This window comes from Gammaproteobacteria bacterium (assembly GCA_013214945.1).
GTDB lineage: Bacteria > Pseudomonadota > Gammaproteobacteria > Enterobacterales > Psychrobiaceae > Psychrobium.
Window position 1 is genome coordinate 1 of record JABSRT010000023.1, and the last position, 94,549, is coordinate 94,549.

The following is a 94,549-nucleotide window of genomic DNA, read 5'->3' on the forward strand; positions in this document are numbered from 1 at the left end:
TATATGGCTGCAATGTACTCTATTTCAAAGATCTAAATTGTCTTGCAATAGGAGAGGGTCCATATATGGTATTAGAACAGTAAGTCGCCGTAAACCCATCTATCTGCTCAAGCTTGCTTTATCACCAATCCTTTCAAGGGGGATAGCTAGTGTAGATAAATCTAGTAAAGCGTAATCTGATCGAACAATGATTTAGTTCTGCAGCAGATTTTAGAAATTAGGTGGCAGTTGTTTACCAAATAACCTGAATGCCGGAAAAGCTTAGAAATTAAACGAGTAAGTGTAAGGGGCGGTATAAGCAACTGTGGATAGGATAAAGTACAATTAAGGATAATGGTGCTGGTTAGGTAATAGCGGCCACAATTGGGCCGCCATCAGTCATGATATTACTGCTCAATACCAACGATTAGCCATGGTGCATCGGCTTGGCTAACTTGACGTTCTAAATGCCAAACTTCGGCAATGTCTTCTTCAAGGTTTTCGCCAAGGTCGCGGTAGCGGCCAGAGAATTTCACACTAATTTCAGCTAACTTATCGGTGTTGTCAGCGCGAACTAATTCGGCGTCAAGAAACATCACTTCAGTATTAGGCTGTTGCTCTAACTCTGCGCGTTGCTTGCTCAGTTCATTGTATAATTCATTAGAAACATACTCTTGAATTTTTTCAATATCGTTGTCATTCCACGCCTGTTGTAAGGTTTTGTAATGGCTTCTAGCGCCTTCAAGGAATGAGCTAAGATCAAAGTCTGCTGGTAAGTTAAATGGTACCTGGCTCTCTGGAGCTGAAAAACCGCCACCAAGACCTGTTGCTTGAGGTTGCTGATCTTGTTCTTGATTTTGCTTATACTGCGCTTGATCCACTGCATAGGCTGCTTGGGGTTGCGCTTGTGCTTGTGCGCCGGCTTTTGCCTGGCTCATACTGCGGAATATTTTAAATAAGATAAAGGCGACGCCTGCAATCAGCAGAAAGTCCATCATTTGGAAGCCTTCAAATGCGCCACCCATCATTGAGGCAATAAGGCCACCAACTAAGAGTCCACCTAAGATCCCACCCATTATGCCTTTTTTATTTGACTTGTTAGCTGGTGTGGTTGCCTGTTGGCTTGCTTGTTTTTGCTGTGTTGTTGTTTGTTGGGTTTTTCCGATTGAGCGTTTACCACCAAATTTTTTGGCGTGGGCGTCTGGTACAGTGGCGACTAGCGTAAATATTATCGCCAGCATGGTTAAAAATATTTTCATTGCTTACTCAACTAAAGTTAAAATATAGATAAATTTAAGCTTGGCATCATAGCAATAAGACATATTATGTCAAGCGCTGTTGTTGTCGATACTAGCTGTTGATACTTGGCGTCGTAAAGCCCGTGTCATCACGATGATAGCGGTTTGCGTCAGGTGGTTATTATCTTCTATAATTACGCCCTAATTTGTTTCATTCAAAATGATAAAGCACGGGACCTTTGGCAAGAATTGCCATGGCTTGGCGTGCAAAATGGTAAATAGTAAATGTTTAATATAGTGTTATTAGAACCAAGAATGCCTGGCAACGTCGGAACGATAGGGCGGCTTGCCTTTGCGCTTGATTGTACGCTGCATTTAATCAAGCCCTATGGCTTTGGTGAAATTACGGCCAAAGAAGTGAGACGAGCCGGACTCGATTATTGGTTTGAACTAGATGTGCGTGAATATGAAAATATTGAACACTTTTGGCAAGAAAATCCATTCACAGCGCGCCATTTTTTTGCGACAACTAAAGCCAATAAAAATTATTTTGAGGTTGAATTTAGCCCCGGTGATTATTTTTATTTTGGCCGCGAAGACTCTGGCTTACCCGCAGAGGTTTTAGCCAAAAGCGAGCCATCGTGCATTACTATCCCGATGGCTAACCAAGCACGTTCGCTTAATATCGCTAACTCTGTGTCTGTTATTTCATACGAAGCAGTGCGACAAAACTTTACTGCGTTTACATCATAAAGCGTCTTACTACCCTGAGTCGTTAAGACTCATACTTAAGGCTCAGGGTTTAGCTTAACAATTACACGACCTTGCACCTGACCGCTCAGTAAATCGCTAGCAGTGGTGATAACTTGATCTAACGTTATTTCGGTCGCGATATCTTCATAGACGCTGGGCGCGAGCAATTGACTTAAGCGCTGCCAAGCTTCAATTCGATCGCCAAGTGGCCGCATTACACTATCAATGCCAGCTAATGTCACGCCACGTAAGATAAAAGGGGCGACAGAAGCGGGAAAGTCCATGCCTTGGGCTAATCCGCAGGCGGCGACAGTGCCACCATACATCGTGCTGGCGCATGCATTAGCTAAAGTATGGCTGCCAACAGAGTCTATGACGCCTGCCCAGCGTTCTTTGGCTAACGCGCGACCCGGTTCAGATAAGCTCGCACGGTCGATAATTTCATTTGCGCCTAATTTTGTTAGGTAATCAGCCTGTTCGACCCGACCAGTAGCAGCAACGACTCGATAGCCAAGTTTGGCTAAAATAGCGATGGCGAAACTGCCAACGCCGCCATTAGCCCCTGTGACCAATATTTCACCTTGCGCCGGTTTTACCCCATTTTTTTCGAGTGCTAGCACGCATAACATCGCAGTATAGCCTGCAGTACCTATGGCCATTGTTTGACGTGGCGATAAGCCATCGGGCAAGTGGATCAAGCATTGGCTATTAACTCGCGCTTTAGTGGCTAGGCCACCGGTATGGCCTTCGCCCACGCCGAAACCATTAAGTAATACTGTATCTCCTGGGCTAAATTTCTCGCTGGAGCTTTGCTCGACAATACCGACGAAATCAATGCCAGGGATCATCGGAAACTTTCTAACCACGGGGCCATTGCCCGTAATAGCCAAAGCATCTTTATAATTTAAGCTGCTATAGAGTACATTGACGGTAACATCGCCATCAGATAATACGTCTTCATCAATCGCTTGCAGGGTTGAACGGTACCCTTGGGGATCTTTTTCAATCAAAATACCTTGAAACATGCTTACTCCTATTTTAGACCGATCGTCTATTCGTAGTTAAAATGTTAGTGGTTAAAATGTTATTTTATGAGTGTTGACATGAAATACGTAAAATAATTATCGAGTGGTTGGCTATCTTGCTCTAGTTTAGCCCGGCTAACAGCGCCTTCCCAGCCAACCCAAAAAAACTCAGCGAGTAAATCGCAATTGACTGATGGTGCAATGTCTCCCTGTGTTTGGGCAAGTTTTAGGCACTGTGCTACCCGTTTTTGCCAAGAAACAAATATCTCGACTAATTGTGCGCGATAACTTTCCGGTAATACACTGACTTCTTGGCCGAGGTTGCCAATTAAGCAACCGCGTTTAAATTGATGGCGCTGCATGCCTAATTTAGCATCGGCGACAAAGTTTGAAATGCGCAGCAAAGGCGCGACTTGTTGATCTAACAAATAGTGATCTAGTTTGGTTGCGAAGTAACTTGCATAGCTATCAATTACAGCTTGGCCAAAGGCTTCTTTATTGGCGAAATAATGATAAAACGATCCTTTAGGTACGCCGATTCTTTTTAATATTTGATCTATCCCAGACGAGCTAAAGCCTTGCTCGGTGAATAATTCTAAGCCGCTGCGAATTAAAGCCGCTTTAACGTCGTGCGCTGAATGTGGATTTTTCGGCGGTCGACCTCTGCGAGGTTTTGTTATTAAAGTAATCATTTTTTATTATAGACCGATCGTCTTTTAAATCGCAATAACTTTTATTATTGTCAGATTGTCGGTGTAACTCGGGATAGCGCAGGTGCAAGAGGGTTGTTATACCGAAGACTTATCGATTGGTATAACAAAAAGCCTAACGATAAGTTAGGCTTTTCAAAGTTTTATTTTAGTCGTCACATGAAGTTATAGTTAGCTCAACGGCTTTAAATATCCTAAGAACTTAGCTTCAGCTTGCTTGAAACACCAAATAATAATAAACGTCAGGCCCATATAGAATAGCCCGGCGGTTAAAAACGATTCAAAAGGGGCATAATAACGCGAGTTAACAAGTCGTGCTGCGCCCGTTAAATCCATGATGGTAATAATGCCCGCAACGGCCGAACCATGAAGCATGAAGATAACTTCGTTACTATAGGCCGGTAATGCTCGACGCAGTGCGCTGGGTAATATTATCCGGCGGTAAGCTGTCATAGGGCTCATGCCGTAAGCTTTGGCCGCTTCTACTTCACCTGGGGGCAGACCATTGATCGCGCCGCGAATTATTTCGGCTGAATAGGCTGATGTATTTAAGACAAAGGCGAAAATGGCACAAAACCAAGCGTTTTCCCATAAGGTATCTTTAATTGGGAAAAACTGATCCATACCGTAATAAATTAAATACAATTGAATTAACAATGGCGTACCACGGAAAAAGTAAATAAAGGCCCAAGCAGGTGCACTGCACAGGCGCATTGTGCTATTGCGTGCGATTGCTAACGGGATAGCGATAAAAACACCAAGGATTAATGAAGTCATCACTAAAGCCAAGGTCATCCATAAACCGTCAAGGTAAATCGGCAAGCTATCAACTATGATCGAAAAGTCCATATCTACCTCGTATGTATACTATATTTTCGTTCAACTAACTTAAGTAAGCCGGTAGAAACGGATGTGAAGAAAAGGAAAATAATGGCAATCGCCATATAAAAAGTAAATGGCATTTTAGTTGAGCCGGCGGCCATAGCGCCTACTCGTACCATATCCTCTAAGCCAATTATTGATACCAGTGCCGTTGTTTTAAGTAATACCAACCAGTTATTACCAAACCCTGGTAAGGCGTGCCGAACCATTTGCGGTAGTAAAATTCGGCGAAAGGCTAAAGCACTGCTCATGCCATAGGCTTTAGCAGCTTCTAACTCTCCGCGGTCGACGGCCATAATTGCCCCACGGAATGTTTCTGCCATGTAAGCACCAAAGATAAAACCTATGGTCAGTACGCCTGCAACAAATGGACTGACGTCAACGTAATCAGGTAAATAGGCGGTCCATTCATGGCTAGAATCTTGCGATGTAAACCACTCATTGACCCACTCATTGATGCTGTATAGACCACTATTGAGCAGCATCTGACCACCGTAAAAGATTAACATCATTAAAACGAGATCAGGGATCCCTCTAATGACCGTGGTATACACTGTGGCAATAGTTCTTGCCGAGCGGTATGGTGATAGTTTTGCGAGGGCGCCTAGCATGCCTAATAACATCGCTAATAGCAGTGACAATAAAGCAACTTCAATAGTCACTATTGCCCCTTTTAGGATTGAGGCCTCGTAACCTTTCAAGTCCAACATATTATTTTTCCAGAACAACAAGATGTATAAGAAGTGATTTTAGACTAACTTTGTAAAAATGAAAGCTGAATCATGGATGAAGTGTCATCCATGATTCATTTGCAATTACTTACCATAAACATCGTAGTTAAAGTACTTAGCGGCGATTTTCTGATAAATACCCTTTTCACGAAGTGACAAGATTGCTGCGTCAAGTTTACTTGTTAAGTCTTTATCTTGCTTACGTAAAGCAATACCAAAACCATCACCAAACCACTTAGGATCAGTTAAAGATGGTCCGATGAATTCAAATGCGTCACCACCTGCTTTATTTAATAGGCCATCTTCAAGTGCTGATGCATCACCTAAGATTGTAGCGATACGGCCCGCTTTAAGGTCTAGGTAAGCTTCATCGAAAGAGCCATAACGAACGATTGTTACTGACTCACCGAAGTTATCTTCGATGTATCTGTCGTGAGTTGTTGCGCGCTGTACGCCAATTTTAACCCCTTTAAGGCCTTCGGTGGTAAAAGCTAGATCAGTCCCTTTTTTCGCAACATATTTATTTGGGATTAGCGCATATTTACCAGTAAAATCAATTTTCTTCTTACGCTCTTCAGTAATCGACATTGCGGCGATAATTGCATCGTATTTACGTGCTAGCAGTGAAGGAATAATACCATCCCAGTCTTGAGCGACAATCTTACATTTAACCGCTAATTCAACACAAAGGGCGTTAGCAATATCAACATCAAAGCCAGTTAATTCACCATTTGGCTCAGTCTGGCTAAATGGAGGGTAAGCTCCTTCAATGCCAAAACGAATTTGTTTCCATTCTTTGGCTTGAACGGCGCCAGTTAACGTGGCGGTAATAATAGCGGTAGCGAGTAATAATTTTTTCATTTTATTTACCTATTTTTTTTATGTGTACAGAATATAAATACAAGTTGTAAATATTATTTTGTTTTTTATTAATATATCGATGAAATAAACTGCTTAAAACGTTCCGATTCTGGGTTGTTAAAGATTTTATCTGGGTGCCCCTGCTCTTCAACTAAGCCTTGGTGTAAAAACATCACCTGATTAGATACTTCACGAGCAAACGCCATCTCGTGAGTAACGACTAACATGGTGCGACCTTCTTCAGCTAGGCTCTTCATTACCCCAAGTACTTCCCCAACGAGTTCCGGATCTAATGCCGATGTTGGTTCGTCAAATAACATTACCTCGGGATCAACTGCTAATGCACGAGCAATTGCGGCGCGTTGCTGCTGACCACCAGATAAATGTCCAGGGTAGTAATCTTTGCGCTCATATAATCCGACTCGGTTAAGCAGTTGCAGCGCTTTTTCGGTGGCTTCCTTTTTAGGGATCCCCAAAACATGAACCGGAGCTTCGATAATATTTTCAAGCACGGTCATATGTGACCACAGATTAAACCCTTGAAATACCATGGCTAAACGTGAGCGAATTCGATGAATTTGTTTATCATTTGCTGGGATAGCTTCGCCTAACCGGTTATTTTTCATCTCGATTAATTCACCATTGACCCAAATTTGGCCAGCGGTTGGAGTTTCGAGTAAATTGATACAACGTAGAAAAGTACTTTTTCCCGAACCTGATGAACCAATTATTGAGACAACATCGCCTTTATTTGCTGATAACGAAATACCTTTAAGTACTTCATGTTTGCCAAAATGCTTATGTAGATCTTTCACTTCAAGCGCGGTTGTTACCGTCATGCGCCTAGACTCCTGTTCTAATTTTTATCTTGAATCTTAAAATACGCAACAAAACTAACATCTCTTCGTTAATACCGCAACAAATTTATAACGTCGTTAAGTGTTGATATTTAATCACTTTATTTGAATAATAATTCATTGGTCGTAGTCTGTTATTGTGTTATTTTTAGCTGCCACTTACGTAAGCAATTGAATGAGCTCGTTAAATAAATTCTTTGTTGGCTTTGTTTTTGCATTGACGCGGTTGCTTATGTTTTAATTTTCAGTGTTATTTGTAACCATTTCCTTATTTTCATGAAAAGCTTAGTTGCTGAATAAGTAGTCTTAGTCGTTTTTAACTCGGCTAATATCGCAAAATCTTACGATTTAACTTAGTTTTTTCGGATGATTCTGGGCCTATCCTTCTAATAATCGGTGCTGCTTGAGTCAAAGGTCGCAATAAAATCTAATATTATGAGTTTTATCTCACTAATATTGCTTTTTACAATTGTTTCTAGAGCAAAAAGAAGTATGATCTAAGGCTTGTTGTTTTACCTATAGTCTTTGTGTCTGGAGCCTGAGTTTTCTGTGAAAAATTTATTAATTTCCCCGTCAAAAATGTCATTGTCTACCAATGAATCAATCGTCTATCAGAATGCGCTTAAACAAGCGGGTTTACTGAGTTTAAATTTATTAGCTGTTAAGGTGACCAATCACCCCAAAGACTTTAATGGATGGTGCCGCGAACTAATTGATGTTTGCCGCCATCGTATTAATCGTGACTTGCTTGATGAGGAGCAGCACAAGCCATTAAAAAAATTAACTGAGTTGTTAATTGGCGGTATTAGCATTAGCCAGTTGCGAATGGCTAAAATTGCCCCGTGGTCTTTTTATGCGGACTTTTTAACCAAGCAAGCTCAAGTGCACGCATTAGATGAGCGCCGTTTATTATTGGATTACGTTGCTACGCTAACGAGCAATGATTTAGCGGGGATGATTGATGAAGACCGCCGGGTGATTGCAGGCAAGCACACGGCGACTCACGATCCTTTAGTGTTTAATTTTGACTGTGAGTGGTTTGGTAGCACCAAGACCAATAAGGCCTTTCACACAATCTTAGATAATAGCCCTGAAGCATTCGATATGGCATTAGCTCACATTCCATTAACTGGAGAAGTTAATCATAGCCATTACCAAGCATTTATTAACGATTTTTGCCAAGCGTTCACTGCAATCGATGCAAAAGCGACTTTAGGTCCAGCTTCACGCTTATTGGCAATGCGCCGTCCAGATCAATTTGTCGCTGTAACGACCACTAAACTTGATCATTTATGTCAAGGCTTAGGTATTAAGCGATTAACCACTACTAACTTTGCCGGCTATTGGTCTGAACTGATTGGTACTGTGCGAGCTATGGGTTGGTGGGACAGTGCAGCACCTGAAGCTGAAGATGAATTGTTCTTATGGAAAAACCGGGCAATCTTACTCGACATCTTGCTCTACGGTGATGAGACTACTCCTGAAAAATCTAATTATCTTAAGTTATTAAAAAAGCCTAGCCGAGCTAAATCTACTGGTAATAGTAAGCGTTCAAAAGAGTCTGCAGCAGCGTTAGTTGATCGAGTGCTTAGCACCGAAGAAATGCCCGACTTTATTGTGGCACAACGTGATTCGATAGTGGCACAGGTTGAGTCAGGTAAAAAAATTGATGATGTTATCTCGTTATTACGCAAGATTTTTGGCTAAGTAATTCTACCTGTTTAGCGATTGTCGATAGCGTATTGATATACCCTTGGGTAATTGGCCGTTGATACGTCCCAGTTACGGGTATGTTCGACATAATGTCGGCCATTGGTAATCAGGTTTGCGACATTGTGTTGATTAGCAATTAACGACGCAATAGTGTCAGCTAAGGCCTGGGCATCATCCGCTTTAAACAGTAAACCTGTTTCGTTGTGAGTGATTAGCTCGCGGTGACCGCCGATGTCTGATGCTAGCACGGGGATCCCTAGTGCCATCGCTTCCAATGGTTTTAATGGTGTGACTAATTCTGTTAGTCGCATCGATTTTCGAGGCAACACAGTCACGTCCATTAAGCTGTAATAGTCTTTGACCTTTTCGTGGGCAACTCGGCCCGTTAAAATCACTTGCTCGGTTAAATCTAGTTCGCTTATCAATTGGGTTAGCTGCCCAAGCTGATTGCCGCCACCAACCAATAGCAACTTAATATCAAGCTTCATTGTTTTGGTAATTGCTAATGCTTTGATTAAAATATCTAGCCCTTCGTATTGGTAAAATGAACCCGCAAAACCAATCACAAAAGAATGTTCAAGTGGTAACTGTGACGATAAACTCGGGCAGCGCTGCTCTAATTGAGCAAATGATTCAATATTAACAGCATTGGGAATGATGGTTATTTTTTCGGCGTTAATGCCTCTGGCCATTAAATCAGCGCGTAAGCCCTGACAAATAGTAGTGACCGCATCTACTCGCTTTACGACATAGGTTTCGAGCCAATGTGACAGTTTGTAACGTAAATCACCTTCTTTGCAATTGCCATGATCGACCGCTGCATCTTCCCAAAATGCGCGTATTTCATAAACTACCGGTAGTTTAAGTTTGCGCGAGGCAATTAAAGCCGCCAGTCCGTTTAGCGCTGGGCTGTGGGCATGTAAGACATTGGGTTGTTCAATCGCTGCAACCTCAATAATACGTTGTGCCAATTTAAAGACGATAGCCAATTGATTGATGACTGGAATGCGTGCCAGCAAGCCAGCAATGGGTTGAGTCCGATAAAAATCGAGGTTATCAAATTGTTCTTTATTAGCCGATACATCACCCTGTTTAGAGCCTGTGACATGGCTAGTATCAAACCCTAGCTTTTGTTGACACAATAAGATAGCTCGGCTACGGAAGGTATAACCACTATGAAGCGGGATGGAGTGATCGAAAATATGAAGAATTTTCATCGTTGCTATCGATTCCTAAAATTATGAGTAGTGAGCATCAATCAGTGATGGCAGCGTTTTTAATGCGCCATCCCAGCTGTAGTGGTTTAGGATCCATTGGCGGTTGTGTTGATAACAAGCGCTGGGGCCACTTAATAACTTATTGATCGATTGGGCCATTTGCATTGGCTCATCAATGACTAATCCTGCTTGTTGTTGATTTATTTTTATCCCTTCCTGAGCCATCGAGGTCATCACCACCGGTTTGGCCATTGCCATGGCTTCTAACACCTTATTTTGGACTCCACGTGCAATCCGCATCGGCGCCACCACTAACTGACAAACTTCAAGATAAGGCCTAACATCGGGTACGCGACCTGTCACGGTTACGCCTTGGCGCTGTGCTAATGCCATTACTTTGGCCGTGGGGTTACCGCCTACTATATAGAGCTGACATTGTGGATGCTGCTTGAGAATTTGTGGCCAAATATGGTCACAGAACCATAACATCGCGTCGACATTAGCCCAATAGTCCATCGCACCAGTGAAACACAATATTGGTGCTTCACTTGCGATTAGCTGTTCAAAGTCAGCATTGGGGCTAAAGTAGTCGGTGTCGACGCCGTTGGTTAAGGTATGAATTTTATTGTTCATGAGCGGCGGTGACATTTGGCAAAATAACTCAGCTTCTTGCTCAGTGACCAAGGTTACCGCATTAAAATTTTGCAATACCTGTTGTTCATATTTCCCTAGCTGACGATGTTCTCGCGCGTAAATCCATTTGGTATACCAAGGTTTCGATTGCGCGTATTGACGCCACTTGTCGGAATCGATATCGGTCATATTGAGGATCCGCGTTTTTTTCTGATAGCGCGCATGGTCAATAAACTGCGCCATTGCTGACGAGTAAACATAGAGCTTGTTGATCTTAAATTGAGCAATCGTACGATCTACCCAATTTTGGAAGGCAGTAGAGCGATAATGGCTGGTTGAAATGCTGCTGTTAGAAAGTAATGCATTAACACCACTGACAGCTTGTCGTTTATCGCAAATATTAAGATCGAAAGAAGAGACACAATAGGGACGTAATTTTTCGATGTATTGAATGTCGTGGTCATCATCGATAAAATAACCTAGATGAACTTGATAACGTTTTGACAAATATTTTAATAAATTGAAAGTCGCTATTTTATCCCCCTTATTAGGCGGGAAAGGGATGCGATGACATAAAAATAATAGCGGTGAATTTACCATTGAATTAACTCTGATTCCCTGTTGAATTGTCCATTGTCTGTTGGTGATAAATCACCAACAATCTCGTTAACTTATCCTCAGTATAGTGCAGATATTTGATTCAACAAGCAGCTCACCAAGCTGATAGACAATTAATTTTGTGATTTTTGGTAACTCAATTGCAACGATACTGAATCGGCAAATCTTAGGGCATGAGGCTTATCTACTTCTACTTGGCAGTTAGTAACCCAGTGATGACAACTGGCAATGGTTAATACATCATTAGTTAGCTTCTCTAATAGCCCAAAGCGGTTGTTTTCAACTAAGGCGATAATTTCTTTAGTGATGGTGCGATAATTTAATGCATCACTCATGTCATCTGTTTTAGTGGCTTTTTCGGCGGGGTAATGAATGACCACATTAATGATGACATCTTGACGATTGGCAATTTCATCATCGTTAATGCCAATGTAGGTGCGCAGTCGTAAGTTCTTTATTCTAATTATTGCTAAATCACTATTCATTGGGTTACCTAGGTTTGGGAGTAAAGTTTATTAAACGCTGTTTATTATTGTTATTGCAACTAAAACTGGGTAAATTAATTTTTATAACAGCTTAGGAGATCATTTAGTGAAGCAACTTGAACTATCGTCATCGTTAAAAACAGCAGTATTGTTGGCGGCCATTGTGATTGTGTTAGCGGGTATTAAAGCCGCTAGTCTGGTTTTAGTACCATTTTTTCTGTCAATATTTTTGGCAATCATTTGCAATCCAATTTTAAAATATTTAATGAGATTCCATATTCCTAAAGGCATTGCGATTGGGTTAATTATCGCCTTTGTGATGCTAGCTGGCATGTCGCTCGCAGGATTAGTCGGCAAAGCCGTTAATGGCTTTAGCGCCCAGTTACCTCAATTTCAAGTGCAGCTTAGCGAGCGTTTTTCTGGGGTGTTAGCCTTTTTATCCCGTCAGGGCATGCCCGTTAATAGCGCTACTTTATTAGAGTATTTCGATCCCAGTGTCGCGATGACAATGGCCACTACTTTGCTTAATAGTTTAAGTGGAGTAATGGCTAATTTGTTCTTGATCTTGTTGACGGTGATTTTTATGTTAGCTGAATCAGACTCAATGCCCCGTAAGTTGCACTACGCGCTCGATGATCCTCAAATGCGCTTAGCGCAGATTGACCAATTTTTAAATTCGGTCAATCAATACATTGCAATAAAAACATTAGTCAGTATCGGCACCGGTTGTATTATTAGCTTTTCGCTGTGGGCGATAGGGCTTGATTATTGGGTGCTGTGGGGCGTTTTGGCTTTTTTATTAAATTATGTGCCCAATATCGGCTCTATTATTGCGGCATTGCCAGCGGTATTACTGGCATTAATTCAGCTGGGCTCGGCGTGGGCTGGCGCGGTAGTTGGTTTGTATTTATTGGTTAACTTGATCATGGGCAATGTGATTGAGCCACGATTTTTAGGCAAAGGCTTGGGATTATCCACACTGGTGATTTTCTTATCCTTGATCTTCTGGGGTTGGTTATTAGGCAGTGTTGGCATGTTATTGTCAGTGCCATTGACCATGGTGGTAAAAATTGGTCTTGAGTCAAGTCATTCAAGTCGCTGGTTGGCCCTACTGTTGGGCGGTGATATCGAGCCCACGGTTGAGGAACCCGAACAAGAAAAGCAATAGGTATTTAGCGGTACTGGCTTTATAATGGCGTTTTTATTGATATATAGACTCTTATGCAAGCGTTATTAGCACAGTTACAATTAGTGCAATTGTCTGAGGAAACTCAGCGATTATTTCATGGTCGAGGTAAGTGTTTTTCAGGCTTAGAGCAGGTGACGATAGATTACTTTGCACCGAGCCTGTTTATTACTTTATTTAGTGAGCATGAGTCGTCGTTTGAGCAGCAAATTTTGGCGACTTTAAGTCAGGCCTATCCGGAGCACCAGGGGCCGATTCTTATTCAACGTCGTTACCTTGAGCGCTCACCCGTTGAGGTCGTTCGTGGCGAGCAAGTGCCTGCCGCTCAAGTGATTGAGCATGGATTAAGTTATCAAGTTAAGTTACTTGATGGCCAAAACAATGGGCTATTTCTTGATATGGCCAATGGCCGACGCTGGATTGAACAGCACGCTAAAGATCGTAACGTATTGAATTTGTTTTCATACTCATGTTCATTTTCGGTAGCAGCTTTAGCCGCTGGCGCGAAGCAGGTGATTAATATCGATATGAGCCATGGCGCATTAAAGTTAGGCAAGATTAATCATCAGCTTAATGATCTTGATTTAACTCAAACTAAGTTCTTCCGCCACGATATTTTTAAATCTTGGGGCAAGCTAAAACGCTACGGACCTTATCAAACGATTGTGTTTGATCCGCCAACTAATCAGTGGGGTAGTTTTACTGCGGCCAAGGATTACGCGCGTTTATTACGGAAAATTCCTGATTTGGCGACGCCCAATGCCGATTTGCTTATTTGTTTAAATTCACCCGACTTAGGGCGAGATTTTATTGCTGACTTAATGGCTGAACACGCACCAGAGTGTGAGTTAGTCGCGCAAGTGGCCAACCCGGCGGTATTTCAAGAAATTGATCCTGATAAAGGGCTTAAAGTATTTCATTACCGCTATCTGGGGCAGAAAACGGCATAAATATGATGACTAATAGCTGGGGCTTATTTCTTTAATGCTTCGGCTATTTTTTCATCTGTTTTGTATTGACTTAATGCATATACCGACCAAATAGCCGCTGGTACCCAACCGATCAGAGTGAGCTGTAAGATAAAGCAAAAAATGCCGGCCATTGGGCGACCTATGGTAAAAAATTGTAACCAAGGCAATAGTAAAGCTAAGATAAAGCGCATTGAACGTTCCTTTCTAAATAATTTTTTCTATTATCGGCTTTGTGAAACATCTGCGCTAGTTTTATCTTAATCGTTGTGCCGCGTTATTTTCATACCTAAGCCCAAAATAGTTCTGTACAACGACTCACAGCATTCGTATGTACTCCATCACTGGCTGGTGATCCCTTCGTCTTGTTTTCGCGAGTTTTATGTTAATGTATCGCAGCGGTTTCTCCTGATTGTAGGTTGCCGATTTGGTTCTATAGTTGTTGAACATTGTTATTAAGTTTCGCTATCGGAGAAGAAATGAGTAATTGGAGTAAAAGAGCGCAAGACATTGACTCGTTTAAGGTCATGGAATTGCTAGCGCGGGCCAGTGAGTTGACCGAGCAAGGTGTAGATGTAATAGCGATGGGGGCCGGAGAGCCAGACTTTGCCACCCCCCCAGCAATTTGTGCCAAAGCAACCGAGGCGATAGCTCAGGGCTTAACAAAATATACGCCATCAACGGGTATAAAGCCGCTTAAAGAGGCGATAAGTCAATTTTATCAGCAGCGTTATCAGCTTGATATTGCGCCAGAGCGAATTGTCGTAACGGCGGGGGCGTCGGCGGCTTTATTGTTGGTCTTTTCATTAATTGCTGAGCCGGGGGAGCAAGTGTTGATGACAGATCCCGGTTATCCTTGTAATAAACAATTTTTACGCTTAATTGAAGCGAGTGCCAAGCTTATTGCGGTGGACGGTGCTGATAATTTTCAGCTCAGTGCTCAACACATTGAGCAACACTGGGATCAGCAAAGTTGTGGCGCTTTAGTGGCATCGCCGGCAAACCCGACTGGCACCATGTTGACTAAACAACAATTGAGCGATTTGTCTGCGAGCATTCGGGCGCGTGGCGGCCAGCTAGTGGTCGACGAAATTTATCATGGTCTGACTTATGATGGCGATGCAACGAGTGTTTTGTCGGTCGATGACGACGCCTTTGTGATTAACAGCTTTTCAAAATATTTTGGCATGACCGGCTGGCGTTTGGGCTGGATAGTCGCGCCACTTAATGCGGTGCCAGCGTTAGAACGTTTGGCGCAAAATTTATTCATTTCGCCGCCAACCATTGCTCAATATGGTGCATTAGCTGCTTTTGAAGCAGAAACTATCGAGCTATTAGAGCAGCGACGGTGGATATTTAAAGCCCGGCGTGATTTGTTAATTGATGGTTTAACCCAGTTAGGATTCAAGCTCGATGTGGTGCCACAAGGGGCTTTTTATGTTTATGTTGATGCCAGTGCGATGACCATGGACAGCTATCAGTTTTGTTGGCAACTGCTTGAACAAGATGGCATCTTAATTACTCCTGGCGTTGATTTTGGTCACAACAAGTCGGGACATTATTTACGCTTCTCATACACTACCGATATTGAACGGATTAAAGAGGCGCTGCACCGATTGGCTCAACGCTTGGATAAACAAATAACAATTTAATGTCGAGTAAATCGACCTCGCCTTCGCGGCGATGATTAAGCCCTTGAATAGCAAAGAGCATGGGGCAGGGTAAGAGAGCTTTAGAGAAAACCCTGATAGCTAAATTTTAATGTGCTTGCCCTAGTCTGGCGGATAGCTTAAGGCTAAATATCCGCGATAATTTATTGCTACATGATTAACAAAACAGGAGTCGAAGATGGATTTATCCGCCATTGAACAATCACTAAATCAGCTGTCTGGTGACGCCTACCCAGTAGAGCAGTGGCATCCAAAACTGTGTCAATCGATGGACATGGTGATTAATGCTAACGGCCAATGGTTACACAATGGTGAGGTGATTAAACGTCACAAGTTAGTGGTGTTATTTGCGAAAATACTGATTAAACAAGCCGAAGATTATTATTTGGTCACGCCGAGCGAAAAGTTACTGATAACGGTTGAAGATGCGCCATTTATAATCACGGACTTTGAGGTTGAAGCGGCCAATAGTGCAGAGCAGGTTATCTGGTTAGTGTCCAATATTGGCGATCGAGTTGCACTATCCACGGCCTATCCGCTAGTGGTTAAAGGCCAAACTCAACGCCCATATATTAGTTTATGGCGCGGTCTTGATGCCTTAATCTCCCGTAGTGTTTATTATCAACTGGTTGAGTTAGCGACACCGCGCACAACTGACTCGTTGACTGAGCTGGTATTAAGCTCAGCAGGGCAGGACTTTTCATTGGGCACTTGTTAATGAAAAATAGGGCTTTAGTACGGGGATAAAATTCGCGGATGAACACTCTAAGTTCAGTAATAGCAGCCAGCTAGTAAGCTTGGCTGCTATTGGGCTTGATTTAGTTGCCTTTAGCTTTGGCCGCGAGCAACTCGGTATACAGTGGTAATTTTACGAAATCTGCGGCGTTAACCGGGCGACTGTAATAGTAACCCTGAGCGAGCAAGTTAGGGTAGCGCATCATGCGTTCTAAATGGTATTGGCTTTCAATGCCTTCAGCAACAATGTTTAAGCCGAGTTTGTTGGCCATAGCCACTGTCGCTTCAATCACCACATCACTGCTATCAATGTCTGCAATAAAGGAGCGGTCTATCTTAATGGTACTTATGGGCAGTTTGTGAATGTAAGACAGTGATGAGTAACCGGTTCCAAAATCATCAATACACACCCCGATCCCACGATCACTGATTGCTTTCAATCGTTTGATCACTTGATTTATATTGAGTAAAAATATTGACTCGGTCAGCTCTAATATTAATTTATGCGGTGGAAACTTTGTTCTCATCAATACGTCATCGAGCATATCGATAAAGCTATCGGTTAGTTGAATGGCCGAAACATTGACAGATAACTTTAGCTCAACGCCTGATTCTTGATGCCACAATAAACATTGTTGACATGCTTTGGTCAAAATCCATTGGCCGATTTCGTTCATCATGCCGCTGCGTTCTGCTTCTGGCACAAATTCTTGGGGCGATACCTTACCTAATTGCGGACTATGCCAACTGAGCAGCGCTTCCATGCCGACTAATTTATTAGTCTTCATATCAACAATGGGTTGGAATAGTGGCACGAGTTCTTCAAACAGCAGCGCGTGTTTTAGGCCTTGTTGCAGCACCGCGCGGCGTTGAATTTCAAGGCTCATTTGACGGGCAAAACTACAAAAACTCCGGGAACTTAATTCTTTCGCTTTATGCATGGCCGTATCTGCATACATAATTAATGAATCAGGCTCTAGCGCATCATCTGGAAAGGTTGCTGTGCCAATACTGGCGGTTAGCTGAATACTGTCAAGCTCGATAATCGGCAGCGCAATGGTATCAATAATTAAGTGGCCAATCGCTTCAATTGATTGTGAGTCAGGGTCTGCAGGCACAATAATAATAAACTCATCGCCCCCAAAGCGAGCCAGTTGATATCTTTCAGGCAATTGCTTTAATAAACGCTTAGCAATCGCAACTAACACCGCATCGCCAGTCTTGTGACCTAGGTTGTTATTGATAAGCTTAAAGGCGTCGATGTTGATTAAAAACAAATGAAATTGTTGTTTGGCATAACAACGGTGCTTTAAATACTCATCGAGACCGTAGCGGTTCAATAAACCTGTTAGTTGATCGTGATAGGCCAGATGGAGGTATTTATGCTCGCGGGTTTTACGCTCAGTAATATTATCTTGAATCACTAGGTAATGATTTTCGGGCAATAAGCGCCTAATGGTAAAATTAAACCAACAAATTTTACCCAGGTGAATAACCTGACGTTCAAACTCAACTTCTGCTGCGCCGCTGAATTTTTCAGCTAACTCTTCGCTACTCATTTCAACTAATTCATGAATATCAATCGTAATTTGATCGTAAACGGCTTGGAATTTTTGATTGCAACTGATTAGTTCGCCGCTGGCATTAAATAAAGATGCCATGCTATTGCCAACCGTAAAGGAAGTGTCGCGTTCTAATTCGTCGCGGCTGACGATGCCTTCGCATAATAATAGATCTTTGCCAGCAAACTGCTGCAGGTTGCTATAACGAATATAAATTTCTTGGGAAAAGTTCTGCGGATATACGGTCCACCAAAGAGAACACGTTTTCCCTTTGGTGTCTTGCAATAGTTGTCTTAATTGACGGTCTGTTGCTTCAGTAATATCAACAGCCAAGTCGCGTTCAAGCAAAGCCGTTTTACTGGTTGCGTGCCATAAATCGAGCGCTTTTTTGTTGGCCCAGCAAATTCGATAATTGCTAACGTCGTAAACCCATACCGGGGTCGCCATATGATCAAAAATGGCCATGGTGTCGATTAAAAAAGTTTGGGTGCTATCTAATTTATCGCTATCAGTCATAAATAATCCGGCACAGTTTATTTGGGGAAAATAACAATCCCCACTATATAGAATTACTTAATTATTAACAATTTTTTTTGTATTTATCGCTAAATAATAAAAGTTATTTTTGATAAATTACAGGCTATTTTTAGCTAACTCCACTTTTTTAGCGCTGATAATATCTCGCGCTAATTGGTCAGCAATTTTGTCGGTTTGAGTATCCTGACTGCTAGCGAGATCAAATATATTGGTCAAAGTATCGTATATTTTTTCAACTTTAGCGGTCGACTTCTGTTTATCGTAGTCATCATCAAAAGAAACATTAATAATGCCGCCGGCGTTAATAACATAATCGGGTGCAAACAAAATACCTTGGGCGCGTAACATTTCACCATGGCGAGCTTCGGCTAATTGGTTGTTGGCACAGCCTGCAATGATACTGGCTTTAAATAAACCCAGTGTTTGATCGTTGACCGTCGCGCCTAAGGCACAAGGTGCATAAACATCGACATCTTGACTATATATCTCATTAAGTCCAACCACGGTTGCGTTAAACTCTGTTGCAACGCGAGCCAGTGATTGTTGATTTAAATCGGTGACGATCAATTTAGCACCAGCATGGTGTAAATGTTTACACAGGTAATAACCAACATGGCCTAAGCCTTGAATAGCTACTTTGATGCCTGCCAGCGAATCTTTGCCTAGCTGATATTTTACCGCGGCTTTTATGCCCAAGTAAGTTCCTAGCGCAGTAAAAGGCGATGGATCGCCACTTTTACCTTCAAGTCCTGCCATATAAGGGGTTTGCTCGTTGGCGTACATAATATCTTGGGTTGTTACCCCGACATCTTCAGCACTGTAGTAACGACCACCTAGGGTATGAATTGCGCGGCCAAAGGCTCGAAACAATTCTGGGGTTTTTTGGGTTTTTGCATCACCAATGATAATTGATTTGCCACCGCCCATTTTTAGCCCAGCAATTGCATTTTTATAGGTCATGCCACGTGCTAAGCGTAAAACATCGATCAAGGCTTCTTGATCTGATGCATAATCCCACATTCGACAACCACCAACGGCGGGCCCTAGAGTCGTATCATGGATGGCAACAATAGATTTTAGTCCAGTTGCTTCATCGGTAAAAAATGATACCTGCTCGTGATTGTCAAATGATGGAAGGTCGAAAAATGCCATGGGGTACTCCAGAGATGTGCTCGAATATTGAATGTTATAGCCGAGCCAGTTGTTTATTGCGAGCAACATAACACTTGGCTATTTTCAGTGCTATGTTTAGCGCAATATATATATGTTTATAGTGTAAAGAAAAATTTATAGCAAGGGAAAGGCAGTGACAAAGCCGGGTTAAGCCTGAACTTACCCCGGACAGATTAGATTAGTTATTAGTCAAGATACCAGTATCCACTGTTAAGTAGTTGGCAAATAAATTCAAAAAGTTGCTCATTACCTAACCATGGCGACAATTGTTCGGGTGATAACTCGGTGTGATCGGCAAACAATTTAATTGCGTCTGCAAGTTCGATATCTGCTGAAAACGCTTCGCCGTTGATATAAATGGTACCAGCACTTTTCTGATTATCGAAATAGACTGAACGTAAGCCGCCAATCCGGATCAGTTGTTGCCCTTGATTCAAGCCTTCACGCACGTCCTGCGCCTGATAATCGGTTTCAGGTTCGTCAATATCAAGCTCATGTTTGGCTTGGGACAGATGGCTGCCAAAGAAATCACTCAGTTTATCATCGTCGTTAATTACCTCAAGCAGCGCCTGCTTGAGTTTTTCAAAGTCTTGCTTGTCGATCAAACCTGGTGAATTAGTCACTTGGCGTTCAGGATCAATCACCATATCAGTGTGCAGTTGATTGTCGATGACATGGTCAGCTAAGGCGCTAAATAGGTGCGCTTTAGAGGTGGTTCTAAAGCCGACTGAAAAGCTCATTGATGGTTCAAGCGCGACGCCCTGATGAGGGAATCCTGGTGGAATGTACAACATATCGCCAGGTAATAATTCAACATCAATAATTGCGTCAAAAGCTTCGACATGCAATAAGGCTTGATGGGCAACCACTTCGGTTAATTGTTCATTACTACCAACTTGCCAGTGGCGTTTACCACTGCCTTGAATAATGAAGACATCGTAGTTATCGACGTGAGGGCCGACCCCGCCGCCTGGCGTGGCAAAACTCACCATCACATCATCGATACGCCAATTGGGCATAAAACGAAAAGGGCGGATCAGTTCTGCTACGTCACGATCAAAATGGTCGGTCCCTTGGATTAGTAGCGACCAGTCCTTATCACCTAAATGGCCATAATCTTCGAAAGGGCCATGTTCTGCTTGCCATTTCCCGTCTTTTTGCCAGACTAAACGCGACTCAATTTGTTCTTCCATGGCGAGGCCTGCCAGTTCGTCAGGGCTGATCGGATCTTGAAAATCGTTGATGGCATTACGGATCAGTAAGGGTTTTTTTTGCCAGTACTGGCTTAAAAACTCTTGCGGTGAAAGATCATTTAAATTTATTGTGTTCATGCTTATTTCCTGGCAAACAAAAAGGCAATGGGGTTGCCATTGCCTTTGCTATTTCTCAACTTGCGCCATCGTGACGCCTATGAGCTTAATCTATGCTAAATCGTCAACAAAAGCGATAGCACGGCCAATATAGTTGGCAGGGGTCATCGCTGTTAGCTGATCTTTTGCACTTTGCGGGATCTCTAGTGCAGCGATAAACAACGCTAAATCTTCGCTGTTGATGCGCTTGCCACGTGTGAGTTCTTTTAGCTTTTCATACGGTTTTTCAACTGCATAACGTCGCATCACTGTTTGTACTGGTTCAGCCAGCACTTCCCAGTTGTTGTCTAAGTCAGCACGCAAGGCTTTTTCGTTAATCTCAAGCTTGCTCAGCCCTTTTAGGGTTGATTGGTAAGCAATAATAGCATGGGCTAAACCAACACCAAGATTACGCAATACGGTTGAATCAGTTAAATCACGCTGCCAGCGAGAAACCGGTAGCTTCTGACTTAGGTGATTCATGATCGCGTTGCCAAGGCCTAAGTTGCCTTCTGAATTTTCAAAATCAATTGGATTGACTTTGTGTGGCATCGTTGACGAGCCAATTTCACCAGCAATAGTCTTCTGTTTGAAATGACCCAGACAAATGTAACCCCATATATCACGATCGAAATCTAGTAATATGGTATTAAATCGTGCAATAACGTCAAATAATTCAGCAATATAATCATGCGGCTCAATCTGGGTCGTGTACGGATTCCAAGTCAGGCCAAGTGAAGTCACAAATTCATTGGCAAATTGATGCCAGTCAACTTCTGGGTATGCGCTAAGGTGAGCATTGTAATTACCTACAGCGCCATTTACTTTACCTAAAAACTCAATTTTCTGAACTTGATCAAACTGGCGTAATAAACGGATATAGACGTTAGCAAACTCTTTACCCATGGTCGATGGCGAAGCCGGCTGACCGTGAGTACGCGATAATAAAGGTATCGCTTTGTAATCAATAGCGTGCGCTTTGATGGTATCAAGCAATTCCTGAGCATAAGGATTAAATACGTCCTTAATGCCAGCACGTAACATTAACGCGTGAGACAGGTTATTGATGTCTTCTGAGGTACAAGCAAAATGAATAAACTCATTAACCGCATGCAGTTCTGGATTGCTGGCTACTTGTTCTTTTAGAAAATACTCAACCGCTTTTACATCGTGGTTGGTGGTGCGCTCAATCTCTTTTACTCGAGCGGCATGTTCTTCGCTAAAATTGGCAACAATGCCATCAAGCACAGCATTAGCTTCGGCACTAAAAAGTGGCACTTCAACGATTGCAGGGGTTGCGCTTAATTTTTGTAACCAGCGAACTTCAACTTCAACACGATATTTGGTCAGACCAAATTCACTAAAAATAGTGCGAAGCTCGCTTGTTTTACTACCGTAACGACCATCAATTGGAGATACTGCGGTTAATGCAGAAAGTTCCATGGGTTAATCCTCAATAACATCTAAAATTAAAGCAACTGTACTTGGATGAAATAAATGAACAGTTGCCAGATAATGCGTGATTAGCACGAGTTTAAATTCGACTCAGTTGTCGTTGTGCATTTTGTATTAGCTCTTTTCGGGCCAGTAACAAATGGCGACGTTTACCGCCAACTTGACGCCATAATACTGCTGCACGAACGCCAGCAAGCAGTAAGGCTCTTATCTTTTCTTGAACTAACTTTTGCTGTAACTGTGCCGGAGTTCCGGTGATTTTAATTTTAGAGCCCAATGGGCTAATAATATCACTGTAAATACTGGCCAAATTAGCAATAACCGCCGGATCGTCAATTGTGAAATGATGTAGTTGACGTTTAACCTGATCAACCCGCTGACCCATTGATGCCAATGAACGTTGAGACTTCATCAACTTACGTTCAAGTGCGATTAAACCCGCGATATATTTTGTGATCTCAATATTACGATTGTTACCGCTATCTGAGAGCTGTTCAATCATGGTTTTATAACCTAAAAATAAATCAGAGCTATTCGGATAAATATCTTGCGCATTGTCCGGATCGGTAATTAATAGGCTATTAATACAGACTTGCCATTGCTGATTGTCAATCGTGCCAGTACGAGCCAGATTATGGACCAGCTGGGCACATTGGCACATTGCCGCAAAGGCTAATACTTGATTATTCTTATGATTAGTCATTATTTTTCCTGAGCCTTTAGTCGCGAATAATTTCGTCAATAATTGCGCCGCCGAGGCAGACTTCATTGAGATAAAATACTGCTGATTGTCCTGGGGTAACCGAACTTTGCGGTTGGTCGAAAATAATTCGGATTTGATCGGGGCCCGCTGGATATAACGTACAAGGGATATCTTGTTGGCGATAGCGGGTTTTTACCGTTAACTTAGTCACTTGTTGCGGACCAACACGATCGGTCCAATGCAATTGACTAGCAAGTAGGCCATTAGAAAATAACCGAGGATGATCTGCGCCTTGGCCGACTATTAAGACATTACGTAACATATCTTTTTCGACCACATACCAAGGTGCATCACCATGCTTGCTCAGTCCACCGATATGCAGACCTTTACGTTGCCCTAGCGTGTGGTACATCAGGCCTTCGTGCTGACCGACGGCTTCACCTTCACAGGTTTCAATGACACCCGGCTGAGCCGGTAAATACTTAGACAAGAAATCTTTAAATTTGCGTTCACCAATGAAACAAATGCCGGTTGAATCTTTTTTGTTATGGGTAATCAAACCTTGCTCTAGTGCAATTTTACGCACCTCTGGCTTTTCTAATTCACCGACCGGAAATAAGGTTTGTGCGACGTGCTCTTCACCTAAGGTATATAAAAAGTAACTTTGGTCTTTATTATCATCGAGGCCACGTAATAGTTGCCACTTGCCATCGATTTGACGGCGACGAACATAATGGCCGGTAGCAATGTAATCGGCGCCTAAATTTTCGGCCGCAAATTCAAGAAATGCTTTAAACTTTATTTCTTTATTACAAATAATGTCAGGATTAGGCGTACGGCCAGCTTTATATTCTTCGAGGAAATACTCAAAAACGTTGTCCCAATACTCCGCAGCAAAGTTAATGCTGTGAAGTTTTATGCCTAACTTGTCGCATACTGCTTGTGCGTCAGCTAAATCTTGGGCAGCAGAACAATATTCATCGGTATCGTCTTCTTCCCAATTTTTCATAAACAGCCCTTCAACCTGATAGCCTTGCTGTTTAAGTAAGTAAGCTGAAACAGACGAATCAACCCCACCAGAGATACCAACGATAACTTTTTTGCTTGCCGTGTCTAACATTTTTGACCTTGTAATGACTTAATTCTGCGGCATTGTATTTCACGATTATGAAACCGTGATCAACGTCACGCAGTAATGATATTTTTCGGGCGCAAATTTTAACACAAAGGTCGATAATGTGGTAGCAACATTACAACGACAGTTTAACTATTTTTATCGAGGAGGGACGAGGTAAAGCGTCATTTATACTTCGCGATATTTGCCATTATCGAGACCATCAATGGTCCAGTTGCCAATGCGGTAGCGAATAAGTCGCAAAGTTGGATGGCCGATATGAGCTGTCATGCGTCGAACCTGGCGATTTCGGCCTTCTGTTATCGTTATTTCTAACCAACTGGTTGCAATGTTTTTCCGCTCGCGGATCGGAGGGTTACGCGGCCATAGATTAGTGGGCGGCGCTATTATTCTGATTTCAGCAGGCTGGGTCATGCCATCTTTTAATGTGACACCTTGGCACAGTTGTTTAATGGCATCATCGGACGGGATCCCTTCAACTTGAGCCCAGTAGGTCTTCGCCGTTTTTTCTTTCGGTTGGGTTAACCTAGCCTGTAATTTACCATTATTGGTTAACAGTAATAAACCTTCACTGTCACGATCGAGCCGTCCGGCGGCATAAACGTCTTTTTGATCGACATAGTCTGCTAAGGTCTGTCGACCTTGACCATCGGTAAATTGGCTAAGAACATCAAAGGGTTTATTAAATAATATGACCCGAGTTGGACCTGTTTTGGGTTTATTTAGATGGTCTTTGGGGGTCGCTCGACGTTTAATCAGTGATTTTTTTTGTTCGGTCGGTTTTGATAAAAACTTACTGCGCATAGTGGTAGATATTCTCTATTTATTAATCACAAAGGAAAAAATTACCCAATGGTGATCCGTTCATTAGCTTTAATGCATAGATTATATCAGAAATAGCGCAGATCATGGCATCATCAACTTAGCTACTATTGCATATAACTAAGTCGACTGACCCATCTAATAAGTTAGAGCAAAAACGGCTCGCGTTACTAATCACAAATTCAAAGACTTAGTGTTTGAATCATTAGACAATGCTTTTACCAACGTCAACTTGGTATTAACACATTGTTAATTTATAAGGTTGCAGCCGTTATCACTTCTTAATAGTTCTTTAGTCTTAGTTAACCGGGCTGATTTTTTCTGCATGAGCACCCTTGGGGCCACTTTGCAATTCGTACTGAACTTCTTGGCCTGCCTTTAAGGTGCGGTAGCCATCCATTTCAATGACTGAATAGTGCGCAAACACATCCTCGCCGCCATTATCGGGACAAATAAAACCAAAGCCTTTTGCATTATTAAACCATTTAACGGTACCTGTAGCCATTCCTAAATTCCTTGTATTGACTCGATTCATCCAAACTGAATTCGTACTTTTAATTTGTATAAAAACGATTTGTTTAGTGAATTTATACGAAATTAATATTAAAATATTTAAACAAAACGATTAAACAGTCAAGCGTTAATCGTATTTTATTAGTATTATTGTTGGTATTTTGTTCCACAAATTAAAATAAGGACTAAAATTAAATTATGGGTGAGTCAAGTGATTTTGATTTGGTGCTTGAGAAAGACACTCAAGAGCTGGCAACTAAGCCACCATCGTTATATAAAGTTATATTAATTAATGATGATTACACACCAATGGATTTTGTAACCGAAGTATTGCGCGTGTTTTTTGGTAAAAACGAAGAAGCTGCTTTTCAAATAATGATGGCTGTTCATCAAGATGGTCAGGCAACTTGCGGTATTTATAGCGCAGATATAGCTGAAACAAAAGTTGAACAAGTGTGTCAATGTGCACGTGAGAATGAACATCCATTATTGTGCACTATGGAAGAAGTTTGAATTAGTGAACTAGTCAATATTTTAAGGAGACATGCCCATGCTAAATAAGTCACTGGAACTGACGTTAAACAGTGCATTTCGCGATGCCCGTTCAAAACGCCACGAATTTATGACGGTTGAGCATCTGTTACTTGCTTTAACAGAAAACGACTCAGCCAAAGAGGCTTTATTAGCTTGCGGAGCTGATATCGACTCACTACAAAAAGAAATTAATTGTTTCATTGAAGAAACGACACCATTGATCGGTGAAAGTGATAATGAGCGAGAAACTCAGCCTACTCTAGGTTTTCAGCGGGTATTACAGCGCGCAGTGTTCCACGTTCAGTCGTCTGGTAATAGCGAAGTAACAGGCGCTAATGTCTTGGTTGCTATTTTTAGCGAGCAAGAATCACAAGCGTCGTACTTACTGAAAAAATCGGACATTTCGCGTTTAGATATTGTCAATTTTGTGTCGCATGGTATTAGCAAAGATGGCGAACAGATCCACGACACTACGGATCAAGAACAGCTAGAGTCACCTGAAGAACAAAAAAATAAAGATGCGTTGACCAAATATGCGACCAACCTTAATGAGCTTGCTAGTCAGGGCTTGATTGACCCGCTAATTGGTCGCCATAACGAAGTTGAACGAACCATTCAGGTGTTGTCACGTCGACGCAAGAATAATCCGTTATTAGTCGGTGAAGCAGGGGTTGGTAAAACCGCTATTGCTGAGGGATTAGCCTATCGAATCATCAAAGACGAAGTGCCTGATATTATTGCAGGGCATGTGATTTATTCGCTCGATATGGGCGCTATTCTTGCTGGGACGAAATACCGTGGTGATTTTGAGAAACGCTTTAAAGCGGTTTTAAAAGATTTCGAAGCTCAGGCTGATTCAATTTTATTTATTGATGAAATTCATACCATTATCGGGGCTGGTGCTGCTTCTGGTGGCATGATGGATGCGTCTAATTTACTTAAACCATTGTTATCCAATGGCAAGTTACGCTGTATTGGTTCAACAACTTATCAAGAGTTTTCAGGTGTATTTGAAAAAGATCGGGCACTAGCACGCCGCTTTCAAAAAATTGATGTGGTCGAGCCATCGGTTGAAGAAACCACCGAGATTTTAATGGGGCTTAAGAAAAGCTATGAAATGCATCATAACGTTACCTATACCAAAGCTGCAATGCGTGCTGCTGCTAAATTGTCTGCTAAATATATCCTTGAACGTTTTTTACCTGATAAAGCGATTGATGTTATTGATGAAGCGGGTGCGCGTTTAGCAATGAAAGGCAATGCCGATCGAGATCCTATTATTGACGTGGCACAAATCGAAGAGATTATTGCCAAAATGGCGCGAATTCCCGAGCAGTCTGTTTCTTCTTCTGATATTAAATTACTTGAGAATTTAGATCGGAATCTGAAACTTGTGGTATTTGGACAAGATCCAGCGATTGATAAATTAACGTCGGCGATTAGATTGTCGCGTTCTGGTTTAGGTAATGAAGACAAACCAATTGGTTCATTTTTGTTTGCGGGTCCAACCGGGGTTGGTAAAACAGAGATATGTAAGCAATTAGCAATCAGCCTTGGGGTTGAATTAATTCGCTTTGATATGTCTGAGTACATGGAAAGTCACACTGTTAGCCGATTGATTGGTGCTCCTCCAGGTTATGTTGGTTATGATCAAGGAGGCTTGTTAACAGACGCCGTGCGTAAGCAGCCACACAGTGTGGTATTGCTTGATGAGATAGAGAAAGCTCACAGCGATGTATACAACCTGTTACTACAAGTTATGGATCACGGTAGCTTAACCGACAATAATGGCCGTAAAGCTGATTTTAGGAACATTATTTTAGTGATGACGACTAATGCTGGTGTTGGTCAGACGGCGCGTCAAACGATGGGCTTTAAGGTGCAGGATAACTCAAGTGATGCGATGCAAGACATTAATAAAGAGTTCACGCCTGAATTTAGAAATAGACTTGATTCTATCGTCTGGTTTAACCACTTAGACCATGTTGTGATTGAACAGGTTGTTGATAAGTTTATTGTTGAAGTACAAGCCCAACTAGATGCTAAACATGTTGCACTTGATGTCTCAGCCCAGGCGAGAGCTTGGTTGGTCGAGAATGGCTACGACAAGGCAATGGGCGCACGTCCGATGGCTCGTTTGATTCAAGAGAAGCTTAAAAAGCCAATGGCTAACGAATTACTCTTTGGTCAACTCGCTAATGGTGGTTCGGTTGAGGTTGCTATCAGCAATGACAAGTTAACCTTTAAATATATTCCATTGAATTTAACCGAAGATATCAATTAACCTTTAATTCGGTCATAAAAAAACCCATCATATGATGGGTTTTTTTGTTTTCTATTGAGAAAAACTACTTAATAGAAAAGAGCGATTAACGCGCACGGAATACGATGCGACCTTTACTTAGATCGTAAGGTGTTAACTGCACGGTTACTTTGTCACCGGTAAGAATTCGGATATAATTTTTACGCATTTTGCCTGAAATGTGCGCTGTGACTACATGGCCATTCTCAAGTTCTACTCGGAACATTGTGTTAGGTAAGGTATCTAGCACAGTGCCTTGCATTTCAATATTGTCTTCTTTAGCCATTAAGACTTGTTCCTGTCGATTGATGCTGTTTCGTCCAAAAATTGAGCGAATAATGCGGTAATTTATGGGCGCAAATAATGACGCAAAACGGCAGCCGTGTAAAGGATTGAGCGTCATTTTTTGAATATAATCCAACTATCGTCAATATATCGTTGGTTTGGGAGATATTTCTGTTTGTATTTCATACTATCGCATGCGTCGATAAAATAACCCAAATAGACGAATTTGATATTGTTTTGTGCCGCATACTCTATTTGCTGCAAAATATTATAACTGCCAAGTGATAGCTTAGCGAATTGTGGGTCAAAAAAAGTGTAAACAGCGGACAATGCATTTGGTGTGCGATCGACTATCGCCACCGATATTAATTGCTGCTGGTGATAAAGCTCGATAAACTCGATGTTAGACCACTTGGACTGGGTAAAGCTTTTCAACTGATCTTCATTGGGCGGATACATGCTACCATCGCAATGACGCACGCTAATGTACTTTTGGTAGAGTGGGTAATAACTGGGTTTTATTTGTTGAGTTACCTTCATCACGAGCTGTTTATTTTTTGCTAATAAACGGCGCTGGCTTTTCGAAGGTATAAAATCGCTTACATTAATTCTTAGGCTTTGGCAGTCATTGCACTGTGGACAGTGGGGGCGATAGACATCATCAGCACTGCGGCGAAAACCTTGCGCCATTAATGTTTCATAGGCCTCATCGGTTAGTTGCAATGGTGGCTGCACAAAAATAAGTTGTTCAGTTTTGTCTGGCAAGTAACTACAGCTAAATTTTTCAGTAATCGCCAGCGGCACATGAGTTACTTTGGTCATTTTATTCCGATTGTACACTTGTTTAATAATAGAGTTGGCGTGGTTGCCAGTCTATAGGATCTAATTTACTCTCTGGCGGGTGTTTGAGCAATCTTAAAAAATCGGTTCGCGCTACCGTAGTCGCCCCCAAAGAAAGTAGATGATCATTGGGAATTTGGCAATCGATAATCTTTATTCCATGCTCAGCTAGGAATATACTTAAGGTATATAGAGCAACTTTGGATGCATTGGTACGACGAGAAAACATTGATTCGCCACAAAAAACGTTGTTGGTCATTACGCCATATATGCCGCCAATGAGACTGTCGTGCTCCCAGACTTCAATACTATGTGCGTGCCCCTGCTGATGTAACGCAAGGTAACCTTGGGCTATTTCATCATTGATCCATGTTTCTTTCTGGTAGCAGCGAGGCTGTCTGCAGCCGGTGATTACATCGCTAAAGCAATTATTTATTGTTATTTTATAATGCTTTTTTTTCAGAAATCGTTGAAAGCTCTTGCTGACATGAAATTTGTGAGTGAAAATAATGCAACGAGGGTCCGGCGACCACCACAAAATGGGTTCGTCGTCATTATACCAAGGGAAAACTCCGTGTTGGTAAGCATTATATAATCTTGTGACCGATAAATCTCCGCCAACCGCTAACAGCCCATTGGGCTCTGTTAGCGCGATACTCGGGCATGGAAATGAGAAATTATTATTATCTAATAGAGTTAACTTGGGCATAAGCCTGTGATGAATAAGGACACTTAAGATCAGTTTATATTAATAATAACAGTCAAGATAATATTTATCGTTGATGATTATTAATCAAGCGTTATGATCTTAGACAAGGAGAATATAATGAAGTGGTCGAGCTGTTTCAGATGCTTGGTAAAAATATCCGTATTTTTAGTATTTATGCCGCACGTGCTCGCCGAGCAAGTAATGACTATAAGTAAGGTCGAATCAGCAACTGTGTTTAATGTCAGATTGCTTAGCGAGCAAGATCTTAGACGTGATCAGCGCCACAATTGGCGTTTGTTTGGCGAGTCATTGCTCGGCGGTGTTTTGGGTTATCAATTTGGTGAAGGTTCTGCGGTTGATATCAAGCAGGTCTTAGATGCTATTTTACTTAAAAACAAACGCGCAAGGCTGCGTGATTTGGGTGATATTAGTCAGCAAGTTAAGCTGATAGAAATGATTGTGATTTTATCAAGCGGGGTCAGAAAAGCGATTATTTTACCCTTACAAAAAGATCAAGTATATCGAAATAAAGATCGACTCAGATTGGTGTACTTTGAGACAGGGGTGTTCATTGATCGTGTATTATAACCAAAGCCCCGCTAAGGGCTTTGGTGCATTACTACCATTAAGTTAACGATAGTAATGTAGTGTTGTTACTGGGCATCAAGGAAGCGTTCTGCATCCAGTGCCGCCATACAGCCGCTGCCAGCTGATGTGATGGCTTGACGGTAATGTTGGTCAAAGACATCACCAGCGGCAAATACGCCTGGAATTGACGTTTGAGTGGCGTTTCCTGCTAATCCAGACTGAATTTTAAGGTAACCATTATCCATGTCTAATTGGCCTTCGAATATGCCGGTATTTGGCTGGTGACCGATCGCAATAAATACGCCGTCGACAGTTAGTTCACTGTCGCTATTGCCGTTAGTTCCTGTCAACTTTAATCCAGTAACACCCATTTGATCGCCCACAACTTGTTCTAGTGTCGAGTTAACGTGCAATTCAATATTACCGTTTGCTACTTTATCCATTAAGCGATCGATTAAGATTTTCTCGCTACGGAAAGTATCACGGCGATGCACCAAGTGAACTTTTGAAGCAATGTTAGCTAGGTAGAGCGCTTCTTCAACGGCGGTATTACCACCACCAACCACGGCTACTTCTTTACCGCGATAAAAGAAACCATCACAGGTTGCACAAGCAGAGACACCACGGCCCATAAACTCTTCTTCTGAAGGTAGGCCAAGGTATTTAGCTGAAGCGCCAGTACAGATGATCACCGCATCAGCAGTAAAGGTTGCAGTGTCACCAAACAGGGTAAAAGGGCGCTTTGAGAAGTCGACTTTGTTAATGTGATCGAAAATGATTTCTGTATCGAATTTCTCAGCGTGCTCTTTCATGCGATCCATTAATGCTGGACCCGTTAGATCGTTAGCATCACCAGGCCAGTTCTCTACTTCGGTAGTGGTTGTAAGTTGACCACCTTGCTGAATACCTGTTACTAGAACAGGTTTTAAATTAGCACGTGCTGCGTAAACTGCTGCAGTGTAACCTGCAGGGCCAGAGCCTAAAATCAATAGTTCGCAATGTTTGGTGTCAGTCATGAAGGATCCTAAAAAATGGGGGAAATAATTGCTACACAATATAAAGATTGCAGGGCACAAGCACAAGGTAATTAGTATTTTACGTCGTTATACTATATAGCTGATTTTAATATGTGCATTTCATCACTATTTAAAGCAAAAAAAGGAAAGCACGAGGCTTTCCTTTGGTTTAACTATTCAGCTGTCAGACTAGCCTAGGCTAGGCTGAATTAGAATAATTATTAAGCTTGTAGTGCAACTTCTGGCGCAACAAACTCAAGACCGTGTGCAATAGCAACGCTTTCACAAGTGATTTTGCCGTGGATAACGTTAAGACCGTTTAAGAAGTCTTGATCGTTAGCTAATGCTGCTTTGTAGCCTTGGTTTGCCAATTTAATAATGTATGGCAATGTTGCATTGTTTAGTGCGAAGGTCGACGTACGTGGTACTGCGCCTGGCATGTTTGCAACACAATAGTGAACCACTTCATCAACGATGAACGTTGGATCTTGGTGAGTTGTCGCATGAGAAGTCTCAATACAACCACCCTGATCAATAGCAACATCAACAATAGCAGAACCAGGCTTCATGTTTTTGATGTGTTCTTTAGTCACTAACTTAGGAGCCGCAGCACCTGGAATTAGCACACCACCGATAACTAGGTCAGCAGATAATACAGCTTGCTCTAGTGCGTCAGCAGTAGAGTAAAGCACTTTAGCCGTGTTACCAAACTGAATGTTTAAACGACGTAGAGTATCGATGCTACGGTCTAAAATTGTCACTTCAGCGCCAAGGCCAATCGCCATTTGTGCTGCATTGTTACCAACCATTCCGCCGCCGATAATAACGACTTTAGCAGGCTCAACACCAGGTACACCACCTAGCAACATGCCACAGCCTGCATTAGATTTTTCTAACGCTTGCGCACCGGCTTGAATAGACATACGACCAGCCACTTCAGACATTGGCGCTAGTAGCGGTAAGCCACCGTTACGATCGGTTACTGTTTCGTAAGCGATACAAATAGCTTTTGAATCGATTAGTTCTTGAGTTTGCGCTAAATCAGGGGCTAGGTGAAGGTAAGTAAATAAGATTTGACCTTCGCGTAACATTGCACGTTCAACCGTTAGCGGCTCTTTAACTTTAACAATCATTTCTGCTTTTGCAAAAACTGCAGCTGCATCATTTTCGATTGCTGCACCAGCATCGATATAATCTTGGTCAGTGAAACCAATGCCAGCACCGGCTTGGGTCTGGACAATAACATCGTGGCCATGTTGAACTAGTTCGCGCACACTTGCTGGAACCATACCGACACGATATTCATGATTTTTAATTTCTTTAGGTACACCGATAAGCATAATGACTACCTTTTGTTAATTTGGATGTGTAAAAAGTAAATCTAGTATAGAAGCTTTTTTCAGGGGATATCATCTGTAATTTCGACAATATCAGCATAAAATGCTAACATTTGAAGCTATCTAAGATAATGCACCAATGGTAATACCAATGAGCCAGTCAATAGTACTAGATCGCATTGATCGCAACATATTAATCCAATTACAAATCAACGGCAGAATCTCTAATGTCGAATTAGCTAAACGGGTTGGCTTAAGTCCAACCCCTTGCTTAGAGCGAGTAAAACGGCTGGAAAAACAGCGGGTGATTAAATCCTATACCGCCTTGCTCGATCCCGAACAGCTTAATGCTTCACTATTAGTTTATGTTGAAATTAGACTCAACCGCAGTAGTGCTGATGTGTTTGACCGGTTTAATGAAGCCGTTAATCAATTAGATGATATTTTAGAGTGCCATTTAGTGTCTGGCGATTTCGACTACTTACTAAAAACACGAGTGGCTGATATGTCAACTTATCGTAAGGTGCTTAATCAAACGTTACTGCAATTGCCCGATATTAAAGATTCTCGAACCTATGTGGTGATGGAAGAAGTTAAATATTCTACCCAAATTGCGATCGCCAATTAACTTGCCTAAGTAGCACTTGATCAAGCGCTACTTAAGCGTTTAAAATTGGTATTATGGCTAGATACCCGTAATCGATGAAATGCAGGTTTTATTCCAGCATTGCCAAGGGTATAGGTTAAGCGTCAAATTTTTTAAGTGGAATAATTGTGTTAGGGAGAGATTACTTTTGGCCATAGAGAATTCAGTGCAAGAGACAGTAGTAGATAATATGCAGCCAGTAACAACAGCGAGCGGAAAAGTTAGCGGGGCGCAAAGATTGCTTGAAGCGGCTATCGTGACGTCAACGTTGTTATCATTATATTTATTGTTGGCACTTTATAGCTTTGATCGTGCTGATGCCAGTTGGACTCAAACCGCAGTCAGTGGCACTGCAGCTAACTGGATGGGTCATACCGGGGCCTACTTGGCGGATATTTTACTATTTTGTGTTGGTTATCTGGCTTATCTGTGTCCATTTTTACTCGCTGGTTTAGGTTATGTACTGTTTAAAGCCCACCATAAGTTACGTGCGATTGATTATTTTACGATGGGACTACGCTTTGTCGGCTTCTTTTTAACCGTTTTTGGGGTTTTAGCAACGGCTAGTATTAATTTCGATAATATCTATAGTTTCTCTGGCGGTGGCATTATCGGAGATATGGTGGCACAAGCGATGTTACCAAACTTTAATTTTCTTGGTACCACCTTGCTATTGGTTTGTTTTATTGCAACTGGCTTGACACTTTTGACCGGCATTGGCTGGATGCAGCTTGCTGAATCAATTGGTTATTATACTATTAAGGGTTGTTGCTGGGTTGGCGATTTGCCGCAACGTTTTAGTCGTAACAACCACCGTAATGAATCTGTCGAGTCTGACGATATTTCAGCACCCCCAATGACTAACAAACAAAGAAGTGCAGAGCCTAGTTTTGACCTTACTGCTAACGCCAAGGTAGCTAAAACCGGCTTGCCTGAACCCCAACTAGCCACGACTAGTGTTGTTGCGATTAAACCGGATAAAATGGCAGCTATACCCAGTACTGATGGCGTGAGTGCAACTATTGAACCGCAAGATGACGATAGCCCTGAAATAGAACTTTCGCCGTATCAACGCCCTGAACATGATGATATTGCAACTGATGATATCGCGCAGCCAAGTTCAACTGAACAATTGAGCGCCGCTATTTCAGCTATTCAACCTAAAGTTATCGCTGAAGATTCACCAGAGCCTGTTATCGAGCTGCCGGCCGCGGTAGGCCTGTTACCCTCATTGACTTTGCTCGATAATGCAAAAAAGAAATTTGCGCCGATTGCCCAAGAGGACTTGGATCGAGTATCACGGTTGGTCGAAGAAAAATTGCTCGACTTTAATATCATCGCTAATGTGGTTGATGTATATCCTGGTCCTGTCATCACGCGCTTTGAACTCGACTTGGCGCCAGGGGTTAAAGTAAGCAAAATATCGGCCTTATCCAAAGATTTAGCACGTTCATTATCAGCGTTAAGTGTGAGGATCGTTGAAGTTATTCCAGGCAAGAGTGTTATCGGGCTTGAAATCCCCAATGAACATCGCGAAACGGTCTACTTACGCGAAAACCTGAGCAGTGATGCATTTGCTAACTCAGCATCGCCGTTAACTATGGTGCTAGGCAAAGATATTTCTGGTGCGCCGGTGGTGGTTGATTTGGGGAAAATGCCGCATTTGCTAGTGGCGGGTACCACTGGTTCAGGTAAGTCAGTTGGGGTTAATGCGATGATCGTATCATTGCTTTATAAGTCGACCCCTGAACAAGTTCGGATGATTATGATCGATCCGAAGATGCTGGAACTCTCCGTTTATGAGGGGATCCCACACCTGTTGTCCGAAGTAGTTACTGACATGAAAGAAGCAGCAAATGCCTTGCGCTGGTGTGTTGGTGAAATGGAACGTCGCTATAAAGTGATGTCGGCGGTCGGGGTGCGTAATCTGAAAGGTTACAATGCTAAAATTGATCAAGCCCGCGCTGATGGCACGCCATTGGTCGATCCGCTATGGAAGCCAGGTGATAGCATGGACCCAACAGCACCAGAGCTTGAAAACCTGCCGAGCATTGTGGTGGTGGTTGACGAGTTTGCCGATATGATCATGATTGTCGGTAAGAAGGTCGAAGAGCTGATTGCCCGAATTGCGCAAAAAGCTCGTGCCGCTGGCATTCATCTTATTTTAGCGACGCAGCGCCCATCGGTTGATGTTATTACCGGTTTGATTAAAGCCAATATCCCAACCCGAATTGCATTTCAAGTATCGTCGAGAATTGATTCACGAACTATTTTAGATCAACAAGGCGCAGAGCAATTGCTTGGCATGGGCGATATGTTGTATTTGCCGCCAGGCACAGGAGTACCAACGCGAGTTCACGGCGCCTTTGTCGACGATCATGAAGTACATAAGGTGGTTGCTGACTGGAAAAAACGCGGAAAACCGAACTATATTGAGGCGATCTTGTCTGGTGATAGTAACGAGTCAATTTTATTGCCTGGTGAAGCAGCCGATGGCGATGACGAAAATGATGAATTTTATGATGAGGCTGTTGCGTTCGTTACCGAAACGCGACGAGGATCAATCTCAAGTGTGCAACGCAAGTTTAAAATTGGTTATAACAGAGCTGCCCGCTTAATTGAACAAATGGAAGCGTCGGGCATTGTTAGTTCGCCGGGACATAATGGGCTGCGTGAAGTAATTGCTCCGCCAGCGCCAAAGATGTAACCACCACGAACTCAGCAATCAGCGCACAGTGTTGAATTAGTAGATAGTATTCAATCGGTAGATAACGTTGAATCAGCGCAAAGTATTTATAGGATAATGATGTACAAGAATTTAGTGTTAATAAGTGTGTTTATGCTGGCAATGAGTGGCACGGTAATGGTGCAAGCGACTGAACAATTAGGTTCGACGCTTGAAACCCCAGCCAAACCAGCCGCGGCACCAACGAGTGCGTTATTGACGTTACGTCATAAGCTAAAGCGATTCGAGCAGTTCTCAGCGCAGTTTGAGCAAAAGGTCTTTGATGTCAAAGGCCAGCAGATCCAAACAAGCAAGGGAGAGTTGCAAGTCCAACAACCCAATAAATTTCGATGGCAGACCTATGAACCAGATCAGAATTTAATTGTCTCGGACGGTCAAGCAGTGTGGATCTATAATGCTTTTGTTGAACAGGTCACAGCAATGGAACTCAACAAAACGGTGCAACAATCGCCGTTGTGGTTAATTGCCAACCAAAGTGAGCAAGCTTGGTCACAATTTGATGTTAGCACTAACCAACAGGGTTATTCCATTGTGCCTAAGGATCCAAATAGCTTAACTAAGCGCATTATCATTCGTTTTAATGACGATATCATTAGCCGCTTAACCATTGAAGATACTCAAGGTCAAACGAGCGAGTTTATTTTAAGCGACTTTAATGCCAGCTCACGACTTGCTAATGACATATTTAATTTTACGCTACCTGACGGCGTTGATTTTGACGACCAAAGAGAGGTTAAGTAGCGTTCTGTGACGACATTAACTTTTGACTTTTCGCCCAACTTTGAACCGCTGGCTGCACGAATGCGTCCGCGGACTATTGAGCAGTATATTGGCCAAGGTCATATTCTTGGTCCTGCCAAACCATTGCGCTTGGCGTTAGAGGCGGGCCGAGCTCATTCAATGATTTTATGGGGGCCGCCGGGCACCGGTAAAACTACCTTGGCAGAGTTAGTGGCCACATACGTTGATGCCCATGTTGAACGTATATCGGCGGTCACCTCTGGGGTCAAAGATATTAGAAAAGCGATCGAAAATGCCAAGGACGTCGCCAGTGCACAATCACGGCGAACCTTGTTGTTTGTTGACGAAGTTCATCGCTTTAACAAAGGCCAGCAAGACGCTTTTTTACCCTATATTGAAGATGGCACGGTTATTTTTATTGGTGCCACCACCGAGAACCCATCATTTCAGTTAAACAACGCCTTGTTATCGCGGGCGCGAGTCTATTTACTCAATAAATTAGAACCGCAAGATATTATTGCCTTAATAGCCCAAGCCTTGGTTGATAAAGAGCGCGGCTTAGGTAAACAGTCGATAGTTATGGCGCCAGAAGTGGCTAATGCCTTGGCTAACATCGTCCAGGGCGATGCACGGATGGCGCTGAACTACCTTGAATTACTGAGCGATATGCTTGATGGAAACCATCAAGAGATTAGCCTCGAAATGCTCACCCAAGTGTGCGGTGCTAAGGTTAGCCAATTTGATAATAAAGGCGACCTTTATTACGACTTGATCTCGGCTTTGCATAAATCAATTCGCGGCTCATCTCCTGATGGTGCGCTTTATTGGTTTTGCCGGATGTTAGCCGTCGGTGCTGATCCGTTGTATATTGGACGACGATTATTAGCTATTGCATCAGAAGATATCGGCAATGCCGATCCCAAAGCGATGCAAATAGCCTTGTCGGCATGGGATTGTTTTCATCGAGTTGGACCTGCGGAAGGGGAGCGAGCGTTAGCTCAAGCGGTGATTTATTTAGCTTGTGCTCCCAAAAGTAATGCAGTGTACAGTGCTTTTAGTCAAATGAAAGCGCTGGTGGCCCAAGAGCAAGACTTTGAGGTACCCAATCATTTGCGTAATGCCCCGACTAACTTAATGAAAGAGCTAGGCTATGGCAGTGAATATCGTTATGCCCATGACGAAGTTAATGCCTTTGCTGCGGGAGAAAGCTATTTACCGCCACAATTAGCCGAGTTAAGACTGTATCAGCCGACCAGTCGCGGTCTGGAAGCTAAAATTAGCGAAAAACTCAAATTTTTGGAACAACTTAACCAAGCCAGTGCCAATAAAAGGTATTAACCAACGGCACACGCTAACGGACAATAAATTAAGGATAACGATAGGTAAGCGATGAATAATTTACTGATGATTGCGATCGGAGGTGCGTGCGGTGCCATGACCCGCTATGGATTTGCACAATTAGCAATTAACCTGTTTGGTAAAGGCTTTCCTTTTGGTACACTTATTGTCAATTTTGTTGGCTCATTATGTATGGGGCTACTTTTTGGCCTCGTTGAGGCTGAACATGTAGTGCCGGAAGCAAAAATGGCATTAGGCATTGGATTTTTGGGGGCGTTAACGACCTTTTCAACATTTTCTCTTGATAGTGTGCTGTTGATCCAGCAAGGCGACCTGATCAAAGCGATGCTTAATATCATGTTAAATGTTGGTTTGAGTCTGGGTGCTGCTTTTATTGGTATCACACTCGTTGCTAAAACCTAAATGTTAGGCCTAAACAAAGCCCGTATCCTTAGACTTTATATACTATATTTGTCATAAACTTATTATTCGGAATAAAAATGTTAGACGCTAAATATCTTAGAAATGAATTAGAAGAAACCGCGCAACGCCTTAAGGCGCGCGGTTTTGAATTAGACACTGCTCAATTGGCCGAATTAGAAGAGCGTCGCAAGTCATTGCAAGCCGCGACCCAAGAGTTGCAAGCCGAGCGCAATAGTCGCTCTAAATCTATTGGCCAAGCCAAAGCACGCGGCGAAGACATTGCACCATTACTGGCTCAAGTTGGCGAATTAGGTGACAAACTTGAACTCGCTAAGAGTGAGCTGAGCACATTACTGGCCGATATCGAAGCCATTGTCATGGGCATTCCTAACTTGCCAGATGCCGATGTGCCTGTTGGCGCTGATGAAGACGACAATGTTGAAGTATCACGTTGGGGCCAACCACGTCAGTTTGATTTTGAAGTCAAAGATCATGCCGATTTAGGTGAAGCACTTGGTGGCATTGATTTTGCGGCGGCGGTAAAGTTGTCGGGTTCTCGTTTTGTGGTTCTAAAGCAAAACATTGCGCGAATGCACCGAGCACTGACTCAGTTTATGCTTGATCTTCATACGCAAGAGCACGGTTATACCGAAGCTTATGTGCCGTACTTAGTCAATGCTGATAGCTTACGTGGTACTGGGCAATTACCTAAATTCTCAGAAGATTTATTCCATACCAACCCTGCTAACGAGGAAGGTACTGGGCTAATGTTAATTCCGACGGCTGAAGTGCCGCTAACCAATTTAATGCGTGACGAGATTGTTGACGAAAGCGTATTACCGATTAAGTTTACTGCTCATACACCGTGCTTTAGAAGTGAAGCCGGCTCTTATGGCCGTGATATCAAAGGGCTAATTCGCCAGCATCAGTTTGACAAGGTTGAATTAGTGCAAATGGTTAAGCCGGAAGATTCAAGCGATGCATTAGAAGCATTAACAGGCAATGCTGAAAAAGTATTGCAGTTGCTTGAATTACCATACCGTAAAATGTTGTTATGTACCGGCGATATGGGATTCACAGCCGCTAAAACTTATGACTTGGAAGTATGGTTACCGTCGCAAGAATGTTACCGTGAAATATCATCATGTAGTAATACCCGTGATTTTCAGGCGCGTCGCATGCAAGCAAGATTTCGCAGTAAGGGCAGTAACAAACCTGAATTGCTGCACACATTAAACGGATCTGGTTTGGCGGTTGGCCGAACTTTAGTGGCTATTTTAGAAAATAACCAACAAGCCGATGGCAGCATTAGCGTGCCAGACGTGTTACGTCCATACATGGGAGGGTTAGCTTCGATTAGTTAATTTGGTGTATGAGAAATGACGATCAGTGGTTAAGATTAATGCTTTATCGTGCGATGATAGTTACGTTCACCGGTTTGATTTTTGTTATTTTGACAGATGCGTTTATCTTAGTAATGACCAATATTTAATCAAAAAATGCCGTTCAGTTAAGCTGAACGGCATTTTTCATGGGGTTGGCTTTGATATTTATCTGGTTTAAATGCCACCGATCCGTTGTGCCAGCTCTTTATAACGTTTTACATCTTCGCTATTAAACAATGGCTCATTGCTATCGCCGCCGACAGTGGACAACAGGCTTTCACGTGCTAAGCGCTTTACTCGCGCTTCGGAAATGCCTAAAAATTCAGCTGCGGCTGCAACCGTTAACGTTTCTTCCATGATCTGCTCCTTAAAAATAGTACCCAACACTTAAACATATCCATAACAACTTCTCAACATTTTTGTCGCCATTGCCTTGCTGGTAATTTAGCCAGCCTCGCTAAAATGTCGCTTAGTCACGACTAAAGGCTTATATCCATTTTTTGAAGATGCTAAACTCTCGCGTCTTGCGCCCCGTGAGGTGTGAGTCGCGAATAGGCGGCCTTACACTTCACGGGGCGAGCTTTGCTTGTTGGTCAAACGACGGAAATAACATAGATAGGAATTGTAGTGGATAGAGGTCAGTTTAGTTCGAAATTTGGGTTTATTATGGCAGCAGCCGGTGCAGCTGTTGGCTTAGGAAACATCTGGGGTTTTCCAACACAGGTCGCCAGTAACGGCGGCGCCGCATTTGTATTGGTTTATTTAGTGCTGGCATTTTGCCTTGCTTATCCGGCGCTGATGGCTGAACTGATTGTTGGTCGTGCAACGCGTCGTAATGCCGTTGAAGCCTTGCCTATGTTAACCGAAGTGCCGCTGTTAAAGCTTGGCGGCAAGCTTGTTGGCATCGCGGGTTTAATCACGGTAGCCGTTATTTTAAGTTTCTATGCCATTGTGGCTGGCTGGATGTTCGCTTCGGCGCTTGAGCCAGTGTTAAGCACGTTAGGCTTAGTTGAATCTGCGCAATGGGTCACTCAGTTTGGTTTGAGCCGTAATGTCGTGTTTACAGTGGTCTTTATGGTCGCGACTATTATGATTATTTGTGGTGGCGTACGTGAAGGCATTGAACGTTGGTCAACCCGACTGATGCCGGCATTGGTCGTCATTTTATTGCTGCTGATTGCATATATGATGACATTGCCCGGCGCAATAAAAGGTCTTGAAGTCTATTTAGTACCAGACTTTAGCCAAATTTTAGACGGTGGGCTGTTAGTTAGTGCACTGGGCCAAGCCTTTTTCTCCTTATCTTTAGGGGTTGGTTGCATGTTAATTTATGGCTCGTATATGTCGAGCCGAGAAAACATTGTGCAAGTGGGTGCCTGGGTGACTTTAATTGATGTTGGTTTGGCTTTTGTGGCTGGATTATTAATTATTCCTGCCATGTATGTCGCTCAGCACTATGGGGTTGAAATTTTTGACCAAAACGGTCAACTAATCGGTGGTGACAGCTTAATTTTTAAAGTGTTACCTAGTTTATTCGATCAGATGGGCACGATTGGTGTTTTTGTTGCTTTTGCTTTTTTCACGCTGATGTCATTAGCAGCCTTAACTTCGTCGATTTCTTTACTTGAAGTGCCAGTTGCTTATGTCGTTGAGAGTCATGGTGTTGAACGAAAAAAGGCCAGCTGGAGCATCGGCGCGTTAATTACCTCATTAAGCTTAATCATCGTGTTTAACTTTGAAGCACTATTTGGGCTAGTGATTGCTATTACTACTCGTTATAGTCAACCGATCCTTGGGATTTTCTTTTGTGTTTATGCCGGCTGGGTATGGCAGCGTAATAACGCGTTAACCGAAATTAAGAAAGGTAACTCAGGGGCGCAGCATAGTCTGTTCTGGGCTATTTGGCCGTGGTATGTACGGTTTGTTTGTCCGGTATTTATTTTAGCGATGTTCATTCATTCACTAAATTAAGCACCAATAATCGGTTATCGATGCCAGTCAAACTAATGGCTGGCATCGAAAGCGCGAAAATTACTTTTCAGCACGTCCCATAAACTTCTTATCCGTGGTATTCACTTTTACTTTTTCACCGGTAGAAATGTATTCTGGTACTTGAATAACTAAACCCGATGACAAAGTGGCTGGCTTAGTACGAGCACTAGCCGATGCACCTTTAATTGAAGGATCTGTTTCGGTGATCACTAATTCAACACTTGAAGGTAATACCAAGCCGACTGCAGCGCCATCAACTAAAACAACTTGCACGCCTTCGGTATTTTCATCAATAAATAGCACTTCATCGACGATGCTTTCTTTATTAAGGTTATACGGCGTATAGTCTTCGTTGTCCATAAAGACAAACTCGTCACCATCAAGGTACGACAACATTACATCACGACGCACTAAGTCGGCTAGGGTTAGCATATCGCTGTCTTTGAACGTTTCATCGACTTTTAAGCCAGATACTACATCGTACATCCGCATACGGTATAAACTACCGCCGGCACGTCCCTGAGGCACAGAACGTTCAATATCACGGACTACATAAACGCCATTATTGTATTCGATAGCGGTATTTTTCTTTATATCACTTGCCTTTGGCATGAAATTTTTCCTTATTAATAAAAGCTGGCACAAATTATAAGGCATTCGCACTGCTGTTGTCACAATATTGAGATAAAGATAATTTTTGTCGATTATTTGGGGCTAATTAAGCGCGAGGTCGATGGTGAATGCTGGTGAGAATGGAACGAGGATAATTATGACTTGGTGGATTGAGACATTGATTTCGTCAAGCGGTTAATGCTTGACGAAATCAAAATTGAATCAACGTTGCAACGTTATTTTATTAACGCTCTATCCCAATATTGCTAACGCCAAAGTCGTTAAACTCTTTTCTTAATTCTTTAAGAAACGGCGTGGTAGCATTACCTTGCTGTTCGATTCTTTCAAGTAAATATTGCTGTAACGCTTTTTCTTCGACCATCATTTCATGATCAAAAGTATCTTCATCGGTTAAGTCACCTTCAACGGCGGTAATATAACTGGCGACAGTCGAACTTGATAGTTTACTAATATTAATTAAATCATCATCTATTTGCTGCTCAAGTGCCACTAATAAGGTATTAACAGCCATCGCTGTATCAATGGCAGGGATCACCCCAAAACAATCAAAGTCACGCTGCTCAGGAATTTGTTCAGCCAACTTTTCTAACTGTACTTCAATGTTAAACTTTACCCGTTGTTTGGCTATTTTTTGCCAAATGATATCAACAATGACATTAAGTACTTTGGGCTCGCCAAATTCAGTCGCTTGACTAAATAATTGATAGTTTGGCAGCATCCGTTCGGTCAGCACAGTAGCAAAAGTCATCTTTTGCTCGAAACTTAATTGTTTAATTCTGGTAAAAAAACCTGGTTGTTTAGTCATTAATACTGTCACTTGTTTGATTGAGTAAGTTAGTGCCAACAGTGGCAACTAGCTGTAATTCATCTAATATTTCTAACAACTCTGGCTCAATGTTACCGATGTCAGTATGCCTTTTTAATGCGGTTTCAATCGAGTGAGCAAGAGTTTTTAATTGTGGAACGCCAGTGTAGCAGCATGCGCCATGTAGTTTATGAATAATTTTTAATAAATTATCGACTTCGAGCGTTCGCATAGCCTCTTCAATGTTGACGATATTTTGCGGGATACTGTCGATCAGCATTTGCAGCATATCTCGCGCTAAATCTTCTTTGCCCATCGCTTGTTCTAACGACTCTTGCCAATTGATGTGTTCATTGTCGTTATGAGCTAGCTGGTTGATATTACCTGCGCCGAAAATCTGACTGTGGTATTGGCGGCTTGGTTGATTGGACTTGATCCAGCGTTCTAATAACTTCATTAGAGTATCTTCGCGCAACGGTTTGGTTAAAAAGTCATCCATCCCTTTATTCGACCAAGCTTGTTTCTCTTCGTCTAACGCGTGAGCGGTGGTCGCAATAATAGGGACCAGCTGATTTATGCCGTGCTTGCGGATTATCGCGGTCGCTTGCAGACCATCAAGCACTGGCATTTGAATGTCCATGAAAATAATATCAAATTTGGTATGGCGACAAGCTTCAACGGCTTCCTCACCGTCAACAGCTTGCACGATATTGCCAACTTTATCCGCGAGCATCGTGCTGATGAGCTTAAGGTTGGCTTCGTTATCGTCAACCACTAACGCTCGCTGGTTAGGATAAATAATTTTGGTCGGCTGTTGGGTGTAAACCACCGGGACCGTAATGGCATAAAGCTGTTCAATGCTGTGATAAAGTCGCTTACAGCTCATCGGGCTGATATGACATTCGTCGGCACCAAGCGCAATAATATTTTGATGGAGGATCAAATCATTACTATCAATTAACACAATGACTTGGCTGGTTGACTTGGTTGATTCAACAATCGCCCTTAGCGGGGCTAAATCTTGGTAAGGGCCTGGGCAACTGATAATAGAACAATCGTACTCAACTGAGTGTGAGGCGGCTTGCCAAGCGCCTAAATCATCGAAACTATCAACATCAATCTTCCAATGTTCCAATTGATTTTTAATAATTTCACTTTGTTCTGGCTCAGCAAAAAACAACTGGACTTTTTTAGTGATGGTGGCATCAACATAAAACGCTGTTTTTGAATTACTTTGTTCTAACGAGATATGAAATGAAAACTGGGACCCGATGCCGGGCTCGCTCGCGCAAGAAATTTCACCCTGCATTTCTTCGATTAAGCGTTTGGTGATGACTAAGCCTAAACCACTGCCACCGTAGTTACGGCTAATGCTGCTGTCTGCTTGGGCAAAGGCATTAAATAATTTCGGTAACTGTTCACGATGAATGCCAATGCCGGTGTCAATGACATCAAAAAACAATTGGTAATTATGACCGGCTAATTGCTTGGCGCTAACGTTTAATCTGACCTTGCCTTTTTTGGTGAATTTAATCGCGTTACCAATTAAATTGGTTAAAATTTGTTGAAAGCGTTGTTGATCACCCAGTAAATTGTCGATGGTGTCGGGTTTGATCTCAACGATAAGATCAATATTTTTTTCATGGGCCGTGGTGGCAAGAATATCGACCACATCATCGACCGCATCACGCAAGTTAAAGCTCACACTGTCGAGTCGAAATTTACCGGCTTCTAGCTTCGAAAAATCAAGAATATCTTTAATTATATTAAATAAACCTTGCGCTGATTTTTCGATGGTTTGCAAGTAATCGATCTGATTGGGCTGTAATCGAGTTTTTAATAACTGTTGAGTGAGGCCGATCACGCCATTAAGCGGGGTCCGCAGTTCATGGGACATGTTAGCCAAAAATTCAGATTTAACGCGATTGGCCTCATAGGCTTTCTTTTTTGCAATATCGAGTTCGATATTTTTAATTTCGATTTGCTCCATTGTTTCGCGCAAATCACTGGTGGCGGTATCAATGTTCAGTTGCATTTGATCTTGATATTCTTTTAGCGAACTGGCCATCGCATTAATACCGCGCTTTAATATTTCTAACTCGCCAATCAAACTGCCTTGTAACCGAGTATCGAGCTTGCCTTCTCGAATTTTTGCGACCGCGCGCACCATTTCTGAAATAGGGCGGGTAACGTTGTTGACCAACCGAAAGGAGAAAAATAAATTAAGCTGTATACCCAACAAAATAATAATGAAGGTAGTGACCGCAACGCGATGTTGTTGCAATAGCGTATTATGGCTATTAAGTTGCAACATCATGTAACCGACGGTTATTTCTTGGGTTAAGTTACCATATGAGTTGGTGATTTCAAGCGTGATTGGGCTAATGATTTCGACATAATCATCGGTTGAGGTAATGGTCAGTTTAGTGGGTAATTTACTGACGCCAAGACTTTTTCCTGCCATAATTCGATGATAGTTACTGGTGACATAAAGCTGATTATATTCATTAAATACCGCGATTGAATTAATCAAGGGTGAGTGACTTCGGTGCATGGTATCAACTAAGTCTTTTAACTCTTCACGTTTGTCATTTTTCAGATTTTGCGCAGCCGTAATGACAAGGGGCCGAATGATATTGACCCCTTGTTGCTCTAACGTCGTTTCCAGATCGTTAAATAAACTGAAGGTAAAAAAGCCGCCGAGCATCAGGCTGACTAAAATACTCGGGGCTAATGTTAAAATTAAGACCCAGGAACGAAGACTATAATTGGCTGAACTGTTCATTTGTGGGAAAATAACCTTATCTAGAGTAAATCCGTGCCGCGTTGTCGACTTTATGACTCAATCGGCTTGAGTTTCTATATCCATATCATAGCAAATAGACCAAAGTTTGTAATGAATAATGATGTTAACTAATTAAGCAGTATCAATAATATGGCAAATTTTTACATAGCAAAGAAAAAAATTAAGAAAACCGGTAAACAGCAAACTCTGATGATTGACAAGCTCGATCAGAAATTTCAGGGTTTGGGTTATATCGACAATAAAGTTGTTTTTGTCGCAGGCGCCTTACCCGGCGAAAAAATCACGATGCAAATAACCCGTGATCAAAAAAAATATGCCACCGGACAGCTGATTGAAGTACTTGAACCTGCCGCTCAACGTATTGAGCCTAGCTGTGAGCATTTTTCACTGTGCGGTGGTTGCCAGACTCAATATGTCGATGATAGCTATCAGGTTAAACTAAAACAGCAAGGGTTAGAGAACCGAATGCGACATGTGGCACCGCAAGCGTTATGGTCGCCAGCCATTGAGTCACCTGCGTGGCACTATCGCCGCCGCGCACGAGTTGGGGTTCATGTGGTCCGCGGTCAGCTAACGTTGGGCTTTAGACGTCAGGGCAGTAACGATTTAATTAAGATTAAGCAGTGCTTGGTGTTAACTGCGCCTTTTGACCAGTTATTTCAGCCGTTAGAGACGTTAGTACAATCTTTAAGTATTACCGATCAAATTGGCCATTTAGAATTTCTTGCAGTAGACAGTGGTAATTATGTGGTGATTCGATTATTAACCACGTTGAAGCTCGCTGATCAGCAGTTGTTAGCCGATTTTTCCAAAGCCCACCAACTGACGTTTTTAATTGCCGATAATGACAATCAAATAACCAACCTTGATGGCGCGGTGCCTCAGTCGTTATCTTATAAGATGGCGGGTGATACCATTGCGTTTAATGCGGCAGACTTTATTCAAGTTAATGCCAGTGTTAACCAACAGATGGTGGCACAGGCTGTTGATTGGTTAGCGCTTAAGCCAACCGATAAAGTGTTAGATTTGTTTTGCGGGGTTGGAAATTTCAGCTTAAGCATTGCGGCCAAAGCGCAAATGGTGGTTGGTGTCGAGGGTGTTAATGCGATGGTTGAGCAGGCTAAAGTTAATGCCGAGGCTGCTAACTTAGATAATGTCACTTTTCATCATAGTGACCTGTCTGAACCACTGGCTGAGCAGGCATGGTACAGCAGAAAATTGGGTGAACAGGTTGATAAAATCTTACTTGATCCGGCGCGTGATGGTGCGATGGCGATTGTTGAGCAATTATCTAAGCTAAAACCTGAAATTATCGTTTATGTTTCTTGTGAGCCTTCGTCACTAGAACGTGATAGCTTGATCATCATCAAGCATGGATATATATTGGAGAAAATCTGTGTTATGGATATGTTTCCGCAGACAACTCATTTAGAATCAATGGCGTTGTTTCGAAAAGTTAAGTAGACATAGCAAGGAATAGTAATGGTTGCAATTCGTGAAGGCCACCTAGCCGGGGTATTTGATCTTGAGGTTTGGGTAACAAAATTTGGGCTTGAAAAAAATCAAGTTGAGCTTTTTAAGACGCTTTATTTAAAATTGTTTCAGCTGGCTGGTGAGTCATCAGAGCTGAAACAAGTGTTAGATAAATCGCGTGAAATGGCCGAAATTTTGCAATCCATGCACATGGATTTGGACGCATTACAGGCGTCATTACTATATCCTTGGCACGAACAAAAGCTACTTGATGACGAGCAAATCGTAAATTTAACCAATAATCGAGTTAAGGTGTTGGTGACCAATGTTTATGAAATGGCTGCGATTAAAACACTGCATGGCAAAGGCCGAAATTTATCAGGCGTTCAAGTCGATAACCTGCGCCGGATGTTAATGGCGATGGTCGCCGACGTCCGGGCGGTGGTGATAAAGCTTGCCGAACGCGTCGCGTATTTACGTGATATTAAAAACGCCGACGAAGAAGTGCGGGTATTAGCCGCGCGGGAAATTTCGGATGTTTATGCCCCCCTTGCTAATCGGCTCGGCATTGGCCAGCTAAAGTGGGAACTTGAAGATATTTCTTTCCGCTATCTTCACCCTAAAATCTATAAAAAAGTTGCCAGTTTACTTGATCAAAAACGCCTTGAAAGAGAATCTTACATCGCGAGCTTTGTCAGTAATTTGTCCAATGAATTAGACGGATTATCGATTAAGGCGCAAGTTTACGGTCGACCAAAGCATATTTATTCAATCTGGAAAAAGATGGATAAAAAAGGACTCGCTTTTGATGAGTTGTTTGACGTGCGGGCGATTCGCGTGGTGGTTGATAAGCTCCATGATTGTTACTCGGCGTTAGGCACTATTCATACTCTATGGCATCACGTGCCGAGTGAATTCGACGATTACGTGGCTAACCCTAAGAGCAATGGTTACCAATCAATCCATACTATTGTGGTTGGGCCGGAAGGGCGCACCGTCGAAATTCAAATCCGTACCGAGAAAATGCACAATGATGCCGAGATGGGGGTTGCTGCGCACTGGCGTTATAAAGAAGGGGTAGGGGCGACTAAGGCCAGCAGTTTTGATGGCAAAATTGAATGGTTGCGTAAAATTTTGGCGTGGCAAGATGACGTTAAAGACAACAGTAACTTGGCCGATGATATTCGCTCTCAAGTGTTTGACGACCGAATTTATGTTTATACCCCAAGCGGTGAAGTAATTGATTTACCCAATGGCAGTACCCCATTAGATTTTGCCTATTATATCCATTCTCAGGTGGGGCATCGTTGCATTGGGGCCAAAATCAATGGCCGCATTGTTCCCTTTACTTACAAGCTAGAAACGGGTGAGCAGGTTGAAATTTTAACCAGCAAAGAGCCTAACCCGAAACGAGATTGGTTAAACCCTCGCTTGGCTTATGTTTTTTCGGCGCGTTCACGGGCGAAAATTCAGCACTTTTTTAAGTTGCAAGACAAGGAAAAAAATCATGCAGCAGGCGTCGAATTATTAGACGTTGAATTAGCGCGAGTAAATTTAAAGTTGAGTGATTGCCAACGGGCGCTTAAGAAATACAATGTCAGTCAGCTTGATGATTTAGTGGCGGCCGTTGGTTGTGGTGATATCAAAATTAATCAATTGATTAACTACTTGCAACAACAATTACAGCCAGCACCGGCGCCAGAGCCCTTGCAGTTCAAAAAAGCAACGACTCAAACGGCTAATCGAAGTGAAGTTGTGGTTGAAGGCGTCGGTAATTTATTGACCCATATTGCTAAATGCTGCCAACCAATCCCAGGGGATTTAATTGACGGTTTTATTTCTCAGGGTAAAGGAATTTCGGTGCACCGCAGTGATTGTGAGCAATTAAAAGAATTATTGCATCGTCATCCTGAGCGCAGTGTTGAGGTGAATTGGGGCGGGCAGTCAACGGCGGGTTATTCACTGGACGTGATAATCTTTGCCAATGATCGTAATGGCTTAGTCCGAGATATTACCGCAGTCATTGCCAATGAAAAAGTCAGTTTGTTAGGCATGAACACTCATACTAATCAGCAAACTCAGGTCGCAACTATTGAGTTAACGCTTGAGGTGGCTGGGCAAGAGATATTAAGCCGAACCATCACTAAGTTGACCAGTGTTGATGAAGTCTTTGAGGTTAAACGACGTTAATTTAGCGTGGTAGGCACAGACATTAGATTGTTGTTTAGTTTGATTTAAACTAAACAACAATCTCATTTAAGGCTGTTGCTAGATTGGTTGTTCGTTAAGTTAACTACAGCACTTTTTATATTTTTTGCCGCTGCCACAGCTACATGGATCATTACGCTGGGGTGTTTTCTCAAAGCGGGTGGTTTGAGGTTTGTTTAATAGCGCGTCTAATTCAATGATATTTTCTGGGCTGTCGGCATCAATCGTGATATTAGCCACTAAGTTATTCTCAGTAAGTCGGGCTTCAACTTCAGTTTGGCGTTGCTCGCTAGCGACGACCAACGTTAATGGCGACTCTTCTGTACCAAGTTTGATATCACGTTTGGTGTTATAACCAGACTTGACGTGATTCTCTCTAATTTCGATCCGTCCTTTATAATACAAGTTATGCATGTTGTTTCCTCGTTCAGTAAAGCGATACCCACACGACTTGTTAAATAATAAATGTTCAACGATTTTGGCAAGGTACGACAAATCGCGCATTATCACACGATTTAATCTGATATTCGAGGGACATTTATAGACATTGCCACGCCAAGCAACAAAATTGTCCAATTATGCACTATGCCACCCGATATCGGTCGCTCTGACAAGACTAATGGCTTAATGCATCATGTTTTCGTTCGCGCATTGCCTGATTAAGAATTTGCCACGCAGAGCTCAAAAACAGGGCGGCAAGAACAAATGCTACGGCCAAATCAGACCAAGCGGAACCGGTTACCCAAACCCCAGAAGCTGCAGCCAACACAATTAAATTGCCAATGGCATCATTACGGCTGCACAGCCATACTGAACGAACATTGGCATCGCCATCTTTATATTTTCGCAATAAAAAGACACTAAGCAAGTTAGCTAGGCAAGCGGCGATGGCGACAGTGCCCATAGTTAGCGCATTGGGGGAGTTAGTATAAAAGATATGATAAACCGTTGAACCACTGACCCAGAGCGCCATCACAAGTAAGCTGATGCCTTTGGCCATGGCAGCATTGCTGCGGATAGTGAGCGATTTACCGATGACCCATAAGCTTAAGCCATACGTTAAGCTGTCGGCTAAAAAGTCTAATGCATCGGCTTTTAATGCCTGTGATTGGGCGCCGATCCCGGCCGAAATTTCAACCAAAAACATGATCGCATTAATGGCTATGACCCACCATAAAATACGTTTGTAGGCTGAACTCATGCCATCAAAATTTTTCTCGTGCCCACAGCAAGCTGCCATAACTCTCTCCTGATTAAAATGCCAATTGGCAATCAATATTATTTGAGTTTATGATAAAACCTCTAGTTACTAGAGGTTCAACTGTTATTTGGTTATTACTGGAGATTAATTTATGGCGGTGTATTCGATAGGTCAGTTAGCTAAATTGACAAATTGCAAGGTACCAACAATTCGTTATTACGAGCAAATTGGCTTGTTAAGCCAGCCTGCTCGAACGTTAGGCAATCAACGCCGCTATAATGGCGAGCACCTGAGTCGGCTGCAGTTCATTCGCCATAGCAGGGCGCTTGGTTTTAATTTAGAGGAAATTAGTCAACTGATCCACTTACAAGGTTGTACTAAACACTCTCCCCATGACGCTCACGCAATAGCGACCAGTCACCTGTTAGATATTCAGAAAAAAATACGTCAGTTACAAGCATTAGAACGTGAACTTGCGCAAGTGACCAATTGCTGTAACAAAAACACATCGTATCAGTGCAAGGTTTTAGAAGCCTTAAATGATTTCTAATGACTTGGTAATGCCACGTGCTGGTGAACACTTAATTAAAGGAATTAGTATTATAGCCAGATCTGTAACATTACAATTGGTGCTAGCTATTTAAATTACCAATAAAATACGGACATAAAAAAGCGGTCGTTGATATGTCAACGACCGCTTGGCTAAATAAATTGTTACAGTTGTTTAATGATCGAGTGCTTCACCTGCTCCTTTAGGGAAACGGATTGACTCAACCATATCTTGAATCTCCTGTGGGGTTTCAGCCGTTACTTTAGCGACAGCAAAAGCTGTTACAAAGTTAACTATCATGCCGATGGTACCGATACCTTCAGGTGAAATACCCATGAACCAGTTGTCAGCATTATTGGCCGCTGGGTTAATAAACTTAAAGTAGATAATATATGCTGCGGTAAAGCTTAAACCAAGCACCATACCAGCGATCGCACCTTCTTTGTTCATTTTCTTGTGGAAAATACCCATGATGATAGCTGGGAACAATGATGAAGCTGCTAGGCCAAAGGCAAAAGCAACAACGGCGGCGACGAATCCTGGTGGGTTAATACCAAAGTAGCCGGCTATCACAATACCAACAGCAGCGGCAATACGGGCATAGCCTAATTCTTGTTTATCTGAAATATCCGGTGCCCAGTTTTTCTTGAGTAAATCGTGTGATACCGAAGTTGAGATAACGAGTAATAAGCCAGCAGATGTAGACAGTGCAGCAGCTAGGCCACCGGCCGCTACTAATGCAATTACCCATGCTGGTAAATCAGCAATTTCAGGGTTGGCTAACACGATGATGTCACGGTCAATTTTCATTTCGTTACGTTCATCGCCAGAGTAGAACATCTTGCCATCGCCATTCTTATCGTTAAACTCGATAAGGCCAGTTCTTTCCCAGTTCTTTATCCAGCTTGGTGCTTTGGCATACTCAGTACCCGTCATTTCTGGACCATTGATCGTTTCAATCATGTTAACTCGGGCAAATGAAGCCAGCGCAGGAATAGTGGTATACATGATACCAATAAATACTAGTGCCCAGCCTGCTGAGATTCGAGAATCTTTAACCTTAGGTACGGTGAAGAAACGGACGATAACATGTGGTAAACCCGCAGTACCAACCATTAGCGCGCCAGTGATACAAAATACATCTAGGGTGCTCTTTCTACCCTCAGTATAGGCGCCAAATCCAAGCTCTTTAGTTAAGCCGTCAAGCTTATCAAGCAAGTAACCTGAGCCATCAACCATTTCGCTACCAAAACCAAGCTGAGGAATAGCTTGACCTGTCATCATCACCGAGATGAAAATTGCTGGTACCATAAAGGCAAAGATTAAAACACAATATTGAGCGACCTGAGTATAAGTAATGCCTTTCATACCGCCTAATACAGCATAAAAGAATACTACAGCCATGCCGATAACGACGCCGGTCTCAATTTCAACTTCTAAGAAACGTGAGAATACTACGCCGACACCACGCATTTGACCTGCAATGTATGTAAAGCAGATGAAAATAGCACAGAATACCGCAACAGTACGCGCGGCATTTGAGTAGTAACGATCGCCGATAAAGTCAGGTACGGTAAACTTCCCGAACTTACGAAGGTAAGGCACCATACACAGCGCCAGTAAGACATAACCACCAGTCCAACCAAGCAAGTAAACGGAACCGTCAGAGCCGGTAAATGATACGATACCAGCGAGTGAAATAAATGAAGCCGCCGACATCCAGTCAGCTGCTGTTGCCATGCCGTTCATGACCGGGTGAACCCCACCACCCGCAATATAGAACTCTTTGGTTGTGCCAGCGCGCGCCCAAATAGCAATGCCAATGTATAAGGCGAAGGTAAATCCAACAATAATATAGGTTAAAGTTTGTACGTCCATGGTTTACTCCTATTCTTCTACGTTATATTTTTTGTCTAAATCGTTCATCTTTTTAACGTAGATGAAGATTAGTGCAATAAAGACATACATCGCGCCTTGTTGAGCAAACCAAAAGCCCAACTTAAAGCCCATAAATGTAATAGTGTTTAACTCTTCGATGAAAAGGATCCCACAACCATAAGAGACCACAAACCAAACCGCGAGTAACTTAAACATCATGCGAAGGTTCTCTTTCCAGTACTTATCTGCCTGTTCTTTAGATTCGAAACTCATATACTGCTCCTTTTGTTTTTTCGTTATTTTGGAGTTACGTAATCTAATCTAGCAGTGCAGTAGTAGAGTTAAATCCAGACCTTAGTCTATAGATTTTTGGCTTATAAAATTAACAAAGTATGCTAAAGTCCTGTTACGGCAGAGGCTTAGCCAGATTGCCCTTGCCTGTGAGCAGTTAAAACTAAAATTAATCAGCAAAAAACTCGACTATGGTCTAGTAAAAAAACAATAAATAGCTTGAGCGTTTTAGAACAATACGTTTTAATTAAAATTAGAAGCGTAGTGACTAATTTTTATTTTCTTATTTATTTATTTTTGAATATTTTTCAGAGGCACCATGAAATTTTCAGATGATTCTAACTTAGCTGCTAAATATTTACGTTTGGCAGTACCAAAAATGGTGCAACATAAAATCGTACCAAACCCACTTAATTATGCATTGTGGTATAGCTATTTTTCTAATGTGTCAAAAGATTTAAACACCGCGCTAGACAGTACAATTGAACGTTTTGGTACCTGTCCCCAGGTGGTGAGTGAAGCATTGTTTTTGTCACACTTATCAGACACTGACAAACTGGATCAAGTTGAAGGGTTTCAAGATTCGTTAATGAATTTGGCCAGTGGATTATCTGACAGTATTGAAGCGACCACACTCGATACTGGGACCCATTCAAACGAATTAAAAAAGAACCTACTAGAGCTAAATTCATCACTTGAGACAAGTGATGAACCATCGGTAATTAAGCAGTTGGCAACTTCTGTCCAAGCAATTTGTGAAAGCAATGATAAATTTCAACGCCAGATTGATTTGGCGTTATCAGAAATTGCGACGTTAAAATCTGAACTTGAAAATAGTAAACTTGAGGCGACAACCGATCATTTAACCGGTCTGTTTAACCGACGAGTGCTTGGCTCAATGTATCAAGATTTGTCGATGAAAAGTGCTGATATTGATATTGCACTGATAATGATTGATATTGATCACTTTAAAAAATTCAATGATACCTTTGGTCACAATATGGGTGATCAGGTCTTAAAGTTTGTCGGTAAATTATTACTTAATGAATGTAAATCGCCCTGTATTCCAGTTCGTCTTGGTGGTGAAGAGTTCACCATTTTATGCCCATCGTATAGTGTCAAACAAGCAGAGAAACTCGCTGAAGTCATCAGGCGTAAACTTGCTAGTGCCCCTTTAGTTAACGGCAAAACTAACGAAAAGATCCCACCGATCACGGCGTCTTTTGGCGTGGCACTCGCGGGTCCTAACGATATATTAACAACGGTATTAGAACGAGCAGACATGGCATTGTACTCAGCGAAATCTAATGGTCGCAACAGAGTGGAAGTCGCAGATTCTATGGCACAATTAAATTAGTTTTTAGCATGGGGTGTTGTCGTTATAACCGATTAAATTAACGGTAATAGCCCAGTTTGAAATTCAGGATCTCAACAGATAATAGCGAACGTAATTTTATTTTTAGCTGATTTACAGAAAGCTTAATTTGAATGCTTAATTTGAATGCTTAATTTGAATGCTTAATTTGAATGCTTGGTTGGAATACTTAGTTGGAATTCTAAAATATCGTAGCAATTGAAATAATAAATGATTAGCAGATAGTGCCATGGGGATTGGGTAGAAAAATTGGCGCGCATGGAAGGAGTCGAACCTCCGACCGCCTGGTTCGTAGCCAGGTACTCTATCCAGCTGAGCTACATGCGCACTAATCATAAAAAACAAATGGCGGAGAAGGAGGGATTCGAACCCTCGATGGGATTTAAAGCCCATACTCCCTTAGCAGGGGAGCGCCTTCGGCCACTCGGCCACCTCTCCGTCTTGCAGTGCATATTAAAGTCTTATGGTGAAAAGTCAACACTAAAACTGGTTGTTTGCACAATATTCATGCAAACAAGAGCTTAAATGCAATAATTCACCAGTTTTATGTATTTACCACATTAAATCATCTGGGATTTGGAAGTCAGCGTATGGGTCTTCTTCATCAACAGTGACCGGTTGGTTGTCATTAAGCAATAATACATATTGGCTATCAACGCTTTGAATCTTTTGCACGGCTTGCGCAGCAATGATGTAAATTTTAGTCTCGAACTGACAAATACCAATTCGACCCTTGGTTAAGGCGTTTTGATTAACTTCATTAACGTAGAGCGTTTTAACTTTTGAATCTTGGACATAATTAAAAGAAAGCTCGCCCTGGTAATCAGTAATTTGTAGCTGTTCGAGCATCTGCTTCACATTGGCAATCTCTGATTTTCTATCAAGCTCAGCTTTAATGCTTTTATTTAAGACTAAGTCAGATTCAGCTTGTTGTTGTTTTTGTGCCGCTAGCGACTCTTGCAGCTCGCTTGATGCTTGAGTTTGGCCTTTACGAACGGCTTTGTTATTTTTACGCTTTTCACTGCGAATTTGTTTGGCATTTTGCTTGTTGGCAAGCCCAGCCTTGAGTAATTGTTCTTGTAGTGATGCCATGAGTATTGGTGGTCCATATTGAGGATTTATCGCAGCATCATACCAATGCCAAGGGGAAAGTGCTAGCCAAGTGCAAGGCGAGTTATTGGCTAGTAACAGGCAAGTGTTAAAATGGGTTTATTACCGCATGGCTAAGTCGCTGTGTATCACCTAACGATTATCGGCTTAGCGGTATAATTGTTGCTGGTTGATGTAGCTAATAACATCCTGAGGCAATAAATACTGCGGACTTTTATTAGCCCCTATCAGTTGTTTTATTTGGCTTGAAGAAATAGCCAAGGGATAAGCTTCGTGAATCATAATGCGGCCGCAAAGTTGTTGCTGAAGTTGGTCACTATGGCGACAGCGATGTTTCGCGACTAATTCGGCTATTTCGCCGGTCTGCGGCAGTTGCCAGCCTGGTCGTTGGCTCACCACAATATGGCATAACGAGAGCAACTCTTGCCACCGATGCCATTTAGGCAAACTCAGTAAAGAATCCATGCCCATTAAAAAGCACAGCGGCGTATCGGGCAGTTCTTGGCGCAGTGCTTGCAATGCTAAGACCGAATATGATTTGCCGTCGGTATTAAGCTCTCGGGTATCTATCTCTATATTGGCACAATCGGCGGTGGCAAGCGTCAACATTTTCAGGCGTTGAACGTTGTTGGCACTGGGCTGTTTTTTGTGGGGCGGCACGCTATTTGGCATTAGATAGACATTGGCCAAGTTTAAATCTTGAGCAATGTCTAGTGCTGAGCGTAAATGACCAAAATGAATGGGATCGAAGGTACCACCCATGATGCCGACTGCTGGCGTTACCATCGTTGCAGCAATCGAGTATCGGCTTGAGAATAAACTAAAACTAGCTCGGTTAACAACGGCCAAGGCAGGCTAAAATTAATCTTAATCTCAAGGTCTATTTGTGCTAATAATTGGGCTATTTTCAACAAATGCTGTGCTGATAGTCGCTGCAGTGCATTTTGGTATAAATTTTGACGTGATTGCCAAATCCGTGCTTGCTGATATATTTTAGCTAACGACTGTTTTTGTTGTTGCTGCTGGTGTAATTGCTGTAACAGTTCGAACTCTTTATTAAAGGCCCAAAAAATAAGTTGTGGCTCGACGGCTTGCTGTTTCAGATGATTTAAAATCGCCAATGCTTTGTTAGCGCTGCCGTTAAGTAAAGCGTCTTGCAACTCAAACAGACTATAGCGTGCTTGATTAGTGGTGCGTTGCTTTAGGGTAGCAAGGTCGATTTGTTGTTGGCCAAGTTGTAATGACAGCTTTTCCAATTCTTGATCTGCTGCTAATAAATTACCTTCGAACAGTCGGCTAAATTGAGCCTGGGCATCAGGGGTTAAATTTAACCGGTGATGACTTAATCTGCGGTTAACCCAGTGATTAAATGCTTGACCTTGCGGTTGATTTATGACGACGAACAGTCCAGCTTGGCTTAATTGCTTAAACCATTTAGCTTTTTGAACATCTTGTCCGGCTTTGGGGCCGTGAATCAACAAGATAGTATCGGGGCTGGCATTCTCAATAAAAGAGATCAGGGCTTTACTGCCATCTTGGCCGGGTTTTATGGTGGTTAATTCTAATTCTATTAATTGACGACTGCTAAATAGCGATAGATTTTGACCGGCCTGGGTTAACTCGTTCCAGCTAAATCCGGGTTGTTGACTTAAGCAGATCCTTTCGCTAAATCCAGCATTGTCACAGGCTTGACGGATGTCACTGAGCGCTTCTTTTTTTTGGAGCGGTTCATCGCCAAAGACCAGATAACATGGGACCAACTGTTTTAGTTGGTTAGCCAATTGATTGGCGTATATTTGCATGATTTATTACTTTAGTTTACTTGTTTGATACGGCTGAGCTGGCGCACGATTTGTTCGGCGGCTTGAGCCCGCATTTCGGTCTTAATGAGTGCCATTTCACGGCTTTTCGCTTGCGCTGATTGTGGATCGTCCAGATAATCTCGGCGCATCTGAATTGAAAACTGCTGTGGTGGTTGTCGTGGCAATATTAATTGATAGTTGACGCTATATGTTAGCTCGTATTCAGCAACCTGACCCGATGAAAATAACGAAAGCGTACTACTCGTTAATGAATCTGATGATAATTTCAAGATTGGCAGAGACGGATCATCGATTAATGCGACTTGATAGCGACGTAATTTAGTGGTGACTAACCGAGTTAATTCGCCGTATTGATCACTGCTTTGCAATTTCAATTGTTTTAAATTGTTGGGTAATTGGTAATTACCTTGGAGTTTAAAGCCACAACCTTGGATAATTAAGCTAAGGAGTAATGTAACTACTAGGTGGGATAACTTTATTTTCATTGCTTAGTAACCTCAAAAAATAACAAGGCCAGCACAGTAGTAAATACCGTGCTAGCCCTAGATTTACTGGTTAAATTTTAATCGCTTAATTAGCAACGATATTAACTAGTTTGCCCGGGATATAAATGACTTTACGCACGGTTTTGTCCGCCGTAAAGCGCAGCACCAATTCGTTACTTAGTGCTAGTTGTTCCACTTCATCTTTAGCAATGTCTGCAGCAACAGTAAGTTTGGCGCGAACTTTACCGTTTACTTGCACGATAATTAACTTAGATTGTTCAACTAAAGCCTCTTGGTCAACAATTGGCCATGGCGCGAAGTCTAAGCTATCACTGTGGCCAAGTTCTTGCCATAACTGATAACAGATGTGCGGCACAATAGGAGAAAGCATTTTAACGATAGCGTTAAGTGCTTCACCCATGATCGCGCGATCTTGCTCATCTTTATTATCTGCTTTATACAGGTTGTTAACCAATTCCATTACCGCAGCAATCGCAGTATTAAAGGTTTGGCGACGACCTATATCATCAGACACTTTAGCAATGGTTTTATGCAAGGTACGACGTAAATCTTGCTGTTTAGCCGTTAGTTTCGCGGTATCTAGTGCTGGAGTCGCACCTTGCTCCGTATGATTAAAGGCTAAGCGCCACACGCGGTTTAGGAAGCGATGTGCCCCTTCAACAGCTGAGTCGACCCATTCTAAAGTTTGCTCAGCAGGCGCGGCAAACATGATAAATAAACGCACGGTATCGGCGCCATACTTATCAATCATTACCTGTGGATCAATGCCGTTGTTTTTAGACTTAGACATCTTGCTCATACCCGCGAACATGATGCTATCACCGGTTGAAATTTGGGTTGCCGACAGGATCTTGCCCTTGTCGTCTGTTTCTGTCTTGACATCGTCAAGTAAGATCCAAGCTTTAGTACCTTTGTCGTCTATCTTGTAGAACGCATTAGATAACACCATGCCTTGGGTTAGCAGACGTTTGAACGGTTCGTTTGAGTCAACTAAACCTGAATCACGCAACAATTTGTGGAAGAAACGGGCGTACAATAGATGTAAAATTGCGTGTTCGATGCCGCCAATGTATTGATCAACAGGTAGCCAATGGTTGGCTTTAGCTGGATCTAACATCGCGTCATTGCCTGGCGAGGTATAACGGGCGTAATACCAGCTCGATTCCATAAAGGTATCAAAGGTATCCGTTTCGTGTAATGCCGGCTGGCCTTGATAAGTGGTTTTTGCCCACTCGAGATCGGCTTTAATTGGCGAGTTAATGCCATCCATTACAACGTCTTCAGGCAGTAATACAGGTAGTTGATCTTCAGGTACCGGTACAACTTCGCCATTTTCAAGGTGCAGCATTGGAATAGGCGTGCCCCAGTAACGTTGACGCGAAACGCCCCAGTCACGTAAGCGGTAGTTTACAGTTTTGTTGCCTTTACTGATTTTTTCTAACGCGCTGGCGATAGCATCAACTGCTTCGTCTGAAGTTAGGCCATTAAACTCGCCAGAGTTAAATAACTTACCTTTTTCAGTGTACGCTTCATTACTGATGTCAACTTGGCTTTCGTCGCTGTCACTTGGGTAAATTACCGCTTCAATATCAAGCGCATACTTAGTCGCGAATTCAAAGTCACGTTGGTCGTGACCCGGTACAGCCATCACTGCGCCTGAACCGTAATCAGCTAATACGAAGTTAGCAATCCAGATTGGCACTTCACGGCCAGTGAGTGGATGAATAGCAAAGAAACCGGTCGCAATGCCTTTCTTTTCCATCGTCGCAAGTTCAGCTTCAGCGACCTTAGTCGTTTTACACTCTTGCACAAAATCTGCAATCGCAGGGTTAGTTTTTGCCGCTTCAAGCGCTAGTGGGTGCTGAGCAGCGATACCAACATAGGTTACGCCCATTAACGTATCTGGACGTGTGGTGTAAACAGACAGGTTATCAGTGCGATCTTTTAAGTCGAACGTTAAGTCAACCCCTTCAGAGCGACCAATCCAGTTGCGCTGCATCGTTTTAACTTTTTCAGGCCACTGATCTAACTCGTCTAAATCGTCTAATAATTCTTGCGCGTAACGGGTAATTCGCACGAACCACTGTGGAATTTCTTTACGCTCAACCACGGTATCACAGCGCCAACAACAGCCATCGATAACTTGCTCGTTCGCCAACACGGTTTGATCATGAGGACACCAGTTAACGGCTGAAGTCTTTTTATAAACCATGTCTTTCTTGAAAAGCTCAGTAAAGAACCATTGTTCCCAGCGGTAGTAATCAGGCTTACAGGTCGCAAATTCACGATCCCAGTCATAACCAAAACCTAAACGACGTAATTGATCGTTCATGTAATCGATGTTTTCGTAAGTCCATTTAGCTGGGGCTGTTTTATTGTTGATTGCCGCATTTTCAGCAGGCAGACCAAAAGCATCCCAACCCATAGGTTGCAGCACGTTTTTGCCCTGCATTCTCTGGTAACGCGCGATCACATCACCAATGGTGTAGTTACGTACGTGACCCATGTGCAGGCGACCGCTCGGGTAAGGAAACATCGACAAACAATAAAACTTTTCTTTATCGTCGCGCTCTGTTGCTTTAAATGTTTGATTATCTACCCAAAACTTTTGTGCTTGGGGCTCTATACTTGATGGGATATACTGCTCTTGCATGCAATTAAACCTGGAATTATTTAAAATTAGAAAAAGAATACTTTTTTGATCTGCATAGAATACATCACGAGACTATGATGCAACAATAGTTAGTTGCTATAGTTAATGATATTTATTGTTCAAGGGGTACTTTATGGTGACAGTCAATAATAATTCAGCTGTATTTAAAGAGGGATACCACAAGTTACTGCAACTATTACAGCAGCGTTGGCAACAACAACCTGATCAACACGATATTAATGATTTTGTTGCGCAGGGCATGGTTGCTTATCGTTATGCTAGTGATATTAGCGAACAACAACTCAATGAGATAGAGCAGCAATTACGTGATGATTTAACGGCATTTGTTGCTGCAAAGTCTCATCAGTCAGGGGCTAGTTCGCAATCTCCAGAACTGCTCGCGATGCAAGAAACGCTCTGGCAATGGCTGTGGCAAATCAGTGATAACAGTCAGGTTGAATGGCAGGGAGTCGCCGACGATTTGCAGCATCATGGTATTTACCAAAGTGGCGAAATGGTCGGGCTAGGCCGATTAGAGTGTAAAAAGTGCCAGCATCAGTTATTTTATTATCACCCAGATATTCTGCCAACCTGTTCCGATTGCAATAACGATACCTTTATTCGCCAGCCATTGTAATTGGCTGGCTTAATACGCTAGTGCAGCGGCTTATCATTTATCGATGGTGAGTCGCCGATAACCTATGCCCAGTAATAACAAGCTGCAAAGTGCGATGATTGGCCACTGGCCCCAGCGGTAAAAATAGGTTTGTCCGCTCACTAGCGGTACCTCGCTGCGTAAAATTCCTTGTTCGAATTGGGGTAATCGCGCAATGATGGTGCCGTGGGTATTAACAATTGCAGTGATCCCGTTGTTGGTAACGCGTACCACAGGGCGGCCCAATTCAATCGCGCGCATTTGGGCGATTTGCATGTGTTGATGCGGTCCAATCGAGCGACCAAACCAAGCATCATTTGAGACGGTTAAAATAAAATCAGTTTGTGGTGTCATATTGGCTCGAACCAATTCTGGGAAGGCAATTTCATAGCAAATAGCAGCCGCTATTTGGTAACCGAGTGCTTGCAGGTTTGGTTGGGCACTACTACCACGATGAAACGACGACATTGGTAGATTAAATAATGGTGCCAAAGGGCGCAGTAAAGCTTCAAATGGCACAAACTCACCGATTGGCAATAACTGCTGTTTATAGTATCTGTTACTGTGTTGCGGCTGATAATCACCGCTTGGCTGAACCTTTTTGTGAGCATTGCCTAAGGTCACTAACGAATTATAATATTGACTCGATTGCGACAGTGCTACGCCGTCTGGTGACTGGCGCGAAATTAAACCAGTAATAATCGCACTGTCATTAAAGTTCGCCGTTTTATCCATTAAATGGAGATAATCACTGACCCAATCTTCAACGGCAGGCATCGCGGCTTCGGGCCATATAATAATATCGGCCGCAAAACTTTCTCGGGTTAAATCCATGTAACGGATAATAGTTGGCCACATTTGATCTTGTTGCCATTTGGCGCTTTGCTCAATATTACCTTGAACCAAAGCTACGCTAATGCTGTCTTCACTTTGATCAATATTCGAGATCTGATTAAGGCCGGTTGCGATTAATAGCGTTACAACCAAACCGATAGTGACCGCTAAGTTACGCTTTATCACTAAGCTGGCTGTGAACGTTGCGACGAGGCAAATAAGCAGGGTTAAACCGATGGCGCCAATGGTTGCAGCATTATTACTAAAGATCCCCTCAGTTTGGCTGTAACCTAGCCATAACCATGGGAACCCGGTTAGTACTGTGCCGCGGGCGACTTCAGATAACACCCACAAACTCGAAAACAGAAAAGCATTACTAAGCGCATTGGTTGATTTTAGGCGGCAAAACAAATAGCAGGTCAGGGCGCTAAAAAAGGCTAAATACAGAGATAGCAGTAACATTAAGCCCAGTGATACGATTAAAGGCAGGCCACCAAAGCTATCGATTGAGACATGAACCCAGCGAAGACCAAAACTAAACAAACCACTGCCAAAACTCAAACCTAGCCAAAAACACGACTTGGCTGACAGTTTGTCATTTAATGATAAGCTGGCATAAAATATTGCCAGAGATAGCGGGGCTAACCATTGGTAGTCGTATGGGGCAAAACTTAAGTGGGTTAAGGCGCCGCAAACAAAGGCGGTAACTAACAAGATAAAAAAACGCCCGGTTAGGGCGTTTTTAAGCAGTGATAAAGGGTTCAACGTCGGATTACTTCCCTTGTGATAAATTTCGCGTTACCAGCTGGCTTAGTCTGTTACAGCTGCCGCGGCACTTAAATCTATGGTCGCGGCGCTTAAACCTGTGGCTGCGGTACTTTTACTTGCAATTGTACCAAGCGGCGCGAGTCAGCGTTAATGACTTTAAATTGATAGCCCTCAATGCAGGTTTCTTCGCCACGTTTTGGTAAATGACCAAACGCGGTTGTGACTAACCCACCGACGGTATCAATGTCATTGGCTGAGAATTTTGTTTCAAAGTATTGATTGAAGTCTTCCAGTGAAGTCAGGGCCTGAATTGAATATAGCTTGCTGCTGACTTTACGGATCTCTTGTGGCACGTCGTCTTCTTGCGCGAATTCATCTTCAATCTCGCCGACAATTTCTTCAAGGATATCTTCGATGGTGATAAGTCCTGAAACGCCGCCGTATTCATCAACGACCACGGCCATATGATACCGTTCTTCACGAAACTCGCGTAATAACACATCCACCTTTTTACTTTCGGGAATGATCACACAAGGTCTAACGATGTCACTTAATGGCTGATCTTGACAGTCGGGATTGAAAGCATATTGAACTAAATCTTTAGCCAATAAAATCCCTTCGACGTTATCTTTATCTTCATTGATCACCGGAAAGCGCGAGTGCGCCGATTCGGTAATAATTTTAATGGATTGCTTGATCGTTTGGTTTTTTTCTAATACCACCATTTTCGAGCGGGAGATCATTATATCCCTAACTCGCTTGGTTGAGACATTTAACACTCCGTGGATCATGTCTTTGGTATATTGATCGATTAGATCACGTCCTTCAGCGTCTTCTATAAATTCAACCAATTCAGCTTGGGTTTGCGGTTCGGCTTGAAATATTTGGGTTAGCCGTTCAAACCAAGATTTATTAGTTGACTGACTACTTGGAGGTTTATCTTCGCTCATTTTTAAATCGTATTCCTAGTGGGGTAAATTTATACTAGATCGTCTCGGTAAGGATCGTCAATGGCTAAGTTAGCCAAAATTTCCTTTTCCAAAGATTCCATCTCAATAGCTTGATCATCATCAATATGATCATAGCCTAGCAAATGCAAGGTACCGTGTACAACCATATGTGCCCAGTGGTTTAACAGTGGTTTTTCTTGCTCGATCGCTTCTTTTTCAATGATTTGTTTGCAAATAATTAAATCGCCTAATAAATCAAGTTCCAGCATTGGTGGCGCTTCAAACTCAAAAGATAAGACATTTGTAGGGCGGTCTTTACCGCGATACTGATGATTTAGCTCTTGGCTTTCGCTCGGTTCAACTAATCGAATCGTGACTTCTGCGTCGGGTTTTACTGTGCTCAATACGGCTTGCAGCCAAAGTTCGAAATCTTGTTGGCTGGGTAAGCTTTGCTCGTCGCAGGCTATTTGTAAATCAAGAGTTATCATGGGGTTCTTCATTGGTTGTCACTGATGAAATATTTGACATCAGTTGTTGCGCTTTTTCACGGTTGATTTTCTCATCGTAACGCTCGTAAGCTCGCACGACTTGTGCCACTACTGGGTGGCGCACAATATCACTGGCTTGGAAAAAATTAAAGCTAATTGCATCAATATCGGCTAAGACTTCAATGCTATGGCGCAGGCCATTTCTGACATGACGTGGCAAGTCTACTTGGGTTATATCACCGGTGATAATCGCTTTAGAGTTAAAGCCAACCCGGGTCAAAAACATTTTCATTTGCTCGACCGTGGTATTTTGGGCTTCATCTAAAATAATAAAAGCGTCGTTGAGGGTGCGTCCACGCATGTAAGCGAGTGGGGCAACTTCAATAACACTCTTCTCGATCAGTTTTTCAACTTTTTCAAAACCAAGCATTTCAAATAATGCATCGTAAAGTGGTCGTAGATAGGGATCAATTTTTTGATTTAAATCGCCGGGTAAAAAACCTAACTTTTCGCCTGCTTCAACGGCAGGGCGGGTTAATATGATACGGCGTACTTCTTGACGCTCCAGCGCATCAACCGCACAAGCGACCGCTAAGTATGTTTTACCGGTACCCGCTGGGCCAACCCCAAAACAGATGTCGTGGCTAATGATATTAGCGACATAGTTTTGTTGATTGGGGTTACGCGGTTTAATCAAACCTTTGCGGGTTTTGATATAAACTTCTTTACCGCGTTCACCGCCGAGTGTTTTAGCCAAGTCTTGCGCAAGGATGCTCGATTGCGCGATGGCCAAGTGAACCATTGCTGGCTCAATGTCGTTTACATTGCCTTTGACCGGCTGCGTTTCAATATAAAGCTCACGCAGCATGTCGATCACGATTTTAGCTAGATGTGGTTTAGCCACAACATTAAAACAGTTACCACGGTAACTTATTTCAACGCCCATCCGGCGTTCAATATGTTTTAAATTGTCATCAAACGGGCCGCATAGGTTAGCTAGCCTTGCTTGAGTCGCTGGTTCTAAATAGCAATTGAGCGTAATCAATTTGTTGGTCAAAGTATTATCCTAATCAGAGATAACTTGCAGCTTAACTATCGTTTGTTACGGGGTAAATGTACCAACGCCAATTTCATCGATGGTATCTTGGCGGCTGGCTAAAATTGATTGCGGTGATGTTTCAATTCGCAGGTCCATTTCATTTTCGCCGCGGATAAACTTACCACGTAACGAGTTGGCAAAGACGTCAACAATTTCAACATCGGCAAAACCACCAATCAAGCTATGAGGTCCTTCAAAGTTAACCACACGGTTGTTTTCGGTCCGGCCTCGTAGCTCCATTGGGTTTTTCTTAGATGGCCCTTCGACCAAAATGCGCTGTACAGTGCCTAACATAACACGAGCATGTTGCAATGCTTGCACGTTAATCTGCTGTTGCAGTTCGTATAAACGTGATTTTTTAGTGTCCATGGTAACATCATCAGGCAAATCTGCCGCAGGTGTGCCAGGACGCGCGCTGTAGATAAAGCTAAAGCTCATGTCAAAATTGATATCTCTGATCAATTGCATAGTTTGCTCAAAATCTTCATCACTTTCACCGGGGAAGCCGATGATAAAATCAGAGCTCATGGCGATGTTCGGGCGTACTTTACGTAATCGCTTAATCGTTGATTTAAACTCAATGACCATGTGGTTACGTTTCATTAGATTTAAGATCCGGTCGGCACCTGACTGAACCGGTAAATGCAGGTGATCAACTAATTCTGGCACGTCGGCATAAACGTCGATTAATTCTTGGGTAAATTCGACCGGGTGGCTGGTGGTGTAACGAATGCGGTCAATGCCATCAATGGCTGCGATTAAGCGAATTAAAGTCGCAAAATCACAGATATCGTCTTCATGGGTCGCGCCGCGATAGGCGTTAACGTTTTGACCCAGCAAATTAACTTCACGTACGCCTTGTTCGGCTAATTGAGCTATTTCAAATAATACATCATCAAGTGGTCGTGATACTTCTTCGCCGCGGGTATATGGAACCACACAGAAGCTACAATATTTACTACAACCTTCCATCACCGAGACAAAGGCGGTTACGCCATCAGCTTTTGGCGCTGGTAAGTTATCAAATTTTTCAATTTCAGGAAAACTAACGTCAACAACGGCTTCTTTGCCAGCTTTAAGTTGTTTAATCATTTCTGGCAGGCGATGCAGGGTTTGTGGGCCAAAGACTAAATCAACAAAGGGCGCACGCTTGCGAATAGCTGCGCCTTCTTGTGAGGCAACACAACCGCCGACACCGATAATAGTACCAGGCTTGAGATCTTTTAAGTTTTTCCAGCGGCCAAGTTGGTGAAATACTTTTTCCTGGGCTTTTTCACGAATAGAACACGTATTAAGCAGTAATACATCTGCATCGGTTGGTTCTTCGGTTAATTCATATCCCATGGTGCCTAGCAAGTCGCCAATTTTAGATGAATCGTATTCATTCATCTGACAACCCCAGGTTTTTATAAGTAGTTTCTTAGCCATTGTTCTCTCAATTACCGCTGATAAAAATAGCGGCACATTTTACCCGTCTGAGACGCAGCTTGCTAGTATTAAATTGCGATTTAATTCACCAATGTGGGCTAAATATATCTAATGCCTTGCTTAAGCGTCAGATTATGGCACTTGGGCTAATTTACAATTAAAGGTTAGGACTTAAAAACCAGCCAAGGTTGGCTTATTTTATCAAAATACGACGAGTGGGATTTAATCGTAAATAAGAGACAAGCCAAAATCAAATTATAAGGGTGAAATAGGATAAATATTATGCCAATCCCGATATTTTCTGCTATTAATTTATACAGGAGTAAACTTTTGATAACGGACAGAGCGCATAAATATGGAAAAGGATATCTTAGCAACCAAGGTTGCAATAATAGGGTTAGGTTATGTCGGATTACCACTTGCCGTCGCATTTAGTCATCATTTTCACACCATCGGCTTTGATATTAACCAGCAACGAATCGACGACCTTCGAACAGGTAGTGATGAAACGATGGAAGTTAGTGAGCAAGAGTTGTTCGATGCGAGTGGGTTAATCTTTAGCAGCAACACTAAAGACTTATCCGAAGCCAATGTCTATATCGTGACGGTGCCAACACCAATCACTTCGTCGAACCAACCAGACCTAACCCCCTTAATAAAAGCCAGTGAAACTATTGCCAAATCATTGTCGATAGGCGATGTGGTCATTTATGAGTCGACTGTCTACCCTGGTGCCACGGAGGAGGTCTGTATTCCGGTATTGGAGCGTTATTCTAACCTAACCTTTAATCGCGACTTTTTTGCCGGCTATAGCCCCGAACGGATTAATCCGGGGGATAAAGAGCATCGGGTGTGTGACATTTTAAAAGTGACATCGGGTTCAACACCGGACATCGCTGATTTCGTCGATAATCTTTATAGCACAGTCATTACCGCTGGCACCCATAAAGCCAGTTCAATCAAAGTGGCTGAAGCGGCTAAGGTAATTGAAAATACCCAACGCGATTTAAACATTGCTTTAGTTAATGAATTAGCCATTATTTTTAATAAGCTAGATATCGATACGGAAGAAGTTTTAAAAGCGGCTGGCACCAAGTGGAACTTTTTGCCTTTTAGGCCTGGGCTGGTCGGGGGGCATTGTATTGGCGTTGACCCTTATTACCTAACGCACAAGGCTCAGTCAATTGGTTATTTACCCGAAGTGATACTCGCTGGGCGACGGATCAATGACAATATGGGTAAGTATGTGGTCACGCGGTTAATTAAAGCGATGATCCGTAAAAAATTACAAGTGGTTGATGCTAAAATTTTAATTTTAGGACTTACCTTTAAAGAGAACTGTCCTGATTTACGTAATACTAAGGTGGTTGATATTACCAAGGCGTTGGCGGAATACGATGTGATGGTAGATGTTTATGACCCTTGTGCCTGTGCCGAGCAAGCGCTGGAAGAATACGACATTGTGTTAACTCAAGTGCCTAAAGTAGATACGTACGACGCGGTCATTTTAGCGGTTTCACATCAGAAATTTATTGAGTTAGGCGTTGAAGAAATTCGTAGTTACCTTAAGCCTGATGGCATTTTATATGATCTTAAATATGCCTTGGCACCTGAAGATGTCGACCTTAGGCTCTGATAACTATCAGGACAAAAAAGGACTAAAAAAAGCCAGCTAACTAGCTGGCTTTTTTGTGTTTAAGCTTAGGAGTTAAGTAGCTAATGATTGCATTATTTGACGAACCGACTTGGATAGTTCATCCGATGAATGCGCGGTCTTTTGAGATAAAGTTTCAGTCGCTTTAATCTCATCACCTATGGAAGTAAACATTTCTTGAACGTTGTTACTCACTACCCGTTGCTCTTCAGCCGTAGCAGAGTTTTGGGTGTTCATTTTGTTGATTGATTCAATTGCTTGGCTTATTTTACTGATGCTGACACCTGATTTGTTCACGTTATCAACACAGCTAGTGACTTGAGTCATTGATTTTTGAGTGACATTTTCAGCTTCAATTGATTCGGCTTGGAGCTTGTCAATGGTCGCTTTTATTTGCTCCGTTGACTCTTGAGTTTTAGTGGCCAATGAGCGGACTTCATCGGCTACCACCGCAAAACCACGACCTTGCTCTCCAGCACGAGCTGCTTCAATCGCAGCGTTTAACGCCAGCAGGTTGGTTTGTTCGGCGATACCGGTAATGACCTCTAAAATACTGCCAATTTCATTGGAGGCTTGACGAAGGCTCGATAAGCGGGAAACCACGTTCTCTAAGCCATTGGCTAATAAATTAATATCGGAAATGGTATCCTCGATTAAAGACTGAGATTGCACTGTTTCTTTACTAACGAGTGATGTTTCATCAGCGGTTAATTGAACATTTTCGGCGACTTCAGAGACGCTGGCAATCATTTGCTCAAATGCGCTTTGCATCCCGGTTATTTCACGGCCTTGGTTGGCTAACGAATCATTGGTTTGCACCGCGACTTCCGCCGCATCTATACTTAAGCTGGTTAAATCTTTTGAAGAGTGTCTAACCCGTTCTAAAATCGTTCGAGTTTGACCTTGGCTCATTTTTAAATGGGTTTTAAGTTGACCAATACCGCTAGTATCATCAGCATAAAGTTCATTGAGGGTCTTTGAATTGATATATTGAGTTGATTGTTTTACTAATTGGCGATAATTTGACAGTAAGCTTCGTGCGACTAGTGCCATAACAGCTCCTGAGGCTAAGGTAAGCCCAAGCGCGACAGTGCTGCTCAAATTTAAGCTGAAATTAGCCACCGCAGGTATGGCACCGGCTAACAAGGCAAGCGCAGGCATCGAAGTGCTTATGTCAATATCTTTAATGTTGACCCGAGATTTTCCTTTATTAAGCCGAGCATATAATTTTTGAGCTAATGCAACTTCATCTCTGCTCGGTTTGGTGCGTACTGATTGATAACCTATTACTTGGCCATTTTCTTTGATTGCCGTTACAAAGGCGTTAACCCAATAATGGTCACCATTTTTACGGCGGTTTTTCACCAAGATCATATAAGGCTGGTCAGTTTTCAGGTGGTGCCACATTTCTGCGAAAACGGCAGAAGGTACATCAGGATGGCGAACTAAGTTATGATCTGCACCATCAAGCTCGGCGCGAGTAAAACCTGAGTAGTCAAGAAAATCCTTGTTATAAAGGGTGATTTTACCCTGCAAATCGGTTGTTGAAATAAGCAGCGCATCATCGGTTAGCATATGCTCATTATTAGTGATCGGTAAATTAGTTCTCATGCTCATCCTTGATGTTTTTTAACCGCCAAAAAATATCGATATAAGACTTTATAAATAAGACTCTTTATAACCGATACTTTCGATAATACTGTGATAACTCATTATCACAGTTAGCTCATTTGTGATAAACCCAACATCGCACTAAATACGCGAGTGTTCAAGGCTATTTAATAATTAAATGGTCGCATCGTTAGCGTATAAATGTGATTTAGCTTAATATATCGCTCTCTTGTCCTTTATCTAGCATCGTCATCTAATCAGTAGCCATATGAGTGAATTAATCCAACAAGTTGAACAAAGTTTTGCTGTTAATGGCGCATTATCGCAAGCGATTGACGGCTATCAACCACGTGAAGCGCAAACGAAGATGGCTGTCGCCATTTGCACCGCGATAACGCAACAGCAACAATTGGTGGTTGAGGCCCAAACTGGCACCGGCAAAACGTTTTCTTACTTGGTTAGTGCTATTTTAAGCGGTGAAAAGACAATTATTAGCACTGGTACAAAAGCCTTGCAAGAGCAGCTGTTTCATAAAGATTTACCGCTGGTACGCAAAGCTTTAAATAAGCCATTGAAAGTGGCCTTGTTAAAAGGTCGCAGTAATTATTTATGTATTGAACGACAAAAAAAAATCGCGGCCCAAGGCGCCAGCAGTCATCCACAAATTGAAGCCGACCTGAGTCAGATTAAGCGTTGGTCAGCCCATACGGTCTCTGGTGACTTAGGGGATGTGCCCGGTTTGTCGGAAGCGTCATTAGCTTTGCCTTTAGTGACATCGACTGCTGATAACTGTGCCGGACGCCAATGTAGCTATTATGATGATTGTTATTTGTTGCGAGCGCGACGCTTAGCGATGGATGCGGACTTGTTGGTGGTCAATCACCATTTGTTTTTTGCCGATATGGCCTTAAAAGATACGGGTTTTGGTGAACTAATTCCCCAAGCTGGCTTGATTATATTTGATGAAGCGCATCAGATACCTGATATTGCATGTGGTTATTTTGGTCAGTCTATTTCGACGCGCAGTTTCAAAGAATTGGCTAAAGATGTGAGTTATGTTTATCACAGCGGCCTCAAAGATACTAAGCAGCTACTCAAGGCCGCGCAAATTATTGAGCGTTGCAGTGATCAGTTGCGATTGTGTTTTTCTCATCACGGCGAGCGCGGTGATTGGGCACAAGCGATGCAGCGTAAGGACGTTACTAGCGCTTTTGAGCAGCTAACAATTAATGTCGACTTTCTCTATCAAGTGATAAAAATATCATTATCTCGCAATGATCAATTAGACAGTTGTTTTGAGCGATTAATTGAACTAAAGGCTAATTTGGCGTTGTTTGAGCAGACCAGTAAACTCGGTTTTAGTTTTTGGTATGAGGCGAGCCGGCAGCATTTACAACTTAATATTAGCCCATTGTCGATTTCAGATAAATTTAAGCAACATACAGCACAATATCAGGCCAGTTGGGTTTTTACTTCGGCGACCTTGCAAGTAGACAATAATTTTAGTCATTATCAAGCTCAGCTAGGCATTGAGCAGGCCAGTACTTTAGCACTCGACAGTCCGTTTGATTATCAAGCGCAATCGCTTTTTTGTGTGCCGCGTTATTTGCCTGAGCCTAATCATCCCCAGTATACCGACCAGTTAGTGCAATTGATTATGACTGTGTTAGAAGCGAGCGGTGGCGGGGTTATGGTGTTGGTGACAAGTTATTCGACCTTAAACCGATTGCACAAGTCGCTCAGCGGTAAAATTAGCCAGCGTTTATTAGTGCAAGGAGATGACAGCAAACAGCAATTGTTGCATGATTTTTGTCACGACGGCAATGCACTATTATTAGCAACGTCTTCATTTTGGGAAGGGGTTGATATTAGAGGTAATGCCTTACGATGTGTTATTATCGATAAATTGCCGTTTGCATCACCAGACGAGCCATTACTGAAAGCGCGTTTGCAAGATTGCGCCAAAAAAGGTCAAGATGGTTTTGCTGCGGTTCAAATTCCGCAGGCCGTGATTGCACTAAAACAGGGGGCTGGCCGGCTTATTCGTGATGGCAGTGACCAAGGGGTTTTCCTATTATGTGATACCCGGATTGTTACCCGGCCTTACGGTCGCACCTTTTTACAAAGTTTACCTGATATGAAACGCACGCGAGACTTAAAGCAAGTGATTACATATCTAGAACAATTATCTAACAGTGAAGAATAAATGTCTGAAAAAATATTAATTATAGATACCTCAACCGAAGCATGCTCGGCTGCTTTATTGATTGATGGCAAAGTGACTAGTCAGTTTGAGGTGGCTCCTAGAATCCACACTAAGTTAATTTTACCGATGATTGATGGCCTACTACAGCAAGCTAAACTAGAAGTCAGCGCTCTGGATGCTATTGCATGGGGCCGCGGGCCTGGCAGCTTCACCGGAGTTCGTATTGGCAGCGGTATTATGCAAGGGTTGGCTTTAGGCAGTGATAAACCCGTGATCCCTATTTCAACTTTAGCGGCGATGGCTCAACAAGCCATTGAGCAGCATAATGCTCAGTACGTGATGGCCGCAATTGATGCGCGCATGGGCGAAGTTTATTGGGGCGTTTTCCACAACATCGATGGTATTGCGACGTTAGTCGGCATCGAGCAGGTGATTGCACCTGAAAAATTAGCACAGCTGCAATTTGAAAAAAGTCAGTATTATGCTGTTGGTACGGCATGGCAAGCTTACCCGCAATTACTGAGCTTAGCGACAATTGAACCGCTCGAGCAGATCTTATACCCGGACGCCAAATACATGACAGCATTAGCCCTGCAGCAGTGGCAAGCGGGACAAGCTATTGATGTCGAAGCGGCAGCACCGGTTTATTTACGTGATACAGTAACGTGGAAAAAATTGCCTGGTCGTGAGTGAAAACGCCGGTACTGGTCTGGTCATGGTGGCTATTATTTGTTGATAGACGTGTTAATATATTTTTATGTACATTACTAACCACAATATTGGTGGCTATCAAAGACCCTCTACCAGTACCGCCCAACATGCTAAGGTCGCGGTAGATCCAGTTGAATCTATACCACCTACCGCTGGTGGAATAAAAGCTGACGTCACTAATTCAGTGACAAAAACGCCCGTTAACCCGTCAAATTCCTATCAGCAACCCCAGAATAAACCCAAGCAAGAGCCGTTATTTCGCGAGCCGCTGCCGCAAGATTTCGATTTTGAACAGGCTGCCAGTTCTGGGGTTGACAATAAAACTGTATACGACCAACCATCAGGGGCTAATCGTTTTGCAATTGCCAGTTATCAGCAAGTGGTTAATGCACCCAAACGAGAAGAAATTCAACGCCTAGTCGGTATAGATACCTTCGCTTAACATATCATCTATTAGCACTGTGATTAGTTCACTTACATCGGGCCTACCTTAATGAATCAACGACTTTTATTTATCATATATTGTGTAATTGCCGTGGTAATAACTTACATACCGGTGATCGGCATCGGTTTTAAATGGATTGAAACAATTTTTCATGAGTTGTCTCATGCGATTATGACCGTGCTAACCGCGGGGCAGGTTATCGAGTTTAAATTAGAGCTCAGTGGTGCTGGTAGGGTGATATCACGTGGCGGTTTAGACGTGGCGATTGCCTTTTCTGGTTATGCTGGTGCTGCTGTTTGGGGCTTTTTATTGTTTCAGGCCGGATATCGGCGGCGAATTATTCAGACGACCTTAGCACTATTAATTGTTATATTTTGTGTGATTTTAATTTTATGGGTTCGCGATCTGTTAACTGGCGTAATTTTGGGCGCGGCCATTGGATTATTTAGTTTGATGTTACGAAACGAGCGCGGACGGCTTTTAAATTGGATCAGTCAACTGATTGGCGTTACAGTATTATTTAATGCGATTAAAAGCCCGTTGTATTTGCTGATCCCAAATATGACAGGTGATGAGGCACTACTGGCAAGCATTACCTACATTCCTGAATTTGTATGGATAATTTCTTGGTTTAGTTGGGGCGTCTATTTGTTGATTAAAATGTGGCAGTTAAGTGAGAAAAACATATAAATGAAAACATTAACATTTGATTTACCCCATATCACTTTAGGGGGCGTTAGCTGGGGAAATGAAAGTGCGACCAAAATAATCGCGTTGCATGGTTGGTTAGATAATGCCGCAAGTTACATCCCGCTATCGAGTCACGTGTCACAGTATCACTTTATCGCCATTGATTGGCCGGGGCATGGATTTTCAAGCCATAGACCACCAGGTGTGAATTATCAACTGCTTGATTATGTTTACGATTTATACTGCTTAATTGAGCAGCAAGGTTGGGGCAAGGTCCATATCGTTGGGCATTCACTGGGCGCCATTGTTGGTTCTATTTTTGCCGCTAGCTTCCCTGAACTTGTCGATCGACTGGTGGTCATAGAAGCGTTAGGGCCAATGGTCGCGGACGCTAATAAAACTCAAGAGTCGATTCGTAAGTCGATAATCGCTCAGCGTAATTTAGTTAATAAATCAAAACCGGTGCACCCAACCGCTCAAAGTGCGGTTAATGCGCGCTTTCATGTCAGTGATTTTAGTCTTGAGATTGCAAGAGTATTAGTAATGCGTGCGATAGAGCCGATAGCGGGTGGTTATACTTGGCGCAGTGATATACGATTACGATTAATTTCTCCGTGGCGGATGACTGAGGAGCAGGCACAAGACGTTGTGGCTAGTATTAAGGCTAAAACGTTATTAATTATAGGTTCGAATGGTTTACCAATGGTTAAAACAAGTTTGCAATATCGTGGTGGCTTGATTGACGATCTTTCGGTGGTGGAGTTAGCTGGTGGTCATCATGTTCATATGGAACAGCCACAGCTAACATGGTCGGCGATATCGTCACATCTGTTACTGTAACTTGTTGATAATTAAAAACGAACGTTTGTATTATTTTGAAATTAGTATACTTTAGTGTAAAAACTCTAAAATATACTGTCAATTACTAGGTGGTTGTGGGAATATTAAACACGTGTTCTAACGGCCACGGCCGATATTAACAACAATTATAATAACACCGGTTAATAAACATAAGGAATTTATTGTGGAAAAAATTTGGCTAAATAGCTATCCCAAAGATGTCCCTGCGACGATCAATCCTGACCATTATCAATCGTTAGTTGATTTATTCGAAGAAAGTGTAAATAATTTCAAGGATTTACCGTCGTTTTCAAATATGGGGCATTCACTTACTTATGGTGAATTAGACGAGTTAAGCCGTGACTTTGCTGCCTACCTTCAAAATGACCTGAAGTTAGTTAAAGGCGATCGCGTTGCGATTATGTTGCCTAATATATTGCAATATCCAATTGCGATGTTTGGGGCGTTACGGGCAGGTTTGGTCGTCGTTAATGTTAATCCTCTTTATACCCCGCGAGAGCTAAAGCATCAACTAAATGACTCTGGCGCTAAGGCTATTGTTGTTGTATCTAATTTCGCCAATACCCTTGATAAAGTCATTAATGATACGGCAATCGAACATGTTTTAGTGACAAACTTGGGCGATCAGCTTAAGCCATTTAAGCGAGTACTGGTTAATTTTGTTGTTAAATACGTCAAAAAGATGGTGCCAGCTTATAACTTGCCTCAAGCGATATCGATGCGTGATGCATTGGCCAAAGGCCGCACTAGTGAGTATGTTAAACTAGAAATCACCGGCGAAGATCTCGCTTACCTTCAATATACTGGCGGTACCACTGGTGCTTCTAAAGGCGCAATGCTGACACACCGGAATATGGTTGCTAATCTTGAGCAAGCATCGGCTGGTTTTGGTTGTATTATCACCCCAGGTAAAGAAATAATAGTGACGGCGTTACCGCTGTATCATATTTTTGCTTTAACAGCTAACTGCTTAATGTTTATGAAATATGGCGCGCAAAACCTGTTGATTACCAATCCGCGTGATATACCTGGCTTCGTCAAAGAATTATCTAGGGTAAAGTTTACCGCTTTAACTGGGGTTAATACCTTGTTTAATGCGTTATTAAATAATGACGACTTTGCTAAATTAGATTTTTCTCACCTAAAACTAACGCTTGGTGGCGGCATGGCCGTGCAACGAGCTGTCGCCGAAAAATGGCAACAGGTAACTAAGACCTTTTTACTGGAAGGTTATGGCTTAACTGAATGTTGCCCTTTGGTCACGATTACGCCGCATAATGCGACCAGTTTTAGTGGCAATATTGGCTTGCCATGTTCTTCGACGGATTGCCGGATTGTTGATGAACAGGGCAAGGAAGTCGCTATTGGTGAATCTGGCGAATTACAGGTTCGAGGACCCCAGGTGATGCAGGGGTATTATAATTGTCCCGAAGAAACGGCTAATGTCATGAGCGGTGAGTGGTTTGGTACCGGTGATATAGCGGTGATGGATGATCAAGGTTTCTTTAAAATCGTCGACCGTAAAAAAGACATGATCATCGTGTCTGGCTTTAATGTTTTTCCTAATGAAGTGGAAGATGTTTGTGCAATGCACCCCCATGTCCTTGAAGTTGCGGTTGTTGGTATTCCTAAGGGTACATCAGGCGAGATGATTAAAGTTTTTGTGGTCAAAAAAGACGATAAACTCAGTGAAAAAGAGTTGATCGCACATTGTCGAGAGAACCTTACTGCGTATAAAGTGCCTAAGTTGGTTGAATTTCGTGATGAACTACCGAAAACTAATGTTGGAAAAATCCTGCGCCGGGAATTACGTGAACAAGAATTGGCTAAACTAAAGCAGCCGAGTTAATCGTTTTTTATTACTGACAATTAATGCGCAGTTATTGATATTGCGTTAATATAGCTAGCCATTATGGCTAGCTTTTTTTTGGACTTTCTTTTGGTTAAATACACTTATATAGATACTCAGCAAGCACTCAACGATTTATGCTTGGGCTATTTAGAGGCCTCGGTCGTTGCGGTTGATACAGAATTTGTACGTGAACGTACATTTTCAGCAAAATTAGGCTTGCTACAAGCTTATGATGGTAAAACCTTAGCGTTAATAGATCCGCTAGCGATAGCTGACCTTAGTCCTTTTTGGGCTATTTTAACCGATCCTAATATCGTAAAAGTGCTGCACGCCGGCAGTGAAGATTTCGAAGTTTTTAGAAATTATGGTCAGTTGACGGTTACTTCTATTTTTGATTCACAGGTAGCCGCTGCACTCACGGGTCAAGGTTCTAGCCTTGGCTATGGAAAGTTGATTGAAAATCAACTTGATATATTACTTGATAAAGGCGAATCACGCACCAACTGGTTAGCACGACCACTGTCTAGTGCGCAGCTGCAATATGCGGCTAATGATGTTTATTATCTTTATCAGGTCTATTTCAAATTGATAGAGCAATTGCAGGCCAATGGTAAAACATCCATTTGTGAGCAAGAGAGTCGCCGTCTTTCGATTAAAGTATCAACGAGTAATGCTCAAGATAAGTATTTAGATATAAGTGGTGCATGGCAACTGGTACCTGAGCAACTCGCTGTATTACAGCAATTGACGCAATGGCGTTATCAAGAGGCGCTCAAGCGTGATTTAGCCTTAGGGTTTGTACTTAAAGACGCTGAATTATTAGCTATTGCCAAGGAAACACCACAGCATTTATCGCAGTTGAAAGCGTTGCAACAAATACACCCGATGGTTGTGAAACGCTACGGAAATAGAATTCTCCAGTTAGTCGAATCAGGTATGAATCAAGAGTTTTTACCGCAAAAATTAACGCGTTTGGTAGATTACCCGTGTTACAAGCAACAATTTAAAGCGATAAAATCATTAGTGGAAAAAGTGGCTACTGAGAGTGATATACCTAAAGAGATGATTGCATCGAAGAAACTTATCCACGAAGTATTGAGTTTTTATTGGAAAAAAGAGCTTAATAACCAAACTCAGCCGGTTCTATTTAGTGGCTGGCGGCACGAGGTAGTGGGTCAAGAGATTCAACAATTGTTGATTAACACTGACGGTGCTATGGCCAAGTTATAAGCTATTGGCGTTTTTGTTGCGGTAATCTTAGTTAGTCCATGGGCTTATCATGGACTAACTAATGCTGAGGCGCCGGTTATTTTCGGCTTGGATCCGGCAAAGTGACATTGAGTTCTAGCACTGCTAGTTCGTCACTGTTATCGAATTCGACACTGACTTGATCTTCAGATATGTTTACATACTTTGCGATCACAGCCAATATGTCCTGCTTTAACATCGGTAAATAGTCAGGGCTTGCTCGACCGTTACGCTCGTGTGCGACAATAATCTGTAATCTTTCTTTAGCTAATGACGCCGTATTGTTCTTGGGACTGCGAAAGTAATCTAATAGGGCCATCTTAGCCTCCAAATAAACGTTTTAGTAGCCCTTTCTTCTCGGCTGTTAAGAATCTAAAATTAACTTCTTCTCCAAGTAAGCGAGAGATAGCGTCGGTATAGGCTTGGCCTGCATCACTGTTGGTATCATGGATGACTGGTTCGCCAGAATTAGAGGCTTTTAACACCGCTTGTGACTCAGGAATAACTCCGAGTAACTTAATCGCCAGAATATCAACAATATCATCAACACCTAACATTTCGCCTTCATCTACGCGAGTGGGGTTATAGCGGGTAATAAGTAGGTGCTCTTTGATTGGCTCTCGGCCTTGCTCCGCACGTTGTGATTTACTTTGTAAAATACCTAAAATTCGGTCTGAATCGCGCACTGAAGATACTTCAGGGTTAGTTGTTACTATGGCTTCATCAGCATAATATAGCGCCATCATAGCCCCTGCCTCGATACCAGCGGGCGAGTCACAAATAATATAGTCAAACTTTTGTTTTAATTGTTCAATAACTTTACCAACACCTTCCTTCGTTAGTGCATCTTTATCGCGTGTTTGGGATGCCGGCAAAATGAAGAGTTCTTTAACTCGTTTGTCTTTAATTAATGTTTGAGTAAGGTTCGATTCACCGTTAATTAAATTAACAAAATCATACACAACTCGGCGCTCACAACCCATGATCAAATCAAGGTTACGTAAGCCAATATCAAAATCGATAATAACAGTTTTAAAGCCTTTTAAGGCAAGGCCAGTGCCGATTGCTGCACTGGAGGTTGTTTTACCAACCCCACCTTTTCCTGAGGTAACAACAATAACTCGAGACATCTAGTTAATTCCTTTAATTTAACATGGTGATAAGAGGCTCAATGGTAAGCTGCTCTTGATCTAATTTGACTACGCCTGATTTTTTCCAGGTCGATGATTGTAATGATTCACTTAACCAATAAGTTCCCGCTATTGACACGAGCTCAGCTTCTATTGATTGACTAAAAATTGCTGCTTGCTTATTGCCTGATGCGCCGGCGATGGCACGGCCGCGTAATGAACCATATATATGAATATTACCGTCGGCAATGACCTCTGCACCATTACTGACCGAACCAATGATGACTAAATCACCATCTTTGGCATAAATTTGTTGACCAGATCGAACATTTTGTCTTACAACTTTGGTTTGGTGTAAGATTGGATCTGATACTATAGCTTTTTCAGGCTCTGCGACGACAGTTTCTTGCGGTTTAATCGTCGACTTAGATCCTGTATGTTGATGTTTAGGTTGATTAAGTACAGCTAAACCAGCAAGGCGAGCCTGCTTCTTTTGAGCTGCGGAACCATTACAGATACCAACACAAATAAAATCGTTTTGCTCTACGACGCTTTTTAGTGTAGCAAAGTCTAAAGTATCCTCAGTTATTTTTTCGATATTGATGACCAAAGGGGCACGAAAAAAAAATGAAGGAGCCTGAGCAAGCTTATTGATTAACTGGCTTTGCAGTTTGGTAAAATCAGCATCATCGAGCTGTAATACCGATAGTGGAAAAAGGCTGCCTTTTAACTCAGCACTTGCATTAGACATTAACAATTAACCCCGAAACGAAAAACATATGAATTCTTAATTATTTTTTACCACTGTCATGTTATATTTTCACATACCAAGTAGCAAGGCACCAACACAGGTTTTTAATCCCCTATGATATGTTCAGTTTATAAAAGTACCAAAAAAGCAGATACCTTCCTCTATATAGCGAAAAGAGATGATTTTTCTCCCGTGCCAAAGCAACTAATGAGCACTTTTGGGCGGCCAGTATTTGTTATGATGTTCTCGCTAGCTAAGCGCGAGCTATCGATTGCTAATAAAGACAAAGTAATCGCACAAATTAAGGAGCAGGGCTTTTATTTACAAATCCCGCCGCCCGTGGTCGATTTACTTAAAGAATTCAAACAAGATAATAGTCCTCAGCCATAAATAGAGTCGAGAAACAACAGATGCGTTACGTTAGCCTTTTTATTATTGGTTTTATCTCCATGTCTAGTCATGGTCAGTCACGAGATTCTTTTGTTCAATTTGTCAAACAATTGCGGCTAGAAGCAATTGAACTTAATATTTCAACCGTAACGGTTGAGCAATCTTTAGCCAAAGTTAAGCAATTTAAGCGGGCTGTATTTCATGGCCAGCGAACCAAGCCGCTAGAATCATCGTTAGAGGCTTATTTAAAAGCTGAAGTACCACGATGGAAAGTTGAAAAAGCCCGCCAGTTGTTTAAAGAGCACGGCGTGTTATTGCAAAAAATAGCAGAAAAATATCAAGTTCAACCTCGTTTTATTTTAGCTATATGGGGCATTGAAACCGGCTTTTCTAAAAAACTAAGCAGCTATCCGGCGATGTCAGTTTTAGTTTCTTTAGCTTACAATGAGCCGAACAATACAGCATTACGGCAACAAGTTTTTTTAATCCTTACTGCTTTAGATAAAGACGTCAGTCGTCACGTTGATTTTCGTAGTGACCGGTCCGGGCGGTTAGGCATGATAAATTTCTCAGTACTTAACTATTTAAGTAGCGCTCAAGATTTCGATCGTGATGGCTTTTCGGATGTTTGGCAATCTAATGCCGATGCATTCGCATCGGTTGCTCATTTTTTAGCGGAAAATGGTTGGGACAACCAGCAAACTTGGGGTCGTCAAGTCAAGCTACCTGCTAACTTTACCGCCAATGAGATTGGGCTTACTAAAAGTAAGACTTTGAGCCAATGGCAAAAATTAGGAGTGAAGCGTTTTAATGGTGAAAAATTGCCTCGCGTCAACATGAAAGCGAGTTTGGTGGCTCCAGACGGCCTTAATGGCCGAATTTATTTAGTCTATAATAATTTCAATACGTTACTTGTATGGAAAGATTCACCGTATTTTTCTAGCGCGGTCGGTTATCTCGCTGATCGAATCAAATTTCCACCTATTGAGTAATGATTACGGCTAGCAACCTTTTACTTCACCGTTGTTACTGGTGAGCAATCGATGAATTTTAGCTTATTAATAGCCGTTTAATCGCGATTATAAGCAGACGCATTCTTCGAATATAAATAATGTAATTGCTCGATATTTAGTATAAGCTTCGCCGCTTTCTCGCCGGCAGGAGGTACTATGAGCGAACTTAAATTTTGGCAAACAACACCCATGGACCAATTGAGTGATTCGCAGTGGGAATCCTTATGTGATGGCTGTGGCAAATGCTGCCTTAACAAAGTGATTGATGATGAAACTGATGAACTATTTTTTACCAACGTTGCTTGCTCGCAATTAGATAGTAAGTCATGCCAATGTATTGATTATCCAAATCGTTTTAAATTAGTATCAGACTGTTTTAAAGTGACTTTAGCCAATCGTGAAAGCTTTGGCTGGTTACCAGCAAGTTGTGCCTATCGTTTACTTGATGAGGGTAAGCCGTTACCAAGTTGGCATCCTTTACTGGTAGGTTCTACTGAGCCAATGCATCGATTTGGCCAGTCTATTCGTGGTAAAATTATTAGTGAACAAGCGGCCGGAGATCTTGAAGATCATGTGGTAACTTGGCCGCTCGAATTTAAACCTTAAGGGATAAACTTGTTGCTAGGGCGCAAGCGGTTTACAACGACTACTGCAAGTACGAGCGTAAAACTGGCAAAGATAACGATCATCCATTGCGACATGCTGTAACCAGTGAAGGTCCAAGATATATCGGCGCAGTCGCCAGTAGCTCTGAAAAACAATGGCATGAGCTGATCGAGCTTTAGCCATTGAGGAAAGTTAGGCGCAAAATCGCAGGTGAAAAATGGCGATGGCGTCGTTTGAATTTCAACATGTTCAATCGCAATCAACAACCCTTTTATCGCACTATACCCCCAAAGCAGATAAGCACTGAAACGAAACACTGCTAGCGACGGTGCAATGGCGCCAATCAGACCGGCAGCGGCAATGCCTAGCATAGCTGTGCGTTGATAAATACACATCACACAGGGCTCTAATGCCATCACGTACTGAAAAAACAGCGCAACTAATTCAAAGCTGATGGCAACGCTCGACAATAATAGCCAAGCACAGCGTTTATTCGTCATGAAGTTTAAATAATTGAACATGAAGATCCTTTTACAACATAATTGAAGGGCAGATAAAACTGATGCTGCGCGGTATGTTATATCTTAATTAAATCGAAGTTAGTTGATACAGCCTTACCGACCAGCAAGGCTGTAATGGTGATTATTACGACTAGTGAGAGCTACCATCTGTTTGTTGTATTGCTTTGGTGCTGTGGTGCTGGATTAAGCCATTATCATAAAGCTTTTGGGTCGAATTTTCCAAGAAACCAGACTGAATGGTGATAAAGCCAACGAGCGATAAAACGATAGTATATGGAATTGCCATGTAGACCATCCGACCATAACTTAATCGAACCAGTGGTGCTAGGGCTGAAGTCAGTAAAAATAGGAAGGCGGCTTGGCCGTTCGGTGTGGCGACACTTGGTAAATTGGTGCCGGTATTAATCGCTACGGCTAACATGTCAAATTGATCACGAGTTATTTGACCACTGTTCAAGGCACTGGTAATTTGCTCGATATAAACGGTACCGACAAAGACATTGTCACTAACCATCGATAATAAGCCGTTAGCGATATAAAACATCACCAATTGCGTTGTGCCTTCGTAGCTTAATACCCAATTGACCACCGGGGTAAAAAGTCCTTGGTCGATAATCACCGCGACAATAGCAAAGAACACACCCAACAAAGCAGTGAAGGGTAAGGCTTCTTCAAAGGCTTTGCCCAGCGCATGCTCTTCGGTAATACCGTTAAAGGCTGTGGCCATCACAATGACCGACAAACCGATTAAACCTACCGCAGCCAAATGAAATGCTAATCCGATAATTAACCAAACTGCTAAAATCCCCTGAATAACTAATTTGGCATTGTCCTTACTTGTTCTATTTATATCTTGTTCTTTAGCATAATCGGCCAAAATTGTACGAACATTTTCAGGTAATTTAACGCCATAGGTAAACCAGCCAAATTTTTCAATCACGGCGCAAGTGATCATGCCGCAAATGAACACCGGGATAGTTACTGGAGACATTCTTATCGCAAATTCAATAAATTCCCAACTGGCTTTATCAGCAATGATTAAGTTTTGTGGCTCACCTACTTTGGTCATTACACCGCCCAATGCAGTACCAACACCGGCATGCATTAGTAAGTTGCGTAAGAAACCACGAAACTGCTCTAAATCGTCACGATGCGAAGCATGAAAGGTCTCGTCATCAGTGTGATCGTGATTATGACCATGTCCCTTGCCTGAAACTACTTTGTGATAGACCGAGTAAAAACCGATGATAACACTGATAATAACGGCGATTACCGTTAGTGCGTCAAGAAAGGCAGATAGAAACGCTCCAGCAAAACAAAATGATAACGATAAGACTATTTTAGATTTGATGTTGGTAATTAGTTTAGTGAAAGCATATAACAACAACTCTTTCATAAAATAAATGCCAGCGACCATAAAGATCAGCAAGAGCACTACTTCGATATTACCGACTATTTCGTGTAATACTTTATCTGAGCTGGTCATACCGATCGCAACGGCTTGAATTGCCAGTAAACCACCGGGTTGCAACGGATAACATTTTAACGCCATCGCTAAAGTGAATATAAACTCGATGACGAGTAACCAGCCAGCGGTAAAATGGTCAACAAGAAAGAATACAATAGGATTAATAATAAGAAATGAGATTATTGCAAGTTTGTACCATTTAGGTGAATTACCTAAAAAGTTCAACATAAATGCTTTACTAAGCGGCATAGACGGCATTGGACCCTCGCTCGATAAGTTGTTATTAGTATGTTAAAAGATATGGGATTCTACAATAACTCACACTTAATAACACTAGCTAAAAAGTCTCGGTCTGAACGAAAATCATACTAGAACTGTTGTGTTATTGTTTAATCTCGTGTCCATCTGGGTGCTAAATTCAAAAATTGAACGTTGCTATCATAATGGGTTTTGTAGCTAAAAGTTAGACTTACATCAAAATTGAGGTGATAAAGCGGTTAATAGCGTAAAAAATGGGCATAAATACGTTAAATCATAAAGTGGTATCAATTTATGGTAGCTCTGGTATCATTCTTTGGATTTTAATGACTTTACTTGAGCGTAACGATGATTTATAAGGCGCAAAGCCCAGCTGGGTTTGCAGAGGAGTATTTGGTTGACTCTATTTGGACCGGCCGTTTTCCTGCGGGGTCATTTTTACCCGCCGAACGTGAACTGTCCGAACTTATCGGTGTTACTCGCACGACGTTAAGGGAAGTTTTACAGCGTCTATCGCGTGATGGCTGGTTGACTATCAAACATGGCAAGCCAACCAAGGTCAATAATTTTTGGGAAACTGCAGGTTTAAATGTGCTCGTTACGATGGCACGCTTAGATCAAAGTGGTATTCCTGAATTAATCGATCAGCTGTTATCGGCTAGAACTAATGTGTCAGTAATTTACGTCCGGGCTGCATTTAAGCATAACCCAGATAAATCAGCAGAAATCATCAATAATTTTAATCAATTAGAAGATACTGCCATTGCTTATTCTGATTTCGATTACCGGATGCATCATCAATTAGCATTTGCCTCAAATAACTCAATTTATGTCTTAATCTTAAATGGCTTCAAAGATTTATATGGTCGAGTTGGTAAATTGTATTTCGAATCGGAAGAAGCCCGTCGCTTAGCCGATGAACATTATCGAGAACTCGCTCATTTAGCTCAACAAGGAAATTTTGAGCAAGTGATTAGCTGCGTTCGTCGATATGGCTTGAAAACAGGTAAGATATGGGCGGCATTGCGCGACCGCTTGCCGACCGATATTGTTGATTCTATAAGGTAGCCTCAGGCTTTTTGGCCGGGCAGCATTTAAGTAAATCAATGCTGCCATCTTCTTGTTTCTGTTGTAATTTAACTTCGAACCCCCACAAACGGTGCAAATGTTTAAGTACTTGTTCTGCTGATTTAGCCAGTGGAACTTGTTGCTGGGGATAATATCTAATAGTCAACGAGCGGTCTCCATCAACCTGTACATCATAGACTTGGATGTTCGGTTCAATATTGGCTAAATTGTATTGTTTAGATAAAGCCTCTCTTACCTTTTGATAGCCTTGTTCATTATGGATAGCCGTTATATCAATATGATTGAGCTGACTGTTGTCGGTGATACTAAATAATTTCATTTCACGCATCAGGTGTGGTGATAGAAATTGGCTGATAAAACTTTCGTCTTTAAAGTTCTTACAGGCAAAATGCAGGGTATCCACCCAATTACTGCCCGCAATGTCTGGAAACCAGTGTTTATCTTCCTCGGTCGGATCTTCGCAAATTCTTTTGATATCGCAAAACATTGAAAAACCTAAAGCGTAGGGATTAATGCCCGAGTAGTAGTCACTGTTGTAGGGTGGCTGATAGACAACATTGGTATGTTGATGTAAAAACTCTAGCATGAACTTATCGCTGACTTGGCCTTGGTCATAAAGGGTATTTAAAATTGTGTAGTGCCAAAAGGTCGCCCAGCCTTCATTCATCACCTGAGTTTGTTTTTGAGGATAAAAATACTGTGATATTTTTCGGACAATTCTGATAATTTCACGTTGCCACGATTGTAATAATGGTGCATTTTTTTCGATAAAATAGAGGATGTTTTCTTGAGGTTCGCTGGGGAATCGATCCTTTATTAGTTGGTTATCACTGTCTTTTTTAGGGATCGTACGCCATAAATCATTGACCTGACTTTGCAGATAATCTTCGCGGACTTTTTGGCGTTGATGCTCTTCGTGCATGGATATTTTACTCGGACGTTTATAACGGTCTACGCCCAAGTTCATCAATGCATGACATGAATCTAATAAATCTTCTACTTCATCAATTCCGTACTTTTCTTCGCAATCACTGATGAAATTTTTAGCAAAGAGCAAATAATCGATGATTGAGTCTGCATCGGTCCAGGTCGTAAATAAGTAATTATTTTTAAAGAATGAATTATGACCGTAACAAGCGTGAGCTATAACTAAGGCTTGCATTGTCATGGTGTTCTCTTCCATTAAATAAGCAATGCACGGATTAGAATTAATGACGATTTCATAGGCGAGGCCCATTTCACCACGTTGGTAACTTTGCTGGGTTTGAATAAATTTTTTACCATAGCTCCAATGAGCATAGCCTATTGGCATGCCAACACTGGAATAGGCGTCCATCATTTGTTCTGAGGTAATAACCTCTATTTGATTAGGGTAGGTATCGAGGCGATACTGCGCAGCTACCTCTTTGATTGCCTGATGATAAAGTTCCAATTTTTCAAACGTCCAGTCCGGGCTATCATCAAGCAGTTTTTTTGAATTCATAGTTCCTTCCTTATACGAGCTGTTTTTGGAACAATTCCCTGAATATCGGGTAAATGTCGCTGATTTGCGTAATGTGTTTTATAGCAAACTGCGGGTAAGTATCAGCTAATCGTTGATACTGTTGCCATAGCGATTGATGGGATCGGTTAGTTATTTCAATGTAACTAAAATGTCGGGCAATCGGTAATATTTTTTGACTTAAAATTTGGTGGCACAACGGGGTATCATCGGCCCAGTTATCGCCATCGGATGCTTGGGCGGCATAGACATTCCATTGGTCTTGCGGGTAGCGACTTTGCTGTATCTCATGCATTAATTTTAAGGCACTAGATACAATCGTCCCGCCAGTTTCTTGTGAATAGAAAAACTCATGCTCATCAACTTCTTTAGCTTGAGTGTGGTGGCGGATATAAATAACTTCAATTGTCTTATAGCGCCGAGACAAGAACAAATACAGTAAAATATAAAAGCGTTTGGCAATATCTTTAGTGGCTTGGTCCATTGAGCCTGAAACATCCATAATGCAAAACATGACCGCTCTTGATGAAGGAACGAACTCTTTGGCATAATTATTGAACATTAAGTCAAAGTCATCAATGAAGGGCACACGCTGCAGGCGTTTCTTCAATTGCTCAATATCTGTTTCTAGTTGCTCAATTTCAGTCGTGGGCGGTGGTGATAAAGCCAGTAAATGACTTATTCGTTGCTCGAGCGCCCTAATTTCTCGCCGCTCACTGCCGGTCATCGCAATACGCCGTGCCAACGACTTTCTTAATGACCTGACGATGTTTATGTTATTGGGTAATCCAACCGTTGAAAAACCACTGCGAACTCTTTTTTGTTCTAAAATATCGTTTATTTTATTTTTTTGTAAATTGGGCAGCTCTAAATCTTCAAATAACAAATCAAGGTATTCATCTTTAGAAATGTTAAATTGAAATTCATCTGCGCCTTCGCCGCTATCACTCGCTTCACCGCTGCCACCGCCTTGGCCCTGACCACCTTTTGGGCGGGCGATTTGATCGCCAGCCTGATATTGATCATTGCCGGGTAATACGCGTTCTTTTATACCGCCTTGACCTTGGTGGAAAAATGGTTCACCCAAGTCTTTGGTCGGAATACTAATACTTTCACCTGACGTTACGTCAGTGACTTCACGACTTGTCGCCGCGTCACTGACCGATTGCTGTATCTGTTTTTTGTAGCGACGGATAAAGCGTTGTCGATTTACCGAGCTCTTATTTTTACCATTGAGTCTGCGGTCGATAAAGTTAGCCATATCGCCTCCTGCTCTTGGTTATGAAGATTTACGAACTCTGAGATACCATTCGGTTAATAACCGCACTTGCTTCTGGGTATAACCTTTAAGCATCATGCGCTCAACAAAGTCGGCGTGTTTTTGCTGGTCATCATTAGAGGTTTTGTTATTAAAGGAAATAACAGGCAGTAAGTCTTCGGTATTAGAAAACATTTTTTTCTCTATGACAGTCCTGAGTTTTTCGTAACTAGTCCACAGTGGATTGTTGCCTGAATTATTGGCTTTGGCTCGTAATACGAAATTGACAATCTCATTGCGGAAATCTTTTGGATTGCTAATGCCAGCAGGTTTTTCAATTTTCTCTAATTCGTCGTTTAATGCACCGCGATCGAATAATTGACCTGTTTCGGGATCGCGATATTCTTGATCTTGAATCCAAAAATCGGCATAGGTTACATAACGGTCGAAAATGTTTTGACCATACTCGGAATAAGACTCGAGGTAAGCAGTCTGAATTTCTTTGCCGATAAATTCGACATACTTAGGGATAAGATAGCCCTTGAGGTGCTCTAAATATTTTTCAGCAACATCTTCAGGAAACTGTTCTCTTTCTATTTGCTGCTCTAAGACATAGAACAAATGGACTGGGTTAGCTGCCACTTCATTTTGATCAAAATTAAATACCCGAGATAATATCTTAAACGCAAAACGAGTGGATAAACCGCTCATACCCTCAGTGATGCCTGCATTATCCTTGTATTCCTGCAATGATTTGGCTTTAGGATCGGTGTCTTTTAGAGTTTCACCATCATAAACCCGCATTTTAGAATGAATACTTGAATTTTCGGGCAGATTAAGTCGCGACAAAATACTAAATTCGGCTAATATTTTTAAGGTGTCAGGGGCACATTGTGCCTGTGAAAGCTCAGAAGTAGCTAATAGCTTATCGTAGATCTTTATTTCTTCGGTAACCCGTAAACAATAAGGTACTTGCACTATATAGACTCGGTCTAAAAAGGCTTCATTGTTTTTGTTCATTCTAAAAGTTTGCCACTCTGACTCATTTGAGTGGGCTAGGATAATCCCAGTGAATGGCATGGCAGAGATGCCTTCAGTACCATTGAAATTACCTTCTTGCGTTGCTGTTAATAATGGATGCAGCACCTTTATTGGCGCTTTAAACATCTCAACAAACTCCATTAAACCTTGGTTTGCGCGGCACAATGAACCTGAGTAGGCATAAGCGTCGGCATCGTCTTGTCCGAAATGTTCGAGCTGGCGAATATCGACTTTACCAACTAATGCTGAAATATCTTGATTGTTTTCATCACCAGGTTCGGTTTTTGCGATTGCTATCTGATCTAAAATAGAGGGATAGGTTTTAACAACCCGAAACTGACTAATATCGCCACCGTATTCGTGAAGGCGTTTAACAGCCCACGGAGACATAATTGTTTGCAGGTAACGATGTGGGATATTATATTCAGATGCTAATATGTGGCCGTCTTCTTGCGGATCAAAGAGGCATAACGGATGATCATTAACAGGGGAGCCCTTAATCCGGTAAATAGGTTTTTTTTGCATTAAACTTTTTAGTTTTTCGGCTAATGAAGATTTGCCGCCACCGACTGGCCCGAGTAAATACAGGATTTGTTTCTTTTCTTCTAGCCCTTGGGCTGAGTGTTTTAAATAAGAGACGATTTGATCTATCGCATCCTCCATCCCGTAAAAGTCTTTAAACGGTTGGTACCTATTGACCAGACGATTTGAAAATATCCGGCTTAGTCTTGGATCTGTTGCTGTATCTACAACTTCAGGCTCGCCAATCGCAAGTAATAATCGTTCTGCTGCTGAAGCATAAACAGAGCTGTCAACTTTACACAGCTGCAAAAACTCTTGCAGGCTGTACTCTTCTTCCTTGGTGGTTTCATAGCGATTCTGATAATGGTCAAATATTGTCATCGTATTCCCCTCTATGTGCCATAGCCAGTTCTACAATTACCGTTTGTGCAATGACTGGTTTAAAATCCTTTCTTAACCCAAGGTATAAAAAAAACATTAAGAAATCTAGTTATTTGTAATTAAGTCACACTTAACCACTGCCCTAAACTTGTCATCTTAACGATTAGACCTTTGGTCGAAACATTAATTTCATTTATTTTATGTACTAAATAAAAGTTTAGTTTAAAGTAATGAAAAGACTAATTTTTTCGTATGTTTTTATTGGCATAAAAAAAGGGCTCAAATGAGCCCTTTTAAAATATGGAGAAAACGTTGCTGGTTTAATGCAGCTTATGCAGCGAAGTTTTCGCTGGCGAATTTCCAATTGATCAATGCCCAAAAACCAGCTAGGTAGTTAGGACGAACGTTACGGTAATCAATGTAATACGCGTGTTCCCAAAGGTCTACCGTCATTAATGGAGTAAGGTTCTCATCCGTTAAAGGCGTTGCAGCGTTACTCGTATTAACAATCGCAAGGCTACCGTCAGAATTTTTAACTAACCAAGTCCAGCTAGCGCCGAAATTGTTTACTGCGCTGTCATTAAATTTAGCTTTAAATTCTTCAACTGAACCAAATGAAGCATTAATTGCAGCTAGCAGTTCACCCGTTGGCTCGCCGCCGCCATTTGGGCTTAGGCTGTTCCAGTAAAACGTGTGATTCCAAATTTGTGCAGCGTTATTAAATACTCCACCTTGAGAGGTCTTAATTAATTCTTCTAGTGACTTATTTGCAAGGTCGGTACCTTCAACTAAACCATTAAGCTTTGCAACGTAAGTTGCGTGGTGCTTACCGTGATGAAACTCTAGTGTTTCTTGTGAAATGTGCGGCGCTAATGCATCGATTGCGTACGGTAAAGCTGGTAGTTCGAATGACATGGATAATCTCCTGATTATGAGCTGCCTTTTGGTTAAGGCTAACATTTTTATATTCTCCCCATATAATACATCAATAAATTGATTTAGGTCAAAAATGAATGTAGTCTTGCGCTTGATTTACAATGGTTTAAATCCCTAGCAAGATAGGGGTTTTGTCTTAGGTAATGACAGCGTACAATAGCTAGCACTTTTGATGAGTCATCCACTCAAACCGTGATTGCCTAAGGAATTAACAATGGAAACAATCGACAAAATTAAACAGCAGATTTCTGAAAATCCAATTATTTTGTATATGAAAGGCTCGCCTAAATTACCTAATTGTGGTTTTTCATCTCAAGCGTCACAAGCCGTGATGAGCTGTGGTGAAAAGTTTGCATATGTTGACATTTTGCTAAACCCAGACATCCGTACTGAATTGCCAAAATTTGCTAACTGGCCAACTTTCCCACAATTATGGGTTGATGGCGAGTTAGTGGGCGGCTGTGATATTATTTTAGAGATGTATCAGCAGGGTGAATTAGCACCACTGTTAAAAGAAACAGCTGAAAAATACCCAAGCCAAGATTAAAAATTTATTATTTTGTACCACCAAACGGAGATTATTATGAGCGTATTAGTAGGTCGTCCTGCACCAGACTTTACAGCAGCAGCAGTATTAGGTAACGGCGAAATCGTTGATTCATTTACACTAAGTGAAGCAATTAAAGGGAAAACAGCAGTTCTTTTCTTTTACCCATTAGACTTCACATTCGTGTGCCCATCAGAGCTTCTTGCTTTTGATCACCGCATGGCTGAATTTGATAAGCGTAATGTTGTAGTGATCGGTGTTTCTATTGATTCACAGTTCTCTCACAATGCATGGCGTAACACTCCAGTAAATGACGGCGGCATTGGCCCTGTTAAGTACACCCTAGTTGCTGATGTTAAACACGAAATCTGTAAAGCATATGATGTTGAACATGCAGAAGCTGGTGTTGCACTTCGTGGTTCATTCTTAATTGATGAGAACGGTAACGTTCGTCACCAAGTAGTAAATGACTTGCCACTTGGCCGTAACGTTGATGAAATGCTTCGTATGGTTGATGCACTTCAATTCCACGAAGAGCACGGTGAAGTTTGTCCTGCTGGCTGGAAACAGGGTGATAAAGCGATGACTGCTTCTCCGCAAGGCGTTGCTGACTACCTAAAAGAGAATGCTGACCAGCTATAAGCGTTACATTTTTTTAAGGCCTTGCTAGTTTTGCTAGCAAGGCCTTTTTTTGTCTATTTTCTATGGAGAGGGTTCTTTTAATATCCTACTTGGCTAGTTTTCCTAACTAGTGAGCACGACAAGCTTCTTTTCCCTTGTAACTATCAATTTAGTTGACCACTACACAATCATGAATCTTACTTATAGAAAAGTTATTGTAATAGCTGTTTATCAGTGACTGAATTAACAATTGAGTGTTAACAATCGATATCTATCTTGAGTAAACTTTCCTTAAGATGGATATAAACTCACAATTTAATAGCGAAATATATATTTGTTAGCTAACTTTAGTGTGCGATGAGATATTTATTAAAAGGAGATCCAGTGTTTTCATTCTCAAAGAATTATAAACCACAATGCTCAGTACTCATGGTATGCATGGCTAATATCTGTCGCTCTCCGACGGCTGAAGCGGTGCTAAAGCAGCGATTAAAGGCAACCAACGTTAGAGTTAAAGTTGATTCGGCTGGCACCTTAAATTATCGTAAAGGTACTCGACCAGATTCTAGATCGGTTAAAGCCGGCTTAGCACGGGGATACAACTTATCGAAGATCCGTTCGCGCATGATAACACCACAAGATTTCGAGACTTTTGATTTTATTTTAGCGATGGATAAAGACAATTTAATAGAGCTTCAGGCTAAATGCCCGCCACAGTACCAGTCTAAGTTAGGTTTGTTATTAAGTTATGGTAATGGTAATGAGTTAGAAGTACCAGATCCGTATTACGGCGGCAGTAAGGGCTTTGAAATGGTATTGGACCTGATTGAAAGCGCCACTGAAGGATTAGTGGGAGAGATTACAGCACGTCATAGGTGCTGGTCGTAGGTGATAGCTAAAGTGGTCTAATTATTCTGGAGAGTGTTTTAGCTACAAATAATTTAAAAAACGGATAAGCAAACCGGAGTAATATTGCTCCGGTTTGCTAGTCTTGCCTTAATTAACGGCTTTAGCTAGGGTAGTTTGTGCACTAGCGCTGCTAGTAGCTCCAATACTTCCTGCAGGTTTATTACTACGGTGAAATGCTAAACGTTGTTCGCTTGGCATTGTTTTTACCTCAGTAACCGTTGCGTTAGCAGCGATAGGTGTTGGTTTTGTCATTGGTGCGCTTGCACTGCCTGTTAGTTGCTGAGTATTTAGCGGGCTATTGATAGCAGCTACAGGTGCTACTTCAACAGTTGCTTCAACTTCAGGTGCGGCTACTTCGACAATTGATTCAACTTCAGGTGTTGCTACTTCGACAATTGCTTCA

89 protein-coding genes and 2 tRNA genes are annotated in these 94,549 nt (G+C 42.2%); 36 read left to right on the top strand and 55 right to left on the bottom strand.

All coding sequences use genetic code 11. The features are described 5' to 3' along the window. Nucleotides 1-386: 386 nt before the first annotated feature. Nucleotides 387-1,238, bottom strand: coding sequence for a Tim44 domain-containing protein (locus HRU23_16110; GenBank protein NRA55664.1), 852 nt, complete (start codon nucleotides 1,236-1,238; stop codon nucleotides 387-389). Between the two features lie 264 nt (nucleotides 1,239-1,502). Between HRU23_16110 and HRU23_16115 the strand changes: the two genes are divergently transcribed. Further along, complete coding sequence (locus HRU23_16115) at nucleotides 1,503-1,970, top strand: tRNA (cytidine(34)-2'-O)-methyltransferase (GenBank protein ID NRA55665.1); 468 nt, start codon at nucleotides 1,503-1,505, stop codon at nucleotides 1,968-1,970. Nucleotides 1,971-2,005: 35 nt separating this feature from the next. Here the strand turns inward: HRU23_16115 and HRU23_16120 are convergent, their stop codons facing one another. The 6 genes from HRU23_16120 to HRU23_16145 all read right to left on the bottom strand — a co-directional run bounded on the left by HRU23_16120 (nucleotide 2,006) and on the right by HRU23_16145 (nucleotide 7,018). After that, on the bottom strand, nucleotides 2,006-2,995 hold the full coding sequence (locus HRU23_16120) for an oxidoreductase (protein NRA55666.1): 990 nt from the start codon (nucleotides 2,993-2,995) through the stop codon (nucleotides 2,006-2,008). A gap of 59 nt (nucleotides 2,996-3,054) precedes the next feature. Then, nucleotides 3,055-3,687, bottom strand: a complete 633-nt coding sequence (locus tag HRU23_16125; protein ID NRA55667.1) for a TetR family transcriptional regulator C-terminal domain-containing protein — start codon at nucleotides 3,685-3,687, stop codon at nucleotides 3,055-3,057. A gap of 189 nt (nucleotides 3,688-3,876) precedes the next feature. Next, a complete protein-coding gene (locus HRU23_16130; GenBank protein NRA55668.1) occupies nucleotides 3,877-4,554 on the bottom strand; it encodes an ABC transporter permease in 678 nt (225 codons plus the stop codon). Nucleotides 4,555-4,556: 2 nt separating this feature from the next. Continuing rightward, the gene (locus tag HRU23_16135; GenBank protein ID NRA55669.1) at nucleotides 4,557-5,297 is read right to left on the bottom strand and encodes an ABC transporter permease; all 741 of its coding nucleotides are present in this window, start codon (nucleotides 5,295-5,297) and stop codon (nucleotides 4,557-4,559) included. Between the two features lie 105 nt (nucleotides 5,298-5,402). Continuing rightward, a complete protein-coding gene (locus HRU23_16140; GenBank protein NRA55670.1) occupies nucleotides 5,403-6,179 on the bottom strand; it encodes an ABC transporter substrate-binding protein in 777 nt (258 codons plus the stop codon). Nucleotides 6,180-6,247: 68 nt separating this feature from the next. Beyond that, entirely contained in the window at nucleotides 6,248-7,018 is a 771-nt protein-coding gene (locus HRU23_16145) for an ABC transporter ATP-binding protein (GenBank protein ID NRA55671.1), read from the bottom strand. A 567-nt stretch (nucleotides 7,019-7,585) separates the two neighbouring features. Between HRU23_16145 and HRU23_16150 the strand changes: the two genes are divergently transcribed. Beyond that, nucleotides 7,586-8,743 carry a hypothetical protein gene (locus tag HRU23_16150; protein ID NRA55672.1) on the top strand — a complete coding sequence of 386 codons (1,158 nt, stop codon included), beginning with the start codon at nucleotides 7,586-7,588 and terminating at the stop codon, nucleotides 8,741-8,743. A 14-nt stretch (nucleotides 8,744-8,757) separates the two neighbouring features. Here the strand turns inward: HRU23_16150 and HRU23_16155 are convergent, their stop codons facing one another. From HRU23_16155 to folX, 3 genes are all read right to left on the bottom strand, one after another. Further along, nucleotides 8,758-9,966, bottom strand: coding sequence for a glycosyltransferase, exosortase A system-associated (locus tag HRU23_16155; protein ID NRA55673.1), 1,209 nt, complete (start codon nucleotides 9,964-9,966; stop codon nucleotides 8,758-8,760). Between the two features lie 21 nt (nucleotides 9,967-9,987). After that, nucleotides 9,988-11,199 (bottom strand): TIGR03087 family PEP-CTERM/XrtA system glycosyltransferase, encoded by a 1,212-nt coding sequence (locus tag HRU23_16160; protein NRA55674.1) that lies wholly within the window; start codon nucleotides 11,197-11,199, stop codon nucleotides 9,988-9,990. Nucleotides 11,200-11,330: 131 nt separating this feature from the next. Further along, the gene (gene folX / locus HRU23_16165; GenBank protein ID NRA55675.1) at nucleotides 11,331-11,702 is read right to left on the bottom strand and encodes a dihydroneopterin triphosphate 2'-epimerase; all 372 of its coding nucleotides are present in this window, start codon (nucleotides 11,700-11,702) and stop codon (nucleotides 11,331-11,333) included. Between the two features lie 106 nt (nucleotides 11,703-11,808). On the opposite strand from folX, the gene HRU23_16170 reads away from it, so the two are divergent. Next, entirely contained in the window at nucleotides 11,809-12,870 is a 1,062-nt protein-coding gene (locus HRU23_16170; protein NRA55676.1) for an AI-2E family transporter, read from the top strand. 53 nt (nucleotides 12,871-12,923) lie between these two features. After that, the gene (locus tag HRU23_16175) at nucleotides 12,924-13,838 is read left to right on the top strand and encodes a class I SAM-dependent methyltransferase (protein NRA55677.1); all 915 of its coding nucleotides are present in this window, start codon (nucleotides 12,924-12,926) and stop codon (nucleotides 13,836-13,838) included. Between the two features lie 23 nt (nucleotides 13,839-13,861). Here HRU23_16175 and HRU23_16180 read toward each other — a convergent pair whose 3' ends face one another. Further along, nucleotides 13,862-14,050: a YqaE/Pmp3 family membrane protein gene (locus HRU23_16180; protein NRA55678.1), complete on the bottom strand. Its 189-nt coding sequence runs from the start codon at nucleotides 14,048-14,050 to the stop codon at nucleotides 13,862-13,864. Nucleotides 14,051-14,335: 285 nt separating this feature from the next. Here HRU23_16180 and HRU23_16185 point away from each other — a divergent pair, with 285 nt between their 5' ends. Then, a complete protein-coding gene (locus HRU23_16185; protein ID NRA55679.1) occupies nucleotides 14,336-15,508 on the top strand; it encodes a pyridoxal phosphate-dependent aminotransferase in 1,173 nt (390 codons plus the stop codon). Between the two features lie 196 nt (nucleotides 15,509-15,704). Further along, entirely contained in the window at nucleotides 15,705-16,244 is a 540-nt protein-coding gene (locus HRU23_16190; protein ID NRA55680.1) for a DUF1285 domain-containing protein, read from the top strand. 100 nt (nucleotides 16,245-16,344) lie between these two features. Here the strand turns inward: HRU23_16190 and HRU23_16195 are convergent, their stop codons facing one another. The 8 genes from HRU23_16195 to cspD all read right to left on the bottom strand — a co-directional run bounded on the left by HRU23_16195 (nucleotide 16,345) and on the right by cspD (nucleotide 25,502). Continuing rightward, nucleotides 16,345-18,339 (bottom strand): GGDEF domain-containing protein, encoded by a 1,995-nt coding sequence (locus tag HRU23_16195; GenBank protein ID NRA55681.1) that lies wholly within the window; start codon nucleotides 18,337-18,339, stop codon nucleotides 16,345-16,347. Between the two features lie 117 nt (nucleotides 18,340-18,456). Next, entirely contained in the window at nucleotides 18,457-19,512 is a 1,056-nt protein-coding gene (locus tag HRU23_16200) for a Glu/Leu/Phe/Val dehydrogenase (GenBank protein ID NRA55682.1), read from the bottom strand. Nucleotides 19,513-19,718: 206 nt separating this feature from the next. Continuing rightward, complete coding sequence (locus HRU23_16205; protein ID NRA55683.1) at nucleotides 19,719-20,864, bottom strand: cupin domain-containing protein; 1,146 nt, start codon at nucleotides 20,862-20,864, stop codon at nucleotides 19,719-19,721. Between the two features lie 90 nt (nucleotides 20,865-20,954). Beyond that, the gene (gene purB, locus HRU23_16210; GenBank protein NRA55684.1) at nucleotides 20,955-22,325 is read right to left on the bottom strand and encodes an adenylosuccinate lyase; all 1,371 of its coding nucleotides are present in this window, start codon (nucleotides 22,323-22,325) and stop codon (nucleotides 20,955-20,957) included. 91 nt (nucleotides 22,326-22,416) lie between these two features. After that, on the bottom strand, nucleotides 22,417-23,040 hold the full coding sequence (gene hflD / locus HRU23_16215; protein ID NRA55685.1) for a high frequency lysogenization protein HflD: 624 nt from the start codon (nucleotides 23,038-23,040) through the stop codon (nucleotides 22,417-22,419). Between the two features lie 16 nt (nucleotides 23,041-23,056). Then, nucleotides 23,057-24,160 (bottom strand): tRNA 2-thiouridine(34) synthase MnmA, encoded by a 1,104-nt coding sequence (gene mnmA / locus HRU23_16220; protein NRA55686.1) that lies wholly within the window; start codon nucleotides 24,158-24,160, stop codon nucleotides 23,057-23,059. Between the two features lie 183 nt (nucleotides 24,161-24,343). After that, nucleotides 24,344-24,979: a 23S rRNA pseudouridine(2457) synthase RluE gene (gene rluE, locus HRU23_16225; protein NRA55687.1), complete on the bottom strand. Its 636-nt coding sequence runs from the start codon at nucleotides 24,977-24,979 to the stop codon at nucleotides 24,344-24,346. A gap of 316 nt (nucleotides 24,980-25,295) precedes the next feature. Further along, a complete protein-coding gene (cspD, locus tag HRU23_16230) occupies nucleotides 25,296-25,502 on the bottom strand; it encodes a cold shock domain-containing protein CspD (GenBank protein ID NRA55688.1) in 207 nt (68 codons plus the stop codon). A gap of 206 nt (nucleotides 25,503-25,708) precedes the next feature. Between cspD and clpS the strand changes: the two genes are divergently transcribed. Both clpS and clpA read left to right on the top strand, forming a co-directional pair. After that, a complete protein-coding gene (gene clpS / locus HRU23_16235; GenBank protein NRA55689.1) occupies nucleotides 25,709-26,023 on the top strand; it encodes an ATP-dependent Clp protease adapter ClpS in 315 nt (104 codons plus the stop codon). Between the two features lie 37 nt (nucleotides 26,024-26,060). Further along, nucleotides 26,061-28,328, top strand: a complete 2,268-nt coding sequence (gene clpA / locus HRU23_16240) for an ATP-dependent Clp protease ATP-binding subunit ClpA (GenBank protein ID NRA55690.1) — start codon at nucleotides 26,061-26,063, stop codon at nucleotides 28,326-28,328. An 85-nt stretch (nucleotides 28,329-28,413) separates the two neighbouring features. Here the strand turns inward: clpA and infA are convergent, their stop codons facing one another. The 3 genes from infA to aat form a co-directional block, all read right to left on the bottom strand. After that, on the bottom strand, nucleotides 28,414-28,632 hold the full coding sequence (infA, locus tag HRU23_16245; protein NRA55691.1) for a translation initiation factor IF-1: 219 nt from the start codon (nucleotides 28,630-28,632) through the stop codon (nucleotides 28,414-28,416). 113 nt (nucleotides 28,633-28,745) lie between these two features. Further along, on the bottom strand, nucleotides 28,746-29,453 hold the full coding sequence (locus tag HRU23_16250) for an arginyltransferase (GenBank protein NRA55692.1): 708 nt from the start codon (nucleotides 29,451-29,453) through the stop codon (nucleotides 28,746-28,748). Nucleotides 29,454-29,475: 22 nt separating this feature from the next. Continuing rightward, on the bottom strand, nucleotides 29,476-30,180 hold the full coding sequence (aat, locus tag HRU23_16255; protein ID NRA55693.1) for a leucyl/phenylalanyl-tRNA--protein transferase: 705 nt from the start codon (nucleotides 30,178-30,180) through the stop codon (nucleotides 29,476-29,478). 117 nt (nucleotides 30,181-30,297) lie between these two features. Here aat and HRU23_16260 point away from each other — a divergent pair, with 117 nt between their 5' ends. Further along, entirely contained in the window at nucleotides 30,298-30,768 is a 471-nt protein-coding gene (locus HRU23_16260; GenBank protein ID NRA55694.1) for a hypothetical protein, read from the top strand. Between the two features lie 65 nt (nucleotides 30,769-30,833). On the opposite strand, the gene trxB is transcribed toward HRU23_16260, so the two are convergent. Further along, on the bottom strand, nucleotides 30,834-31,784 hold the full coding sequence (gene trxB, locus HRU23_16265) for a thioredoxin-disulfide reductase (protein NRA55695.1): 951 nt from the start codon (nucleotides 31,782-31,784) through the stop codon (nucleotides 30,834-30,836). Nucleotides 31,785-32,005: 221 nt separating this feature from the next. Further along, the gene (gene ald, locus HRU23_16270) at nucleotides 32,006-33,124 is read right to left on the bottom strand and encodes an alanine dehydrogenase (protein ID NRA55696.1); all 1,119 of its coding nucleotides are present in this window, start codon (nucleotides 33,122-33,124) and stop codon (nucleotides 32,006-32,008) included. Between the two features lie 136 nt (nucleotides 33,125-33,260). Here ald and lrp point away from each other — a divergent pair, with 136 nt between their 5' ends. The 6 genes from lrp to serS all read left to right on the top strand — a co-directional run bounded on the left by lrp (nucleotide 33,261) and on the right by serS (nucleotide 40,379). Further along, complete coding sequence (gene lrp, locus HRU23_16275) at nucleotides 33,261-33,749, top strand: leucine-responsive transcriptional regulator Lrp (GenBank protein NRA55697.1); 489 nt, start codon at nucleotides 33,261-33,263, stop codon at nucleotides 33,747-33,749. Nucleotides 33,750-33,828: 79 nt separating this feature from the next. Continuing rightward, on the top strand, nucleotides 33,829-36,474 hold the full coding sequence (locus tag HRU23_16280) for a DNA translocase FtsK 4TM domain-containing protein (protein NRA55698.1): 2,646 nt from the start codon (nucleotides 33,829-33,831) through the stop codon (nucleotides 36,472-36,474). A gap of 99 nt (nucleotides 36,475-36,573) precedes the next feature. After that, on the top strand, nucleotides 36,574-37,254 hold the full coding sequence (gene lolA, locus HRU23_16285; GenBank protein ID NRA55699.1) for an outer membrane lipoprotein chaperone LolA: 681 nt from the start codon (nucleotides 36,574-36,576) through the stop codon (nucleotides 37,252-37,254). A 6-nt stretch (nucleotides 37,255-37,260) separates the two neighbouring features. Next, nucleotides 37,261-38,592, top strand: a complete 1,332-nt coding sequence (locus HRU23_16290; GenBank protein NRA55700.1) for a replication-associated recombination protein A — start codon at nucleotides 37,261-37,263, stop codon at nucleotides 38,590-38,592. A 51-nt stretch (nucleotides 38,593-38,643) separates the two neighbouring features. After that, nucleotides 38,644-39,015 carry a fluoride efflux transporter CrcB gene (gene crcB, locus HRU23_16295; GenBank protein ID NRA55701.1) on the top strand — a complete coding sequence of 124 codons (372 nt, stop codon included), beginning with the start codon at nucleotides 38,644-38,646 and terminating at the stop codon, nucleotides 39,013-39,015. A gap of 77 nt (nucleotides 39,016-39,092) precedes the next feature. Next, nucleotides 39,093-40,379 (top strand): serine--tRNA ligase, encoded by a 1,287-nt coding sequence (gene serS, locus HRU23_16300; protein NRA55702.1) that lies wholly within the window; start codon nucleotides 39,093-39,095, stop codon nucleotides 40,377-40,379. A 195-nt stretch (nucleotides 40,380-40,574) separates the two neighbouring features. On the opposite strand, the gene HRU23_16305 is transcribed toward serS, so the two are convergent. Continuing rightward, a complete protein-coding gene (locus HRU23_16305; GenBank protein ID NRA55703.1) occupies nucleotides 40,575-40,757 on the bottom strand; it encodes a helix-turn-helix domain-containing protein in 183 nt (60 codons plus the stop codon). Between the two features lie 264 nt (nucleotides 40,758-41,021). Between HRU23_16305 and HRU23_16310 the strand changes: the two genes are divergently transcribed. Beyond that, nucleotides 41,022-42,371 carry a sodium-dependent transporter gene (locus HRU23_16310; GenBank protein ID NRA55704.1) on the top strand — a complete coding sequence of 450 codons (1,350 nt, stop codon included), beginning with the start codon at nucleotides 41,022-41,024 and terminating at the stop codon, nucleotides 42,369-42,371. Nucleotides 42,372-42,431: 60 nt separating this feature from the next. Here HRU23_16310 and yeiP read toward each other — a convergent pair whose 3' ends face one another. From yeiP to barA, 3 genes are all read right to left on the bottom strand, one after another. After that, the gene (yeiP, locus tag HRU23_16315) at nucleotides 42,432-43,004 is read right to left on the bottom strand and encodes an elongation factor P-like protein YeiP (GenBank protein ID NRA55705.1); all 573 of its coding nucleotides are present in this window, start codon (nucleotides 43,002-43,004) and stop codon (nucleotides 42,432-42,434) included. Nucleotides 43,005-43,248: 244 nt separating this feature from the next. Then, a complete protein-coding gene (locus tag HRU23_16320) occupies nucleotides 43,249-43,830 on the bottom strand; it encodes a YjaG family protein (protein ID NRA55706.1) in 582 nt (193 codons plus the stop codon). Beyond that, nucleotides 43,823-46,615: a two-component sensor histidine kinase BarA gene (gene barA / locus HRU23_16325; GenBank protein NRA55707.1), complete on the bottom strand. Its 2,793-nt coding sequence runs from the start codon at nucleotides 46,613-46,615 to the stop codon at nucleotides 43,823-43,825. The genes HRU23_16320 and barA overlap by 8 nt, the downstream gene beginning before the upstream one ends. A gap of 150 nt (nucleotides 46,616-46,765) precedes the next feature. On the opposite strand from barA, the gene rlmD reads away from it, so the two are divergent. Together rlmD and relA are read left to right on the top strand one after the other, a co-directional pair. Beyond that, nucleotides 46,766-48,100: a 23S rRNA (uracil(1939)-C(5))-methyltransferase RlmD gene (rlmD, locus tag HRU23_16330; protein NRA55708.1), complete on the top strand. Its 1,335-nt coding sequence runs from the start codon at nucleotides 46,766-46,768 to the stop codon at nucleotides 48,098-48,100. An 18-nt stretch (nucleotides 48,101-48,118) separates the two neighbouring features. After that, entirely contained in the window at nucleotides 48,119-50,299 is a 2,181-nt protein-coding gene (gene relA, locus HRU23_16335; GenBank protein NRA55709.1) for a GTP diphosphokinase, read from the top strand. 99 nt (nucleotides 50,300-50,398) lie between these two features. Here the strand turns inward: relA and HRU23_16340 are convergent, their stop codons facing one another. Further along, nucleotides 50,399-50,731 carry an SEC-C domain-containing protein gene (locus HRU23_16340; protein NRA55710.1) on the bottom strand — a complete coding sequence of 111 codons (333 nt, stop codon included), beginning with the start codon at nucleotides 50,729-50,731 and terminating at the stop codon, nucleotides 50,399-50,401. A 202-nt stretch (nucleotides 50,732-50,933) separates the two neighbouring features. Further along, nucleotides 50,934-51,557: a cation transporter gene (locus HRU23_16345; protein NRA55711.1), complete on the bottom strand. Its 624-nt coding sequence runs from the start codon at nucleotides 51,555-51,557 to the stop codon at nucleotides 50,934-50,936. Between the two features lie 118 nt (nucleotides 51,558-51,675). Between HRU23_16345 and HRU23_16350 the strand changes: the two genes are divergently transcribed. After that, nucleotides 51,676-52,068, top strand: coding sequence for a helix-turn-helix domain-containing protein (locus HRU23_16350; protein NRA55712.1), 393 nt, complete (start codon nucleotides 51,676-51,678; stop codon nucleotides 52,066-52,068). Nucleotides 52,069-52,242: 174 nt separating this feature from the next. Here the strand turns inward: HRU23_16350 and HRU23_16355 are convergent, their stop codons facing one another. Both HRU23_16355 and HRU23_16360 read right to left on the bottom strand, forming a co-directional pair. Further along, complete coding sequence (locus HRU23_16355; GenBank protein ID NRA55713.1) at nucleotides 52,243-53,946, bottom strand: cation acetate symporter; 1,704 nt, start codon at nucleotides 53,944-53,946, stop codon at nucleotides 52,243-52,245. Between the two features lie 9 nt (nucleotides 53,947-53,955). After that, complete coding sequence (locus HRU23_16360) at nucleotides 53,956-54,219, bottom strand: DUF4212 domain-containing protein (protein ID NRA55714.1); 264 nt, start codon at nucleotides 54,217-54,219, stop codon at nucleotides 53,956-53,958. A gap of 337 nt (nucleotides 54,220-54,556) precedes the next feature. Here HRU23_16360 and HRU23_16365 point away from each other — a divergent pair, with 337 nt between their 5' ends. After that, on the top strand, nucleotides 54,557-55,594 hold the full coding sequence (locus tag HRU23_16365) for a GGDEF domain-containing protein (protein NRA55715.1): 1,038 nt from the start codon (nucleotides 54,557-54,559) through the stop codon (nucleotides 55,592-55,594). 268 nt (nucleotides 55,595-55,862) lie between these two features. Here the strand turns inward: HRU23_16365 and HRU23_16370 are convergent. The 7 genes from HRU23_16370 to leuS all read right to left on the bottom strand — a co-directional run bounded on the left by HRU23_16370 (nucleotide 55,863) and on the right by leuS (nucleotide 61,704). After that, nucleotides 55,863-55,939: transfer RNA gene (locus HRU23_16370), tRNA-Arg, on the bottom strand. Nucleotides 55,940-55,958: 19 nt separating this feature from the next. Next, nucleotides 55,959-56,050: transfer RNA gene (locus HRU23_16375), tRNA-Ser, on the bottom strand. Nucleotides 56,051-56,164: 114 nt separating this feature from the next. After that, entirely contained in the window at nucleotides 56,165-56,704 is a 540-nt protein-coding gene (locus HRU23_16380) for a DUF2058 domain-containing protein (protein NRA55716.1), read from the bottom strand. A 165-nt stretch (nucleotides 56,705-56,869) separates the two neighbouring features. Further along, entirely contained in the window at nucleotides 56,870-57,508 is a 639-nt protein-coding gene (gene nadD, locus HRU23_16385; protein ID NRA55717.1) for a nicotinate-nucleotide adenylyltransferase, read from the bottom strand. Then, nucleotides 57,502-58,524, bottom strand: coding sequence for a DNA polymerase III subunit delta (holA, locus tag HRU23_16390; GenBank protein NRA55718.1), 1,023 nt, complete (start codon nucleotides 58,522-58,524; stop codon nucleotides 57,502-57,504). The genes nadD and holA overlap by 7 nt, the downstream gene beginning before the upstream one ends. 11 nt (nucleotides 58,525-58,535) lie before the next feature. Further along, nucleotides 58,536-59,030: a hypothetical protein gene (locus HRU23_16395; protein NRA55719.1), complete on the bottom strand. Its 495-nt coding sequence runs from the start codon at nucleotides 59,028-59,030 to the stop codon at nucleotides 58,536-58,538. An 85-nt stretch (nucleotides 59,031-59,115) separates the two neighbouring features. Next, nucleotides 59,116-61,704 carry a leucine--tRNA ligase gene (gene leuS / locus HRU23_16400; GenBank protein ID NRA55720.1) on the bottom strand — a complete coding sequence of 863 codons (2,589 nt, stop codon included), beginning with the start codon at nucleotides 61,702-61,704 and terminating at the stop codon, nucleotides 59,116-59,118. 133 nt (nucleotides 61,705-61,837) lie between these two features. On the opposite strand from leuS, the gene HRU23_16405 reads away from it, so the two are divergent. Continuing rightward, complete coding sequence (locus HRU23_16405) at nucleotides 61,838-62,341, top strand: hypothetical protein (protein ID NRA55721.1); 504 nt, start codon at nucleotides 61,838-61,840, stop codon at nucleotides 62,339-62,341. Between the two features lie 33 nt (nucleotides 62,342-62,374). Here HRU23_16405 and lnt read toward each other — a convergent pair whose 3' ends face one another. The 5 genes from lnt to miaB all read right to left on the bottom strand — a co-directional run bounded on the left by lnt (nucleotide 62,375) and on the right by miaB (nucleotide 67,926). Then, nucleotides 62,375-63,943 (bottom strand): apolipoprotein N-acyltransferase, encoded by a 1,569-nt coding sequence (lnt, locus tag HRU23_16410; GenBank protein NRA55722.1) that lies wholly within the window; start codon nucleotides 63,941-63,943, stop codon nucleotides 62,375-62,377. Nucleotides 63,944-64,050: 107 nt separating this feature from the next. Beyond that, complete coding sequence (locus HRU23_16415) at nucleotides 64,051-64,911, bottom strand: CBS domain-containing protein (protein ID NRA55723.1); 861 nt, start codon at nucleotides 64,909-64,911, stop codon at nucleotides 64,051-64,053. A 29-nt stretch (nucleotides 64,912-64,940) separates the two neighbouring features. Beyond that, entirely contained in the window at nucleotides 64,941-65,399 is a 459-nt protein-coding gene (ybeY, locus tag HRU23_16420) for an rRNA maturation RNase YbeY (GenBank protein NRA55724.1), read from the bottom strand. Then, on the bottom strand, nucleotides 65,386-66,456 hold the full coding sequence (locus HRU23_16425) for a PhoH family protein (protein ID NRA55725.1): 1,071 nt from the start codon (nucleotides 66,454-66,456) through the stop codon (nucleotides 65,386-65,388). The genes ybeY and HRU23_16425 overlap by 14 nt, the downstream gene beginning before the upstream one ends. A gap of 45 nt (nucleotides 66,457-66,501) precedes the next feature. Beyond that, on the bottom strand, nucleotides 66,502-67,926 hold the full coding sequence (gene miaB / locus HRU23_16430; GenBank protein NRA55726.1) for a tRNA (N6-isopentenyl adenosine(37)-C2)-methylthiotransferase MiaB: 1,425 nt from the start codon (nucleotides 67,924-67,926) through the stop codon (nucleotides 66,502-66,504). A 355-nt stretch (nucleotides 67,927-68,281) separates the two neighbouring features. On the opposite strand from miaB, the gene tviB reads away from it, so the two are divergent. Beyond that, nucleotides 68,282-69,562: a Vi polysaccharide biosynthesis UDP-N-acetylglucosamine C-6 dehydrogenase TviB gene (gene tviB, locus HRU23_16435; GenBank protein NRA55727.1), complete on the top strand. Its 1,281-nt coding sequence runs from the start codon at nucleotides 68,282-68,284 to the stop codon at nucleotides 69,560-69,562. 72 nt (nucleotides 69,563-69,634) lie between these two features. Here the strand turns inward: tviB and HRU23_16440 are convergent, their stop codons facing one another. After that, nucleotides 69,635-71,191, bottom strand: coding sequence for a methyl-accepting chemotaxis protein (locus tag HRU23_16440; protein NRA55728.1), 1,557 nt, complete (start codon nucleotides 71,189-71,191; stop codon nucleotides 69,635-69,637). Between the two features lie 268 nt (nucleotides 71,192-71,459). On the opposite strand from HRU23_16440, the gene HRU23_16445 reads away from it, so the two are divergent. The 7 genes from HRU23_16445 (at nucleotide 71,460) to rnd (ending at nucleotide 79,186) form a co-directional block, all read left to right on the top strand. After that, a complete protein-coding gene (locus HRU23_16445; protein NRA55729.1) occupies nucleotides 71,460-73,397 on the top strand; it encodes an ATP-dependent DNA helicase in 1,938 nt (645 codons plus the stop codon). Next, nucleotides 73,398-74,090 carry a tRNA (adenosine(37)-N6)-threonylcarbamoyltransferase complex dimerization subunit type 1 TsaB gene (tsaB, locus tag HRU23_16450; protein NRA55730.1) on the top strand — a complete coding sequence of 231 codons (693 nt, stop codon included), beginning with the start codon at nucleotides 73,398-73,400 and terminating at the stop codon, nucleotides 74,088-74,090. Nucleotides 74,091-74,154: 64 nt separating this feature from the next. Beyond that, nucleotides 74,155-74,550 (top strand): hypothetical protein, encoded by a 396-nt coding sequence (locus HRU23_16455; GenBank protein NRA55731.1) that lies wholly within the window; start codon nucleotides 74,155-74,157, stop codon nucleotides 74,548-74,550. 51 nt (nucleotides 74,551-74,601) lie between these two features. Further along, nucleotides 74,602-75,243: a M50 family metallopeptidase gene (locus HRU23_16460; protein NRA55732.1), complete on the top strand. Its 642-nt coding sequence runs from the start codon at nucleotides 74,602-74,604 to the stop codon at nucleotides 75,241-75,243. Continuing rightward, entirely contained in the window at nucleotides 75,244-76,083 is an 840-nt protein-coding gene (locus HRU23_16465; GenBank protein ID NRA55733.1) for an alpha/beta hydrolase, read from the top strand. A gap of 184 nt (nucleotides 76,084-76,267) precedes the next feature. Further along, complete coding sequence (fadD, locus tag HRU23_16470; GenBank protein ID NRA55734.1) at nucleotides 76,268-77,953, top strand: long-chain-fatty-acid--CoA ligase FadD; 1,686 nt, start codon at nucleotides 76,268-76,270, stop codon at nucleotides 77,951-77,953. 90 nt (nucleotides 77,954-78,043) lie between these two features. Then, entirely contained in the window at nucleotides 78,044-79,186 is a 1,143-nt protein-coding gene (gene rnd, locus HRU23_16475) for a ribonuclease D (protein ID NRA55735.1), read from the top strand. Between the two features lie 76 nt (nucleotides 79,187-79,262). Here rnd and minE read toward each other — a convergent pair whose 3' ends face one another. From minE to minC, 3 genes are read right to left on the bottom strand one after another with little or no spacing between them, the layout of a single operon-like run. Beyond that, nucleotides 79,263-79,523 (bottom strand): cell division topological specificity factor MinE, encoded by a 261-nt coding sequence (minE, locus tag HRU23_16480; GenBank protein ID NRA55736.1) that lies wholly within the window; start codon nucleotides 79,521-79,523, stop codon nucleotides 79,263-79,265. 1 nt (nucleotide 79,524) lies between these two features. After that, nucleotides 79,525-80,334, bottom strand: a complete 810-nt coding sequence (gene minD / locus HRU23_16485) for a septum site-determining protein MinD (GenBank protein NRA55737.1) — start codon at nucleotides 80,332-80,334, stop codon at nucleotides 79,525-79,527. Nucleotides 80,335-80,347: 13 nt separating this feature from the next. Beyond that, entirely contained in the window at nucleotides 80,348-81,085 is a 738-nt protein-coding gene (gene minC / locus HRU23_16490) for a septum site-determining protein MinC (GenBank protein ID NRA55738.1), read from the bottom strand. A 114-nt stretch (nucleotides 81,086-81,199) separates the two neighbouring features. Here minC and HRU23_16495 point away from each other — a divergent pair, with 114 nt between their 5' ends. The 3 genes from HRU23_16495 (at nucleotide 81,200) to HRU23_16505 (ending at nucleotide 83,094) form a co-directional block, all read left to right on the top strand. Then, on the top strand, nucleotides 81,200-81,475 hold the full coding sequence (locus tag HRU23_16495) for a YcgL domain-containing protein (GenBank protein ID NRA55739.1): 276 nt from the start codon (nucleotides 81,200-81,202) through the stop codon (nucleotides 81,473-81,475). Between the two features lie 20 nt (nucleotides 81,476-81,495). Then, nucleotides 81,496-82,467 carry a lytic murein transglycosylase gene (locus tag HRU23_16500; GenBank protein ID NRA55740.1) on the top strand — a complete coding sequence of 324 codons (972 nt, stop codon included), beginning with the start codon at nucleotides 81,496-81,498 and terminating at the stop codon, nucleotides 82,465-82,467. A gap of 177 nt (nucleotides 82,468-82,644) precedes the next feature. Beyond that, a complete protein-coding gene (locus HRU23_16505) occupies nucleotides 82,645-83,094 on the top strand; it encodes a YcgN family cysteine cluster protein (protein NRA55741.1) in 450 nt (149 codons plus the stop codon). Here HRU23_16505 and dsbB read toward each other — a convergent pair. Then, entirely contained in the window at nucleotides 83,091-83,615 is a 525-nt protein-coding gene (dsbB, locus tag HRU23_16510; protein NRA55742.1) for a disulfide bond formation protein DsbB, read from the bottom strand. The two genes, HRU23_16505 and dsbB, sit on opposite strands and share 4 nt — an antisense overlap. A 130-nt stretch (nucleotides 83,616-83,745) precedes the next feature. Further along, nucleotides 83,746-85,341, bottom strand: a complete 1,596-nt coding sequence (gene nhaB, locus HRU23_16515) for a sodium/proton antiporter NhaB (GenBank protein NRA55743.1) — start codon at nucleotides 85,339-85,341, stop codon at nucleotides 83,746-83,748. Between the two features lie 348 nt (nucleotides 85,342-85,689). On the opposite strand from nhaB, the gene fadR reads away from it, so the two are divergent. Beyond that, nucleotides 85,690-86,409 carry a fatty acid metabolism transcriptional regulator FadR gene (fadR, locus tag HRU23_16520; GenBank protein ID NRA55744.1) on the top strand — a complete coding sequence of 240 codons (720 nt, stop codon included), beginning with the start codon at nucleotides 85,690-85,692 and terminating at the stop codon, nucleotides 86,407-86,409. Here fadR and HRU23_16525 read toward each other — a convergent pair. The 4 genes from HRU23_16525 to HRU23_16540 form a co-directional block, all read right to left on the bottom strand. After that, the gene (locus HRU23_16525; GenBank protein ID NRA55745.1) at nucleotides 86,399-87,913 is read right to left on the bottom strand and encodes a SpoVR family protein; all 1,515 of its coding nucleotides are present in this window, start codon (nucleotides 87,911-87,913) and stop codon (nucleotides 86,399-86,401) included. The two genes, fadR and HRU23_16525, sit on opposite strands and share 11 nt — an antisense overlap. Nucleotides 87,914-87,923: 10 nt before the next feature. Next, a complete protein-coding gene (locus tag HRU23_16530; GenBank protein NRA55746.1) occupies nucleotides 87,924-89,192 on the bottom strand; it encodes a YeaH/YhbH family protein in 1,269 nt (422 codons plus the stop codon). Between the two features lie 18 nt (nucleotides 89,193-89,210). Beyond that, a complete protein-coding gene (locus HRU23_16535; protein ID NRA55747.1) occupies nucleotides 89,211-91,133 on the bottom strand; it encodes a PrkA family serine protein kinase in 1,923 nt (640 codons plus the stop codon). 330 nt (nucleotides 91,134-91,463) lie between these two features. After that, entirely contained in the window at nucleotides 91,464-92,048 is a 585-nt protein-coding gene (locus HRU23_16540; protein ID NRA55748.1) for a superoxide dismutase [Fe], read from the bottom strand. A 235-nt stretch (nucleotides 92,049-92,283) separates the two neighbouring features. On the opposite strand from HRU23_16540, the gene HRU23_16545 reads away from it, so the two are divergent. The 3 genes from HRU23_16545 to HRU23_16555 all read left to right on the top strand — a co-directional run bounded on the left by HRU23_16545 (nucleotide 92,284) and on the right by HRU23_16555 (nucleotide 94,125). Next, nucleotides 92,284-92,616, top strand: a complete 333-nt coding sequence (locus HRU23_16545) for a Grx4 family monothiol glutaredoxin (protein ID NRA55749.1) — start codon at nucleotides 92,284-92,286, stop codon at nucleotides 92,614-92,616. 36 nt (nucleotides 92,617-92,652) lie between these two features. Next, nucleotides 92,653-93,258, top strand: a complete 606-nt coding sequence (locus HRU23_16550; GenBank protein NRA55750.1) for a peroxiredoxin C — start codon at nucleotides 92,653-92,655, stop codon at nucleotides 93,256-93,258. Nucleotides 93,259-93,594: 336 nt separating this feature from the next. Then, nucleotides 93,595-94,125, top strand: a complete 531-nt coding sequence (locus HRU23_16555) for a low molecular weight phosphotyrosine protein phosphatase (protein NRA55751.1) — start codon at nucleotides 93,595-93,597, stop codon at nucleotides 94,123-94,125. A 108-nt stretch (nucleotides 94,126-94,233) separates the two neighbouring features. Here the strand turns inward: HRU23_16555 and HRU23_16560 are convergent. Next, the coding region (locus HRU23_16560) for a hypothetical protein (GenBank protein NRA55752.1) at nucleotides 94,234-94,549 on the bottom strand (316 nt) is incomplete at its 5' end.

Excerpts from the sequence above, each read along its gene's own strand:
- HRU23_16110 (NRA55664.1), bottom strand. The coding sequence starts at position 1,238 with ATGAAAATATTTTTAACCATGCTGGCGATAATATTTACGCTAGTCGCC.
- HRU23_16115 (NRA55665.1), top strand. The coding sequence starts at position 1,503 with ATGTTTAATATAGTGTTATTAGAACCAAGAATGCCTGGCAACGTCGGA.
- HRU23_16120 (NRA55666.1), bottom strand. The coding sequence starts at position 2,995 with ATGTTTCAAGGTATTTTGATTGAAAAAGATCCCCAAGGGTACCGTTCA.
- HRU23_16125 (NRA55667.1), bottom strand. The coding sequence starts at position 3,687 with ATGATTACTTTAATAACAAAACCTCGCAGAGGTCGACCGCCGAAAAAT.
- HRU23_16130 (NRA55668.1), bottom strand. The coding sequence starts at position 4,554 with ATGGACTTTTCGATCATAGTTGATAGCTTGCCGATTTACCTTGACGGT.
- HRU23_16135 (NRA55669.1), bottom strand. The coding sequence starts at position 5,297 with ATGTTGGACTTGAAAGGTTACGAGGCCTCAATCCTAAAAGGGGCAATA.
- HRU23_16140 (NRA55670.1), bottom strand. The coding sequence starts at position 6,179 with ATGAAAAAATTATTACTCGCTACCGCTATTATTACCGCCACGTTAACT.
- HRU23_16145 (NRA55671.1), bottom strand. The coding sequence starts at position 7,018 with ATGACGGTAACAACCGCGCTTGAAGTGAAAGATCTACATAAGCATTTT.
- HRU23_16155 (NRA55673.1), bottom strand. The coding sequence starts at position 9,966 with ATGAAAATTCTTCATATTTTCGATCACTCCATCCCGCTTCATAGTGGT.
- HRU23_16160 (NRA55674.1), bottom strand. The coding sequence starts at position 11,199 with ATGGTAAATTCACCGCTATTATTTTTATGTCATCGCATCCCTTTCCCG.
- folX (NRA55675.1), bottom strand. The coding sequence starts at position 11,702 with ATGAATAGTGATTTAGCAATAATTAGAATAAAGAACTTACGACTGCGC.
- HRU23_16175 (NRA55677.1), top strand. The coding sequence starts at position 12,924 with ATGCAAGCGTTATTAGCACAGTTACAATTAGTGCAATTGTCTGAGGAA.
- HRU23_16180 (NRA55678.1), bottom strand. The coding sequence starts at position 14,050 with ATGCGCTTTATCTTAGCTTTACTATTGCCTTGGTTACAATTTTTTACC.
- HRU23_16185 (NRA55679.1), top strand. The coding sequence starts at position 14,336 with ATGAGTAATTGGAGTAAAAGAGCGCAAGACATTGACTCGTTTAAGGTC.
- HRU23_16190 (NRA55680.1), top strand. The coding sequence starts at position 15,705 with ATGGATTTATCCGCCATTGAACAATCACTAAATCAGCTGTCTGGTGAC.
- HRU23_16195 (NRA55681.1), bottom strand. The coding sequence starts at position 18,339 with ATGACTGATAGCGATAAATTAGATAGCACCCAAACTTTTTTAATCGAC.
- HRU23_16200 (NRA55682.1), bottom strand. The coding sequence starts at position 19,512 with ATGGCATTTTTCGACCTTCCATCATTTGACAATCACGAGCAGGTATCA.
- HRU23_16205 (NRA55683.1), bottom strand. The coding sequence starts at position 20,864 with ATGAACACAATAAATTTAAATGATCTTTCACCGCAAGAGTTTTTAAGC.
- purB (NRA55684.1), bottom strand. The coding sequence starts at position 22,325 with ATGGAACTTTCTGCATTAACCGCAGTATCTCCAATTGATGGTCGTTAC.
- hflD (NRA55685.1), bottom strand. The coding sequence starts at position 23,040 with ATGACTAATCATAAGAATAATCAAGTATTAGCCTTTGCGGCAATGTGC.
- mnmA (NRA55686.1), bottom strand. The coding sequence starts at position 24,160 with ATGTTAGACACGGCAAGCAAAAAAGTTATCGTTGGTATCTCTGGTGGG.
- rluE (NRA55687.1), bottom strand. The coding sequence starts at position 24,979 with ATGCGCAGTAAGTTTTTATCAAAACCGACCGAACAAAAAAAATCACTG.
- cspD (NRA55688.1), bottom strand. The coding sequence starts at position 25,502 with ATGGCTACAGGTACCGTTAAATGGTTTAATAATGCAAAAGGCTTTGGT.
- clpS (NRA55689.1), top strand. The coding sequence starts at position 25,709 with ATGGGTGAGTCAAGTGATTTTGATTTGGTGCTTGAGAAAGACACTCAA.
- clpA (NRA55690.1), top strand. The coding sequence starts at position 26,061 with ATGCTAAATAAGTCACTGGAACTGACGTTAAACAGTGCATTTCGCGAT.
- infA (NRA55691.1), bottom strand. The coding sequence starts at position 28,632 with ATGGCTAAAGAAGACAATATTGAAATGCAAGGCACTGTGCTAGATACC.
- HRU23_16250 (NRA55692.1), bottom strand. The coding sequence starts at position 29,453 with ATGACCAAAGTAACTCATGTGCCGCTGGCGATTACTGAAAAATTTAGC.
- aat (NRA55693.1), bottom strand. The coding sequence starts at position 30,180 with ATGCCCAAGTTAACTCTATTAGATAATAATAATTTCTCATTTCCATGC.
- HRU23_16260 (NRA55694.1), top strand. The coding sequence starts at position 30,298 with ATGAAGTGGTCGAGCTGTTTCAGATGCTTGGTAAAAATATCCGTATTT.
- trxB (NRA55695.1), bottom strand. The coding sequence starts at position 31,784 with ATGACTGACACCAAACATTGCGAACTATTGATTTTAGGCTCTGGCCCT.
- ald (NRA55696.1), bottom strand. The coding sequence starts at position 33,124 with ATGCTTATCGGTGTACCTAAAGAAATTAAAAATCATGAATATCGTGTC.
- lrp (NRA55697.1), top strand. The coding sequence starts at position 33,261 with ATGGTAATACCAATGAGCCAGTCAATAGTACTAGATCGCATTGATCGC.
- HRU23_16280 (NRA55698.1), top strand. The coding sequence starts at position 33,829 with ATGCAGGTTTTATTCCAGCATTGCCAAGGGTATAGGTTAAGCGTCAAA.
- lolA (NRA55699.1), top strand. The coding sequence starts at position 36,574 with ATGTACAAGAATTTAGTGTTAATAAGTGTGTTTATGCTGGCAATGAGT.
- crcB (NRA55701.1), top strand. The coding sequence starts at position 38,644 with ATGAATAATTTACTGATGATTGCGATCGGAGGTGCGTGCGGTGCCATG.
- serS (NRA55702.1), top strand. The coding sequence starts at position 39,093 with ATGTTAGACGCTAAATATCTTAGAAATGAATTAGAAGAAACCGCGCAA.
- HRU23_16305 (NRA55703.1), bottom strand. The coding sequence starts at position 40,757 with ATGGAAGAAACGTTAACGGTTGCAGCCGCAGCTGAATTTTTAGGCATT.
- yeiP (NRA55705.1), bottom strand. The coding sequence starts at position 43,004 with ATGCCAAAGGCAAGTGATATAAAGAAAAATACCGCTATCGAATACAAT.
- HRU23_16320 (NRA55706.1), bottom strand. The coding sequence starts at position 43,830 with ATGACTAAACAACCAGGTTTTTTTACCAGAATTAAACAATTAAGTTTC.
- barA (NRA55707.1), bottom strand. The coding sequence starts at position 46,615 with ATGAACAGTTCAGCCAATTATAGTCTTCGTTCCTGGGTCTTAATTTTA.
- rlmD (NRA55708.1), top strand. The coding sequence starts at position 46,766 with ATGGCAAATTTTTACATAGCAAAGAAAAAAATTAAGAAAACCGGTAAA.
- relA (NRA55709.1), top strand. The coding sequence starts at position 48,119 with ATGGTTGCAATTCGTGAAGGCCACCTAGCCGGGGTATTTGATCTTGAG.
- HRU23_16340 (NRA55710.1), bottom strand. The coding sequence starts at position 50,731 with ATGCATAACTTGTATTATAAAGGACGGATCGAAATTAGAGAGAATCAC.
- HRU23_16345 (NRA55711.1), bottom strand. The coding sequence starts at position 51,557 with ATGGCAGCTTGCTGTGGGCACGAGAAAAATTTTGATGGCATGAGTTCA.
- HRU23_16355 (NRA55713.1), bottom strand. The coding sequence starts at position 53,946 with ATGGACGTACAAACTTTAACCTATATTATTGTTGGATTTACCTTCGCC.
- HRU23_16360 (NRA55714.1), bottom strand. The coding sequence starts at position 54,219 with ATGAGTTTCGAATCTAAAGAACAGGCAGATAAGTACTGGAAAGAGAAC.
- HRU23_16365 (NRA55715.1), top strand. The coding sequence starts at position 54,557 with ATGAAATTTTCAGATGATTCTAACTTAGCTGCTAAATATTTACGTTTG.
- HRU23_16380 (NRA55716.1), bottom strand. The coding sequence starts at position 56,704 with ATGGCATCACTACAAGAACAATTACTCAAGGCTGGGCTTGCCAACAAG.
- nadD (NRA55717.1), bottom strand. The coding sequence starts at position 57,508 with ATGGTAACGCCAGCAGTCGGCATCATGGGTGGTACCTTCGATCCCATT.
- holA (NRA55718.1), bottom strand. The coding sequence starts at position 58,524 with ATGCAAATATACGCCAATCAATTGGCTAACCAACTAAAACAGTTGGTC.
- HRU23_16395 (NRA55719.1), bottom strand. The coding sequence starts at position 59,030 with ATGAAAATAAAGTTATCCCACCTAGTAGTTACATTACTCCTTAGCTTA.
- leuS (NRA55720.1), bottom strand. The coding sequence starts at position 61,704 with ATGCAAGAGCAGTATATCCCATCAAGTATAGAGCCCCAAGCACAAAAG.
- HRU23_16405 (NRA55721.1), top strand. The coding sequence starts at position 61,838 with ATGGTGACAGTCAATAATAATTCAGCTGTATTTAAAGAGGGATACCAC.
- HRU23_16415 (NRA55723.1), bottom strand. The coding sequence starts at position 64,911 with ATGAGCGAAGATAAACCTCCAAGTAGTCAGTCAACTAATAAATCTTGG.
- ybeY (NRA55724.1), bottom strand. The coding sequence starts at position 65,399 with ATGATAACTCTTGATTTACAAATAGCCTGCGACGAGCAAAGCTTACCC.
- miaB (NRA55726.1), bottom strand. The coding sequence starts at position 67,926 with ATGGCTAAGAAACTACTTATAAAAACCTGGGGTTGTCAGATGAATGAA.
- tviB (NRA55727.1), top strand. The coding sequence starts at position 68,282 with ATGGAAAAGGATATCTTAGCAACCAAGGTTGCAATAATAGGGTTAGGT.
- HRU23_16440 (NRA55728.1), bottom strand. The coding sequence starts at position 71,191 with ATGAGAACTAATTTACCGATCACTAATAATGAGCATATGCTAACCGAT.
- HRU23_16445 (NRA55729.1), top strand. The coding sequence starts at position 71,460 with ATGAGTGAATTAATCCAACAAGTTGAACAAAGTTTTGCTGTTAATGGC.
- tsaB (NRA55730.1), top strand. The coding sequence starts at position 73,398 with ATGTCTGAAAAAATATTAATTATAGATACCTCAACCGAAGCATGCTCG.
- HRU23_16455 (NRA55731.1), top strand. The coding sequence starts at position 74,155 with ATGTACATTACTAACCACAATATTGGTGGCTATCAAAGACCCTCTACC.
- HRU23_16460 (NRA55732.1), top strand. The coding sequence starts at position 74,602 with ATGAATCAACGACTTTTATTTATCATATATTGTGTAATTGCCGTGGTA.
- HRU23_16465 (NRA55733.1), top strand. The coding sequence starts at position 75,244 with ATGAAAACATTAACATTTGATTTACCCCATATCACTTTAGGGGGCGTT.
- minE (NRA55736.1), bottom strand. The coding sequence starts at position 79,523 with ATGGCCCTATTAGATTACTTTCGCAGTCCCAAGAACAATACGGCGTCA.
- minD (NRA55737.1), bottom strand. The coding sequence starts at position 80,334 with ATGTCTCGAGTTATTGTTGTTACCTCAGGAAAAGGTGGGGTTGGTAAA.
- minC (NRA55738.1), bottom strand. The coding sequence starts at position 81,085 with ATGTCTAATGCAAGTGCTGAGTTAAAAGGCAGCCTTTTTCCACTATCG.
- HRU23_16495 (NRA55739.1), top strand. The coding sequence starts at position 81,200 with ATGATATGTTCAGTTTATAAAAGTACCAAAAAAGCAGATACCTTCCTC.
- HRU23_16500 (NRA55740.1), top strand. The coding sequence starts at position 81,496 with ATGCGTTACGTTAGCCTTTTTATTATTGGTTTTATCTCCATGTCTAGT.
- HRU23_16505 (NRA55741.1), top strand. The coding sequence starts at position 82,645 with ATGAGCGAACTTAAATTTTGGCAAACAACACCCATGGACCAATTGAGT.
- dsbB (NRA55742.1), bottom strand. The coding sequence starts at position 83,615 with ATGTTCAATTATTTAAACTTCATGACGAATAAACGCTGTGCTTGGCTA.
- nhaB (NRA55743.1), bottom strand. The coding sequence starts at position 85,341 with ATGCCGTCTATGCCGCTTAGTAAAGCATTTATGTTGAACTTTTTAGGT.
- fadR (NRA55744.1), top strand. The coding sequence starts at position 85,690 with ATGATTTATAAGGCGCAAAGCCCAGCTGGGTTTGCAGAGGAGTATTTG.
- HRU23_16525 (NRA55745.1), bottom strand. The coding sequence starts at position 87,913 with ATGAATTCAAAAAAACTGCTTGATGATAGCCCGGACTGGACGTTTGAA.
- HRU23_16530 (NRA55746.1), bottom strand. The coding sequence starts at position 89,192 with ATGGCTAACTTTATCGACCGCAGACTCAATGGTAAAAATAAGAGCTCG.
- HRU23_16535 (NRA55747.1), bottom strand. The coding sequence starts at position 91,133 with ATGACAATATTTGACCATTATCAGAATCGCTATGAAACCACCAAGGAA.
- HRU23_16540 (NRA55748.1), bottom strand. The coding sequence starts at position 92,048 with ATGTCATTCGAACTACCAGCTTTACCGTACGCAATCGATGCATTAGCG.
- HRU23_16545 (NRA55749.1), top strand. The coding sequence starts at position 92,284 with ATGGAAACAATCGACAAAATTAAACAGCAGATTTCTGAAAATCCAATT.
- HRU23_16550 (NRA55750.1), top strand. The coding sequence starts at position 92,653 with ATGAGCGTATTAGTAGGTCGTCCTGCACCAGACTTTACAGCAGCAGCA.
- HRU23_16555 (NRA55751.1), top strand. The coding sequence starts at position 93,595 with ATGAGATATTTATTAAAAGGAGATCCAGTGTTTTCATTCTCAAAGAAT.